Source organism: Marinomonas sp. CT5 (assembly GCF_018336975.1).
Lineage (GTDB): Bacteria > Pseudomonadota > Gammaproteobacteria > Pseudomonadales > Marinomonadaceae > Marinomonas.
The window spans coordinates 1,069,902-1,185,244 of the sequence record NZ_CP025572.1 but is presented as its reverse complement, the minus strand read 5'-3'; the positions used below and the strand labels follow the sequence as shown (position 1 = coordinate 1,185,244).

Below are 115,343 nucleotides of genomic sequence, written 5' to 3'. Positions count from 1 at the left end.
AATTGATTGATGGCATCATTGATTTTTCGCTCATCAAAGCCAGCGCAATCTGGACGCAACTCAACATGCACATCCATACCGTCCATATTGCCTTTTCGATACAAATGTATTTCATAATTTTCAGAGAAGTGATTCACTTTTATCACCTCCTCTTCAATTTGAGTTGGGAAAACGTTAACACCACGGATAATCATCATGTCGTCGCTGCGGCCTGTGATTTTGTCAATTCGACGCATACGACGAGCCGTGCCAGGCAAGAGACGAGTTAAATCTCGTGTACGATAGCGAAGCATTGGCAACGCCTCTTTACTCAAACTGGTAAATACCAATTCGCCCATTTCACCATCAGGCAATACTTCACCCGTATTAGGATCAACAATTTCAGGATAGAAATGATCTTCCCAAACCGTTGGTCCATCTTGGCTCTCGGCACACTCCATCGCCACACCTGGCCCCATAATCTCAGACAAACCATAAATATCCATGGCTCGAATACCGGCTCGTTCCTCCACTGAACGACGCAACTCTTGAGTCCAAGGCTCCGCGCCAAAAATCCCTAGACGCAACTTAAGGTCTAGCGGATCGATACCTTGCTTTTCCATTTCATCGAGCAAATTCAGCATATAAGATGGCGTCACCATAATAATGTCTGGCTGAAAATCTTTAATCAGACGCACTTGCTTTTCAGTTTGCCCGCCCGACATAGGAATCACGGTACAACCAAGACGCTCGGCACCATAATGCGCACCTAAACCACCAGTAAACAGACCATAGCCATAAGCATTATGTAAGATATCCCCTTTGCGCCCACCCGCCGCACGGATTGATCGCGCCACGATATTGGCCCAGTTATCAATATCATTTTGGGTGTAACCAACGACGGTAGGCTTGCCTGTTGTACCACTTGAAGCGTGCAGACGAACCACTTGATTCATCGGCGTGGCAAACATGCCGTACGGATAGTTATCACGCAGGTCAGATTTTGTGGTGAAAGGAAGTTTGGCAAGATCGTCCAATGTTTTAATGTCATCTGGATGCAGCCCTAATGCATCAAAACGCTGCTTATACATAGGAACATTGTTATAAGCATGACGAACACTCCACTGCAAACGCTCTAATTGATGAGCTCGCAACTCATCAATACTGGCGGTTTCCATAGGGTCAAGTTGATCTGGATTAAACCGACTACGAATATCCATTGTTCTGCTCTCTCTATTTATTATTTTTAGAATGTATATTGTTTGCTTACCTTATCCACTTGATAAGGCAATTTTTTGTATCGAATGAGTTAACCAAGTCGCTCAATCACCATCGCAATCCCCTGACCCACACCAATACACATGGTGCACAGGGCATAACGTTTCTGCTGAACTTCTAATTCATTCAAGGCGGTAGTAATCAATCGCGCACCACTCATACCAAGTGGATGTCCTAATGCAATGGCACCACCATTTGGGTTCACCCGAACATCATCATCGGCCAAGCCTAATTCACGCAATACAGCCAGCCCTTGAGAAGCAAAGGCTTCATTTAGCTCAATAACATCCATATCTTCTAGAGTTAGCCCCACTTGCTGAAGCACTTTTTGTGAAGCTGGAGCAGGACCAATCCCCATGATACGAGGCTCAACACCAGCTGCCGCCATTCCAAGTACTCGACCTCGCGCCTTCAAACCGTATGTTTTGGCCGCTTCTTCACTGGCTAACAACAAAGCACAAGCACCGTCGTTCACACCTGACGCATTACCGGCGGTCACTGTGCCCTTGCCGTCGCGACGAAACGGGGTCGCGAGATTTGATAACACCTCTAATGTGGTGTCGGCGCGAGGATGCTCATCATGCTGAACGACAATCGGATCCCCTTTGCGTTGTGGTATCACAACAGGAACGATTTCTTTGGATAAACGCCCGTTTTCTTGCGCTACGGCGGTTTTCTGCTGACTACGTAAAGCAAAAGCATCTTGATCTGCACGAGACACTTTAAAATCTTCCGCCACATTCTCCGCCGTTTCAGGCATAGAATGTACGCCAAATTGATCGGCCATCAATTTATTAACAAAGCGCCAACCGATTGTGGTGTCATACATGTCTGCTTGACGAGAAAACGCCTGCTCCGCTTTCCCCAAAACAAATGGCGCACGTGACATAGACTCCACCCCACCCGCAATCATCACCCCCGCTTCACCAGCACGAATGGATCTAGCCGCTAAGCCCACTGCATCCATCCCAGAACCGCACAAACGGTTGATGGTTGTACCTGGCACACTATGAGGAAGTCCAGACAACAAAGCAGACATGCGTGCCACATTGCGATTGTCTTCACCCGCCTGGTTGGCACAGCCATACAAGACATCATCCACTTTAGACCAATCCACGGTCGGATTTCGTTCCATGAGAGATTTAATTGGAATCGCACCCAAATCGTCTGCCCTGACTTTAGAAAGCGCACCACCGTATCGCCCAATCGGCGTACGGATAGCATCAATAATTAGAGCATCAGTCATTTACGTTCTCCTGTGAAAGTATCTCACCTTTAATGCGATAAGATTTACCGTGAAAAATAGCGATCAATTGATCTTGTTGGTTATAAATTTCGACGTCGTAATTTCCAGTGCGACCACCACGACTTTTTTCCTGACACCGCGCGGTTAACACATCGCCTTCCAATGCTGGTGCCACATAATCAATGGAACAACCAAGGGCCACAGTGGGTTGGTTATAGGTATTGCAAGCAAAAGCAAAGGCAGAATCCGCCAAGGTAAACATATAACCACCGTGGCACGTTTTATGACCTTGCAACATAAAGTCCTGCACTGTCATGCGCACTTTGGATTGCCCAGGTGCGGCATACAACAGCTCAATACCCAAATGCTGAGTCGCCACATCACGCTCATACAAAGCCTGCGCGCAACGCTCAGCCAACTGTTCTTGTGTGAGATGATTAGTCATGAAACCGTCCCTCCACCATTGCGATACGACGCATCAATAAAGAAGGACGATAACGGTCTTCACCATAGGATTGCTGCAAGTGAGTCAGCACCTTGTCTATCTCGGCCACGCCAATAGCATCAGCCCACACCAATGGACCTTGCGGATAGTTCAGACCAAAACACATAGCCGTATCGACGCCTTCAGCAGATGCCACGCCTTGCAACACCGCATCCGCCGCTTCATTGGCCAGCATGGCAACCGTGCGCATAACCACCAAAGCTGGCGAATCGACGACCTCAGACACTTTAATGCCCACCAAATCGAAACACTGCACCACATCATTAAACGCTTCTGCCGATGTAGTGGCAGAACGACTCAAGGCAATATGAGTGGCACTCTGATAATCCAAAGCCAAATCCACCAAAACAAGATCATTTAACGCTTCCTCTTTGCCGCGTTCACAAGCCATTCGCCCATCGGTCAGCGCCACAAAAGTGTCACCAATTTTTAGATAACCTTTCGCTAAATCAGACACCTCGGTCACTTGCACACCAGCACGAGACAAGCGGTCAACCAAGCCTTTTAAATACCCAATGTCTTTGGAGACCTCACACGTAATAACGGCTCCATCATCTAAAGGAGACACTTCAACACATTGCGCCTGCGGTTTATCCCCCCCCTCTTTGTAGGAGTAAAAACCTTGACCAGATTTACGTCCCAAGAAGCCAGCATCCACCAAGTCTTTTTGAATCAGAGAGGGCTGAAAGCGAAAATCGCCATAGTAAGCATCGAATACAGAACAGGTAACCGCATAATTCACGTCGTGACCAATCATGTCCGTCAGCTCGAACGCTCCCATTCGGAAGCCACCTGCCCCTTTCAACAAAGTATCCAAGGTCACACAATCCGCAACCTGCTCTTGTCTTAAACGAAAACTCTCAGCGTAAAAAGGACGTGCTACTCGATTAACAATAAACCCCGGAGTAGAAGCCGCATAAACTGGCTTTTTCCCCCAATTCAATGCAGTTTCATAAACACAGGTCGCTACATCAGAATCGGTTGCCAAACCAGACACCACTTCAACCAACTTCATAATCGGAGCGGGATTAAAGAAATGCATTCCCACCATGCGTTCGGGATGTTTCATTCCCGCCGCTAAACGAGTAATAGAGATAGAAGAAGTATTACTGGCCAAAATACAATTCGCTGAACAAATCGCTTCCAAGGCATCAAAAATATTTTTCTTAACGTCAATATTTTCAACGATGGCTTCCACCACCAACCCTGTATCTGAAAAATCCTCCAGCAAGTTCGCTACTGACAAGCGAGCTAATATTTGCTGCACCTGTTCAGCGGTAAACTTGTTGCGCTCTACCAATTTCGCTAATTGCTTTGCCATTGAATCGATAGAGGTTTGAGCAACCCCTTCGCGGTTGTCATAAAGCTTCACTTGATGACCCGCTTGCGCAGCCACCTGTGCGATCCCAGCGCCCATTGCGCCAGCACCAATTACCCCAATCACCGCACTTTGATGTAAAGCAGACATGATTATTCCCCTTTAAATTCTGGAGTGCGTTTTTCCATAAAGGCTTTCACGCCTTCACGGTAATCTTGGGTTTGACCAGCCAAGCACTGAAGATCACGCTCCATTTCAAGTTGCGCATTGAAGCCATGGTCAAAGCTTTGATTAAGAGCACGCTTAATAAAAGACAAGCCTTTCGTCGGCTGAGAGGCGAGATGACGAGCCAATAACAGCGCTTCGTCACGCAGACTTTCATCGTCCACCACCTTATAAATCATTCCCCACTCAAGGGCTTTTTCCGCCATAAGAGGCTCACCCAACAAAGCCAATTCCTTAGCCCTTGCCATCCCCACTAAACGGGGTAAAAACCAAGTCCCACCGGAATCCGGTATCAAACCAATCTTGCAGAATGCTTGAATGAATTTTGCGGATCGCGCGGCAATTACAAGATCACAAGCCAAAGGAATGTTTGCCCCAGCGCCAGCCGCCACACCATTAACCGCACATATCACCGGCACTGGAAAAGACTGCAACTGTTTAATCAGCGGGTTGTAAAAGCGCTCAATAGAAAGCCCTAAATCAGGAGCAGCGGCATTAGGGTCAACATTGCGATCCGACAAATCTTGTCCAGCGCAGAAACCTCGACCTTCCGCGGTCAAAACCAACACTCTGACTTGCTTATCTTTTAGCGCGGACTTTAATGCTTGCTGCACTTCAAGGTGCATCGCCTCATTAAAGCTGTTTAACGCCTTAGGGCGATTTAGGCTTAATACTGCAACACCAGCATCAACGGAATATAGAATGTGTTCGAAGCTCATTTGCGATTGCCTCTGTAAGGATGGATAAATAACGGGTTAAAAATTACCGACCAGAAAATTTTGGTTGACGCTTTTCTTTAAACGCCAAAATCCCTTCTTTTCTATCTTCAGTTCCAGCCAGCACAGTAAAAGCATGACGCTCAAAACGCAGGCCAGTCGCCAAATCGGTATCCATACCTTTTAAAATGGATTCTTTTGCTAGACGCACAGCCAGACTGCCTTTACTTGCAATGACTTTCGCTAACGCCAAGGCTCTAGTAACTGTCAGTTCTGGTTGTGTTATTTCACTGATGAGACCCGCTTCTTTGGCTTGCTGAGCAGTGATAGGTTGACCGGTGAGGACCATTTGCATGGTGAGAGATTTACCAACAGCACGTAATAAACGCTGCGTGCCACCAGCGCCAGGCATGATGCCTAGATTAATTTCGGGCTGACCAAATTGGGCATCGCGACCTGCAATAAGAATATCTGCATGCATGGCTAACTCGCAGCCGCCACCCAAGCAATAACCATTAATGGCTGCAATAACAGGCTTAGTAAAACGGGTTATGCGCTGCCAATATTGCTGACGAGGATCATTCAACATACCAACAAGATCGCGCTCTGCCATCTCATTAATATCCGCTCCAGCAGCAAAGGCTTTCGAACTGCCGGTCAGTACCAACACTCGAATGTCGTTCGATGCTTCAGCGCCATCCATGACATCACATAATTCCGCCAATAACTCTGTGGTTAGGGCATTCAGTGCCTCGGGACGGTTCAACTGCACCAACTGAACCCCATCTTCGACCTGATGCACTACCAATGATTGGTAATTTTTAATTGTCATTTGATTCAAACACTCGATCTTATTGTTATTAGTTCGTTCCACTAAACACGCCAAAGCAAGCTTAGCAGTGCTTCTTTTCATATAAAGATGAACCATAATTAGATACAAAACAAGATGGATTTTAATTTTTTTTGTATCCCTTTTGATCGCAACCTAGATGACAATTCAAAAAACAACAAAAAAACATATAAAATTCATAAAGATAAAGATTTTTAAAAGGTTTAAGAATTCGATATAACAAAAATAAAACTTGATTATTTACAGATTTAACGTAAAAAAAACAAACATACCGACACAAAACAAACTAAAATTAGAAAAATAAAGTACCAAATAAAAAGGAAAACACGCATGCCTTACTACAAAATTGATGGCGTCACCCCAGTAGTACACCCAAGCGCCTATGTACACCCAACAGCCACGCTAATTGGTGACGTCATCATTGGTGAAGGCTGCTATGTTGGTCCAGGCGCTTGCCTAAGAGGAGATTTTGGTCGCATCACGATGGAAGAAGAATCCAATATCCAAGACAACTGTGTTGTCCATGGTTTTTCCGACAGCCACACCATCATTCGCAAACATGGACACATTGGTCATGGTGCTGTTTTGCATGGCTGTGTTGTTGGAGAAGACGCGCTGATTGGTATGAACAGCGTCGTGATGGATTACGCAGAAATTGGCGCAGGCTCTATCATTGCCGCCGCGTCTTTTATCAAAAACCGCTTCAACTGCCCTCCACGCTCCTTGGTTATGGGAGCCCCCGGCAAAATTGTACGATCCGTGACAGATGACGAATTGAAATGGAAACAAACAGGCACCCGAGAATATATCGAGCTATCAAAAAGATGCCTAACGTCTTTGGTTGAATGCATTCCTCTTAACGCGGTAGAAGAAGATAGACCTGAATTACAAAGTCGTTCTCATCAGCCAAAAAGCTAGTATAGTGACCGAATGAAATGCGCTTAGCCTGATATTTAAAGGCAATTCCACTTTACTAAGCCAGTTAGGTTTAAGAAAATAACCGCTGGCTTAACTCACTGGATCTCCAGTTACAGATGAATAAAATTAACTCTCTAGACAGTTTAATCAGTCGTTTTCAAAAGCAAAAACCCATTCGCGCGTCGTCTCTCGTCATCACTTTATATGGTGATGCGATCGAGCCTCATGGCGGCACCGTTTGGCTAGGCAGTTTAATCAAACTACTTGAGCCTATGGGTATTAACGAACGATTAATGAGAACAACCATATTTCGTTTAACCCAAGATGGCTGGCTTACCAGCGATAAAGTTGGCAGAAAAAGCTACTACAGCCTAACCGGATCAGGTCGCCGTAAATTCGAGCAAGCGTTCCGACGTGTATACAGCACCAATCAAACGGTTTGGGATGGCTCTTGGTGTCTAATCATGACGCAGCAATTGTCAGCCGACGAAAGAAAACAGCTGCTAGATGACTTAAATTGGCAAGGTTTTGGTGTACTGACTGGTCAGCTTATTGGCAGCCCGAATACGAATTTAAGCGATGTGAATACCGTCTTAGCGTCCTCTGGATTACAAAACAAGGTCATTGTATTTAAAACAGAACGACAAGAAGAGCTAGCGGGAAGACAAATTCGACTGCTCGTCAAAGACTGTTGGGAGCTAGATAAACTTGGTGCCCATTACCAAGAGTTTATCAATTTGTTTCGCCCTGTTTGGCAAGAGCTGTATGAAAAAGACAATCTCGATCCAGAGTCCAGCTTCCTAACCCGAACCCTGCTAATCCATGAATACAGAAAGCTTCTACTGAGAGATCCACAGCTCCCTGAAGAGCTTCTACCGGGTGACTGGGAAGGCAGAGCCGCAAGACAACTCTGTCGCAATATTTATCGCAAAGTCACCCCAGCCGCTGAACAATGGTTAGAGAAAAACCTAGAATCTGCCGATGGTCCACTGCCTGAAGCGTCTCAATCTTTCTATCAAAGATTTGGCGGTCTTAACTAACCAAGCAAATACCGTATGAATGCCAATAAAAATGGCTATCACCTTGCGATGATAGCCATTTTTTTGCCCTCAAATTTCCGTTCTTACTTGGATTCTGGGACTGGCCAGTTTTCTATCACCTCAACAAAGTGACTCAAAAATAAGTTCGTCTGGTACGCATCCAAGGCACGATGATCAATACTTAGGGACACATAGCATTTTGGTCGAATAACAATGATATCTTCGCCATTTACTTCTTCTACCACGGCTCTTTTTTCAAGTTTGCCAATCCCCAAAATAGCCACTTGCGGCTGATTAATAATAATGGGCGCAGCCAATAAACTGCCGCTCACGCCATGATTAGAAATGGTAAATGTGCCTCCTTTCATATCCGAAGCCGTTAATTTGCCTTGTCTCGCTTTATCCGTTTGTTGTTGAAGCGCGGAAGCGATTTCAAATAAGTTCTTCTCTTGCACATGTTTAACCACAGGGACAATAAGACCATCATCCCCCAATGCCGTGCCCACTCCAATATTAATGTCTTCAAATATTTCCAGACAATCCTCATGAAAACGAGCATTTACAACGGGCACTTTTTGCATCGCCTTTGCACTGGCCGCCAAAAAGTACGCGGTGAAGGTGAGTTTAACCCCCGCTTCTTCGAAACCCATTTTGCACATTTTTCTGTGCTCGATAATGCGCCCCATGTCCATCTCAAAAACACTCGTTACATGAGGCGATGTATGAAGCAAACTATCAACCATATGACTGGCAATTTTCTTGCGCATGGCAGTATGGGGAACGCGCTTACTTTTTAAAGCTTCCGTTCCTACTGAAGATAAAGGCGCGTCCGACATGATGCGTGCGCTATCGGGTTTTGCCTCCACAAAGGCAAGCACATCGTCTCGCGTTACTCGCCCTCCCTTCCCTGTACCTTCTATAGCAGACACATTCACATCGTATTGTCTAAGCAGTTTGCGTACAGCAGGCCCAATTAAATGACGTCGCGACCCTTTTCTAGCGACCTCGTCTTCACCTTCTGTCAATTTGGTCGTACTTGGCGATGTTTCAGTCGTCTGGGAATGAGGCGTTATTTCTGATTCAACCGGCACTGAAGCAAGCTCGCTAGATTCACCACAGTTTAAGTAACCTAGAATCGTTTGTTCATCGACATCATCCCCCGATTTCGCCAGAACTTTCCCAATAGAGCCATCCTTTTCAGCGCATACTTCCATCGCCACTTTGTCGGTTTCTAGCTCCAGAATAGGATCTCCCTTATGGACAGTATCTCCTTCATTCACCAGCCAAGCAGAAAACACCGCTGCCGTCCCTTCTAATGCCCCAACTGGCAGTGTAATAGTCATTGATTCGTTCATACGCCTACCCTCACACTTCAATCAGTTTTTTCATGGCATCAGCGATCTTTTGCTCGCTCGGAACCGCTTTTTCTAACAACAAAAAGTTATGAGGGTTAGGAATATCCGGCATGGTTAATCGCTGAATGGGCGCATCAAGACTAAAGAACAATTCGTCCGCCAGAGTCGCGGCAATCTCGGCACCAAAACCCGCGGTTTTATTGTCCTCGTGAACAATCAAGCAGCGTCCGGTTTTCTCCACAGAAGCCAGTACCGCCTCTTTATCCCACGGCTGAATAGTACGCAGGTCAATGACTTCTATACTCATAGCAAGGTTTGTGGCGGCATTCTGACAACGCTCCACCATCGCCCCCCAACACACAACGGTTAACGCAGTGCCAGTCAGGATCGTTTTCGCTTTGCCAAATGGGATAACATAGTCATTTCCTGGGTAGGGACGACGAGACCAACTATTGTCCAATAAAGATCTATGCTCAAAGAAAATGGTCGGGTTATTGTCTCTTAGGGCAAAACGCAGTAAACCAACAGCATCTTCAGCATTGGATGGCATGGCTAATTGCCAGCCCACTTTATGCGCCCACTCCACTTCATCACTCATGGAATGCCATGGATCACCACGTCGGGCAAAACCACCCGGAATTCTGACCACCATAGGTGCAGCAAATTGGTTATTGGTTCTCCAGCGCATAATCCCAGCATCAGAAAGTTGCTCAGCAGCAGGCTCAGCGTATTTACGAAACTGTATTTCGGGGACTGGCATCAAACCACTTAGCGCCAAACCGACAGAGCGCCCAATAATGCCCTCTTCCGATAAGCTGGTGTCGAACACTCGATCGCCACCAAACTTCTCATTCAAACCGAGGGTTGCCCCGTGAACACCACCTTTCGGTCCAACATCTTCACCAAACACCATCACTTTTGGGTTCGTAGCGAGCTCATAGTCCAAAGTTTTACGGATCGCCGTTAGCATATTTAGACGCGAACCTTCTGGTTTTGCTTGATCACTTTGAGTTGGAAATACATGACCGCTCGCCGCTAATCCACCGCGAAGCTGAACTTTATCTTTTTCGGCATAAACAAATCGCGTAAGGTTTTCAGGGTCAGGTTGCTGACGCGCTTTGGCTTTGTCTACAGAATGACGAATATCGCGATAACACTCGTCTTCCAAATCATGCCATTCATTCTCGGTCATAAAGCCATTATCAAGCAGATAACGCTTAAGCTTAGGCAGAGGATCTCTCGCTTGCTCGTCCGCAATAAAGTCTTTGTCTTTGTAGGTTTGCGTATCTTGGAAAGTGTGCCCACATAAACGCGGCACTTTAAGGCGAAGCAAACACGTTCCTTTACCTGAACGTACATATTCAACCGCTTCTTTTATCAGAACAGGCGTCAGCTCAGGGTCGGTTCCATCGCCATCAATAATCTTAAGATTTTTATAAGCTTTGAGATTGGCTACCTGATCGCCACCCGGCGTTTGCACTTCCTGCGGAACAGAGATGCCATAACCGTTGTCTTCGATATAAAATAAATGCGGTAAATTGTTGGTCGTCGATATGTTTAAAGCTGACCAAAAGCCATTGGTCGACATGGAAGAATCACCACCCATAGACACGGCGATGGCACCAGCGTAGCTTGAATCATTTAACTGATTTTTATAATAAAGAATAGACTGAGCCCAACCAGAGATAGGCGTATATTGGGCACCAACCCCACCACACATAGGAAACAACATAGCACCTTTTCTATCGACATTTGGATAGTTGCACACCACACCTATGTCTCTACCATCACTGTAACCATCGGCTTTCGCCATGGGTGACGCAACCACTTCATCCAAGTCAATTCCAAGACTCATAACAAAGGGTCTAGATCGATAGTAGCCACTTGCGGCATCGTGAGGATGAGTTAGTAAAGAGCCTAAAAGAATTTGCGCAAAATCATGTCCACGGGCTGAAAACTGATTAAACACTAACTTTTCGGGTACTAGCTCTTTTTCTTCTATCTCGTCCAAAGCACGAGATAACAGCATTAATTGACTAACTCGAAGCCAATCAAATTCAGGCTTTTGACGAATGACATTTTTGACACGATGATTTTTTTCTAGCAATTGATTCATAGGATTACACCATCTCTGCTGCTTTTCAGCTTTATTTTTATAAGTATGATGCTATTAATCTTATCCATGATGGCGCGAAATTATCTTTCTTAATTGCCGAGTATTTGCCAAACTGAGCAATAAAGTTTCTTCAAATAACAATAATTGGAAACACATTTTATGCTCGACAAATTTGACATCAGTATTCTTGCTGCCTTGCAAAAAGAAGGTCGTTTAAGCAATAGAGAGTTAGCCGATAAGATTGGTCTTTCCACCGCGCCATGCTGGCGACGCCTAAAACGCCTAGAAGATGAAGGCTATATCAATGGCTATACGGCGGAACTGAATCCCAAGAAGGTGAATTTAAATGTGATCGCGTTCGCGCAAGTTTCAATGGATAACCACCATCCAGAAACACTGGAGCCCTTTCTTACCGTCGTGGGCAAATGCCCAGAAATCCAAGAGTGTCATTCGGTGAGCGGCGATTGTGATTTCTTATTAAAGATCATTACCAAAGATCTAGTGAGTTACGATGAACTGTTAAGCAAACAGTTATTGCAAGCGAGAGGGGTTCGTTCAGTCAATACGATGTTTTCAATGAAACAGCCAAAGATAACCAGAGCCTTTCCCTTAAGTGAGTTCCCCTTCAACGATCATTCCTGACATAAAAAAAACGGCGCAAAGACAATTTGCGCCGTTTTAAACTTAGTCTAAATCAAGCTCACTTAAGCCAAAGCAAACTCTTCTGAAGAGGTATCTACTTGCTTATCTTTGGGCAGGTATTTCTCCATGGCCGCCATAAGCTCTCTATGTTGAAGAATAGCGAGACATTCTTGTTCATTCAGGTGATCTAGCAAACTCTGAATATTATCGCTATTAAGGATTTGCCATTCAGCACAAATCCACGCCCGGCAAAACTCTTTATCTGGAATATCCTCTGGCATTTGGACAAGGTGCCAATAAAACAAATCGGCATCAGAAGATAGGCGCTGCAAGGAGGTTTGAGCATCATCAAAATTCAGGCTTTCTTGTGCCTTATCATAACGATCCTGCATTTCAATAATAGGATGTGGGCGCTTCTCTTCAGGTGCGCGCATCAAGCCTAGGTGATGAATCACATTACCGCGTTTAGCGCCGCCACTTAACCATGACAAAGGAATAGACAAGATTAGGCCAAAGCTAATTGGCAAGGACCAATAGAAAAGCTCTTTACTCAAAAAGAGCGCGCCACCAGCTAGCCCGATACCTAACAAAGTATGGCTACAGTGAGCACGAGCGGCTTCTTTCCAAGGCGTTGCACCATCGTCACGAGATTGCGGCTTCCAGCCACTATCGCGACCTTTAAATACGTCATAAACCACTTGAAACTGCGACAACATTAGAATTGGCGCATAAAGCGCTGAGAGAATGGTTTCCACTAACGTGCTTAACGTCAGCAATATAGGACCACCAAACTGCATACAGCGGCGGAAATTCAGCATGGCAGAAAACCAACCATAAACCTTAGGAGCCAACACCAACGCCATGGATAAAACAAACAATGAACGGGCTTTTTCGAAGTCAAACACAGGCCATGTTGGAAATAATGATGGATTGGCAAAGTATTCAGGACGAACAAAATACGCCTGCACAGCAAGGGCAAAACCCACCACAATCAATAGCAACCAGAAAACGGCACTTAGGTAAGACATGATGCCAGACAACAAATGCAAGCGAGTGGCAAAATGGAAGCCTTTTGCACCAACAAATGCCTTATGCTGTAAGTTACCTTGACACCAGCGGCGATCACGAACAATGACGTCCACTAAAGAAGGTGGCGCTTCTTCATAGGAAGCACTCAAATCTGTATCAAAACGCACTCCCCAACCTGCACGACGCAATAAAGCGGCTTCCATAAAGTCATGACTCATGACATGGCCACCAAATGGCGCCTTCCCTTTAAGGACCGGTAGACCACAGGCTTCGGCAAAGGCTTTGGTTCGAATAATGGCGTTGTGTCCCCAAAAGTTAGAGGAATAACCATGCCATGCCGCCAAACCTGACGCGTAGATAGGACCAAAACAATGGTTAGCAAACTGTTGAATACGACTATATAAAGTATTGGCGCGGATAATCGTTGGTAACGTTTGAATTAAACCGAGATTTGGCTCGGCGGCCATACGACGCGTCAAAGAAATTAAACAATCCGCGCCCATCAAGCTGTCGGCGTCCAAAACAATCATGCATTCATAATCACCGCCGTAAGCCGTCACCCACTCAGCAATATTACCCGCTTTGCGCTCTGCATTATTGTAACGACGGCGATAGTAAATCGGACAAGCCGATTCATCATGATTCAACAAAGGGCGAAAAGCCTGCTCTTCTGCGATCCAAGCATCTGCCCTGTTGGTGTCACTTAAAATAAAGAAGGCAAATTTACCTGGCGCCTGTTTCAACAAGTCTTCATGCATGGCTTGGATATTGGCACGAATCCGCAATGGGTCTTCATTGTAGACAGGTAGCAATATTGCCGTCACACCTTCAACATCTTGCTCATTACGAGTATATGAGAAAGGCCACAGCTTAAAAATCACACCCAAGGTGGCTTGGGAGAAGGCAAAAGATATCCATGTAAAGTTAACGCAGAACAACACCAAAAACGCCCACTGCAAGCCGGCAATCGCATTGGTATTCAGTACGGCATACATTTCTGTTGCGCCGTACCATGACAAACCAATCGTACACACCAAGACAAATAGGCGCGATAATATTGTCGTAAACTCAAAGCCTTGTATCCTGCTTTTTCGCGCCCCTGCCTCTTCGTTAACGGCATGACGAGGCATGTCTAAATTCGACTCTTTGGGCAATGCGCGATTAATAGCGCTCTCCTTTAATAACATGATTATTCCTTAATCCAGCGATACAACCAGGTAGGGGAAATGGCGGTGCCTTCCTGTTTTAATTGAACCCTTAGCTCGGCCAAACCGGCATCTTGAGGATCAAAAGACACATAAACACGGACGCCATTTTGATGTGGGTTTTTAACGGCAATTGCTTCGAGTATTTTGCCTTTACTAATGCTGGCATCAATGGTCAGATCATCGACATTCACATCCGGCATCTTATTAAAATCAATAACGACCTCAGGGTTTGTCTTAAATAACTTCACCCCCTTGGCACTTCTTACAACACGTGGAGAGTCTAATGAAACCGGCGTGTCGTTCGACCACGTCATCAAATATTTATAGGTATAAGACTGACCTTTTTTAAGACCTTCTTTAGGTTGCCAATACGCAACGATGTTGTCATTGGTTTCTGAGTTGGATGGAATTTCAACCAATTCAACATGCCCTGCGCCCCAATCGTTCATTGGCTTAATCCACGCCGAAGGACGAGTATGGTAGTTCGCTTCTAAATCTTGGTAGTCTTCAAATGCGCGATGACGTTGAATCAAACCAAACCCTTTTGGAGACGTATCACTAAAAGCACTGACTTGCAGCGATTTTGGGTTATTTAAGGGGCGCCACAACATTTCGCCATTACCCGTTAAAATCTGCAAACCTTCAGAATCATGAACCGCTCTACGATAATCTGGGACATCGGATGCATCTAAAGATGTGTTGTACATATACATAGACGTTAAAGGTGCAATACCGACATTATTCAAATCAACTCGTGGAAACAAAGTGGCTTTCACTGAAATGTGCGTTGGCTTGCCAGGGTAGATACCAAAACGATAGGCCCCTGTGACGCTTTTACTGTCTAGTAACGCATGAACAACAATGGCATCTTGGCTTGAGGATGGACGCTCAATCCAAAATTGTTTGAACATAGGAAACTCTTCACCCTTTGGCTGAGCAACATCGACCGCGAGACCGCGTGCTGATAAACCATAAGACTGCCCCTGCGAAATGGCTCTAAAATAACTTGCGCCTTGAAAAACCACGAACTCATCATTGACGTCCGCTTTGTTAATTGGGTAATGCAGTCGTAGCCCAGCAAATTTCCCTACCTGAGAGATCAATTTACTAATTTCTTCATTGGGTGTTTTGAATGAATCAGAAGAGACGTTTAGAGGATAGGCGCGACCATTTTCAACCACATCAATAGACACTAAATCATTGAATATAAAACCGGGGGCAAAAAGCTGGACAGAAAATTTAGTCGGCGTATTTCCCCAAACCGCTTGGTTTTGCTGGAAGTTAATTTGTCGATATTTTGAATAATCCATATCCGTTAAATCTTGAGGCGCTTTTTCAGCTGGCTTCATAGGCGACTGAGCAAGCTTTTTTGCCAGATCAATCACTGTCTGATTTGAAAATCGATACCCTTTAGACTCTTGATCTACTTGAATGTTTTCACTAGCAGGAGCTGATTCCGCTTGAACGTCGGACTCTTCCGCTTGCGCATACCCTAAAGTATTAATTAATAAAGACGCGAATAAAGATCGTTTTATTAACCAAAATGAATGGGTGCGTATATTAGATATAGAAGTTAAAAATAATTTCAAAGGAAGCTCTCTCGTTGCTTAATTGGAGTTAACCAATCCTCAACATAAGGATGACGTCATATATTTGACCGCTATCATATAATCAAAAAAGCATGAGATTAAGGCAGCAAAGTCGGAGGAATTCATAAGAATTAAGGAGAAACACGACTTTACTAAATTGTGTATTATTCTATTCCAACAATTTTGCTAATAATTACCTAATACCTTGTTATAAAAAGACTTAGCCATTTACTCAGCAATCAAGTTGATACCAAAATGGCCACTAATCGAGAGCAGCGCCATGTTTAAACAACTCACTAACTGGCTAGAAAATCGACGTATCGACGCGATGGGATTCACAGAAACAGAATGGGAGGCGGCGGTCTCAGACTGGCCTGTCATGAACCGCTATCAAGGCCCTGAGCGGGAAGCTCTTCGAGAAATGAGTTTGCATTTTATTGCTCGTAAGAACATCGCTCCTGGTGGTCAATTTGAGTTTACAGAGAGCATGTGCTTAAAACTCGCAACGATGGCTTGCGTGCCCATTTTGCATCTTGGATTAGATTGGTACGATCATTGTCAGACGATCATTCTATATGAAGGCGATTTTATCGCTAATCACCCTTATCAGAGTGAGGATGGTGTCATCCACCCAGAAGGTCGGGGCCTGAGTGGTGAAGCATGGCAACGTGGACCTTTGATTCTATCTTGGCAATCTATTTTAGAAACGGGTCCATACGTGCGACACGGTAAAGCCAGTAATGTGGTTATTCATGAATTTGCTCATAAGCTAGATATGTTACGAGATGGTGCCAATGGTGCGCCACCAATGCACCCAGACATGAAGGCGGGAGAATGGCACGACATTTTCACCGAAGCATTTCAACATTTACGTAATGATTGGCAACATCATAAGCACCTTCCTCTAGATGAATACGCTCTAACTAACCCTGCTGAGTTCTTCGCTGTATGCAGTGAAACCTTTTTTGAAGACCCTATAATGATGAAAAAAGAAATGCCGGATGTCTATCGGCTATTGTCTCAGTTTTATCGACAGCAGCCAGCCTGATCATTTATACCTTACACTTCTAAGCGTTCTACAAATACCAAAGTAGCGTTTGCAATAAACGCTGCTGATTCTTCCCGAGAAACACTACCCAATGATGAATACATTCATAGACGACAAGCTATTGCTTGTTTTTGCCAATGCCATAAAAAAGCCTTTCTCGATGCGCCAGAAATAACTAACATTTGGCCTTTATTTTTTATTTTCTGGAGCCCTTAACATGAGCCAAGAAACAGTTGAATTACTGCAAACTTACTACAATGCCTTTAATGCTCAAGATATGGACACCTTTTTGTCTTTGCTGACTGACGACGTTATTCATGACATAAACCAAGGCAACCGAGAGATAGGCAAAGACACCTTTGCCACTTTCATGGACCGCATGAACAAAAACTACAAAGAAACCATCGTCGACATAGTTGTGATGTCTAATCCATCTGGTGATCGTGCTGCGGTTGAATTTACCGTATTAGGTGAATACATCGCCACGGATGATGGACTGCCCGAAGCCAATGGTCAGGCTTATAAACTGCCTGCCGGTGCTTTTTTTGATATTCGTGACGGCAAAGTGGCGCGTGTCACCAACTACTACAATTTAGAAGATTGGATCGCACAAGTCTCCGCATAACCCCATTTCTGATCATGGTAGAAAATAGACTATGCTGTCATTCCAAAGCTTATCAGGCTCCGCTTTAAATCAATATATTGATGAACTCGCCCACCTGCGAATGGGCGTGTTCCGTGACTTCCCTTACCTTTATGATGGCGATGCGCAATACGAAGCTCGCTACCTTAAAACCTATATTGAAGCACCAAATAGCGTGATCGTCTTAGCATTTGATGGTGATAAAATCGTCGGCGCTTCAACGGGTTTACCACTGTGCTATGAAACCGATGAAGTTACACAGCCATTTAAAAAAGCCGGTTATGATCTCGATGAGATCTTCTATTGTGGAGAGTCAGTACTCTTACCTGAGTATCGAGGACAAGGGGCTGGTGTCGCCTTTTTTGATCATCGCGAAGCCCATGCAAAAACTATTGCAGGAATCACACACTCTTGTTTTTGCGCGGTACAACGTCCAGAAAATCACCCTGCTCGGCCAGATAATTACCAACCTCTGGATCGGTTCTGGCATAACCGTGGCTATGAAAAACACCCAGAGCTTGCCACTCATTTCAGTTGGAAAGAAGTTTGTGAAAAAACAGAATCTCTTAAACCCATGACATTTTGGATGAAATCCTTAGCGTGAAGGCGACAGACCTATTATGAGCAAATTTACACTGGCTACCGCACAATATGACATTGGCTTTTTCCACCAATGGGAAGAGTTTGCCGAAAAGCTAGCGCGCTGGGTAACCAATGCGGCACAACAAGACGCTCGACTCTTGGTCTTCCCTGAGTATGGCAGTATGGAACTGGCTTCCCTATTTGGCGAAACGGTTTATCGTGATTTGCAGCAACAGCTTCATGCCATGCAAAGCCTATTACCAAAGTGGCATGACCTGCATACAGAATTAGCAAAACGCCATAACCTATTTATCCTCGCCAGTAGCTTTCCTACTCAGCAAAACGACGGTCGTTTTGTCAATCGTGCATACCTTTTTGGTCCCACTGGGCTTGTTGATTTCCAAGATAAACTGATGATGACGCGCTTTGAAAACGAGCAATGGCATATTAGTGGCGGCGATCAGATAAAAGTCATGGATACCGAACTGGGTCGCATTGGCATTCATATTTGTTACGACTCAGAATTCCCTATGATAGCCAATCGACAAGTGGCTGCGGGCGCCGATCTTTTACTCGTACCAAGTTGCACCGATACTCAAGCAGGTTTTCATCGAGTACGAATCGGCTGCCAAGCTCGTGCTTTGGAAAACCAATGCTATGTTGTGCAATCCCCGACCATTGGCAACGCACCTTGGTCCGAAGCGGTAGATGTGAATACAGGACGTGCTAGCGTCTATACGCCAGTGGACTATGGTTTCCCTGATAATGGCATTCTAGCAGAAGGCGAAGACAACCAAGCTGGCTGGGTATTTGCCACTGTGGATTTATCCGAAATCGCCCGCATCCGTGAACAAGGCCAAGTATTCAACTACCGAGACTGGCCTAAGCAATTTAATCTAAACGGCCTTTAGCGTGATTATAATTAATTGTTATTTATACAAACCTTACAATAAAAGTTTGATGGCTTTGCAGTATAAAAGCCCTGTGAATATTCCACTAATTTAAAAAAGGATGTTCTTATGCTGCAAACCTTAATACGCATTTTACTCCCCACTTTATGCTTTTCAGCAACAGCCAGCTTTGCTGAAACATTCTGTCATGAGAAAACATTGCCATATAACAGTTTAATAGTGCGCATGCTCATTTGAAAATTAGTTGATGCTAAAAGACTTTCACTTAAACCGTAAACTTTTACTTAACATGTTCAAATTACGTTACCAATTTTTTGATAGATGAATGAAGTAGGTTTAACCATAAAAAAAGCCCCCAGTAATTGGCATCTCCAACTATTGGGGGCTGTTCATATCAATAAGATAGACGCTTACAAAGACAGAGTCTTTTCACCGCGAGCAATACCAGAAACACCTGTACGAACTACCTCAAGCAAATGAGCACCGCCCAATGCTTGCAAGAATCCATCAAGTTTATCTGACTCACCCACGATTTGAACCGTGTAAATAGACGGTGTCATATCGACGATGTTGCCACGGAAGATATCAACGGTACGTTTCACTTCCGCACGCTGAGCACCAGTAGCACGAACTTTAACCAACATCAATTCACGCTCAATGTGTTGACCTTCAGTAAGATCCACTAGCTTCACCACATCAATCAACTTATTTAGCTGCTTAGTGATTTGCTCAACCACTTGGTCTGAGCCAAAGGTTGTTAAAGTCAAACGAGATAAAGTTGGATCATCCGTTGCCGCAACGTTCAACGATTCAATGTTAAAGTTTCGCTGAGAAAACAAACCAACTACTCGCGACAAAGCACCTGGCTCGTTTTCCATCAATACAGAAATAATGTGTCGCATATTAGGTTCGCTCCGTCTTGCTCAAGAACATATCACGCATAGAACCACGTGGTACTTGCATTGGGTACACGTGTTCTTCTGGATCTACGTAGCAATTGATGAAGACCAATTGGTCAGTCATTGCAAACGCTTCTTCCATTTTGGCGTCAAGCTCTTCTTTGGTACGGATTTCAACGTATTTATGACGGTAAGCATCCATCAATACTTTAAAATCAGGCAATGAATCCAAGTAAGAATTTGAATAACGTCCTTCATAGTTCATGTCTTGCCATTGGCGAACCATGCCCAAGTAGCCATTGTTCAAACATAGAATTTTTACTGGTAAGCCGTATTGCAAGCAAGTTGAAAGCTCTTGGATATTCATCTGAATACTGCCTTCGCCTGTCACACATACAACGGTTTCTTTAGGGAAGTTCATCTTCACACCCATAGCGGCTGGAAGACCAAAACCCATAGTACCTAAACCACCAGAGTTAACCCAACGGTTTGGTTTATCAAACTTATAATACTGAGCAGCAAACATTTGGTGCTGACCTACATCAGACGCCACAAAAGCATCACCTTTAGTCGCACGCCAGCAAGCTTCAACTGCTGCTTGTGGCTTGATCTTCTCACTGCTCGTGTCATAACGACCACCATGCACTAAGCGCCACTCATTAATTTGTTTCCACCAGCTTTCAAGCGCCTCAGTATTTGAGCTTTGACCCTCAACCAAAGACAGCATCTCTTCTAAAACTTGCGTAACAGGACCAACAATAGGCACATCAGCTCGAATCGTTTTAGAAATAGCGGCTGGATCAATATCGATGTGAATGATTTTAGCGCCTGGACAGAATTTATCAGGGTCATTTGTCACACGGTCATCGAAGCGTGCACCCACAGCAAGGATCACATCACTGTGATGCATGGTCATGTTCGCCTCGTAAGAGCCGTGCATGCCCAACATACCCACAAACTGCTTGTCTGTACCTGGGTACCCACCCAAGCCCATTAGTGTGTTGGTAACAGGCACATTCAAAGATTTAGCAAGCTTCACCAAGGAGTCAGAAGCTCCGCCCATAATTACGCCACCACCAGCATAAATAATTGGACGCTTGGCAGCCAACAACAGATCAACGGCTTTTTTAATTTGCCCACTATGGCCTTTTGTTGGAGGTGTGTAAGAACGAATAGAAACCGATTCTGGGTATTGATATTCGTACTTATCACCAGGCATGGTCATGTCTTTTGGCACATCAATCACAACAGGGCCAGGACGGCCAGTTGTAGCAATGTGATACGCCTTTTTCATGATCATAGGAATTTCAGAAGGATGCTTAACGGTAAAGCTATGCTTTACAATTGGTCGAGATACACCAACCATGTCTGTTTCTTGGAAAGCATCTTCACCGATCAGATAACTCATTACCTGGCCACAAATAATGACCATGGGAATCGAGTCCATGTACGCCGTCGCAATACCTGTCACGGTATTGGTTGCGCCAGGACCTGAAGTTACAAGTACTGTGCCAGCTTTGCCCGTTGCACGTGCATAGCCATCGGCCATGTGCGTTGCAGCTTGTTCATGCCTAACCAGAATATGCTTTACATCAGATTGACGATGCAAAGCATCGTAAATATGAAGTGCGGCTCCACCTGGATAACCATAGATATATTCAACTCCTTCATCTCTGAGGAAGCGGGCGATCATTTCACCACCGGATAATAACTCCACCTTGTTACCCTCTATAGTATTTATCTGTCTTTTAATTTTAGTACGGCTATTGTAACCGCATAAGACAAGCAGATTAAAGTTGATAGAACGAAGTTTGCTAAACTAACTGAGGTAACTTTTAAAATAAGGGACATTTATATAAAAGTAACAAACACTCAAACGCAAGAAATCGCAGTTTTTACACTGCCCGCGTCTTTTCGCGAGGAGAAGCATAGAATAACAATATTGCGTCATACTACACTTGTGCTTATCAGAACAAATCTGATTGAGATGGGCTAGTGGCCCACAAAAAGGAGTCATCGACAGGGTGTCGTCGAATTATATAGATTTTCATTTTGTCTTTACGACTTAGTTTTGTCAACACAAAGCATATAAAAACTTGCTCTAATCCACGCTTCATGGTGTCATAGCGAGATTAATTGATTAGGAGTTTTACCATGGCTAATGAGCTTAACCAACAACGAGTTATTGATGAATTTTTACGCTGTTTTCGTAAGATGCTTATGGATCCAGAACTCGCTGGTGAATTAGTCCGTATCGCCAAAGAGAATATCAATCAGCCGAACGCTTACCAACGTATTGCTGAAGAAGTATCAAACCAAACAACCATTAAGATTCAAGAAGAGCATACTGAGGCTGACCGTAAATTTATCAACCTATTGATGGACGTTGTAAAAGGCGACTCTCAACTCTACTAATCTTTATTGTTACTCACGCTAGGCTAATTTTCCCTAGCCTAGCGTCTACTATTTCGGTATCGATTTGCTTCCTCCGTTTTTATCCAGTCCAGAAGAGTTATCCCAACTTGCTAGCGATATAAAGTCGTGGGCAATAGAGTTAGGCTTTGCGGATGCTCGCATTGTCGAACCTGACTTAGCAAAGCACAAAGACGAATTTAAAGAGTGGCTGGACAATAAATATCACGCAGGGATGGACTATCTTGCGAACCATGGCGACATGCGCTTTTACCCAGAGCAACTCCACCCAGGAACGCGTCGAGTTATTTCTCTACGAATGCATTACCTTCCTCAATCTGTCGAAACCGTAAAAAGACTACAAACCAAAAACAAAGCCTATATTGCACGCTATGCACTGGGCCGTGATTACCATAAATTAATCCGTAAGCGCCTTACTCAGCTGGCCAAGAAAATAGAGCAAACTGTTGGCGACCATGGCTACCGGGCCTTTGTCGATAGCGCTCCTATTTTAGAAAGACAAATTGCCGAACAAGCTGGCATGGGCTGGATTGGTAAAAACACCCTATTACTTACGCCAAAGGCGGGGAGCTGGTTTTTATTAGGTGAGATCTTTACCAATTTACCACTTCCTGTTGATAAGCCAACACAGACTAGACACTGCGGCAGCTGCTCAGCTTGCCTAACACAATGCCCTACTGACGCCTTTGTGGAACCTTGGGTGCTTGATGCGGGAAAATGTATTTCCTATCTGACTATCGAACACAAAGGCTCTATTCCAGAAGAACTACGCAGTAAAATGGGCAACCGTATTTTTGGCTGCGATGATTGCCAGTTGGTATGCCCGTGGACTAAGTTTGCTAAATACACTGAAGAAGAAGATTTTCAGCCAAGACACAACTTAGACTCAGCGGATCTGGTGGAATTATTCGAATGGGATGAAGAGACCTTCTTGAAAAACACCGAAGGCTCCCCTATTCGCCGCACAGGATTTGAAAATTGGCGTAGAAATATTGCTGTAGCATTAGGTAACGCACCAACCAGCCCAACCACTACACAAGCTCTTGAAAAGGCCCTGCCCCATGCCTCAGAGTTAGTAAAAGAACATGTTCTCTGGGCTCTAAAACAGCACGACCACTTACGTTAATCCGAGTAACGTAATAGTCCTTCTTGGGCGGTTGAAGCAACAAGTTCGCCTTTCTGATTGAAAATTTGCCCGCGCACAAAACCTCTACCAGAATCAGCCGATGGCGAATCCGCGACATATAACAACCATTCATCCAACCTAAAAGGCCGATGAAACCAGATAGCATGATCCAAACTCGCAGCGGTAAGGTAAGGACTTCCAATTGAAATACCATGAGGCATCAATGCGGTTTCAATAAAACCATAGTCGGTTGTATAGGCCAACATAGACTGATGAACTAAGGCCTCATCAGGCAAAGCCGACACACTTCGAATCCACATATGGCGTTTTGCAATTCCTGGACGAGGTCGGAAAGGGTTTTGATTTTCGACTATTCGATATTCAATTGGTCGATCAGCGGTAAATAAGTCTCTGACCTTTGATGAAATCTCATCGGCATGTTCTCGATAAAGCGACAATTCAGACTTAAAAGACTCAGGCCCTGGGACATTTGGCATGGCATCTTGATGAACCAAACCATCCTCTTCAATATGAAAAGAAACCGTCATAGCTAAGATGCTTTTACCAAATTGTGAAGCTATCACCCTTCGAACACTAAAGCTTCGGCCGTCACGAACGATTTCAACATCATACTCAATAGGATGGGAAGAGTCCCCTGGACGCAAAAAGTAACAATGTAATGAATGCGGAAACCGCCCTTCAACCGTCTGCGTAGCCGCACTGAGGCCTTGACCAATAACCTGACCACCAAAAAGTTTCGGAAAACCGATATCTTGACTGCGACCAATAAACTGAGTAGCCGACACACGCTCTAACTTTAACAAACCAATAAGATTATTAACGACCTGACTCACGACATCCCTCCTACTTCAATAATTATTCGTATTATGTCGTGTTTAATACGACAGTCAGAACAAAAAAACTTTATAAAGTACAATAATACTAAAAATATAAACGAAATCTTTTTTCTCACTTTGCTTAATCAGTATTTTTTTGCTTTTATGGGGAACAATTTTGTGGAGGATCTATCTTGACTACGTCTGCTCTAATCGACCCATTTGGTCGAAAAATAGACTATCTTCGTATTTCCGTCACCGACCGGTGCGATTTTCGTTGCACCTATTGCATGGATGAAGAGGTTTCCTTTTTGTCTAGAGAACACATTCTCTCTTTAGAAGAAATTGTTCATGTTGCTAAAACCTTTATTTCCATGGGTACCAAACGTATCCGTATTACAGGCGGCGAACCATTAGTTCGTAAAAATATCTTATGGGCCATAGAGCAAATCGCTAACACCCAGGGATTAGAAGAACTGACGATTACTACAAACGGCTCGCAGCTTTATAAAATGTCACGAGATCTACTCAATGCAGGCGTATCAAGAATCAATATCAGTCTCGATACACTAAAAGCTGAGCGCTTTTACGCTTTAACTCGACGAGACAAGTTCCAACAAGTTATAGATGGTATAGAAACCGCTAGCAAACTGCCGTTTAAGCGTTTAAAAATTAATAGCGTCATGCTGAAAAATCATAACGATGACGAGCTTTTTGATCTTACTCAATTTGCTTTAGATCACAAAATGGACATCAGTTTTATTGAAGAGATGCCTCTTGGCGTGATCACCGACCACAACCGAGCGGCAACCTACCTATCAAGTGACGATGTTATCGACTCTCTTGGTAAATACTATGAACTTACCCCCAGTACGACTACCACCAGCGGACCAACACGTTATTATCAAGTAGCAGGGTATGAGCATAAAATTGGAGTGATTTCTCCTCATAGTCATAACTTTTGTGATACTTGCAATCGTGTCAGGCTGACAGCAGAAGGGCGTTTATTATTATGTCTTGGCAATGATCATTCAAAAGACTTAAAAACCGTACTTCGCAAGCATTCATATCATGCGACACCATTAGATTCTATAGACCACAACTCAGACGAGTTAGAAAGTGCCATTATTGACGCACTCGCTCTGAAACCCCAAAAACATTATTTTAATCTCGAAGAAGCCCCTCAAATACTGCGCTTCATGAGCGCAACCGGAGGCTAAACAAGGAACTCTCATGGCTAAAACACCCACTCCTTTTCGCCCACTTAACATCAGTGTCTTAACCGTTTCAGACACACGATCCATTGCTGAAGATACCTCAGGTGATGCGCTCATTGAATTACTAACGAAAGCAGGCCACAAACTCAATGAAAGGAAGCTAGTGAAAGACGACGTTTACCAAATGCGTGCTGTCGTTTCCAACTGGATTGCCGACAAAGAAACTCATGTGGTGTTAATCACTGGCGGTACTGGATTCTATTCGAGAGACAGCACACCTGAAGCCATGACACCACTGTTCGATAAAACTATTGAAGGGTTTGGTGAACTATTTAGACAAATATCTTATGAAGAAATAGGTACATCAACGATTCAATCCCGAGCAATTGCAGGAATGGCAAATCAAACACTCATTTTCTGTTTACCAGGCTCCACTGGCGCGTGCAGAACCGCATGGAATGGCATTTTGGAAGAACAACTCAACGCCTCTCATAGACCTTGCAATTTCGTCGGCATGCTTATTGGACCATACGTTCCTGCTGTACATGAGGTATAAAAGATATGTCCGCTTTGCTCGCTTTTGAAGACGCCCTTAAAGAAATTAAACGCAGTGCTAGTGTTCGTGTAGACAAGCAAACCATCCCTTTAATTAATGCTGTAGGCAGAGTTCTTGCCGATAGTATCAGTGCAAAAATATCTGTTCCTCCCCACGATAATAGTGCGATGGATGGCTATGCCATTGCCAGCTCCGACTGGCAGGCAGGTAAGCAATTTACTGTCAGCCAGCGTATCCCAGCGGGTCATCACCCTGAGGTTTTAATACCGGGAACCTGTGCTCGTATTTTTACTGGCGCTAATATTCCAGCTGGCGCCGACACCGTTATAATGCAGGAAAACGCACAATTAATGGGTGATAAGGTCATCTTCAATGAACAACCAGAAGCTGCTGATAATATTCGCCCACGAGGCCAAGATATGCATATGGGACAAACTGTCATCAAAGCAGGTGAAAAAATCACCCCCATACACATAGGCCTTTTATCCAGTCTTGGTATTACCGATGTGACTGTTTTCAAACAATTAAATGTGGGAATTCTGACTACTGGTAACGAGCTAATACCTGCCGGTGAACAACTAAGCAACGGACAAATTTATAACTCAAACGGTCCAATGCTAAGTGCTCTTGTGAACCATGCTGGCCACCATGTTCGCCATTGCCTTCATGCTGCTGATACACCAGAAGACACAGAAATCGCGTTAAAAACTCTAATACAATCATGCGACATTATCCTATCTTCTGGCGGTGTTTCCGTTGGCGAGGAAGATCATGTAAAAGGTGTACTAGAAAAGTTGGGGGAGGTACATCTATGGAAAATAGCCATTAAGCCAGGCAAACCTATTGTTCATGCCACGCTAGATGGAATTCCATTTCTTGGCTTACCAGGAAATCCAAGTTCTACTTTGGTGACCTACCATTGGTTCGCTCGCCTACTTTTGTCTATTTGTTCTGGTGAAATGGCTGAACTTCCACAACCTTACCTTGTCGATGCAGGCTTCAACCGCGACAAAACAATCAAGCGAGATGAGTTTTTACGCGTCTCCATTGGCAAAGATGGTCTGGCTTATGCTCACCCACAACAGAGTTCAGGTGCTTTGCTCGCGGCTTGTGAAAGTCAAGGCTATTTGCATGTAAAAGCGAACACACAAGTTGAATACGGATACTCCTACCCTTTTTACCCTTTCTCAGGTTTCTAACTTCTCACTTTTCTCATAACTCACCTAAACTACTAACAGCACCCTAAAACAGAGTGCTGTTAGTATTAATAACGCAATATCTCTAGCAGGCAAATAATATGAGAAATACAGAATGGGAAAACTCCCTTTATGAGCATCAACATTCCATGATTAAACGGCTTGATGAATTTAGAAAAGGAGCAAAAGCGGTTAACTATTCAAAAGACGAAATCATGATAATTGAGCATTCGTTTCAACTACTTGTGGCTTCTATGCTGGACTTAGCAAAATACGTATTGAAACATCATTACAAAGCAGAGGTTTCCTCTCGTAAAGACGTTCTAAATGCGTTAATAGGAAACAAAGACGTCACTTATGAACAGGCTGAACAAATGCGTTTTTTAATACAATTACGGGATAAAGTTTTACACGACTATTTAGAAGAAAACTTCTCCCAATTAGAAGAAGCCATGACCCTAAGACGATATAGTTTAGTAGAAGTCTTAACAAAAGAATGGATAAACCGTTTATCCAACCAACCTTCATAAGCAAATAGCAAAGGAATTACTCAGCTGAATCTAAAAACGCCTGAGACAATAAACGTCTAAACCAGACATGCGCCGCATCACGCTGAAAACGCTCATGCCACATCATCGAATAATCAAAATCCCGCGTTTTAAAGGGAAGCTCATGAATCTCAATCCCGGATTCAGTCTCGATAATATGTTCAGCAAATAGCCTTGGTGCCGTAAGCAGCAAATTACTCTCTCGCATCACTCGTGCGGCCGGTACAAAATTAGGTAAATGAACAGCAACATGACGTTTATGGCCCATTTTATCCAATTCCCTATCCACCGCGAAATACTCCCGACGACCTAAGACGACTTGCACATGGCTAGCGGTTAAATACCCCTCAAGAGTCAATGTCTGGTCAATATCTACATGGCCTTTCCGAGCCAAGCAAACCATACAGTCTGTCTTTAATCTCATGGCTCTAATTCCTGTAGGGGGCTCTTTAGACAAGACGGCAACAGCAACATCAACATTTGTTTGGTCTAACTCAGACGCCATATCTTCGTGCCAAGATTTAACCTCTAAAATAGCGTTGGGAGCTTCTTGGCGAAATTGATCAAGAATTTTATGCAAAATCGTTAAACTGCCAAAGTCAGTGGTCGAAAGAATAAACCGTCTTTTACTGGTCTTTGGGTCAAATTCGCAGGGTTGAATGAGACTTTCTAATCCTGTCAGGGTATCCGATAATTGGGACGCCAAACTCAAGGTTTTGGCTGTTGCAGAAAGGCCATGGGAAGTTCGAATAAACAGCGGGTCATCAAAAACTTCGCGCAAACGAGAAAGTGAACGACTTACAGCAGGCTGGGATACATTCAATCTCGTAGCAGCTTTCGTAACATTGAGTTCTTCAATTAAAATATGAAAAACATACAATAAGTTCAAATCGATATCAGACAAACGTATTTCTGACAAAACAACCCCCAGACAAGCTTGTTATAATTATAACTCAGAATCATAACAGGCTTTCGAGGGCCAGCAATAGAAGTCTCTAAGGCACGAACAAAAAATTACATGCCCCCTCAGTAAACAGGGGCTTCATTCACTACAACAACCAACTAATCTGTCAATTCACGAATCTCTTCAGATGTCATTCCGAGCAAATACAAAATACCATCCAGACCCAAGTTGTTCATTGGGCATGGAGCCTGCTCTCTAACCAAAGGCTTAGCATGCAAGGCCACGCCTAAAGCAGCTCGGTTCAACATCAACAGATCATTAGCACCGTCCCCACAAGCGATCGTTTGTTGCCAATCTATATTTTGTGTAGCGACTATCTCAGTTAATAATAACTTTTTACGTTCGCCGTCAACGATTGCACCTAAGTGTTTGCCCGTAAGCTGGTTATCGATAATTTCCAGCACATTAGCATGTACCTCAGTCATACCATATTCAGCTTGAACACGATCTGCAAAATAAGTAAAGCCGCCAGATAAAATGGCGGTATGCCAACCATAATGATGTAACACCTTCATCAAGGTTGAAATGCCATCCATGTGTTGAATTCTTTTGTACACACCATCCATGACTTCACTGCTCAAACCTTTTAGTAAAGCAAGACGCTGGACAAAACTTTCCACAAAATCAATTTCACCACGCATGGCACTGGCCGTCACAGCCGAGATTTGCTCACCAATACCGGCCTCCACAGCAAGTTCATCCATTACTTCAGCTTTGATCAGAGTGGAGTCCATATCGAATACAGCAACACCTGGCGTTTTAATATCTAACATGGATGACTGATAAATATGGTCGATACCTGTCTCATTAGATAAAGCCAAAAGCTCGGCACGAACAGAAGAATCTTCTATAGCGCTTGTGCTTAATACAAGCTGCACAACAGAAAAGCTATCTTCAGCGTCTGTCAGCAAACGAATTGATCCTTGCAAATCGCGTGCATCCAACCAAGCGTTAAATTTATTAAGATATTCAGGGTTCACAGAACCAATAAGAGTAATACTGGCAGACATAACGGCTCCTAATTCAATAAGGCGCTTACTATAGCAAATCGTTTTCTTTTCGCTAAGCACCTGTTCTACTTTAAAGAATTCAGAAAATGGCCGTTATGATGTGTATACTTTAGTCATTGTCATTTGAGTTACCCCAAAGGAAGTTAATGGACACCCAACCAAAAACTAAGGCAATTACTGCTTTCGTGCATAAAAAACTCAGTGCATCTGTTGTCACTGTAGCGACGTTCATTTCGCTTATGATCCTAACCGTCTGTATTTTTTGGTACACCATGACTCAGGCGCTGGGAAACTATTTGTCTCAACAAACAGAGGTTCTAGGGAGCAGCTTAGCTACCCAAGCGGCTTTTAATGCCACGCAATCTATCTTAACCAATGATTTATTAAGTCTTAATGTTCTACTTAATCGCTTAGTTGTAGATGAAAATATCTTGAGTGCTCGAGTTTATAACAAAAAAGACGAACTACTTGCTGAAGCTGACAGTGGTAATTCAGGAACGGCATCTGAACAAGATTTTCGCCCAAATGATCAACAAAGGGTATATAGCTCAAGTATAAAATTCAGAGATGAAATCGTCGGTCATGTATTAATAACTCTAGACAAAACCCCTGCTCAAGCAACATTACAACACTTAAACCACCTTCTTATTGGTGTGGCTATTTTTACTTGTACCATTGCCTTACTACTGATTGTCCTAATCACCAAATGGTTGTTCTCCCCCATTAACGAAGCTTCTTCAGCACTTATGGCCTACACAAAAGGCAGAAAGCTCACACTACCTTCCACACCGAGATACAAAGAAGCAAGAGAGCTAGTACAAGCCGTTACTGAGATACAGGCTATTAAGCCACCAGCAGAAGCTATTCAAAAAATTGCAAAGCAAGAAGAAGCTACCGACGAACCTCAGAAACCACAGTTTGAAATAAATTTCGATGCAATATTTGAGGAGTCAAGACAGCGTAGCTGCATTCTCTATTTTGACATACTTAATTTAGAAGAATGGCATGAAGGAATGACACCACTGCAAGTCGCAAACTTATTAACCCCCTTATATCGAGCCATATTCCAAGCCAGCGATATTTATTTGGGTCAAGTTCATCAGTACAAGAACGATTCAGTTATTGTTCTTTTTAGCGCACAAACCTGTGAAGATAATCTTTATATTAATGCAGTCAGTACCGCACAACTCTTTTTAGGGCTCGTAGAGAACTTATTGGAAAACGAACTTTATGCGGATATCCCTAAACTAAACTTCCATTTAGGGTTACATCAAGGCAACACGCAAATTTCGAATATGGTAAAAGAAAATCGCTTCGAGCCAGATAAAATCGAAAGCATTTTGAGCGATATTCACCAACTTAGTCAGTCAGAAAGCATTAATAAGCTGGTTATTAGTGATGACATCTTCACTTTATCTCATATACAAAACCGTGTTTTTACTGGCCTTCCCGAAATAATAGAAGAGAATGGCAAAGAAATTTTAGCCTACGAAGTAAAAGGCATGTCAGACAAATACAAAAAACAAATCAAACAACATATTATTGATATTGTCAGTCCAACAGAGACTATATGAATACCTAAAAATTAAAAAGCAGGCATAAAAAAACCCGTCGCCGGGTCTTTTATGCCTGCTTTCTACTGTTTATTCATCAAACCGAATAACATCTTCAAGCAATAGTCCTTCTTTATCCATGATCAAACGTAGTTTACGCAGCGCTTCAACTTGAATCTGACGCACACGCTCCCTTGTTAGACCTATTTCAGCGCCAACATGTTCTAATGTGCTCGCTTCATGCCCTCTTAAGCCAAAACGCCGTGTAATGACTTCACATTGCTTCTCAGTTAACTCATCAAGCCAATGTTCGATACTATTTAATATATCACCATCCTGACGATCGGCTTCTGGCCCTTGATGCAAAGTGTCTGCCAGTATCTCAACCAAGCCTTTATCATTACTTTCCCCACCAAAGGTTGTATCGATTGAACTCACTTTTTCATTAAGAGCGAGCATTTTCTGTACATCTTCAACAGGACAATCGAGCATATCCGCGATTTCTTCAGGACTTGGCTCATGATCCAATTTTTGGGTTAACTCTCGAGCCGCTCTCAAATAGACATTTAATTCTTTCACCACATGAATTGGCAGACGAATAGTCCGAGTCTGATTCATTATGGCGCGCTCAATTGTTTGTCGAATCCACCATGTCGCATAAGTCGAAAAACGAAAGCCCCTTTCAGGATCAAATTTTTCAACAGCTCGAATTAACCCAAGATTGCCTTCTTCAATGAGGTCTAGAAGTGATAGACCACGATTTAAGTAACGCCGAGAGATTTTTACAACCAAACGCAAATTACTTTCAATCATACGCTTACGTGCGTTCTCATCACCTTTGAGAGCTAAACGGGAGAAGTAAACTTCTTCTTCCGCCGATAATAGTGGTGAAAAGCCAATCTCACTCAAATACAGCTGAGTAACATCGAGATTACGACTTGAGTCTGCATCCGCATAACGCGCACTGACCGCAGACTCAAACTCTTCATCAACTAATTCTTCACCCTCATCAAAGGCTTCGATTGCCTCAAAATCAAAATCTGCTGTTCCATTTAACTTAGCTGCTTCTTTATCCATATTTGCAAACTTCATGTCCCCTCCTTAAAACGCTAATTTTTGCCTAATTTATTTTGGGTAAAACATCTAAAGGATCAATTGGCTGGCCATCACGGCGCACCTCAAAATGCAACAATGGTCTATCATCCCCTTTTCCACCGACAACCGCCAGTGAATCACCAGCCCGAACATTTTGTTTCTCTTTTACAAGAATTCTTTCGTTGTAAGCATAAGCACTTAAATAAACATCATTATGCTTCACAATTACCAAATTACCGTAACCGATCAGACCACTACCAGCGTAAACAACGGTTCCATCTGCAGCGGCTTTTACCAATGCTCCTTGTTTAGCTTTGATGTCTATACCTTTACTACTAACACCAGCATTTGAAAACCCCCTAATTACTCGTCCATCAATGGGCCAAGACCATCCACTGGTAATTTTGTCATTCTTAACATCGACTTTAGATGAATTATTAGGAGACTCAACGGAAACAACAGGGGACGATTTTCTTGAAGATTTGGTTGTTTTTTGAGGAGCGGAAGACACCGTTTTTTTCGACCTTGACGCCACATTTGATGTCGCTTTACCTGCACCATCAAGACGAATTTTTTGCTTAGGATAAATAATATATGGCGCATCAATATGGTTTAGTTTAGCCAATTCTCGATAATCTAAACCATACCGAAAAGCAATAGAGAAAAGGGTTTCACCGCGACTAACACGGTGAATCCCTGAAGAAGGTATTGAGGAAACGCTCGCATTATTTGAGGCGTAAGTTCGGTCACTTTTTGCCGAATAATGCAACACTTCGTAAGAACACCCAGTTAATAAAAAGCATAAAAAAACAAGCCGACTAATTAAATAAATCGACATTGGAAAATTATACATTTTACTGAGTCCAAGGAAGATAATTCTTTACCTCAATATTCGATATAAATAGATTATTACTATTTGTCTGAATTTCGTAAAAATATGTTAGAAATAAGAATCACACTCATAAAGCCGACAAAAACAAACACTAATGGCAGCAATAAATCCAATGGCCAATAAAAATCATTCAGGTTCCAAGGTAAAATAAGATGCTCTTCCAAAGGAAGCTTTTTGTGCCCAATGACACTCCAAGTGTCTGTAACCTTCCAAGGCCAAACTTTTACTAAGGCTCCAAGCATAACACCTGTGAGAAATGACAAAGTCATGGACCTAACATGATTAAGCAAATAATTAAGAATTTTAGAAAAACTTAGCAAACCAATCAAAGCACCAGCAGCAAACACAATAATTACAGCAAAATCCAAACTTTTAATGGCTGACAAAACAAATCCATACATACCGAGCATAAGCAATAAGAAGCTGCCAGAAATACCAGGTAATATCATTGCACAAATTGCGATCATCCCAGAAAAGAAAACCATGGTATAGGAAGTATTTAATTGAGTTGGAACAAGCAAGGACAAACTTGCACCAAGAGCTATACCAAACAGCAAACCAACAAAGTGACGAAAAGAAAATCCTGCAATCTGATTAATCAAAAAGTAAGCAGAAGCCAGAATTAATCCAAAAAAGAAGCTCCAAAGATAACTAGGATAGGTCGCTAACAAATGGGTAATCAGACCGGCTAATAAAAAAATACTACTAAGAATACCGGCACCTAATGCCAACAAAAAAGCACCATCAAAATGACGCCACAAAGCTTTAATATCCCCTTTGAATAACATAGTAATACTGGTTTTATTAACACCACTCAAAGAGTGAATAAGACGATCATAAACCCCTAAAATAAAAGCGATGGTTCCACCAGAAACGCCAGGTATAACATCAGCCGCACCCATTAATACACCACTTAAATACACTCTCAGCCACTTAGGCATGAACCATTCCTTCTAATAAGGGTACAAAATACGCAGACTCTGTACCTAAACATTTCCACCTATCCCCTTCTTTTCGCCAACAACCTATATGTGGGGTTGGAAGATCAATAGGCATAATTAAAACACCTTGTTGTTTCAAACAATCCGTTAAAGCTAACGGAATCCTGCTAGCCATTGCGGTAATAATAACAGCATCCATCTCAACTTTATTAGGCCATCCACTCTGTCCATCGCCAAATAGATACTCTACGTTATTAATCCCCATGGCCGATAAGCGCTGCTTAGCCTGAAAGTATAGAAATTGCTGACGCTCAACCGTATGCACTTTATTAAAAAAGTGCGACAAAATACGAGTCTGATAACCCGAACCAGTGCCAATTTCCAACACCCGGCCAAGACGAGAATACAACAAAAGCCATTCAGTCATTCTCGCCACAGTCAGTGGCTGACTAATGGTTTGATTACGGCCTATAGGAAGTGACGTAGCAGAATAGGCCAAATGCGAAAACGCAGGCTCAACAAACTCATGGCGCGGAATCGTCCCCATCAGGGCCAATAACTCTTCATGGGCAATCCCATGCTCTCTAAGTTGATCAACCATCTTAGAGGCTTTGGGTTCAGTGTGGGAGACTAACCAATTGAGATTATGTAGGCTCATAGCATTACAGTGTCGGTCCATTTTTCAAGAGGAGATTTTGCTTCATAACACGTCATGTCCGTATGGATTGGCGTGATAGAAACATAACCATTCTTTACTGCATGAAAATCAGTTCCTTCTGATATATCGTGAGGCTCAGACAAAGCACCAATCCAGAAACTTGGCAATCCTCTTGGATGCTGAGCTGAAATAGGCGCCTGCGCCTTATGTCGATATCCCAAGCGTGTCACTTGTATTCCTTTTAACTCGCTATATGGTACATCAGGCACATTGACGTTCAACAAAATACCACTCGGCAATGCTAGAGTATGAGAGTCCTTTAGAAGCTGCATAATCACTTTTGCAGCCGTCTCAAAGTGCTTGTCTCCAACCAAAGAAACAGCCAACGCAGGACGCCCTAAATGACGAGCTTCCATCGCCGCTGCGACCGTTCCAGAATAAATCACGTCATCGCCTAAATTTGCACCATGATTAATCCCAGAAACGACCAAATCCACATCGCCATCAATCACCCCAGACAACGCCAAGTTGACACAATCTGTCGGTGTTCCATCGACCCGATATTGCCCTTCCACAACCCGAATCGGTTGGACTGGGCGAGAAAGCGTTAAAGAATTACTCGCTCCACTGCGATTCCGATCTGGGGCAACAACTAAAATGGTGTATTCACGCTCTAAATGGCTGGCTAATGTCTGTATACCAACCGCATCTAGTCCATCATCATTAGCGATCAATATTCTCATGATACTTCTCTACTGACTTATCCGTATAATCAATCATTTCACGCAATAAGCTGGTCGCAAAACATCCTTTTGGTAGAGAAAATTCTACGATCAACTGTGCACAATCTTTTTCCCTTAGCAATTCCCACGCCATATTCATTGGCACTAAACGCGCAAGACGACTGTCTCTTGAAAGACCAAATGAAAACAGCGCCTCAATCAATTCACCATGCTCTGATAAAGACTGCTTCATCACTTTTTCACGCTGAGGCCCCGTCCCCGCTTCCCAACCTTCACTAATCATAGGTAATACAGGGCTAACGGTGCCGCGTAGGACACTTAAGTACATAAGGGCATCCACTTCTTTCACACGAAATTGCTCATCCTTATGCTGAAACTGGGCAATATCACCATCACACAATCGCATCCACATACCATTTTCAACCTGATCACTTAACGCTTCATTGAAGCACCAAGAACGAATCGCAGATAACCAAAAGGATTCTGTCTTTGATAATTTACGACGGCTTTGCCGCCCTTGCAGGACAAACTCCTTGCCGTTGTGCAAATTATTACCGTTTATCCCAAAGCGCTGTGGGCCATAATAATTAGGCACTCCCGCTTGTTTTATCAGATTCAAACGCCCTTCTAACTCATCTAAGTCACCATTAATTTCACGTAGCCGAATCACAAAACGATTCGCTAAATGCGCACCGGTACGAAGCTTTTTCGAATGTCGTAATTGCGCTACCACGCGAACACTTTCAGGCGCTCTGAATGCTTCCTGAATCGTCGATAAGTCAGGCTCTTGGTTTAGCACATGCAAACAGAACCACTGGCGCGTACAAGCATGGCGATCTTTTACACCGCTGTAGGTTACTTTGTTTGGCGCAATACCAGCCAGCTGAGCCAAGCGCTTGGCAAGAAAATCGGTATTTACCCCTTCCTTCTCGATAAACACAAAACAAAACTCGCCCTTGCCATCCGGCTCGAAACCTAGTTGCTCTTCAACATAAAAATCCTGCACATGGGTTTTCAAGTCCCCCTTCACAGTTGGCTTAGACCAAGCATATCGCCATTCGGTATTCATACATTACCTTGATTAAGAAAAGTCTGATTCAAAAGCGCTTGATTAAAAATAAGCGCAACGGCCTCTACCGCAATCCCCTCTTTTCGCCCTGTAAAGCCAAGCTTTTCTGTCGTTGTTGCTTTCACATTAACCGTACTGATATCTATTCCTAAGTCTTCAGCAATATTGGCACGCATCGCATCAATGTGTGGGCGCATTTTCGGCGCTTCAGCCATAATAGTGACATCCACATTGCCAACATAAAAACCAAGAGCTTGTATCTCTTGGTAGGCACGCTTGAGTAATATTCGGCTATCAGCATTCGCAAAAGCAGCATCGGTATCAGGAAAATGTTTTCCAATGTCTCCCAAAGCAGCCGCACCTAATAAAGCATCTGTTAAAGCGTGCAAGGCCACATCACCATCTGAATGAGCAATAAGCCCCTGAGAATAAGGGATGGACACACCGCCAATGACAATCTGCTCACCCTCACCAAATTTATGAACATCAAAACCATGGCCAATACGAAACGGCATCATGATATTTTCTCCTGTGCTATGAATTGCACTTATTGTTTCAACTTGAATAACATCAATTCGAAAGGTCAGAACCTGAAAGATAAGAAAATAGCGCTTCAGCGATTAATAAATCTTCCGGTAAAGTTATTTTGATATTGCTGCTTTCCCCCACAACAAGATCCGGGTGCCAACCTACAAATTCCATTGCAGAGCATTCATCTGTCACTGTAACGCCGTCCTCTTGCGCTTTTTCTAAAGCATCTAACAAAGCCTTTGCGGGAAACTTTTGTGGCGTCTGTGCCAACCAGATCGCATTACGATCAAGAGTCGCATCGACGACTGGCTGATCTGCCACCTGAAGCTTCACTGTATCTTTGGCAGGCATAGCCAAAAGCGCACCTTGCTCAGAACTATGATTAATAATTCGGTTAAGTGCTTTTTGACTCAATAAGGGTCGAGCCGCATCATGAACTAAGACATCACCTTGCTGCTCAGTTAATGTTTCTAACAAATATTCCAAACCTTTCTGAACCGTATCACTGCGTTCTTCACCTCCCACAAAGCGATGAACGGATGGGTGCTCATACCACTTTGAGTCTGACCAATAACCATCACTCTCACCTAGGCCAACCAGCACACCGGCAACTAACGGATGAGACAGAAAAATAGCGATAGTACGATCAAGAATGGTTTGCCCAGCAAGAGGGAGATATTGTTTTGGGCAATTCGCTTGCATACGCTGACCAACACCGGCAGCAGGGATGATAACCCACATAGGATTCATCATTTTTTATTCACCATACGATAAAACACTTCACCATCTTTTATATATTGAAGTTCACTACGCACGTGCTCTTCTACCGCCTCTTCACCTTGGCGAAGATCATGAACTTGAGCTCTAAGTGCCTGATTTCTTTGTTTAAGACGTAAGTTAATGCGCTCTTGATAGGCAATCTGCTTTGCTAGCTCTTCTTGACGCTTGATGCCCTGCTCACCAAAATATAAATGATACGATTGATAGCCCACGGCACAGACGAACAAGAAAATTAACAAACGTGCCATATAACACCCTCAGCATCTTAAAAAAACATTCCTTATTATCGAAGGAATTGGAGCAAAAAAAAATAAAAAAAGGGAGAACCAAGTTCTCCCTTTATGAAATCAGACGGTATTACGCCTGACCTTTGATCTCAGAAAGGCCTTTGTAAGGCGCTTTACCACCTAGTTGCTCTTCAATGCGTAGCAATTGGTTGTACTTAGCAACGCGGTCAGAGCGGCATAGAGAACCGGTCTTAATTTGACCTGCTGCCGTACCCACAGCAAGATCGGCAATTGTCGCATCTTCCGTTTCACCAGAACGATGAGAAATAACCGCAGTGTAACCTGCTGCTTTCGCCATCTTGATGGCTTCTAATGTCTCAGTCAAAGAGCCAATTTGGTTAAATTTGATCAAGATAGAGTTTGCGATACCTTCATCAATACCACGTTTCAAAATCTTCGTATTTGTAACGAAAAGATCGTCACCCACCAACTGAATTTTGTCACCAAGGATCTTGGTTTGGTAGGCAAAACCTTCCCAGTCAGATTCGTCCTGGCCGTCTTCGATAGAAACAATTGGGTACTCATTACAAAGCTCGGCTAAGTAGTCAGAGAATTCTTCTGACGTGAAGACTTTACCTTCACCTTTCATGTTGTACTTGCCATCTTCATAGAATTCAGAGGATGCACAGTCCATCGCCAGTGTAATATCTTTACCTAGCTCGTAACCAGCAGCGGCAATCGCCTCTTTAATAACCGCTAGCGCTTCAGCATTAGAAGCAAGGTCTGGTGCAAAACCACCTTCATCACCTACCGCTGTGTTTAAACCACGAGCGCTTAGAACTTTCTTAAGTGCATGGAAGATTTCAGCACCGTAACGCAAAGCTTCACGAAAGTTTGGCGCACCAACGGGTTGAATCATGAACTCTTGAATATCAACGTTGTTGTCTGCGTGCTCACCACCATTGATGATGTTCATCATAGGCACAGGCATAGAATAAACGCCTGGCGTACCATTGATATCGGCAATGTGGGCATAAAGTGGTACTTTTTTGGAGATTGCCGCCGCTTTCGCAGCAGCCAAAGAAACCGCCAAAATAGCGTTAGCGCCAAAAGTAGATTTATTTTCTGTGCCATCTAGATCAATCATAATGTGATCTAATTCAGCTTGAGCAAGGGCATCTTTGCCGATCAAAGCATCACGGATTGGACCGTTAACCGCAGCAACCGCTTTCAAAACGCCTTTGCCAAGATAACGACTTTTGTCTCCATCACGTAATTCTAAAGCTTCACGAGAACCGGTAGAGGCACCAGACGGTGCACACGCTGAACCTACAGAGCCATCCGCTAAAATCACATCAGCTTCAACAGTAGGATTACCACGAGAATCTAAAACTTCTCTGGCTTTGATATCAACGATTTGACTCATAACAAACCTCTTTAAATAGATGAAAAATCACAAACTGCCTGTTTGCTCTTTATTTTTCTTTTCCTGCGTATTTTAGTGCCGCATGTACAAAGGCACTGAACAGGCCGTGTCCATATCTAGGGGTAGAAGTGAATTCTGGATGGAATTGACAAGCCACAAACCAAGGATGATCGGCAATCTCTACCATTTCAACCAAAGAGTTGTCTTCTGAACGACCAGAGATCGTTAAGCCCGCTTTTTCCAATGCATCAACATAAAAGTTGTTCACTTCATAACGATGGCGATGACGCTCTTTAATCACAGTTTCTCCATAAGCTTCAAAGGCTTTTGTACCTTCAGTAAGATTACAGTTCTGCGCGCCAAGACGCATAGTGCCACCTAGATCGGATTCCTCTGACCGGATTTCTTTGGAACCCTCTGCATTAGTCCATTCTGTGATCAGACCAACAACTGGGTTCTCTGCTTTTAGATTAAACTCGGTACTGTGCGCACCGGCTAAATTTGCCACATTGCGAGCAAATTCGATTACCGCTACCTGCATACCCAAACAAATACCGAGATAAGGTACTTTGTTTTCACGAGCATACTGAGCCGTTAAAATTTTACCTTCTACACCACGCTCACCGAAGCCACCAGGAACAAGAATCGCATCCATTCCTTTTAATACTTCAGTACCATTTTCCTCAATGTTTTCAGAGTCAATGTAATGCAACTTCACTTTAGTACGAGCGTGAATACCAGCGTGATCCATGGCTTCGATTAACGATTTGTACGCATCCAACAACTCCATGTATTTACCAACCATGGCGATATTGATCTGCTTTTCTGGATTCAATTTAGCTTGTGTAACTTTGTTCCAGATATCCAAATCTGGCATATTACAGTCAAGATTGAAGTATTCAACAATCAAACTATCTAGACCTTGATCGTTCAACATCTGAGGAATACGGTAGATAGTATCAGCATCAGGAAGAGAAATAACGGCACGCTCTTCTACACTAGTAAACAAGGCAATTTTCTTACGCTCTGGCGCCTCAATAGACACTTCAGAACGACAAATCAGAATATCGGGTTGAATACCGATAGAACGAAGTTCTTTTACAGAGTGCTGTGTTGGCTTAGTTTTGGTTTCACCAGCAGTACGGATGTAAGGCACTAAAGTTAGATGCATGAACAAAGCACGACGAGAACCGAGTTCAACTTTAAGCTGACGAACGGCTTCTAGGAAAGGTTGTGATTCAATATCACCAACGGTACCGCCGATCTCAACCAAAGCGACATCAGCCCCTTCGGCACCAGAAATAACACGACGTTTGATTTCATCAGTAATATGAGGAATAACTTGAACGGTTCCACCAAGGTATTCACCACGACGCTCTTTTTTAAGAACATGTTGATAAACACGACCACTGGTGAAGTTATTACGCTTACCCATTTTAGTGGAGATAAAACGTTCATAGTGACCTAAATCTAGGTCAGTTTCGGCTCCGTCTTCAGTAACATAGACTTCACCGTGCTGGAAAGGACTCATGGTGCCTGGATCCACGTTGATGTATGGATCTAGCTTTAACATGGTGACTTTTAGACCGCGAGATTCAAGGATAGCGGCTAATGATGCTGCTGCCAAACCTTTACCAAGAGATGATACTACACCGCCTGTAACGAAAATGTATCGTGTCGCCATGAGTGTTTAACCCGCCTTACAAATATAAAAAAATGAGATTTGAAAGCACACAAAAATGTACCTTCAGGACGGGGGGAAATAATACCATCGGAAGGCATTTCACTCAATGTAAAACACAGTTGTTTTCCATTGAGTGAAAGAGAAGTATTAAGAAAGGCGAAGTATTCTAAGAAGAGTCTATAAGTCTAGCTCAAGAACAGGCGTCTTAGACCGAGAACAACAAGGCATTACCAGTTTTCCTTGCGCATGCTCTTTATTGGTTAAAAAGACATCTCGGTGATCTGGCACACCGCCGATGACGCCAGTTTGGCAAGTACCACATACACCTGATTCACAAGAGACAGCAACAAAAACCCCATTATTGTCCAAAACTTCAACAATACTTTGGTCTGACTCAACATCAAACACCTCTCCGGTACTGTGAATCATTACTTTGAATGCCGTATTCTCACTCACATTTTCATCGGTTGCGGGTGCCGCAAAAAACTCTCGATGCAATCTGTCTTCTGGCCACCCTAGCATTTTCGCTTGTAGTAACACGTAATCAATAAAAGACGCTGGGCCGCAAATATATAATTCAGCATTACTTGAATGAGGAGTCAAAACATTCACCACATCCATTTGACTAGATCCTGCTACCTCGCTGTAGTGGAAATGCATTTTATCGGCAAAAGAAGCGTTTTTTAATGCGGATGAAAAAGCGGCTGTCTCTGGAGATCGGGCGCAATAATGAAACTCAAAGGATAAGCCTTTTTTCTGCAACTCTTGAGCCATTGGTAAGATAGGGGTCACACCGATACCGCCCGCTATTAATACACTATGGCGTTGCGTATCCACCAATGGAAAATGGTTTTTAGGCTCACTAATCAACAAAGAGTCACCAATCTTCAAGCGATGCACCTCTGCGGAGCCACCTCTTGATTGCGGATCTTTTAATACGGCAATTTCATAATACTGCCCTTCAGCTTGCATGCGACACAATGAATATTGTCGAATCAAACCACTAGGCAAATGAATATCAATATGTGCTCCAGCCTCAAAGCTCGGCAAATCTGTACCATCCTCAGATCCTAATACCAACCGAACAACACCCAACGCTTCGGTTACCACGTTTCTTACTACTACCGGAATCATCAAATACTCCTAACTTCTTATTTTTATATGACAAGAGAGCATCTAAAACACTCCCCTGCCATTATTGTCAATTAAAATGAGGCTGTTTGAAGCGGTGCATTTGACTGAGATGATGACGTCTTAGCTTGCTCTTTTGCAGACTGTTCTTTCGCAATAATTCGATTAATCACTCGCCTTGACTGAACACCACCAGCATCGATATCTAACTTGAGCAAGTCAAAGTCAGGGAAAGCTAATAAGTTTTCCTGTTGACGCTCCAATACTTCTAAATCTTCAGCAAAAATAGTACCTTGTCCCTCACGAATCGTATCCGTTAATGCTTGATCCTCTGGCTTGAAATTACGAGCCATTCCCCAGAAATACCACATAGTTGTTTCTGTTTCAGGTGTAATAAAGTCGACTACTGTACTACTGGCTTTTTTATCAGCTGGAGCCTCAAAACCGCCATTACCAGCATGAGCCACACCAACATCAATCATTACATGCGAAGGTGGGCTAAAGCGACAAATCTGCCAACGATCCACCGGCACCTCATCCGCTAAGCCATTTCCTCTCAGTGCAGCTTTCCAAAAAGGTGGCGCCATAATATTTTCCATAAAGCGACTAGTGATCACCTTGTCACCATCTACTTTGGTATCTACAGGTGACTCATCAATTTCTTTCTGGCCTATACTGCTGGCATGAACATAGGTTTCATGAGTCAGATCCATTAGATTGTCAATCATTAAGCGATAATCGCAATTGATGTGATACAAACCACCACCATAGGCCCATTCAGGATTTTCAGCCCATTCCAAGTGAGGGATTAATTCTTTATCAGCTTGCGATTGATCACCAGGCCAAACCCAAATAAAACCATAACGCTCTTCAACAGCATAAGATTTCATACAAGGAAAACCTTTAACGCGCTGCAAAGGCATTTCTTTGGTTTTACCATCAGCGCCCATTTTTAGGCCATGGTAACCACAAACTAAAAGACCGTCTTCGACATAACCTAATGACAAGGCCGCCCCACGATGTGGACAAAAATCCAACACCGCAGCGATTTCATTATCATGAGAACGATAAAAAGCAATGCTTTCACCACAAATTTTACGACCAAGAGGTTTGCTGCCCGCCACCTCTTCAGACATCGCTGCGACATACCACATATTTTTAGGGAAGGTTTGCTGACTCATTAGAATTCTCCTGCTTTTATTTTTATTTATTGGATCCAATATAGACAAAATAAATCAAAAAACAATATGGTTATGCATTAATTGGATCCATCTAATCTATAATGAATAATAGAAACAGACTTAAATAACTGATAAATAAAAGCTTATTCATTGGATCCAATAATTACCTTTCCACTGAAATTTACGCTATGATCATTTTCTATATAAAGACATTGAGGTAAGAACAATGAGTAAACCTGGACAACAAGTAATTAGTCGATTAAGACAAATGATTTTGTCCGGTGAACTGGAGTCAGGGCAACGCCTTGCTGAAATACCTACAGCAGAACAACTTGGCGTTTCTCGCACTCCCGTACGCATTGCCTTTCGGACCCTAGAGCAAGAAGGTTTACTAACAAAACTATCCGGCCGTGGCTATATCGTCCGCCAAGTCACTCAGGCGGAGATAAGCGGCTCTATTGAAGTACGAGGAGTGTTGGAAGGACTGGCGGCAAGACAAGCCGCTGAAAATACACTATCAAGCGCTCAATCTAATGAATTACTCAGGCTATTAAAACAAGGTGATGAGCTATTTGCCAAAGGCAGTATCGACGAGCAAGACCTTGCTATATACCATGATATGAATCAGCGTTTCCATCAGATCATCATAGAAGCCAGCCTGAACCCAGCCATAGGTGAAGCCTTAAGCCGAAACGAACATCTCCCTTTTGCCTCCGTTAGCGCCCTAGCCTTTGATCGCAATAACTTAATCCAAGAGTACAGACGCTTCAACTTTGCCCATATGCAACATCATGCCGTATTTGATGCCATTAGCCATGGCCAAGGGAGCCGAGCAGAAGCCATTATGCGAGAACATGCTAATGCTACAAATGGCTATGCTAAAACCTTTTCTCAAATGGAAAAGAATGGCGAAAAGGTACATATTTTAAAAAACACAAGTCTCGAAAGTTAAGCTAAATATGCTAGGACATCTCCGTATTGCCAAGCGGCACTTCTAAGGAATTATTCATACCAACAGGCTGACCGACCATTTCGTCATAAGCACTTTGGTGACACAGCACCATGGCGCCGACCGTCTTATCCTTAAACAAAGCCTGCAAATCCAATTTATTATGACTTGTTAAAAAGCGACCATGCTCAGTCAGTACATAGTCTTCTCTGTCTCCAATTACCACAGATAATTGATACAAATTAGATTCCAGAGAATGCAGCTTTACTTTATCGACATGGGAGATTTTTTTAAGTTCTTTTAATAACATGACGCAACTCCTTCTTAGGGTTTCATTTGATACGTGCCCCAAGTAGCTTGCAGTTCACTTAAAAATGTAAATTCCTATCATTACTTCATGCTAGAGTACGATGAGAAACAATAACAACAGGACACACCATGACCTCCCTTGATATTAATCGTAGCTATGAGCAATCTGCAGATGTAAGAGCCGCACTAGAAAAGATCCAAGCCTACGCGACAAAATCACATCGAACTCTTATTGGATTAACCGGTGGTCCTGGTTCAGGCAAAAGCACTCTTGCGGACTACTTGATTGACTATTTTTCAAAGCAAAAAAACACGTCAGTGATTTGCCTTTCGATGGATGGATTTCATCTCTCTAAAGCTCAACTTCGTGCTTTACCAAACGATGATGAAGCGTTTGCAAGACGCGGCGCCCCTTGGACATTTGATAGCCTAGGTTTTATTGAGCGAGTGAAGAAAATTAAACAAGGCTATCGACAAGAGGATATTTTCTGGCCAAGTTTTGACCATGCGCTAGGCGATCCTATTGAAGACGATTTATCGATAACCAAAGATACTAAGGTCATACTGATTGAAGGGCTGTATTTGCTACATCAGCAAGATGGCTGGCATGAAGCCAGAAGACTGTTTGATGAACATTGGTTTTTAGACATTCCTGTTGAAATCGCCATTGAACGATTAGCAAAGCGCCATATGCAGGCATGGAATTTCAGTCATCAACAAGCGATGGACAGAATTAATCAAAGCGATGGTCTAAACGCAAGATTGGTGGCCACTTACAAAGAGCAAGCCGATTGGCTAATAAGAGTCTAGATCAACACCTAGACTCTTAAGGCTAGCGCTGGGCAGCAATGGCCTCGGCACTTCTTTCAAACGACATATTGAGACGAATAAACATCCCTTGGATAGCTTCAAGCTGATTAGAGTCGCCAACCTGTTTATAAAGCTCGTCATATAAAGCGTTACTGGCACTTGTAAACCCCTCATCACACTTCCCTTTACTGGCTAGCAAGAAAGCATTCGCTAAAGCACGCTGCCAGTTATCCAAAACTGACAATTGTTTGCCCGCTAAATTCTCACAGATTGACCGTAGGCGAATCGAAACATGCCCAAGGTTTAATGCCGTCAATGCTAAGTCGGTAACGGCACGTGATTTCGACCCTTGATCGTAGTTAGTTAGGCGCAATAGTCGATCCGCCATACGGCGGTTGTACCAAGCTGTCGGACTAGCGTGCTTGCTAATTTCCAATAAATCTTGGTAGGTTGTTTTGAAAATACGATGTACCAACAGCTGCACACTTGGACCGGTAATCAAATGGAACACCCAAAATAAAATACACACACCGGTAAAAATGGCCATGGCAGAACTAACGGTATAATCAATTGAAAAAGCGCGTGTCATATCCCGACTCGGACTTACTAAAATAGAGAACGGAATACAGAACCCCAGTCCATAGGGCAAAGTCTGACGATCAGCAAGCAGCAGCAACCCAATAAAATATGGACCCGCTAGAATTAGCAATAAAAGCTCTAACTGCCCTGAACTTTGAGACAATAAATTCAGAGCAAAAAAAGCAGCGACGACTACGGCCACAATCACCCCAAGCAAAAGCCTCTTTAAGACGACTTTTAAAATCATCAAAGGCAGCCGTGCTAACATGATGGAAAAAATGACCGGCAAAATCATAATCATCAAGGCAGCTGTTGAACCTGTCCCCACCCAAATACAAGCACCAATCAAAAACACCACACTGGTTCGTAAACCAACAACAAAACCCGCTAATGGGTCTCGGTAGGTCAACATACTTGGCGCATTAAGTAACGTACTGTCCCGCTTTTCTAGTGCTCGAAAAGCCCGCAACAACACCGTCAACTCAGCTGTGATTTCTGCACCTACATTTAGCATGTGCAATTCAAATGGCGACTCTGGCTCGTTATTTGCTCGATACTCAGCAAGGTCTCGACGCAATATTTTTACCTGCTCTAGGCAATACTCAAAATCACTGGATTCGGCAATCCGACCAAATGCCTCACGCAACTTATCTAATAATTGTGACAATGTCGGAGTTATCAGCTCCGCATGGCGACGTTGTAAACGGCCAAAGATTTGAACCAAAGCAAGCAAAGACAATACTTTTTGAGCCAACTGATTCGCTGCTCGCGTTCGCCCAGGTCCTTTGGGGCCTTCATAGCTGGCGGCACTAGAGTCTTCGCTCACCATACCTAACGTTGCCATAATGCCATCAATTTGCTTATGGCGATTTTCATGAGTTCCCGTTCGATCTAACTCGGTAACAAGATACTGCAACGTTTGATTAATCACCGATCTGGCCTGCATTTGCAGACTGTCTTTTACTTTAACTGGCCAGAACATATGACTCACCACACCAGCGCAGATAGAACCAATGACGATCTCGCTCACACGAGCTTGAGCAATATTGAAAACCGCCTGACTATCAGCCGTAGTGGGGCTCGCCATAACCATCAAGACAATGATTTCAGAAGTGACTGCCGCCATGGCGAAGGCGTACACAAAATTCGCTTGTCGCACCATAGCCGACAGTGCAGAGTTAAGCCCCAACCATAAAGTCAAAACACCTAAGGCCACATAGGGATAGGACATGAATTGAGTCAACAGAAAAATACCAAACAAGCCGCCGATGATGGTGCCAACTATCTGGCAAATAGCCTTTTCAACCACCAACCCACTTTCGGGGCGCATTTGTAAAAAAACAGCCGACACTAACGCCCAATAAGGGCGGTCTAAGTTCAAAGAAAGAGCAATCGTTAGCGCCATAGCCATAGCAATGACGCCTTTAAGGGCAAAAATAACCGCCTGTTTTTCGGGTAAAAACAGGTTACGAAGCACGATCCCCAAAACGATTCTCCCTACTGCTGAGTAAGATGAATAGTGGCCGTCATCCCAGCACTAAGTTGTCTTTCAGCATTTGACGAATCTAGCTTAATATCCACAGGAATTCGCTGTGACAAACGTACCCAGTTGAACGTTTGTTGAACCTGTGGCAAAAGCTGACCATTACCCTGTGTATTGCTATTGGCAATGGCTTTACCAATACTGACCACTTCACCAGTAAGTGGCTTGCCACCACTTAACAAAGTAATTTTAGCTTCTTGGTTTAAGTGGACGAGTGGAATTTTAGTTTCTTCAAAGTACGCCGTGACGTAAAAAGAGTCAGACTGCACAATGGCAAAAACGGGCGAGCCTTGCCCAACATAATTTCCCTGACGTAAATTTAAATTAATAATATGCCCTGATACTGGGGCATAGACTTCAGTGCGATCTAAGTTAAGCTGAGCCGTCTCCTCCTTAGCAACAGCCAAATCATAATTAGCCTTAGCTATTTCAGTGCTAATACGTGACGCCTCTAAATCTTCAGCGCTGATGGCTTTTTGACTTAATAATGCAGTCCGGCGTTCGTATTTATGTTTTGCCAGCTGCCATGAATGCAAAGCATTTTCTGTATTTGCCTTGCTTTGATTAAGGGCTGCTTGATAACGTTTTTGATCAACCTTGAATAATAGGTCGCCTTTTTTTACGGCCTGATCATTAGTAATATTTAAATCAGTCACCCATCCAGACACGTCAGGCGCCACAGTAACAATGTCTGCACGAATACGCCCATCGCGAGTCCATGGCGAATGCATATAATCATTCCATACCCATCGTCCTGCAAAAACCGCCGCCAAAACAACCAAAACTGTCAAAAGAATACGTAGATATTTTGCCATTGATTTATCTTCCACCTAATAAATATACGGTTAATGCCAAGTAACAAACAAATAACGACACCTCAAACCAGGCGACTCGCCAGATACGGTCATGCCACTCCAAACGGTGAAGTACAAAACGTGTTAAAGCAGCCAACAAAAAAGCAATCGGAAAATAAACGACTAAGGGGCTAAACTCTAAGCCGCCAAAAACAACCACATTAAGCATCATTACAACCCTATCGTTAAATGTTAGGCAATAGTTTAAATACTAAAAGAGACAACATAATTAAGAATAGAATTTTATCTCTATAAAACAAACTAAATGTGCAGCTAACAGATAAATAAAAACATAATAATAACAATTAGCTACATTCAGCTTTTGGCAATGGCAAAGCAAAATTAAGCTGCCATTTTATAGTAAGATGGGGATAATTAGGATGCAGCCAAAGATCACCAATAGCAATTAACGTATTTCCACAATATATATATGGCAGGTGATCACGCCACCAGCTTGGAATCGCTTCATCATTAAGCCATTTTTTCAATTTACGCGTTTTGCCATTAGGCATGACTAAACTCTCCCCCAATGGACGAGACTTCAACTCACAAGTTTCGATGCCATGTACACTTAGACTGTCAAAAGGCCGTTGTAATACTTCGCCTGACACTAAAGAAGCCAGTTTGACAGGTTCATCCAGCGGAAGAAGATAAACAACATTATGATGTCGCATAATTCGACCATGAGAAAATTCGAAGGCAGGCTGCTTATCGTCGGCTCCAGAAAACATCATTTCAACACTTTCTAACTGCGATTGCGTTAATGACACTCCGCTCGCCTGTAAAAAGTGCCGCCACCAAAAAAGGCGTTCATCAAATGGCTTATCTACAATATAGGATAAATCCAAGCCGCCAAACTCATTACACCAACTCTCTAACTGTTGCTGTGCAAATTTTGACAACATAGCGTAATCCGTTGCAATGCGTTGCGCACCGGACACAATATTATGTTCCATCTTAGGAAAGCGCTTTTTCAAAATCGGTAACACGCTTCGTCTAAGAAAATTGCGCGTAAAGCGCTCGTCCATATTAGATTCGTCTTGAACCCATTCCAAATTATGCAGCTCAGCGTAATCTTTAATATTTTGCTTTGAAACAGTCAAAAAAGGACGGATCAAACGTGCCTTCCCTTCCCCCAACCGTCTTTCATAAGGAATTCCGGACAACCCCTTCCCACCGGTCCCCCGCAATAGCCTAAACAATACGGTTTCCACTTGATCTCCCGCATGATGAGCCAGCAAAATCACATCATGATCACCCATTATTGCCTGAAAGGCTTTATAACGAGCATTACGAGCAGCATCTTCAAGGGAAGCTTGGGCTTCTAACTGAACATGTTCGGCTTCGAAATGGACCCCCAGACTGGCACAAACTGCCTCACAATGTCTTAACCAGTTATCGGCGTTAACACTTAGACCATGATGAACATGAAAGGCGACTATTTTTTGCTTTTGCTCTAACGATACCTGATCAACCAAAGCATGCAGCAATACATGAGAGTCGACTCCACCACTGAAGCCAATCCACACTTTGCCCGCTCTAGAAAAGACAGCCTCTATCCACTCAGAGTTAAAGCGAAGAGGAGACAAAGAAATAAGAGGAGTAAATACTGAAGGTTTCGTCATGGCGTGTTAGATCTAAATACCTTAAGCGCAAGAAACAAAAAAGCCCCCTAAATATAGGAGGCTTCTTGAGAAAACAAAAGCTTATAAACCGTAAGACATCAAACGGTTGTAGCGACGAGCCAACAACTCTTCGGTCGTTAATGCTTCCATACGATCCAATGCCGCAAGAACATTGTTCTTCAAGCTCTGCGCCATTTCTTCATGTGAAATGTGCGCACCGCCTAGAGGCTCAGGGATAATAGTATCAACAAAGCCAAGCTCTTGTAGTCGCTGAGCCGTGATTCCCATTGCTTTAGCCGCATCAGAAGCGCGATCTGCACTCTTCCAAAGAATAGATGCACAGCCTTCAGGAGAAATGACAGAATAAGTACCGTATTGCAACATCATTAGCTCATCACAAACACCGATAGCCAACGCGCCACCAGAACCACCTTCACCAATTACAGTAGAAATGATCGGCGTTTTTAGACGAGACATCACCGCCAAATTAAAAGCAATCGCTTCACTTTGACCACGCTCTTCTGCACCAATACCAGGGTATGCCCCAGGTGTGTCGATGAGAGTAACAATAGGCATATTAAAACGCTCTGCTGTTTCCATAAGACGTAATGCCTTACGGTAACCTTCAGGACGAGGCATACCAAAGTTACGAAGCACTTTTTCTTTTACTTCGCGACCTTTTTGATGCCCAATAACCATCACTGGGCGACCATCTAAGCGTGCGATACCACCAACAATAGCACGGTCATCAGCGTAATGACGATCACCATGCATTTCTTCAAAATCGGTAAAGACATGCTTAATATAATCAAGAGTGTATGGGCGCTTTGGGTGACGCGCTAATTGAGAAACTTCCCATGCCCCTAAATTACTGAATAAACTCTTAGTTAATGCTGTCTTTTTATCTTCAAGGCGACTAATTTCATCGCTGATGTTGAGTTCATTATCGTTACCGACTAAACGTAACTCTTCAATTTTCTGTTCGAGCTCAGCAATCGGCTGCTCAAAAGGGAGATAATCTAAATTCATGGTTTAATTACACTATTGTTTGGTTGCATCAAATACAAAGGCAAAAGGCAGCTGGCCGTTTGCTCTATAGCTCTATTAAGCGCATCTCTACGCCGCATTCCATTGCCAAAACTATTAAATGAGTCTAAGTATACACTAACTGAACATTTTGTTTACCGTATTGTTTCTGAAGTTGGTGAATTAATTCATCGTCCGGACGAACTTTCCAACCCGATCCCAAACGAATATCGCCACATGCTTGTGGTGTATCAAAGCCGATTACCACATCACAACCATCGCCCCTATATGACTCCATATAGTTCGCCAGAGCTTGAATTTCAATCGGCGTTACCGTTTCTGATGTCCAAGTAATTCGTAATGCTTCCACATAACGAACTCGAGCCTGAGCAATATCAAGAATATTTCGGGCAATAACTTTTTGTCCGCCACGAAATTCATCGACATTAATCTCTCCTTCTACGACAACCACTTCATCTTTAACAATAACGTCTTTAAAACTGTCGTAGTTATCCGGAAATACGGTCACTTCTATACGAGCAGAACGATCATCCAATGTAACAAAAGCGATGTTACCACCTTTTTTACTTTTGGTAATCCGCAGGTCCACGATCAAACCCGCCATAATCTGCGTATCACCTCGCTTAGGCTGTAAATCCACAATTTTTGAGCGAGCAAAACGACGAATTTCTTTCTCATACTCATCAATTGGATGACCAGTAACATACAAACCAAGCGTGTCTTTTTCACCGTCAAGACGCTGCCGCGGTGTCCACTCATGCTGGATACCCATTTCCTTATAAGCATCTTCCGTACTCTCTTCTACCGCAACACCAAACAGATCCATCATGCCTGCATCTTGGTTTTTCGCATCTTGAACCGCTCGTTTAAGCGCCTCATCAATACACGCAAACAAGGTTGCTCGGTTGGGACCTATGGTATCAAACGCCCCTGAACGAACCAAAGCCTCCATCACGCGTTTGTTTACCTTCTTACCAACGCGCTGGCAGAAATCAAATATATGCTCAAAAGGGCCATCTTTACGAGCTTCAACAATGGCCTCAATCGGACCTTCACCTACCCCTTTAATCGCTCCCAAGCCATATACAATGGCACCTTTAGGGTTAACGGTAAATTTATAAACGGACTCATTTACATTGGGCAGTTCTAATGCCAACTCCATGGAACGGCATTCTTCGATGAAGATAACGATCTTATCGGTATTCTGCATATCCGCAGACAATACCGCTGCCATAAATGGCGCTGGATAGTGATTCTTCAACCAAGCGGTTTGATAAGACACAAGAGCGTAAGCCGCGGAGTGGGATTTGTTAAAACCGTACCCTGCAAACTTTTCCATCAAATCAAATATGTTGCCTGATAAATCTTTATCAATATTATTTTTGAGCGCGCCTTCCATAAAAATCAAACGCTGCTCAGCCATAACCTCGGGCTTCTTTTTACCCATGGCACGACGCAACAAGTCGGCGCCACCGAGTGAAAATTTAGCCAATACCTGAGCAATCTGCATTACTTGCTCTTGATACAAGATGATGCCGTAGGTGGGTTCCAATACCGGAATCAAATCTTGATGTTGATAATCAGGGTGCGGGAAAGCCAGCTCAGCTCGACCATGCTTACGGTTGATGAAGTCATCCACCATGCCTGAGCCCAATGGTCCAGGGCGATACAATGCCACCAAGGCGATAATGTCCTCAAAGCGCGATGGCAAAAGTTTTTTGATCAATTCCTTCATACCACGAGATTCCAGCTGGAATACCGCTGTGGTTTCCGCCCGCTTTAGCAAGTCATAAGTGGATTTATCTTCTAAATCTATTAGGGAAATATCGAGTGGTGGCTTGCCTTCTAGTGCATTAATGGTATCAATGTTTTTAACGGCCCAATCGACAACGGTTAAGGTTTTAAGACCCAAAAAGTCGAATTTAACCAAGCCAGCTTCTTCAACATCGTTTTTGTCATATTGAGTAACCAAGCCTGAGCCATCTTCTTCACAGTACAGCGGTGCGAAGTCGATCAATTTAGTGGGGGCAATAACAACACCACCAGCGTGTTTACCAAAGTTACGCACCACGCCTTCTAACGACATGGCCATTTCCATCACTTCAGCAGCATCTTCATCACCAGAAATAAACTCAGGTAGAGCAGGCTCTTCCTCCAACGCTTTTTGCAGTGTCATGCCGATTTCAAATGGAATCAGTTTGGATAATTTATCACCTAGGCTGTAAGGCTTACCTTGAACACGAGCGACATCTCGAACCACGGCTTTCGCCGCCATGGCACCAAAAGTAATGATCTGAGACACCGCATCACGACCATAAGTCCGTGATACATAATCAATCACTCGGTCACGGTTATCCATACAAAAGTCGATATCAAAGTCAGGCATGGAAACCCGTTCTGGGTTCAAGAATCGTTCAAACAGCAAATCGTATTCAAGCGGATCCAGGTCCGTAATTTTCAAGGCATAGGCAACCAATGAGCCCGCACCAGAACCACGCCCAGGGCCTACCGGAATACCGTTATCTTTCGCCCACTGGATGAAATCCATTACGATCAAGAAGTAACCTGGAAACCCCATCTGATTAATAATAGTTAGTTCGAAATCCAATCGATCCCAGTATTCCTGACGACGCTTTTCGATGCGCTCGCCATATTTTTTAGTCAGAAAATTAAACCGCTCTATCAAGCCATCATAGGAAAGTTTGCTAAAGAACTCTTCCATGGTCATTCCTTCAGGAACGGGATAATCAGGCAAAAAGTACTTACCTAATAAAACATCCACACTGCAACGCTTAGCAATTTCTACTGTATTCTCAAGTGCTTCAGGAATGTCTTGAAACAGCTCAGCCATTTCTTCAGGAGTTTTAAAATATTGCTCTTCTGAGTAACGACGCTCACGACGAGGGTCGTCTATTGTCACACCGTCATGAATACAAACTCGAGCCTCATGGGCATCAAAGTTTTCACGTTTCAAAAATCGTACATCATTGGTGGCCACAACAGGGCAACCTAATTCACTCGCGATGGGAACGACGGCATGAATGTAACTTTCTTCACCCGGACGACTGGTTCGCTGAAGTTCGACATAAAAACGATTGGGGAAAACAGACATCCAATAGGCCATTCGGCTTTTAGCTTGCTCATGACGACCTTTTTGAATCAAAAATCCTACATCGCCAAAACCAGCACCGGACAGTGCAATAACGTCTTCACTATGCGCTTCGATCCATTCGCGTTGGACTATTGGCCGCCCTTCTACTTGACCCAGTTGATAGCCTTTAGAAATGATAGCAATGATGTTTTTATAACCTTTATTTGACATCGCCAATAAAGTGAAACGATAACGCGATTCCACCTCATCGTCTTCAGCCACAACAACATCAGCACCACAAATTGGCTTAATGCCCTTATCCATCGCCCCTTTATAAAAACGTACAAAGCCACATAAGTTGTTTTCATCTGTAATAGCCACAGCAGGCATAGACATAAACTCGGTTGTGCCAAGTAAGCCTTTGATTTTTACCAAGCCATCGACCAAAGAAAACTCGGTATGTACTCGTAAATGTATAAATGACGTGGACAAACTATTATCCTTCTAAAATTTTCTTAACTGGGCCAAAACTGCGCCTATGAATAGGCGTTATGCCATGCAAACGAATCGCTTCTAGATGCTGGGCAGTCGGATAACCTTTATGTTTTTCAAAACCATATTCTGGATAAATTTCTGCGGCTTCTACAATCGCCCTATCACGTGTCACTTTAGCCAAAATAGAAGCCGCTGAAATAGCGGCTTGTCGAGCATCGCCTTTCACCACGGCTTCTGCTGAACAGGGTAAATTAGGTGGTATTCGATTACCATCAACCAAGACATGTTCAGGAGCGATAGAAAGCGTAGAGACAGCTCGAGACATCGCCAGCATACTGGCATGAAGAATGTTTATATTGTCAATTTCATCAATTGAGGCACTAGCCACACTATAAGCTAAGGCTTTTTCTTGTATTTCTACAAATAGTGCCTCGCGCCTTTTTTCACTCAGTTTTTTAGAGTCCGCCAATCCAGCAATGGGATTTCTTGGATCTAAAATAACCGCCGCAGCAACCACTTCACCAGCCAATGGACCTCGACCAGCTTCATCAGTACCCGCCAATAAATCCCCAAAATACACCTGACTAACAAAAGGCTCCATTACTTATCTTTTCCTTCCAACATACTAACAATTGCCTTAGCCGCTTGAGCACCAGCATTTTTTCGTAGCATGGTATGCAACTCTAGATACTTGGCTTGAATTGATTTATCACCCACGAAGGATCGCCATGTTTGAATCAGTCTAGTAGCTAAATTGTTTGGTGTCGCTTCATCTTGTAAAAGCTCAGGCACCAAGGCTTCATTCGCCAACAAATTAGGCAAGGAAACATACGGAACCTTCATCATTCTAGATATGATGGCATACGTAAGTTTATTAACCCGATAAGACACCACCATTGGACGCTTAATAAGCATGGCTTCCAATGCAGCAGTACCAGAAGCAAGTAAAATAGCATCAGACGCTGCCATAATAGTCCGTGATTGACCATCGATAACAATTGCTTCAGCATTAGCCGCTTGTAAAACGGCTTCGATCTGAATACGGCGCTCTTGATTTGCTGCTGGCATTAAAAAGGTCGCGTTTGGCTCTTTTTGCTTAATCAACTTAATGGTTTCTACGAAAAGAGGCGCTAATCTAGATACTTCACCTTCCCTAGAGCCTGGAAGAATACCAAAAACAGGTCCTTTAATATGCCCTAAATGCAGAGCCTCTCTAGCCGAATCCACATCACTATCAAGCGGGATCTCATCGGCGAGTGTATGCCCAACACAAACGACCGGAATGTTGTGCTCATGATAAATGGGTAATTCAAAAGGAAAAAGAGTCAACATTAAATCAACAGACTTCTTAATATTGAAAATTCGCTTTTGACGCCACGCCCAGACTGATGGACTTACATAATGAACGGTAGGTATACCAGCTTGCTTTAATTTCCTCGCCAGCGGCATATTAAAATCGGGGGAATCAATACCAATAAAAGCAGCAGGAGGATTTTGTAAGCAAGATTGATATAAGTTCTTACGTATACTAAGCAGTTCTCTCAAACGACCCAAAACTTCCACTAGACCCATTACCGATAATCTGTCCATTGGCACAACACTGTTAAGACCTTGTGCTTTCATTAACGGACCACCAATACCTTCAAAAACAGCATCAGGCTGTAACTCTTTTAAGTGAGCAATGAGGTTCGCCCCCAAAATATCACCTGAAGCTTCTCCAGCCACCAACACATAACGTGTTACAGATGTCGCTTGCATTTATAAAACCTCTGATAATAAAAAACCCCGAAATAATCCGGGGTTTCTTTTAAAACATACTACCTATCGGACTATGCCACGTTTCGAATGCCGAATTGACAGTATAAACTCAGAGACATCAGGAATGTGTGCAATATCCCCTTGCTCAAGTTCAACTAATGCAGACTCAAGTGTTAACCCTTTAAGATAAATAGCTTTGTATGCTTTTCGCAGAGCTTTAATGATGTCCGCAGGAACTCCACGCCGACGCATCCCTTCAAAGTTCATTCCATGCGCTTTTGCAGGACTACCAGAAACCATGACATACCTTGGGATATCTTTTGAAACCATAGAACCCATGCCACACATACTAAAGGAGTTAACCTGACAAAATTGATGAATACCTGCGTAGCCACCAAGAATAACATTATCACCAACAAACACATGCCCTGCGAGAGCCGCAAAATTTGCAAAAATATTATGGTCACCAACAACACAATCATGACCGACATGTGTACTCGCCATAAACAAATTATGGTTACCAATAACCGTAACACCTTTATCCTGAATAGTGCCTCGATGAATCGTTGCATTTTCTCGAATAACGTTATTGTCTCCGATTACTAGTTGAGTTGGCTCACCCTTATACTTCTTATCTTGGTTCGCTTCTCCAACTGAAGCAAACTGATAAATTTCATTATTACGCCCAATTGTCGTATGACCATTAATGACAACATGAGACTTAATGATACTACCAGCACCAATTTTAACATTCGGTCCGATCACACAAAAAGGACCGATTTCCACATCGGAGTCAATCTCTGCATTCGAATCGATTAAAGTAGTTGGATGTATTGCCACTATATTTTCCTGTCTGCACACATAATAGTTGCAGAGCATGCTAACTCACCGTCAACAGTTGCTCTACATTCAAATTTCCAAATACCTCGTTTTTCTGCAACTATCTTAGCTTCAAGTTGCAAGCGATCACCTGGAACTACAGGACGTTTAAAACGAGCATCATTAACACCTACGAAATAATAAATAGAACCATCTTCAGGCTTTTTGTCCATGGTCTTGAAACCCAAAACTCCAGCTACTTGCGCCATCGCTTCGATAATTAAGACGCCAGGCATAACAGGATGATTAGGAAAATGGCCGTTGAAAAAAGGCTCATTAATAGTCACATTTTTGTAACCAACAATGGAATCGTTCAGATTTAACTCAACAACACGATCTACTAGTAAAAAAGGGTACCTATGAGGTAAATACTGACGAATTTCATTTACGTCTATCATTAAACATCAACCTTGTCTGAAAGCTTCTTAATTTGTTGTTTCAATTGTAAAAACTGTTTTGCCATTTCATCAATTCTTCTGACTCGAGCAACTGTTCTACGCCATTTACTTGTTGGCTCCATCCCCATTCCAGAAGAGTAAGAACCTTCCTCTGTAATCGAATTACTAATCATACTCATACCAGTAATATGAACTCGATCCGTAATAACCAAATGACCTGCAATACAAACGCCACCAGAAATAGTACAGTAGGAACCAATTTTTGTACTTCCAGCTATTGCGGTGCTTGCAGCAATCGCCGTATTATCGCCAATTACGACGTTATGAGCAATTTGAACTTGATTATCTATTTTAACACCATTACCTATTTGAGTATTTTCTATAGCACCACGGTCAACGGTTGTACTTGCCCCAATCTCAACATTACTCCCAATTACGACCGCCCCTAACTGGTCTATTTTCTCCCAGCCACCTTCTTTAGGTGCAAATCCAAAACCGTCCGCACCTATAACTGCGGCACTATGAAGAATACACTTTGAACCGATTTCAACATCATGATAGAGGGTCACATTAGGGTACAAACGAGAGCCTTGGCCGATTTTCACTCCTCGACCAATAACGCACCCCGCGCCAATAATACAATCAGGCTCGATAATTACGTCATCGTCAATCACCACATTGGGACATATAACTACATTATTTGCGATCTTTGACTTTGACGAAATAACAGCACTTGGATGAACCCCAGACCAACATTGAGTTTTAGGAGCAAATAAATGAGATAACTGTGCAAATGCCAGATAAGGGTTAGCAACCACAATAGCATTTTCAAGAAGATCAGCAAGCTCTTCTGTTTTAACAAGCACAGCTCCAGCAGAAGTTGATGACAGCTGACTTTGGTATTTCGGGTTAGCTAAAAAACTCAACTCACTTTGAGTCGCTTTCTCTAGCGTCCCTAATTTATCTATAACTAGACCAGCATCACCTTTTACCGTCCCTTGTACTTTGGCTGCTAATTGCCCTAGCGTATAGCTCATAGATTAATTATCCTTGTTAATACGTTTCACTAGCTCATCGGTTATATCTGCATCCGCATTGGCATACAAACTTAGTTGCCTATTTAATACTAAATCTAATTTGCGTTCATCTATCAAAGATTTAAGTGCCGCTTCACCTTTTGGAGTCAGAGACTGTATTAATTTCTGCTCTAACTCTTTAGCCTGACGCTGCATAGTTGCAGCCATACCGCGTACTTGATTCTGTTGTTGTGCTAGTTGCTGACGACGCTTTTTAAACTCTTCTTCAGATAAGGTTAATTCATCACGCTTTAATTCTTTTGCTGATGCTTCGAGTTTTTCTTGCTCTTTTTTCAAGCGAGCATCCATTTCAGCTACTTTTTGTTTAGGCTCTTTTGCTGCTTCTTGACCAATATTACTTTGTAAAAGCGCCGCTCTAAAATCCACCACGGCTACTTCTGTTGCTTGAACACTACCAATAAAGCATAGTGTAAAAATAACTGTTATGAGTTTTTTCATCTTAAAATCCTATTAAATCATACTTTCTAAATTAAAAAGTGGTTCCCAATTGAAACTGGAAAAAGTCTGTTTTATCGCCATCTTTTGCATTCAAAGCTCGAGCAAGGTTAAAAGACAAAGGCGCGATTGGTGTAATCCATGTCCAGCTGAATCCGGCACTATAACGTATTTCAGAAAGATCAACACCAGCATTACAATTAGGATTGCTAACAAGACATGAATCAGTGAAGACATTACCGCCATCTAAAAATAGTGCCGTTCGAACTGATTTATGGTCTTCAACCATTGGTAAAGGGAAAATAAGTTCAGCCGTACCAGCCATCATAATATTACCGCCTAAGGCCGAACTCGTATTGGTAGAACCGGCATCATAAGAGTTTTTCGGTCCCAAAGAAGACGCTCCATAACCTCTCACAGAATAAGAACCACCCGCAAAATAGTTTTCAAAGAAAGGCAGCTCTTGAGTGTCGCCATAGCCCTTTCCATAACCTAACCGACCTTTGAGGCGGAACAACCACAAATTAGAGTCGCTTAAGTTCCAATAGCGCTGGGAAGTCAATCCAAGTTTTGCATACTGTTGATCACCAACCGGTAACGACACCTCTAATGAAGCTCTTGTCGAATAACCATCTGTTGGCAATACTCCACCAATTAAATCACTGTCACTCCAAGCGATATTTGCAATATAGTCATCGTAATTATCTCCATGCTTATTTACATAATCCTTTGTTTCATTAGAAGGATCAAAGCCTAGTTTTACTGTACTCTCTTTAACAGTTAACCCAAACGATAAGCGCTGAGTATCTGAAATGGGATAACCATAATTCACTCCGGCACCAATTTCATCTAGGTCGTAATCTTCTACATCGTCGGCTGCATGATCACTGGTTTTATAGAAAAGCTGAAAACCTCGACTAACGCCATCGACAGTAAAGAATGGATTATCATAAGAAATTCTATAATCCTGTTTTTGATTCGTTCGAGTAGCATTAAAAGACAGTTTATTACCCGTTCCCATGAAGTTACGTTTAGAAACACCAAAACCCAACACAGTACCATCTTCTTGAGAATACCCAATACTAGCCTGAATACTGCCAGAAGCCTGTTCTTCTACAACGACATCAAGGTCTACTTGATCTGATGTTCCAGCAACAGGACGAGTTCTTAAATCGACACTGCTAAAAAAGCCAAGGCGCTCAATGCGACGCTTAGAAGACTGTATTTTCGAATGAGTAGCTAAAGCGCCCTCAAATTGCGTCATTTCCCTACGCAGTACTTCATCTTGGGTTTCACTATTACCACTAAATGTAATGCGACGCACATAGACTTTTGGACCAGGTGTGATTTGATAGCTAAGATTTACTGTATGGTTATCAAGTTTTTCAGGTATTACATTCACATTGGTAAACAAATAGCCATCATCACCTAACTCAGTAGAAATACCTTCGATAATTTTAGTCACTTCACTACGAGAAAAAACGTCACCTTTTTTCTGCGTAATTTGCTTCCACACTCGATCCTCAGCAATAGGCAAGCTTCCACTTAACGTTACATCGTTAATTTTATAAGGTTTGCCTTCCTCTAGATTAATTACAATATAAACATCACGTTTATCTGGCGACAAACTCACCTGACTAGAAACAATGCTAAAATCCAAATAGCCATGATCTAAATAAAAGCTTTTCAGGGTATTAATATCCCCTTCTATTTTGCCTTTAGCGTATTCATCAGCAGAGCTGAAGGGGTTCCAGTAACCAGTTTCTCTAGATTCAAAATCTTTAGTTAAGGTTTCCTGATCAAAATCCTGATTACCAACAATATTAATATGAACGATTTTTGCCGTTTCGCCTTCATCAATTTTAATGACAATTCCAGTACGATTACGCGGCATGTCTTCGACCGAAATATCAACTTTAGCGCTATAACGACCAAGAGCATAGTACTGACGCTGAAGCTCTTGAACTATTTGATTTAATGTTTCAGGTTTGTATATTTCACCAATTTCTAAACCTGACAGCTTTAAACCACGCTCTAAATCTTCTGTTTTAATTAGCTCGTTACCTTCTATAGTCAAATTACCTATTGAAGGTCGCTCTTTAACATCAAATATTAAAACATCATTATCTTCATATACATCAATATCACTAAAGTAGCCGGTATCAAAAAGAGAGTTAATTGCTTGATAAACCTTATTAGAATCATAAGATTCATTCTTATCAAAGCCAATTACATCAAATGCTCTAGCAGAAGGCATTTGGACTAACCCATCAACTCTCACGTCCTCTACTGTTTTTGCAAAACTCTGCACGCTCAATAAAGCCAAAAATACAACCGAAACGACTTTCACACATACCTCTCTACAAGCGGGCAATATCATTAAAAATGGCAACGGCCATTAGAGCAAATAAAAGAGAAGCACCAATACGATAAGCCATTCCCTGAATTTTTTCAGAAACAGGCTTACGACGAATAGCTTCAATACCAAAAAACAATAAATGCCCACCATCCAACATTGGAATGGGCAACAAATTTAACACACCCAAGCTAACACTAAGGTAAGCCATAAATCTTAAAAATGATTGCAAACCGGAGTCTGCTGAAGCACTAGCCACCTTTGCAATAGTTATTGGACCTGACAAATTCTCAACGGAAATCAATCCCTGTAACATTTTCCCTATAGAAGAGACTGTCAGAGATACCATTTTAAAAGTCTGCTCAACCCCATAAGATATTGATTCAAGAGGTCCATAATGACGCTCTCTAATAAGGCCTTCATCTAATTTTGGCGGTTCCACAGCTAGACCGACATAACCAATCACTTTGCCATTATGTTCTGTTGATTTGGGCATCAATGATAAGTTAATAAAAGCTCGATCTCGCAAAACTTTCACAGCTAGCTTTTTATTAGGGCTAGCCTGAATTAAATCGACAACCTGCTGCCAATTAGGCATGGGGTGATTATTGATTTCTAAAATTTTATCCCCAACCATAACCCCTGCTTCTGCAGCGGCTCCACCACTCACAACCTGAGCTATAACTGGAGCAACTTCTGGATACCAAGGAGATAAACCAAACGCCTTAATCAGATTATTTGGCTCGTTACCAACCAACCACCGTTTCAAACTAACAGTATCTTCACGCAAAGACCCGAGCCCTTCAGGCTGGTAACGCACAATAATGGTTCCGGTTTTACCGATCAAGCCTGCTAACACTAAATTTACGTCTTCCCAGGATGTAACGGGTTCACCGGCAAGAGAAACTAACTCATCACCGGTTTTCATTTGAGTCTGAGCGGCAGGAGAATTTTGACGGATATTACCAACTTTAGGAGCAATTGATTGAACACCAATTAAAGCAACCAAAGCGTAGATAAAGATAGCCAAAATAAAATTGGCAATGGGACCAGCAGCAACAATAGCAATCCGCTGCCAAACACTTTTTGAATTAAAGGCTTGATCTCTCAGCGCTTCAGGAACATTCCCCTCTCGCTCGTCTAGCATACGAACATAACCACCAAGAGGAATCATTGCCAAAGTAAATTCAGTCCCTGTTTTCCCAATATAGCGGTAAATAGGCTTCCCAAAACCAACAGAAAAACGCAGCACTTTAACACCACAACGTCGCGCAATATAAAAGTGCCCAAACTCATGAAATGTGATGAGCAAACCAAGCGCGATTACAATGTAAAGAATATTCTGTATCATGCAAAAACACCGCGAGAAATCATATTCATTGCCAAACGACGAGAGTACCCATCCGCTTCAAAAACATCATCTAAGGCATTCACCGCCGTAATATTGGCTGTCGATAAAACTTTTTCATTCACTCTAGCAATATCAAGAAAACCAATTTGGCGATTTAAAAAAGCATCTACTGCAATTTCATTTGCTGCATTAAGTACAGCCATCGCTGTACCCCCCATAAACCATGCATCAGCGGCCAGTTTCAAATTAGGAAAACGTTCAAGATCTGGTACCTCAAAATTCAATCGTGCAATGTTCACCAAATCCAGACTAGAAACATTTGTCTCAATTCTATTAGGCCAGCTCATCCCATAAGCAATAGGAATTTTCATATCGGGATTACCCATTTGGGCGATAACAGAACCATCGAGGTAAGAAACCATTGAGTGAACAATACTTTCTGGATGAACAACAACTTCAACATCATCAGGCGTAATACCAAATAGCCAACAAGCTTCGATCAACTCCAAGCCTTTATTCATTAAAGACGCAGAGTCAATTGATATCTTCTGCCCCATTGACCAATTAGGATGTTTACAGGCTTGTTCAGGAGTAACTTGAGACATATCCTTTAACCCCCAAGTCCTAAAAGGGCCACCAGAAGCCGTAAGAATTACCTTAGAAACATCTTGTTTATGAGCCCCTTTTTTATCCTGAGGCAAACTTTGGAAAATGGCATTATGCTCGCTATCGATAGGTAGTAACATCACATCATGCCGAGCAACTTCATCCATAAATAGTTTACCCGCAGTTACCAAAGACTCTTTGTTAGCCAGTAATATACGCTTTCCGGCACGTATCCCGGCTAAGGTAGGCTTCAAACCGGCAAACCCCATAATCGCAGCCATAACCTGATCTACTGCTGAATCCGAGGCAATACTATCTAACGCTTCTTCACCCCACTCAATCGATATTACTAAGTCTTTACATTTTAGCGCCAATTCATCACATGCCTTCTGAGACCCCATCACTACTCGCTGGGGTTTAAAACGACGACATATATCCGCCATTTTCTCAACACTCTCATTAGCTGAAGCACTAATTAAAACAAATTTATCAGGGTGTTTAGCAATAACATCAAGAGTACTTTGACCAATCGACCCTGTCGCACCCAATAAGCAAATACCTTGCATTAAAGCCACCCGAATACACTAAGTAGTAAAACATATATAGGTGCAGCAGCCGTCAAACTATCAACACGATCCATTACACCACCATGCCCTGGAATAAGATGACTGGAATCTTTCAGCTCTTCGTGGCGCTTAAAAAGGCTTTCCGTCAAATCGCCCAACACCGACACAGAGGAAGTTAAAAATGCAATAATAGCCAATACAGCCCACTGAGATGACTCAAAGCCACTCAGCAAAGAAAAAATCAGCACCCCAACTTGAGTCAATACCAAACCACCAAATACACCTTCCCAAGATTTACCTGGACTTACAAACCTAGCTAACTTTGTTTTACCGAATGCTCTACCCGCAAAATAGGCACCGGAATCCGCCCCCCAGATCAAGCCCATAAGAAGCAACACCCAAACAACAAAATTGTCCGACTGTTTTAAAACCACTAACGCACACCAAGTTGTCACTAAAATGCAAATACCAAATAACAAACGACTAAATTTGAGTCGCCAAACGAGTTGATCTGGATAACGCACAACCCAATACAAAGCCAGCCCCCATAACAAAGGAGCAATACAAAGAGACATTTTTTGTAAATTGAAGTTCATGACTAAATAACACGAAAAACCAATTACAGCGGCAAACGCTACGCGACCAAACTGATTACGCACACCAGATAAACGCGCCCACTCCCAGCCAGCTATAAAAACGACTGCCGCCAAGGCTAAAATAAAGTTACGCTCTTCTAATACAAAAACAGCACAAACAAACAAAACAGCCATAACAATGGCACTAAGAACTCTAGGTAATAACATACTTATCGGCCACCATAACGACGCTGACGACTTTGATAAACTTCAATAGCACTTTTAAAGTGACTCTGATCAAAGTCTGGCCATAACACAGGAAGAAAAACAAACTCAGAATAAGCCGTTTGCCACAGTAAAAAATTACTAATACGCTCCTCTCCAGACGTTCGAATCAATAGATCTGGTGGAGGCAAATCCGCTAACTGTATATGCTCACCTAAAGAGACTTCATCAATATCATCTATAGACAATTCACCAGACACAACACGTTCAACCACAGCCTTTGTAGCCTGAGCTATATCCCAACGCCCACCATAATTTGCCGCAATAACCAAGGTCATTTGACCATGGTTTTTTGTGGCATCTTCTACCCGCTGTATTTGCTCTTGTAACGGTTTACTAAAACCAGAAATATCACCAATTACTTTGAGACGAATTTTATGTTCATTTAGACGCTTTAATTCTTTTTTCAAAGAACGCATGAACAACCCCATCAGCCCATCAACCTCAGGCTTAGGTCGCTTCCAATTTTCACTAGAAAATGCGAACAAGGTTAATACTTTGACACCAGACTTTGCAGCAACCTCAACAGTTCTCCTTACGGCAGAGGCCCCTGCTGTATGCCCAGCAATACTTGGAAGGTGTTTTTTCTTTGCCCAACGATTATTACCATCCATAATAATGGCGATATGAGCAGGTACGACGTCTGAATTTACTTCAGCGCCATCTAATTTAGACATAGCGTAACCTTAGCCAATAAAAAAAAGCGAGCTTAGAAGCTCGCTTCCTCATTAGATTTCCATCAAGTCTTTTTCTTTTGCAGTAAGACGCTCTTCAACTAGAGCAACATATTTATCTGTTACTTTTTGAACTTGATCCTGACCACGACGCTCATCGTCCTCAGAGATTTCTTTTTCTTTCACTAGGTCTTTAAGACTGCCATTTGCATCACGACGAATGTTACGAATCGCAATACGGCCGTTCTCTGCTTCATTTTTGGCTTGTTTGAAATAATTTTTACGGGTCTCTTCCGTCAGAGCTGGCATAGGAATGCGGATAAGATTTCCGTTAGTGGCTGGGTTTAAACCTAGGTCCGATTTCATAATAGCTTTTTCAATCTCAGGAACTAGATTATTCTCCCAAGGCGAAATACCAAGAGTACGAGCATCTTCAACCGTGATATTAGCGACCTGACTTAATGGCGTTTCAGCCCCGTAGTAATTCACTTTGACTGAATCTAAAATGCTAGGATGGGCTCGACCTGTACGAATTTTTTTAAAAGCAGACTCAACAGAAGCCACTGCTTTACTCATACGGTCTTCTGCATCTTTAAGAATTTCGTTAATCATAACTTCCTCACTTAATCAGTGTACCTTCACTGCCACCAACCATGATATTCACCAAGGCTCCCGGCTTATTCATATTAAATACGCGAACTGGCATGCTGTGATCTCGGGTCAAACAAATAGCCGTTAAGTCCATTACGCCTAATTGTTTTTCAAGAACTTCATCATAACCCAATGTATCATATTTCACGGCTGTAGGATCTTTCATTGGGTCAGCAGAATAAACTCCATCAACTTTCGTTGCCTTCAGCACGACATCAGCGTCAATCTCAATACCACGTAAACAAGCAGCAGAGTCAGTTGTAAAAAAAGGATTGCCCGTGCCGGCAGAAAAAATAAGTACATCACCTTCTTTCATTAAACGCATAGCTCGGCGACGATCATAAGGCTCAACAATCCCCGTCATAGTAATTGCCGACATCACACGCGTTGCAATATTGGCACGCTCCAATGCATCACGCATTGCGAGTGCATTCATAACGGTTGCTAGCATCCCCATATGGTCACCAGTAACACGATCCATTCCTGCTTGGCTCAATGCTTGGCCACGAAACAAGTTACCACCACCGATAACAATACCAACTTCAACACCAATGCCTCGTAACTGACCTATTTCAAGCGCAATCCGGTTTAATACTTTAGGATCGATACCAAAGGACTCATCCCCCATCAAGGCTTCGCCACTTAACTTAAGCAAAATTCTTTTATAATTTGGACTCTTTTCTTTTGGCATATCAACCTCCGGCAATGGTTTCATATCTTTAAAAACTGAGGTCAACTTACCGACACTCATCGCATTCATCTCTCATAAAAAGGGGCAGTCAAGCTGCCCCTTTTTTTTGCAAGACATTACAACTAAGAATTAACCTTTAAGTTGTGCTGCTACTTCTGCGGCAAAATCCACTTCAGCCACTTCAATACCTTCACCTACTTCTAAGCGAACGAAAGAAGTCACAGTTGCACCAGCCTCTTTAACCAACTGACCAACTTTAATTTCTGGATTTTTAACAAATGGCTGCTCAACTAAGCTGTTTTCAGCCAAAAATTTCTTCATGCGACCAACAATCATTTTATCAACGATTTCTGCAGGCTTACCAGCCATATCAGGTTGTGCACGAATAATTTCTTCTTCTTTAGCAAGAACATCAGCAGGCATATCTTCACCTCGAACAACGCGAGGAGAAACAGCGGCAACATGCATAGATACATCTTTAGCCAATTCTGCATCACCACCTTCCAACTGCGTCAACACAGCGATTTGACCATTACCATGTAGGTAACCATTAATCAAACCACCTTCTAGGACCACAGCGCGACGAGGTGTAATGTTTTCACCAATTTTTTGAACCAAAGCTTCACGAGCTTCAAGCATTTCGCCCGAAATAACTTTAGCCATATCTGTTTCTTTTGTTGCAAAAACAGCATCAGCCACTTTGTTTGCAAAAGAAATAAAGCCTTCGTCACGAGAAGCGAAGTCAGTTTCAGAGTTAACTTCAACCAAGACACCGTAAGATGCATCATCAGCTACACGCATAATGATTGTACCTTCCGCTGCAGTACGGCCCGCCTTTTTAGCTGCCTTCATGCCACTTGATTTACGTAGTTCTTCGATAGCCACTTCGATATCAGCGTTAGCAGCGACAAGTGCTTTTTTGCACTCCATCATGCCTAGGCCAGTACGGTCACGTAGCTCTTTTACCAATGCTGCAGATACTGCGGCCATGTTAAATCCTCTTTATACCAATTCAAATTTAAAAAAGGAGGTAAGACACCTCCCTTTAGAAACCAGAACAAACTAGAAAGTTTGCTTACGCTTCAGTAGCTTCGCTTACTTCAACGAATTCGTCTGCAGTACCAGCAGTCGCATTACGACCTTCAAGAACTGCATCAGCAAAAGCGCCAACGTACAATTGAACTGCACGGATAGCATCATCGTTAGCTGGAATGATGTAATCAACACCATCTGGATTACTGTTAGTATCAACGATACCGATAACAGGAATGCCTAATTTGTTTGCTTCTTTAATAGCAATACGTTCATGATCAACGTCAACAACAAACAATACATCAGGAAGGCCGCCCATATCCTTGATACCACCCATAGAAAGCTCAAGTTTTTCAAGCTCACGAGTACGCATCAAAGCTTCTTTTTTAGTCAGCTTATCGAAAGTACCATCGGACATTTGAGTTTCAAGCTCACGAAGACGCTTGATAGATGCACGAATTGTTTTGTAGTTAGTCAACATACCACCTAACCAACGGTGGTTAACGTATGGCATACCAGAGCGAGCAGCTTGCTCTTTAATCGTTTTAGATGCGGCACGCTTAGTACCAACAAACAAAACCTTGTTCTTGTTTTCAGCCATTTTCTTAACTAGCTCAAGAGCATTGTTAAGAGCTGGAACAGTGTGCTCAAGGTTGATGATGTGGATCTTGTTACGAGCACCAAAAATGAAAGGTTTCATTTTTGGGTTCCAGTAACGAGTTTGGTGACCGAAGTGTGAACCAACCAATAATAGGTCGCGCATAGAAACTGTAGGCATTTTACTATCCTTTAATTTGGGTTATTTAAGCTTACCAGCCGAAAGCGTCAGTCAAATAAGGTTTAAAGCAACCTAAGACACCCAAGACCCTTTCTTCAATAGCGGCAAGATCGTTAATTTAAGTAAATTCACTTATTTTAGGCACAAGCCTAACAAGCCGGCGTTTTATACCACATTCAGGTAAAAACCAAAAGACTTGAACGCATTTTTTACATACCGTAAGAGTCACGTTTTTTTCTATTTGAGAGGCGATTCTACTGCTTAAGTCATGTAGAATATCCGCCAACCTAGATACAAACTATTTAAAGATATACAAATTATGAGCAATGAAACCCTACAAAAAGTTAAAGAACTAACTCAAAACGGACGCATTGAGGTTCCAAGCTGGACGCCTCGTCCTGCATCAACACACTTTACCGACATCAGTGATATAGAAGGCATGCGAACCGCAGGCAAACTAGCGGCCGATGTTTTAGTGATGCTAGAAGAATTTGTCGTGCCTGGCGTTACCACAGAACAACTCGACATCATTGCGCACAACTATATTGTTGATGTTCAAGGTGCCATTCCAGCTCCCTTAAATTATCACGGTTTCCCCAAATCTTGCTGCACATCTGTTAATGACGTTATTTGTCACGGTATCCCAAATGACAAAGCGCTAAAAAAGGGCGATGTGGTCAACATTGACATCACTATCATCAAAGATGGTTATTACGGCGATACCAGCAAAATGTTTTTCGCAGGTCCAGCCCTGCCTCACGCAGAGCGTCTAGCAAAAGTGACACAGGAATGCCTATATCTTGCAATTGATATGGTAAAACCTGGTACACGCCTTGGCGACATCGGCGCAGCCATTTCAGCTCATGCCCACAAAAACCACTACACAGTTGTCGAAGAGTATTGCGGTCATGGTGTTGGTACCACTTTTCACGGAGAGCCACAAGTTGCTCACTACGGCAAAGCTGGAACCGGCGTTATGCTGGAGGAAGGCATGACCCTTACTATTGAGCCGATGATTAACGCGGGTAAAAAACAGGTTAAACATACCGGCCCAGACAACTGGATTGCTAAAACCAAAGATGGTCGTTTATCCGCTCAATATGAGCATACTCTACTTGTTACGGCTGATGGGGTTGAAGTACTCACCCGCCGCCCAGAAGAAACTCGCTTCTCTTAGATAAGCGAGCAGCTCTTTATAACATTAACACTCAATCATTATTCTCTGAGGCTTTTGTATGGACTTCCCTGCTTTTCCAGACGCTCCGCCACTTTTAACAACAGAAGAAAGACAAGAACTTTCTCAAGCAAACTGCTCTGTTTCTCGTTACAAAGCCATCATTGAAGAAAAAACCACCATTTATAACGATCTTTTTCACTCGTTATATCCAATTGAAAAGCTCGTCAAAGGGCTATCGTCCTTTTACGATGAAATTATGCAAGCTGCTTGGACGTCTAAAAAATTAGACATAGAACAACAGGTCAGCTTAGTTGCTGTTGGTGGTTATGGTCGAGGGGAATTACACCCAAAATCGGATATCGATTTACTGATTCTATTAGCGGATGGTACACAACCACCAAAAAGTAAAATTGAAGCCTTCATTACCTTTCTCTGGGATATCAACTTAGATGTTGGGCATAGCGTTCGCAGCATAAACGAATGCTCTGAGATGGCAGCAAAAGATATCACCATCATCACCAACTTAATTGAGTCGCGAACCCTGATTGGCCCTGAAGATCTACTCGCCACGCTAAAGTTACACATAGACATCTCTCAAATGTGGGACGGCCACTCTTTTTATAAAGCGAAGTTGACCGAACAAAAGCAGCGCCATGCAAAATACCAAAACACCGCTTATAACTTAGAGCCTAACTTAAAAGAATGCCCTGGCGGTCTCAGAGACATGCAAGTCATTGACTGGGTAGCAAAACGCCATTTACACACCCATAGACTTAGCGCCCTTATAGACAAACAGTTCTTATCCGAAGATGAATACATACAACTCAAAGGTGCCGTAAGCCATCTATGGCGGATTCGCTGGGCTCTGCATATGATCGCTGGCCGCAAAGAAGACCGACTGCTTTTCGACCACCAACGCACCCTAACCAAACTATTTGGTTTTGATGATGATGATTTAAAGCGTAACGTTGAACGCTTTATGCAAGGCTATTACCAAAGTGTTGCGGCCATACAACAACTTAATGACCTACTACTTCAACATTTTGAAGAATCGTTTCTAGCGAAAGACGCCATCAATTCAGTTGAAGTACTCAATGACAATTTCCAAATTGCAAACGGCCAACTGGAAGCACGCTCTACGACGCTATTTCAAGACACCCCTTCCAGTATGCTTGAAATCTATGTACTACTGGGCAGCTATGAAAATGTTAAAGGCATTCGCGCTAACACTATGCGACAGCTACGCGATAGCCTAGACCTTATTGATGACGATTTCAGAAACAACAAAATAAACACAGATTTATTTCTAGATATTATCGCTAGCCGCTATCGATTAACCAGCATCCTTAGATCAATGAAGCATCTTGGCTTATTGGGACGCTACCTACCAGAGTTCGGTGCAATCATAGGTCAAATGCAGCACGACTTATTTCATATATATACAGTTGATGCACACACTTTACAGTTAGTAGAAAATTTACGCCGCCTATTACAACCCGAATCAAAACAAAAATTCCCAATCTCCGCTCAAGTAATTCGTCACGTAGAAAAAGTAGAGCTTTTGTACATCGCTGGCCTCTACCACGATATTGCCAAAGGACGTGGAGGAGACCACTCAGAACTGGGTTGCGTCGATGCCCAAGCTTTTTGTGAACGTCACGGTCTATCAAAACGAGACACAGCACTGGTTGTCTGGCTAGTTAGAAACCATCTTTTTATGTCTGTAACTGCTCAGCGTAAAGATATATCAGATCCTGAAGTGATTTGGGAATTTGCTAGCTACGTTAAAGATCAAGAGCACCTAGATTATTTGTTTATTCTAACGGTTGCTGATATCAATGCCACCAATCCAACCATGTGGAATAGCTGGAGAGCCTCTCTGATGCGCCAGCTGTACCTAGAAACCAAGCGCGCTTTACGACGCGGGTTAGACTTCCCTATCGATGCCGATATGATCAGCGATGAGCATAAGCAACGTGCTTTAGAAATCATGATTGAACGCAATGTCGACATCATGGAAGCCGAAGACATTTGGGACACAATCGAAGAGGAATATTTCATTCGCTCAAATGGTGATGAAATCGCATGGAATACCGAAGCCATTCTTCGTCATAGACCAAGCACAAAACCCCTCATTGCGATCACCCCACTTGGTGGTAGAAATTTCTCAGGTGCTAGTAAAATATTTATCTACACCTTAATCACCAAACACTTGTTTGCAGTCACAGCAGCGACATTCGAGCAACTTGGTTTAACCATACTTGATGCTAAAATCAGCCACACAACCAACAACTACAGCCTAGATAGTTTTGTTGTTATGGATGGCAATGATAACGACTCCAACCTTCACCTAGATAAAGAACGCATATCCTTAATTCGCAATACTCTTATGGCACAACTGGAAACCCCTTCTCTTTACGAGAGTGTCGTACAGCGTCACACACCAAGGATTTTGAAAATATTCAACTCCCCTTCAACCGCCCACTTTGTCAGTCAACCCGAAGAAGTTTGGTCTGCACTTGAGATAACAGCACCGGATAGACCTGGATTACTTGCTCTAGTAGGGCAATTTTTTATGAACAATAATATTATGCTTCACAAAGCCAAAATCGCTACCCTTGGCGAGCGTGTAGAAGACACCTTTTACATAACAGAAGAAAATGGTGATCTAATCACCGACCCAGATACCATGAACAACATTTGCACCCTTTTAAAAGAGAAAATAGACCGTTTTTCTCAAGCAATGGACTAAAAAAATGAATCCTCTTATACATTCTTTGCACCCATACCCCTTCCAAAAGCTTGCAGAGCTAATAGAAGGGCTACAACCTAATCCTGAAAAAACACTGATTAAGTTGACAATTGGGGAGCCCCAGCATGAAGCGCCAAGCATCGTTATTGAAACACTGGCTAAGAGTTTAGGTGGCGTAAGCAAATATCCAAGCACCAAAGGCGAATTACCACTACGAGACGCTATCAGCCAGTGGGCCAAACGTCGTTTTCATTTATCAAAGCTCGACCCAGAAACAGAAGTTTTACCGGTTACGGGTACTCGAGAAGCTTTATTTGCCATCACCCAAACCTTAGTTGGTGATAAGCAAGACTCTCTTGTCGTCAGTCCAAACCCTTTTTATCAAATCTATGAAGGCGCCGGGATTCTTGCCGGAGCAGACCTACATTTTTTGCCTTGTGGATCCGAGACCGACTACAAAGTGGATTATCAACGTGTCGATGACGAGACATGGCAGCGCTGTGAAGTTTTATTTGTTTGCTCGCCGAACAACCCAAGCGGTAGCATCACGACACTAGAGGAATACGCTTATTTAATAGAAAAAGCCAAAACCTTCAATTTCACCATTGTCGCTGATGAATGCTACTCTGAAATTTACTTTGGCGATAAAGCACCACTAGGCCTCCTTGAAGCCTGCCAAAAACTTGGCAACGAAGACTATAAACACTGCCTTATTTTCCAGTCTTTATCAAAACGCTCTAACCTACCTGGACTGCGTTCTGGTTTTGTTGCTGGCGACGCCACCATTCTTAAGCCATTTCTTCTATACCGTACTTACCAAGGCTGCGCCATGCCAATTCATCACCAAGATGCATCTGTGGTCGCTTGGAACGATGAAGAACATGCTATTAAAAACCGTGAAATATATACTCGCAAATTTGATTCGGTTTTAGATATTTTATCACCTGTCATGCCTGTCTCTAAACCCGAAGCTGGCTTTTATCTTTGGCCAAAACTGAGTATGACCGACGAAGAGTTTTGCACCGCCTTATATCAAGAAGAATCTGTTTTAGTATTACCAGGTAGCTACTTGGGTAGAGAAGTAGAAGGCACAAACCCTGGAAACAACCATGTTCGCATGGCGTTAGTAGCAGAAGAATCTGAGTGCGTTGAAGCAGCAAAGAGAATTAGAGACTTCCTAAGTCGCAGATAACCCTATCCCCTTAGATCTCATTTGGAGAAATTACATGAGCAATACAATTTTCGCATTCGGCCTTGGCATCGGAACACAAAACAAAGAAGGTGACTGGCTAGAAGTTTTTTACTCTACACCAAGTCTAGGTGCAGAAAAAAACACCTTAGACGCCCTATTGGAAAGCACAAATTATGAAGGCGGGAACAGCACGCTAGTATTAGACGAAGGCGATTTGAACCGTTTACATATGAACCTTTTGAAGGCAGGCAATATTGAGCAAGCCGAATTAGCATCTCGTCTAAAAGCGTCAACCAAACCTATTATTCTTTGCATATTGGCAACCGACGAAGCCCCAAGCAACCAAGCTGAAGTTTACTTAAAGCTTCAACTTATCTCTCATCGTTTAGTCCAGCCGCACAACACTGTCTTAGATGGTATGTTTGGCCTCTTGGTTAATACAGCCTGGACAAGCGAAGGCCCTATCGATGTTCGTGAACTTGCAGATCGCCAATTAAGTGCTCGCATGGAAGGTCGCACAATCGAAGTATTCAGCGTTGATAAGTTCCCTAAAATGTTAAATTTTGTTGTTCCAACAGGCATTCGCGTTGGCGATGCGGCTCGCATACGCTTAGGAGCACACCTTGCTGAAGGCACAACAGTAATGCATGAAGGCTTTGTTAACTTCAATGCAGGTACTCTTGGCAACAGCATGGTTGAAGGGCGCATTTCTGCAGGCGTTGTAGTAGGTAACGGCTCTGACCTTGGTGGCGGCTGCTCAACAATGGGAACTCTGTCTGGTGGTGGCAATATCGTCATCGCTGTTGGCGAAAAATGTCTAATCGGCGCAAATGCCGGTATCGGTATTGGCCTTGGCGATCGTTGCATTGTTGAATCGGGCCTTTATATTACCGCAGGCTCTAAAGTGGCGGTACTGGATGAAAACAACCAAGTGGTTTCTACAGTAAAAGCCCGTGAGCTTTCTGGCCAGTCAGATCTATTATTCCGTCGCAATTCAGCGACAGGTGCCATTGAATGTAAAACCAATAAAACCGCTATCGAATTAAACGAAGCACTTCACGCCCATAACTAATAACAAAACCAAAAGCGCCATTTTGACACAAGTTCAACATGGCGCATTGGGAGAGCAAGATATGATTAAAATATTTGGCATCAAAAACTGCGATACCATGAAAAAAACCTTTCGCTGGTTAGAAGAAAACAACCTAGAGTACCAATTCCATAACTACAAAAAAGAAGGTCTAGACGAAGCGACTGCAAAAGCCTGGATTGATGAACTAGGATGGGAGAACGTCATTAATAAACGCGGTACCACTTGGCGAAAGTTGGATGAGGAAACAAAAAGTATGATGGATAATACGAAAGCGGTCCATACAATACTGTCACAAACCTCAATGATTAAACGCCCACTAATTATGGTAAATAATGAAATCCTATTAGGATTCAACCCCGAAGAATATAGCCAAAAGCTACTTTAACGTAGAACTGGAGTATAAATTCGTGGTCTTTCTTTTTGAGGTCTAGGTGACACCATAGGCGTAACAGAAGGCGTATAACCAGAAGAAGAATTATCAGAGCGGATCACAGGAACAAAATACGACTCCTGAACAACAGGTTGCTGAAAAAGGCTACAACCAGTAGAAATCAAACCTAAAAAAACAACAACACCTAACTTCATAATCCCACCTTAGTTTGAAACTCCTGTTATAGTAACAGGATCTTTCATAAGGTAGCGAAAACCAACACAAAGGTAAAGAATGTCTGACTTATCTCCTACTCTAAAACTCGCCATCGATCTTATGTCACGTCCTTCTGTCACACCAGAGGATGCTGGATGTCAGGATCTAATGATAGACAGGCTTAAGCAGCTTGATTTTGAAATCGAATACATGCCTTTCGGCGAGGTCAAAAACTTTTATGCAAAACGAGGCAAGACTGGCCCTAACCTTTGCTTTGCTGGACATACTGATGTAGTGCCAACAGGCCCTGAATCAGAATGGAAAGTACCACCTTTTTCACCAAAGATTATAGATGGCATGCTGTACGGTCGTGGCGCCGCAGATATGAAAGGTAGCCTTGCCGCAATGATTACAGCGGTTGAAGAATTTATTAGCAAACACCCTGATCACCCAGGCCAAATCTCTTTTCTCATAACCAGTGACGAAGAAGGCCCATTTGTCGATGGCACAACACGCGTCGTTGATGCACTTATGGAGAGAAATGAAAAAGTAGATTGGTGCATAGTGGGCGAACCCTCCAGCACAACAACATTAGGCGATATCATTAAAAATGGCCGACGTGGATCCTTTAGCGGTGACCTAACAGTTTATGGAAAACAAGGTCATGTTGCTTACCCACATTTAGCACAAAACCCAATCCATCTAGCCGCACCAGCACTTGCAGAAATGGCCAATACTCATTGGGATGATGGCAACGATTTTTTTCCACCTACAAGTTTTCAAGTATCAAATATCCAAGCCGGCACAGGTGCAACCAATGTGGTTCCTGGCAAACTAAACGCACAATTTAATTTCCGCTTTTCTTCAGAGTTAGATTTTGATGCACTCAAAGTGCGTGTATTAGACATTCTCGATAAACATAACTTACATTATGATATTGATTGGACATACAACGGCCTGCCTTTCTTAACCCGCCCAGGGGAGCTGGTTGATGCCATTGTTAAAGCGGTTCAAAACACAGTTAACATTACACCAAAACTATCAACTTCAGGCGGTACTTCTGATGGCCGATTCATTGCCAAAATGGGCACTCAAGTAGTTGAGCTTGGCCCTATCAACGCAACGATCCACCAAATTAACGAATGCGTAGAAGCTGACAGCCTGAATCAACTTTCAAAAATTTATTCCCGAATTTTAACTAACCTCTTTGCGAAAAACGCTTAGACCGGAACTTAAATGAGAACAGCCATACACAAACTAGCAATGAAGCTAGGCAACAATCCAAGACTTGCACTAATCAAAATGATTCAAGGTGGGTTAATTTTTGTCTTTGGCGTCCTTATGCTCATGGTTGCAGATAGAGTTGTTGTAGAATCACTCGCACAAGAAATCATGGCACTATTCGGTTTAATTGTTGCTGGTTGTGGTGTCTTATGGACACTTGTCGGCTATCTATCCATGAGTGTTTTAAGAATTTATCACATGATAAAAAAGAAGGATTAGAGCAATGCAAACAGATATTGAAATCTATGTATTGTCCTGCCCGACAGCAAACATAATAGCCTGGCTTGAAGAGACATTCACTCTTATCAGTCAAAGCAGCCCATCAAATCTTTGCACTAAGGCTGTCATCGAAGTTGATAATCATAAAATTGAAGTCACTATTTTAGAGCAAGCTGCAGGAAAGCGCTTTACATCAATCTGGTTCAACTCAGATAAGACCCCCTGGGAAGACGACATTACCTGTGCAAAACAGGCTTTCAGAGCCCTAAACTGCGAAGTGCGCTGCAACTTTCAAGGATGGGAAGAAGAAGGCAATCAAGATCCGGATCAATGGTGGCGAATTAATAGTCACGGGGAAGGTCCATTTATCTGGAACTAAATAAAAATACTGAAACAACTATAGAGACCTAACACATGCAAATCACACTTCTTAAAGGCAAACTTCATATGGCTAGCGTTACCCAAGCAGAGCTTTGGTATGATGGTTCCTGCGCCATAGATAAAGACCTTGTAGAGCTCGCAGGTTTTAGAGAATTCGAACAAATCGATATCTACAACGTCGATAATGGCGAGCGATTCCACACCTATGTCATCTTGGCAGAATCAGGATCTGGCACCATCTCAATGAATGGCGCTGCCGCTAGAAAAGTACAGGTTGGAGATCGAGTCATTATCGCGGCTTATGGCCAAATGGATGAAGCGGAAGCAAATAAATTCAAGCCTAAACTAGTCTATTTAAACAAAGACAACAGCATTGAAAGAACCACCAACACGATACCTGTACAGAAAGACTAAAGCCGACGAAACCAAAAAATAAAAAAGGCCCTTCTAAGTATAATTAGAAAGGCCTTTTTATTGAGTAAAAAATTTTACGACAATACAGCTAAAGCAGCTTCATAATTAGGCTCATCAGCCGTTTCAGCAACCTGCTCTACATAGATAACGGTTCCTTTTTCATCCAGAACGACAACCGAACGAGACAAAAGCCCTGTTAATGGACCAGTGGCAAAAGTTAATCCATAATCATCGCCAAATGTTGAGCGAAAAGTCGAACCAGTATCGACATTATCAATACCCTCAGCCCCACAAAAACGTGCCGCAGCAAATGGCAAATCTGCAGAAACACAAATGACATTAACACCCTTTAAGCTTGCTGCAGACTCATTGAATTTACGGACAGATGTCGCACAAGTTGGTGTATCAATAGAAGGAAAAATATTTAAAACCAATTTAGCACCTTCATAATCTGCCAATGTAGTAACAGATAAATCGGTTTTTACTAACTCAAACTCTGGTGCCGCAGAGCCAACCGCTGGAAGAGACCCAACCGTTTCAAAAGGATTACCTTTTAGTGTTACCGTTGCCATAACTACCTCTTAAATAGATTGATAAATTAACCGCGGATAATAGATACGTTTTCAGCTTGCTTACCTTTTTCACCCTCAGTAACATAAAAGCGAACCAACTGACCCTCAACCAAAAAGCGACGCCCACGACCACGAATGGCTCGATAATGAACAAATACATCATCGCCATTTTCCATCGTTAAAAAACCAAAGCCTTTTGAGGAGTTAAACCACTTTACTGTTCCCTGTTCACGATCATCGTCTTCATCTTCTTCAGACTCAGAATCCAAACTCGCAGAACTCGTTTTACTAACCATAGCACCGACATAAACAGATACTAGAATAAAGCCAAAATATACTAGGAAATTTGTGCCTATCTCTTCTTTCAATACAGCAGCCAAAAGCACAGGTACAATTAAAGCGATGACAAGACTAACTATAAAAGTGCGCAACGAAAACAAACCGGAACCAACAGAAGACCCTTTATTACGCGAAACATTATCCTGATGATCATTCATAACAGTATATCTCTTTTCAAATTAAATATTATTGTGAAGCAAGGCCACTTTAGAAATGGACCTCGTATTAGTACATAAGTGAATATATGAATATTTTTACTAAACTCTTTTCGAAATCACCGTGTGAAGCTAAAGAAGATAGTAGTAAAATACTCAACTTCTTTATGAGAGCAATTTTCACGCCACCCCAACATATTACCTGACAAATACTTACGTCAGTTTTTTGTATAGAATTGCATTTTAAATATGAATTTAGCCTGATAAGGTTAACACACAGAAGGTATCTATGAACACCTCACAAATCAATCAACGTATCGACGAACTAGAATTCAAACTACAATTCCAAGAAGATACCATTGATAGTTTAAATCAAGCGCTAATTAGCCAACAGCAAGACATGCTCTTACTAAAAGAAAAACTGGTCTTATTAGGCAATCAGCTAGAGTCTTATCGACAACAACAGCCCATCCATGATGGTGATAAACCTCCTCACTATTAATAGAAACTAATTAGAAGGTGAATCAAGTGATTTCAACACATAAACATCAAATCGACCCGATTTCCCTTCTAATTGATAAGTTGGTTCAGAGCCATTTAAGAATGGTGCATTTTTAGGACGCTTTACAACTACTCTATACTCAGCCAGTTGCATTGCATAAGGCAGCAGAAGGTCTGCATCAGTATCTTTTCCAACCAAATCCCGAAAAAAAGCCATTTCTTTTTTTGCTGCTGCAGATGACTTCTCAGTATGTGGATACATAGGGTCTAAATACACCACATTAAATCTGGAATTTAAGTCTATTTCTGATATATCCGTATTTAATAAAGCCATATTACTAACAATATCAGCCACTTCATGGTGCAGTGATGCTCGGTACAAACCATCTTGCAACATTGCCCGAACAAAGCCGACTCGCTCGCATAGTGAAACAGAGCAACCTAAACAGGCTAATACAAAAGCATCCCGCCCTAAGCCAGCTGTCGCATCCAGAACGGACAAATGAGAGCGCTTATTTAAACCTACAGCTTTCGCAATGTCCTGACCTTTGCCACCACCAAACCGTCTTCTATGATCGACAGCACCAGAAGTAAAATCTACATATACTGGCTTAGGCGCCCCCTTTCCTGTTTTCGCTATAGCAATGCCATCTGACGTTTTTAATAATAAATAATCGAATTTAGAAACAAATTTAAGGGGCTCATTCAGCAGCATAAAGTCAAGGTTTAATGACTTAGCTAACAAACGAGACTCGGCTTCCAAAAATTTATCCGCTGTCGCTACAGCAATCGAGTTCAACAAAAGTCTCTCCCAACACAATAAATCAAAGTCATCACACTCGCCACTTAGAGTAACAATACTCGTTAAGGCCCATATTTATTCGATTTAAAAATAGAAAAAGCCTCTAAATATTAGAAGCTTTTCACTTTGAGCCAAAAGGCCAACTGACCAAATTCCATTACTCTCAATCTAAATAAAAAGCCTCGAACATCTATAGATAGACGATTAACAAAAGTATCGTCCCTAGCACTAATCTATAGACGAAAAATGGGAAGAATCCAATCTTATTAAGCCACTTTAAAAAGAAATAAATACACAGATAAGCACTAACTGCTGACAGAATAACCCCCATCAGAATACTCACCCAATCCACCGTAATATTGGATGACACTAGCTCAACTGTTTTTAAACCACCAGCGGCCAAGATAAGAGGAATAGACAAAAGAAATGAAAATCGAGCGGCGGTTTCTCGACCAAACCCCAAGGAACGGGCCGCGGTCATAGTAATACCAGAACGAGATGTGCCTGGAATTAAAGCAAGCGCTTGAGCAAAGCCAATACAAAGTACACTTTTCAACCCCAAATCCTGCTCAACTTTACTTGATCGACCATATCGGTCAGAAAGCCAAAGTAATACACCAAATCCAATAGTAGTATAAGCAATGACTTCCAGAGAACGTAAGTGCGTGCTAATAAACTCATCAAATACTAAACCAGCCAAACACGCAGGTAATGTCGCAAGACAAATCCACCAAGCTAAACGACTATTAGATGTGGAACGCTTATCTTTTATGGAAATACACCAAGCCATAACAATTTGAAAGATATCTTTTCTGAAATACCCAACAATAGCGATTAACGTACCAACATGCACCGCAACATCAAAGGCAAGACCTTGATCCGGCCAATGCAAAATTTGTGAAGGCAAAATTAAATGTGCAGAGCTGGAGATAGGCAAGAACTCTGTCAGCCCCTGAATAACCGCTAAAAAAACGACCTGATACCACAACATAAAATTATCGTTTTCCTATACGAGGAGCCTGCTTTTCCCAACTAATTTCATCTCTGAGATATGTAGGAACAGCGTCGTAAGCAGACACTGTATTCCCCCTATTAAATTGCAATAAAGCCAATTCAGCAATGCAAGCAGCACGTGGGGCCAGATCAGTCAAAATATGCTCTGGAGCATTAGGAAGTAACTGTGTTAAAACATCGGCATAACACCAACCAGAACCAACACCTTCAAACTGAGTAGAAAAAGAAGAGAGCAACTCGGGCTTTACGACACATTCCGCAATCAAAGCTTCTATTTCATAACGCCCTTCAATCTTATTAACACTATAGCCGCCCATGTAGATTTCACCCATACGAGCATCAAGAGCGGCAAGCCAGTTATTACGTCCTGTTTTTTGAAATCCTTCTAAAGATAAAGCGGCAAGAGTAGAAACAGGGACAACAGGTAAATCTGCACCAAATGCAAGTCCCTGTACGACACCAGCGCTGATTCTCAAGCCAGTAAAAGAACCAGGGCCACACCCAAAAGCAATAGCATCTAGGTCCGATAAAGTCAGACCTGCCTGTTCTAAAACTTGATCGACCATTGGTAAAATCAAATCATTATGTAGACGCGGAGCCATGCGAAAATCTTCTAGCACAACCCCATCAATATTCAACGCCACCGAACAGGCTGGCGTTGATGTATCTAATGCTAAAATAACCGTCATTGAGTATTTAAGCCTTTAATGAAGCAAGAAGGCTTTGTTTAATCTCATTCAGATCTCCAACACCGTTCACTTTAACAAATTTAGGTGCCGCTTCACTGTCAGCTTTTAACCAATCTTGGTAATAACCAATTAAAGGGGCTGTTTGCTCATGATAAACACCTAAGCGTAAACGAACCGTTTCTTCTGTATCATCGGCACGCTGCACAAGATCTTCCCCTGTGACATCGTCTTTGCCTTCTACTTTAGGTGGGTTGTAAATAACATGATAGGTACGGCCAGATGCCTCGTGAACACGACGACCACTCATACGCTTCACAATTTCTTCATCCGCAACATCTATTTCAACCACATAGTCAATTTTAACGCCAGCCTCTTTTAGAGCATCCGCTTGCGGAATAGTACGAGGGAAGCCATCAAACAACGCACCGTTAGCGCAATCATCTTGAGTCAAACGTTCTTTAACTAAACCAATGATAATATCATCAGATACTAGTTGACCGGCATCCATAACCGCCTTCGCTTTCAAGCCCATTTCGCTTCCTGCTTTTACGGCTGCACGCAACATATCTCCTGTAGAGATCTGCGGAATACCAAACTCTTCCGTGATAAATTGAGCCTGAGTACCTTTACCAGCGCCTGGCGCACCTAATAATATTACTCGCATAAAAAAATCTCCAAAAGACAGCGTTAACTGATAAGCAAGGATGTCTGACACAATACTTCACCATCATGCAACGAGCACGACGGCACAATGTTCAGGCAAACCATTTGCATATTAAAAAATGAATGGCCGCCAAGCATACCCAAGCAGCCCATCATTATGCAAATTTACCTACCTTTTTTTATAATTTTCTTGCTCAAACTGAGTATTTATTAACCAACAGAGCATTAGCCAGTATTTTGCATACCACTAGCAATACCAGCCATTGTAATCATCAGAGCCTTATTAACCTCAGCATTCTCTTCGTCTCTTCTGCTTCGATACAAAAGTTCGGCCTGTAAATAATGCAGTGGATCAATATAAGGGTTACGTACATCAATGGACTGACGAATGGTTTTATTATCTTCAATGAGTCGCTCTTGCTTTTTCAGCATTTTCACAAGCTCACTAACTTGCTTCAATTTACCACGCAATAACCGCCCTAAGCCTTGTAGCTCTTCATCCACCAAACGCTTTTCATAATACTCTGCGATTTCCGGCTCAGCTTTCGCTAACACCATATCCAACATGTCTAAATAGGCTCCAAAGAAAGGCCATTTTTTATGCATTTCTCTAAGCTTTTCTAAATTACCTGACTCTATCCCCTGTTGTAGGGCACTCTCAGCACCTAACCAAGCAGGAAGCATCAAACGAATTTGCATCCAAGCGAAAATCCAGGGGATAGCGCGCAAACTTTCTACTCCGCCATCAGAACGGCGACGCGCAGGACGAGACCCTAAAGGCAATTTAGCCAATTCCTGTTCAGGCGTCGTAGCCCTAAAGTAAGGTACAAAATCTTCATGGCCACGAACAATAGATCGATATTGATTCATTCCAACTTCCGCCATCTCATCCATGATGGCTCGCCATTCTTCTTTTGGCGATTCTGCAGGAATCAAAGAAGCTTCCATCACGGCAGAACAGTAAAGTTCTAATGAACGTACTGCAATATCCGGGATGCCAAACTTAAAGCGAATCATTTCACCTTGCTCTGTCACTCGGATTGAGCCATTAACCGAACCTGGAGGTTGTGACAAAATCGCTACATGAGCAGGACCACCACCTCGACCTACGGTCCCCCCGCGGCCATGGAACAAAGTCAGATGAATTCCATGACTTTTACATAAGCTGGTTAATGCTTCTTGAGCTCTATATTGCCCCCACGTTGCAGCAATCTGCCCGGCATCCTTCGCTGAGTCAGAATAGCCAATCATCACTTCCTGGTGACCATTTATATAAGACTTATACCAAGGTATTGAAAACAATTGCTCAATTATAGGCTTAGCATTATCCAAATCCGCCAGCGTTTCAAAGAGAGGAACGATACGCATTGGGAAACTAACGCCAGACTCTTTCAGCATTAAAGCCACCGCCAAAACATCTGATGGAGCACTGGCCATTGAAATGACATAAGAGCCAAATGAATTCTGTTGTCCTTTTGAAATCATCGCAAAAGTATCAAGCACTTCTTTCACTTCTGCCGTGGGCGTCCACTCTAGAGGCAAAAGAGGTCGCTTAGAATTCAACTCAGTCAATAGAAAAGCTTGACGCGATGCTTCATCCCATTCGGCATAGTCACCAAGACCATAAAATCGCGTAATCGCAGACAAAGCATCAATATGACGAGACGCATCCTGACGAACATCCAAACGAACTAAAGTGGCACCAAAAGTGGCCGCACGACGAATCAAATCCAGTAACGAGCCATTAGCAATCACCTTCATACCACAGTCCAATAGAGACTGATAACACAAAGTCAGGTCATCGGTAAGCTCTTGAATATCAAGAAAAATACCTTCATCAGATACGGTTTCTCCATCAAGACCAGCTTTTGCCCAATTCTTGGTCGCAAGCATTTTATTTTCTAGGTGACGCAGTACTTCTCGATAAGGTTGAGTACTCTCGCCAACTCGCTCACGTAAAGCATCATTACACTGCGTCATCGAAAACTCTGCCCGCAGTTCATTCAAATCTTTTATATAAAGGTCAGCCGCCATCCAGCGGGCCAGAAGAGTAACCTCTTTTGTTACTTTATGAGTTACATTTGGATTACCATCTCGGTCACCGCCCATCCAAGTCGAAAAACGAATTGGCGCTAAATCGAGAGGCAAGCGATCTTCTTTTGAGAACTCACTAAACTGTTCATCTAATTGACGGAAAAAACGTGGCACGGCTTGCCATAGGGACTGCTCAATAACGGCAAAGCCCCATTTCGCTTCATCAACGGGTGTAGGACGTTCTTCCCGAATTTCATCCGTATGCCAAGCTTGAGTGATAATTTCTTTCAAGCGACGAATGTGTTTAGTTTCTTCCAAAGGCAAAATATTATCTTTATCAAGTGCCTCTAACTCACTGGAAATATTGTCATATTTACGGATCAAAGAGCGCCGTACTACTTCTGTAGGATGAGCTGTCAACACGAGCTCAATAGACTGAGATTGCAATGAGTCAATCATCTGCTCCGCACTGAAATTCTGCTTCGAAAGGCGCGAGAGCAGATCGCCAACAGGATTATGATAAATCCCTAAACTTTCATTGGTGCGACGGCGATGAACACGATGGTACTGTTCTGCAATATTAGACAAATTCAAAAACTGGTTGAAAGCTCTAGCAACCGGAACGATTTCTTTATCATCTAATGCTTCCAACGCTTCAATAAGAGCTGCGGAGTCGCCAGATTGGCGCCCATCTTTCGAAAGTAATCGAATATTTTCTACTTTTTCTAGAAAACCTTCTCCCAAATGATTACTCATACTCTCGCCAAGACAATCTCCTAGCAACCTCACATTTTCGCGCAATGACGCCTGTCGATCACTCACTTCAGCCCCCTAATATTACCCATAAACGCTATCAATCAACGTTTTTATGCCAGTCAAACAGATCTACAAGCCTTCGCGCTTAGCTTGATCCCAATAACGATCTAACTCTTCTAAAGAACAATCTGTCAGATGCTTTCCCTCCATCGCAACTAAACTTTCTATTCGGCCAAATCGACGACGAAATTTTATATTGGTTTTACTTAATGCGATATCAGGTGACACTCTTAGGTGTCGAGCCAGATTACTAACGGCAAATAAAACATCCCCCATTTCTTCTTCGACATGAAGGTCGTCTTGCTCCTTCATCGCCTCTTCAAGTTCATCTAACTCTTCTCTTATCTTATCAAATACAGGGCCAACCTCAGGCCAGTCAAACCCGATTTTAGAAACTTTTTGTTGAATTTTGACCGCCTGCATTAACGCTGGCATCGAGACAGGAACATCATCTAATAAACTTGCCTTTGTCTCCCCTTTCTCTTTTGCTTTGATCTGTTGCCATTGCTCAGCAATCTGCTCTTCGGTAAGAGACGTAGGCTCACCAAAACGATCAATATTCCCTTCAGGAAAAACATGAGGGTGGCGACGCAACATTTTTTCGACAACGCCTGTTGCTATATCATCTAAAGAAAAGCGTCGCTCTTCTTCCGCCATTTGTGCGTAAAAAATCACTTGAAAAAGCAAGTCACCCAACTCTTCTTTTAAATGATCAAAATCCTCACGCTCAATGGCGTCGATCACTTCATAGCTTTCTTCTAATGTATAAGGAGCAATCGTTTTGTACGTTTGTTTTTTATCCCATGCACAGCCAAACTCTTCGTCTCTCAGGCAGCTCATCAAATACTGTAACTTTCTAACCGCGTCACTCAAAAATCTTTCTCTCTAAAAACATTCAGCACATTCGGCAGTTGGTTAATACGATGTAGCAATTTACTTAATACACTTAACTCACCCACTTCAATAGTGAAGCGAATACTAGCCGTGTGGTTTTCTTTTGCTGACAAAGTGTTCATCGACAAAAGATTCACTTTTTCATTCGCCAATAAGCCCGTAATGTCATTAAGCAATCCAGTACGATCGTAGGCCTCAACCTGAATATTTACTGGATATTGATTATCCAACTCTTCCCCCCAGCTAACATCGATAATACGCTCTGGTTCATCCAACCCTAATTGCACAATATTGATACAATCCTGGCGGTGTACAGAGACACCACGACCTTGGGTAATAAAACCTACGATATCGTCACCTGGAATCGGCGTACAGCACTTTGCCATTTGTGTCATTAACTTACCAACACCTAATATGTGAATATCATTATCGGAAGATTTATGGCGACTCTTTTTTAAGCGTATAGGACGAGGGGAAGCCGTTTCGCCATTTAAGCTATAGAAATCATCAATCACACGTAGCACACGAGATAATTGAATGTCTCCAGCGCCCAGTGCTACATAGACCTCATCAGCATAAGAAAAGTTAAAACGTGCCGAAATCGCTTGTAAATCAATACGGTTTTCTTCAAACCCCAAGCGTTTAAGCTGTTTATCTAACAGATGTTTACCTGCTTCTAAGTTTTTCTCTCGATCTTCTTTTCTAAACCAATTTTGAATCTTGGCACGAGCACGGTTAGTCTGCACATACCCTAATGTTGGGTGAAGCCAGTCTCGGCTTGGGCCACCTTCTTTGGTTGTAAGAATTTCAACCTTATCACCTGTTTTCAAATGGGTAACAAGTGAAATGATTTTGCCGTTAACTTTTGCACCCCGACAACGGTGGCCAATTTCGGTATGAACTCGATAAGCAAAATCCACTGGGGTTGCATTAACTGGCAAATCCACTACGTGGCCATCTGGCGTAAAGACATATATGCGATCTTGTTCAATATCACTTCGCACTTGCTCAGACAGAGACTCTAAATCTCCTTGGACTTCATGAAAATCCAAAATGGTTCTGAGCCACTGAAGTTTTTCTTCATAACTTGTGCTGTTGGAGCTTAAATCTGTACCTTTATATTTCCAATGAGCACACACTCCAAGTTCAGCATCTTCATGCATTTTGTGTGTGCGTATCTGAATTTCAAGAGCTCTCCCTTGAGGCCCCACAACGGCCGTATGCAATGACTGGTAACCATTTGATTTAGGGTTACTAATATAATCATCAAACTCTTGCGGAATAGGACGCCACAAATTATGAACAATACCCAGTACGCCGTAGCATTCCATTGGTTCATCCACTAAAATACGAACAGCACGAACGTCATACACTTCGTCAAAACCAATATTTTTACGCTTCATTTTGCGCCAAATACTGTAAATATGTTTCGCTCGCCCCATTAAGTCAGCATGAATATTAATACCTTTCAAACGCTCATCAAGCACATTAATTACATCATCGATATATTGCTGACGATCAAGGCGCTTTTCGTCCAGCCACTTGGCAATTCGTTTGTAATCGGATGGATAGAGATAACGAAAAGAAAGGTCTTCCAATTCCCATTTGATATGGCCAATCCCCAATCGGTGAGCCAAAGGGGCATATACACTTTGTACCTCTAGGGCAACAGCAACTCGACGCTCTTCTCCCTGATGTTTGGCTTCTTTGATCGCGCAAGCCCGTTCCGCTAACTTAATCAGCACAACACGGACATCATCAATGATAGAAACCAGCATTTTACGCAGTGACTCAAGTTGATTTTCACTACTACCGAGTACCTCAGCCGCCGAGTCTAACGTGAGATTTTTAGACACCTCCCCCATACGAATAACCCCTTCAATAATAGAAGAGACTTTGCGGCCAAACATTTCATTTACACGGGAAATAGATAGCTGATCTTCTCGCACGACTCGGTACAAAGCCGCCGCAACCAGTGAATCTTGATCGGCTCGAAAACCAGAGAGGATTTCCACCATCTCTAGACCAGCACGAAATGTACTTGCTTGTGGCCCCCAGAAAGAAGGTCTAGCACATTGCAGCTCTGATTGACGTGCTAACTCACAAGCCATACGTAAAGGAACTCGGGTACTATCATCAATTAAATGGGAAAAATGTCCCATCCATGCATCAATATCGACACTACCGTCTTCTAATACGGGGTGATCTTTTCTTACCGTTACCATCTATCCGCCCTTCAATTTACTTCTTTTTTTGCAACAACATCATGGTTTCTACATGAGAGGTTTGCGGAAACATATCCATAAGCCCAACACGTTCAACACGATATCCTTTTGCTACTAAATACTCGGCATCCCTTGCTAAAGTAGAAGCATTGCAAGAAACATACAAAATTTGCGTCGGCGCAATTTTTATTATGCTATCTAAAAATTCAAACGCACCAGCGCGAGGAGGATCAAGCAAAACTTTCGTAATGCTAGCATTTAAAAGCTCCTCAGTGACTGGTTTAGTCAAGTCAGCGGCAACAAAAGAGAGATTATTCAAACCATTAATAACTGCATTCTCTCTAGCGGCTTCAACCATAGTGTCTTGCACCTCAACACCAATAACGGAATGTGCAAGTTGCGCCAAGGGTAAAGAAAAGTTCCCAACACCGCAAAATAAATCCAACACCACATCATGTTGATTTGGACCTAACCAGTCCAGCGCCTGATCAACCATTTTTTGATTCATCGAAGCATTAACTTGAATAAAGTCTTGAGGATGATATTTCAAGCGCAAAGTAGAAAGATCATAATAACGCAATTGATCAGACGCTATATCCGCTTTGCTCACTTTTGGTGCTTGCCAAGACAACCCTACCTTTTCGTTAAGAGCCCACTCACCCCAAATTTGTTCAAGCTCAGGTGAAATAGTAGTGATCAGCCGAAACAAAACCGATACCCCTTTGCTATCTTCTAACAATTCAATATGACCAAGCACGGCTGATAAGTCATTCTGCGACAAAGCCTGCTTAAGTGAGAGAAAAGTCTTTTGTAGATTATCAGTCAAAACAACGCAACGATCTATTGAGACAATATCACTAGATGATTTACCACGAAACCCTAGAGAAACCTTTCCTTTTTTAACATCAATAGCAATGCGAGCACGACGTCGGTAACCAATTGGGGCATCTGATAATAGCTCTAGTTCTTGAGTTGTAATGAGGTTACGTAATTGTCCTTTTAACCAATCAGCCTTTGCCGAAATCTGCTGTTCATCGGCTAAATGCTGAAAACTACATCCACCACAAACAGAGAAATATTGGCAGGCAGGGGTCACCCTATAAACACTTGGTTCAATAATATTCGTTAAGATGGCCTCATCATAACGACGACCCTTTTTAGTCACTTGAGCTTCTACGGTTTCACCCGGTAAAGCCCCATCAATAAAGGTAACTTTACCTTGCAAACGCGCTACGCCTTTTGCTTCATGGGTCAAGCCATCCACATTAAATGTTTGAATCGGGCCTATCGACTGTGGCTTAACGATACGACGTGAGGGGGTTCTTCTTCTCAAAGGAGGCTCTCTTTTTCCAGAGTCTAAAATAAACGCGCCACTATTCTACCTCATATGACAGCAGAACAGTACGCGAATACCCGCCTTAATAATTGAAAGCCCTAGAGACGGTTAGACGATCCAACAAGAAAAAACCACTAACCGTCAAAAACACCAGTAGATAAATATCGATCACCTCGGTCACAAATAATTGCCACTATCACAGCATCCTTCAAGTGTTTAGATAACTCCATTGCAACCGCAACCGAACCACCAGAAGAAACACCACAGAAAATCCCTTCTTCTTTCGCTAAACGTCGCATGGTTACTTCCGCGTCTTGCTGAGCAACATCCATAACAGTATCAACTCGGGTCTCATCAAAAATCGATGGTAAATACTCTTTTGGCCAACGACGAATACCGGGAATGCTTGCTCCATCTTGTGGCTGGAGCCCCACAATCTGAACATCCTTACTTTGCTCTTTTAAATAACGAGAAACTCCCATTATGGTTCCTGTCGTACCCATAGAGCTGACAAAGTGCGTCACAGTTCCCTGTGTTTGCTGCCAAATTTCCGGCCCTGTCGTCAAGTAGTGAGCATTCGGGTTATCTTGGTTAGCAAACTGATTTAATACCACTCCGATACCTTGGTCCTGCATTTCTTGAGCCAAATCCCGCGCTCTTTCCATGCCTTCTTCTTTACTGACCAAATGCAATATCGCGCCATAAGCTGTCATAGCCGACTTACGCTCTTGGCTCATGTTATCAGGCATAATCAGATGCATTTTATAGCCTTTAATTGCAGCTGCCATAGCCAAAGCTATGCCTGTATTACCACTGGTTGCCTCAATTAAACTATCGCCTGGCTTTATGTCGCCACGCAATTCTGCTTGTAGAATCATATTCAGAGCTGGACGATCTTTCACCGACCCTGCTGGGTTTTGCCCTTCTAATTTCAGCAAAATAGTATTACTAGGATTGGGGTTGATACGCTGCAAGCGAACCAGAGGAGTTTGCCCAATCAAGGACTCGATACTAGGATATTGGATCATAAAAAACTTCATTGACATTGATGACTTAGGGAATGACACTTACCACTTTATACGTATTTAAGAACACTTATACTAAACAGTACAATAAGAAAGCGTTATAAACTTAGTGTCGATTTAATTTTTTGGTAATCAGATATGTTAGCAACACGTATTTTCACCCTAATTACTATACTGTTTGCACTAAGTGGTTGTGGAAAAACAAACGAAGATTTAGCCTCCTTAAACAATGTAGAATTAAGAAAAAAGTGGCGTGAATGCGCGTACCAAAAAGCTCCAACCAGCACGGAGCAGAAAATATGCAATAACTATGAGAAAGAATGCAATGCTCGAAAAGACAAGGATAATTTGGCCTGCTATTAACGTCTATAATAGGTTACTGGCATGAAAAAAATTCCTTTTATTAATATTTCTCACCTTAACCTTAATAACAAATTATTTTGGGCTCTATTCGCACCGGTTTTTATCGTTTCTCTTCTATCTGCTATTTTCCTTTTAACCACACGCTTTCACGATTTAAACCAAAATTTATACACTCGGACACTGCACATCACAGAACAAGTGGCGACCACAAGTGAGTATGCCATTGTTTTTTCTGACCAAAAAATGATGTATCGAATACTACAAAATGCTTTAAATAATCAAGATATTAACAGTGCTCAGCTCTTCAATAGTGACCAAAAAGTCATCGCTACACTGGGAAAGCCAGCCAGCCAAACAACAGAAACGTTTCCAGAAAAAAACCGCATCACAGAACTTAACGATCATCTAGAATCAATAAGTGCTATTCACTATTCCAGCAACACTCTAGATAATGTTTTTGATTCTCAAGCAGACTTATTTACTCCCTTAGATCAGCGTAACTTAATTGGCTGGATAAAAATTGAAGCCAATAAATCGACCATTCAAATACAAAAATATCAATATGCTAGCCTCATTATTTTTACGTTAGTTCTATTCAACATATTAGTAATTCTCATCGCCATTAACTTTTCAAAACGATTAACCGCCCCTATAACAAAATTATCGGTTTCCCTAAATAAACTTGTAAAAGGTCAATTTTCTACGGCTAAACTGATGAACTTGCCGCCGGAATACGCATCACTGCAAAAAGATTTACTGGAGCTTACCGAGAGACTAGAGCATCACAATGAAGAACTTATTAATGGCATAGAACAATCTACTGAAGACATACGACGTAGCATGGATAGCATGGAAGAAAAAAGCGCTCAGCTGCATATAGCAAACCGCGAAGCCATGGAGTCAAACCGCTTAAAGTCACAGTTTCTTGCAAACATCAGCCATGAAGTTCGTACCCCTCTTAACGCTATACTTGGTTACACCAAAACATTACAAAAAGACATTACCGATACCCAACAACGACTTTATGTCGACACCATTGAGCAATCGACAAACAGCTTATTAGCCATTATTGGAGACATTCTGGATTTTTCCAAAATAGAGGCCGGGAAGTTAAACCTTGAAAGCAATCACTTTAATCTAAAAGCACTCATCGATGATGTTTACCAAATTCTCAGCATTAACCTACTAACTAAAGAAAAACAAATTGATTTAGTACCTGAATTGAATAAAAACGTACCAGAATGGGTAATTGGTGATAGCACTCGAGTTCGCCAGATTTTAACCAACCTTATCGGCAACGCAATTAAATTCACTCACCAAGGCTCTGTACGAACAAAAGTCTCCCTTGTCTCACAAAATAACCAGAACATCACACTGTCATTTCAAGTGATTGATACAGGAATAGGCATTGCGGAACACAAAATCCATCGTTTGTTTAAACCATTCTCTCAAGTTGATACCAGCACAACCCGACAATTTGGCGGCACAGGATTAGGACTGGTTATTACTAAAAAACTAGTGGAGCAAATGAATGGCAAAATAGAGGTCAGCAGCGATCCCAGCATTGGCTCGACATTTCGCTTCACCATCGACTTAAAGGCCTCGAATAATTTAAGCAGCAACAAAAGCCCGCTCAATTTAAATGTCATCCTGTTAGAGCCAAGCACGACATATAAAAGCTACCTGACAACCTACTTGCACAGCATTGGAGTCAATTGCACCACCTGTGCAGATTTAGAACAAATGATCGCCCTTCTTAATAAGCAGAAAGGCAACATTGATGCAATTTTACTCAGTGTCATACCGGACGATAAAAATGTTATAGAGGCCAGAGAGTTGATCGATTATTCAAGACAACAATTTTCTGTTCCATGCATTTTAATGGTCCAGCCACCGGGACAAATCGCCCACTACCCTGATTTAAAAAATATCTGCAGCGACATATTACTTAAGCCTATCAGCCAAGATCGGCTGTATAGCGCTCTACAAAACCTGAACAGCACAGTGACAACACCTTCACCTAAACTCATGCCCCAAAAGCTGCAGCAAGAGGACATCAAAAAACTCAAAATACTGGCCGTTGATGATTCACCTATTAACTTACAACTACTAAGTCATTGGCTTACTCCTATTGGCATAGAGGTATCATTAGCTTATAGCGGACAACAAGCTATTAACATGGCGACGCAAGATAGTTTCGACCTCATCTTCATGGATATTCAGATGCCAGAAATGGACGGAATGGAAACCACCAGACAACTTCGCCAGCTAGAAAACTATAAAAATACACCTATAATTGCTCTAACGGCTCATGCTTTAGGTTCTGAACAACAACAGATACTTGCCAGTGGGATGAACGCTTATTTAACCAAACCAATTGATGAAGAAATACTGCTAAACACTATTGAACAATGGTGCTCAAACACAGAAACACTGCAAGAACAAATTGATGCCAAACTCGTCAACGTATTCGATTTAGAAAAGGCATTGGCTATCGTCGATGGAAAAACAGCGATAGCCAAAGAAATGTTTACTATGTTGGCAGACTCACTGGATGCGGAAAAAAAACTTATTCTGCACCACTTAGAAAATCAGGACACCAACAAACTCATTGAAGTTGTGCATAGAATTCATGGCGCCTCAAAATACACGGGCACAGTAAATATTGCCCGCCATGCAGGTTTTTTAGAAACACACTTGAAAGAATTAGGATTAGAAGACGTAGAAGGGGTCGTAGAAGACTTTATTGAAGCAATAGAAGACCTATTAAATCACCGAAACCTTATTCCTTGGCCTCAATCTTCAGACTCTACTCCCTAGACTCAAGAACAACAAAAGCCTGAGCATAAGCTTTTTCATCCGTTAAACTAAGATGCCAAGACACAGGAAAGTTATAACGAGACGTGATGCTTTCATCCACCAACAGAATAGGCTGGCCAGAAGACAAATTACTCACTGTGAAGTGTTGAAAACTCACACCCGAGCCAATACCTGTTCCTAGTGCCTTTACTGCTGCTTCTTTTGCTGCAAAGCGTTTCGCGACATAGGCGTTAGCTCTATCGGTATTACTCATTTCTAGCCAACGGCGTTTTTCATCAGCCGTTAGAATTCTATCGACAAACCGCTCACCTAATCGCTCAATAGACTGAGCAATACGAGCGATTTCAACCAAATCCGTTCCAACACCAATAATCAAGCACTCACCTCTTTATATACTCTTCCTTCAAAGAGAACGAAAAATAGGCACACCTAAATGACGCTCTCCTTGGAAGGGTTGCTTGGGTAACAATCGCCTTGACACAATAGGCTTACCATTCAACAAACTGTCTAACCAATTACGATGCAACTCTTTAGCCAGACTCAAAACCTGCTTATCCGTCCACTTGCCCGCATGGTAATCCAGCGCAACCTGCCCTTCAACAAACAACATGGGCATTTGTTTAGGTATCTCGCCAAAATAAGGACGCAGTCCGAATTTATAATGAAATTGATAAAGCTGATGCGCTTCAAGCACTTCACCACGCCCAGTTGAAACCATGTTAATGCCCACACCAAGCTCAGAAAATAACCCCACTTCAAAACGTCTTAGCAAAGGGGCTATTGGAGCACCGGCATGCAAATTCTCCGTCAACCATTTATAAAGCTGAAAAACATCGGGCAACGGGAGATTAATAGGCAACAGCTTTTCTAGCAGCTCATGAGCATACAAAGCAGCGTACAGAGGCAACCCATCTAAAGAAAACGACGATGAGACAGACTCTAAACTTTTCACTGTCTTTAGGTCACTACGGCCAGATAGCTCCATTTCGTAGCACAAAAAAGGCCCAGGTATGACCCGAGCCTCTTTTTTAGGTAACCGCCATACTCCCCGTATTAACCCTTGCTCAAGGGTTAATACATCAAGCAGAATTTTACTGTCCTGAAAAGGACGAGTATGAATGACATACGCAGAAACGCGCATCGAAATTACTCTTCCTGATAACCTAAGCTAGCCAACGCACGTTCATCATCGGACCAACCAGAACGCACTTTAATCCAGAGATTCAACATCACTTTATGTTGAAATAAATTCTCCATATCAATACGCGCCTCTTTACCAATAAGCTTAATTTTATCACCACGCTCACCGATAATAATGCGCTTTTGACCGTTTCTCTCAACAAGAATTAGGGCACTGATGTGAATAGCGGTTTCTTCGTAAACAAACTCTTCAATCTGAACAGCCACCTCATACGGAACTTCTTGACCTAGCTGACGTGTAATTTTTTCACGTACAATTTCAGCGGCCAAAAAACGCGAGCTGCGATTCGTAATCTGGTCTTCAGGATAAAACGGCTCCCCTTCGGGAATATAACTTTCTACTAACCGCTCTAGGCGATCTAAGTTGTTATTACGCAACGCTGAAATCGGTACAATCTGAGCAAAATTCATGCGATCAGATAAATTAGCCAAACGAGGTAAAAGATCTTCTTTTTGGTCTAATTGATCAACTTTATTGACAACCAAAATAACCGGGCAACGCGCGTGCTTGACCTTTTGAAGAACGGATTCATCCTCTTCGGTCCATCGGTCAGCATCAATAACAAACAGCACGACATCAACATCTTTTAATGCAGCGGCAGCCGTTTTATTCATAATACGGTTAATGGTTTTCGTTTCACCTAAATGCAATCCAGGTGTATCAACATAAATAGCCTGAACATGACCTTCAGTTTTTACACCCAAAATTTGATCACGAGTTGTTTGTGGCTTACGAGAAGTGATAGATAACTTTTGACCTAAAATATGATTAAGTAAAGTAGACTTACCCACATTAGGGCGTCCAACAATAGCAATATAACCACAGTGTGTAATTTCTACTTCAAGGTCAGACATCTTTTTTTTCCAATTTTTTCAAAGCTTTTGCTGCTGCATTTTGTTCTGCAATACGTCGACTATTTCCCTTACCCTCAACGGCTTCATCACACAGTTCTATATGACAGTTCACATAAAAAGTCTGATCATGGGGCTCACCGACAATATTGACCACATCGTATTGTGGCAAAGCATGTTTTCGAGCCTGCAAATACTCTTGTAGCCGAGTTTTAGCATCTTTTGTAACAATCTTTAATGATGTTGCATTCAAACGCTCTTTGTACCATTCCAAAATATGCTGTCGACAAACGTCCATACCAGCATCCAAGTACATAGCACCAATAATCCCTTCAACGGTATCCGCTAAAATCGAATCGCGTCTAAAACCACCACTTTTTAGCTCGCCAGCTCCCAGTTTAAGATAATCTCCCAACTGAAACTCTCTCGCGAGTTCGGCAAGAGTGTCGCCTTTTACCAAAGAAGCGCGTAATCGACTTAACTCCCCTTCCTTGGCTTTTGGAAAACGATGAAAAAGGTCTTCCGCAATGACATAATTCAGGATAGAGTCACCTAAAAACTCAAGGCGCTCATTATTTTTTCCACCAAAACTACGATGCGTTAGCGCCAGTTCAAGCAGTCCAAGGTCGGCAAAAAAGTAACCTATTCGCCGACTCAGCTTCTGATACGATGAACTCAAAATGTCTCCAAAAAATACTTATTCAATCAAACCATTATTTTTAAAACTTGGGATACTAAAAAACTTGTCCCAATGCAGCCACACATAAAATGCACGCCCCTTCATATTCTGATCAGGAACAAATCCCCAAAAACGGCTGTCGGCACTATTATCTCTGTTATCTCCCATCACAAAATAATGCCCTTCGGGAACAATCCATTCACCTTCATGAGGGGTAAATCGATAACTATTGTAAATATCGTGCTGTACTCCACCTAAGTTTTCACTAAACAACTCAACTGGTTCTTGATTAGGGTTCAATGAAATAGGCAACTTAGCTAAAAACTCTTTACTTACTTTCTTACCGTTTACTGTCAACACTTTATTGTGATAACTAACTCGATCGCCAGGCAATCCAACAAGACGCTTAATATAGTTTAGACTAGGATCGAGGGGATATTTGAAAACAACAACATCACCCCGTTTTGGTTCAGTAGTAGGGATAATTGTCGTATTAAGAACAGGTAAACGAAGACCGTAATCAAATTTATTAACCAGTATAAAATCACCGATCTTTAGAGTTGGCAGCATAGAACCAGATGGAATCTGGAAAGGCTCCACCACAAAAGAGCGTAAACCAAAAATAACAGCAATAATGATGAAGTATGACTTTACTTCCACGACAAACTTAGGCGTTTCGGCCAATCGTTGTTGAGCATCTTTATTTAAAGCCGCTCGTGTTTCTGTTGGCATATTTGCCAATACCACCTTGCGCTTCGGCAAATAGACAATACGATCGTAAACCCAGAAGGCACCTGTCACCAAAAACGCAATGGCCAGTATCAATTCGAAATCAAAACCCATACTTCATTTCTCCATCAGGGTGTGACATAACACACCCTTTGATTATCTGGCTAGCTATCAAGCTGTAAAACCGCAAGGAAAGCAGATTGTGGCACTTCTACGTTACCAACCTGTTTCATACGTTTTTTACCTTCTTTCTGCTTCTGCAACAATTTTTTCTTACGACTTACGTCACCACCATAACACTTGGCGATAACGTTCTTACGCAAAGCTTTAACTGTTGTACGTGAAATAATTTTCGCACCAACAGCCCCTTGAATAGCAACATCAAACATCTGGCGAGGGATAAGGTCTTTCATTTTTTCACATAAAGCACGCCCTCTAAACTGCACATTGTCTTTGTGCATAATCAGAGCCAATGCATCTACACGCTCACCGTTGATCAAGATATCCAAGCGACACAAAGGGGCAGGACTAAAGTGAGAGAAACTATAATCTAAAGACGCAAAACCACGACTACACGACTTCAGCTTATCAAAGAAATCCATGACCACTTCATTCATCGGAAGCTCGTAACGTAACTGAACTTGTCGGCCGACATATAACATGTCTTTTTGAACGCCACGCTTTTCAACACACAAAGTAATAACATTACCCAAATATTCTTGTGGTACTAAAATATTTGCTTCAACAATAGGCTCACGCATTTCTTTAATGGTGCCAGGATCAGGCATCTTAGACGGGCTATCTACATTAATAACCTCACCATTGTTTAACTCAACCTCAAATACAACCGTTGGCGCCGTTGTAATCAAATCTAAATCGTATTCACGCTCTAAACGCTCTTGAATGATTTCCATATGCAGCATCCCTAAGAAACCGCAACGGAAACCAAAACCTAGTGCATCGGAGCTTTCAGGTTCAAAAAACAAAGACGCATCATTTAATGTCAGTTTGTCCAAAGCCACACGAAAATCTTCGTATTGATCAGAGCTTACAGGAAAAACACCGGCATAAACTTGTGGCTTCACTTTTTGAAACCCTGCTAACTGAGGAACATCTGGAGTAGCAGTATGCGTAATGGTATCGCCCACTGGCGCACCATGGATGTCTTTGATACCAGCGACAACATAGCCTACTTCACCAGCTCGAAGAACACCTGTTTCTTTACGCTTTGGTGTGAAAATACCAGTCATATCAACAGGGTGAGTTTGCTTCGTTGATTTTATATAAATTTTGTCTTTTTTACGCAACGTACCTTGTTTAATACGCACTAAAGAGACGACACCTAAATAATTGTCAAACCATGAATCGATAATCAGTGCTTGAAGCGGCGCGTCAACATCACCTTCTGGCGGCGGCACAGTAGCAACTAAGCGCTCAAGAACATCATCAACGCCCATCCCTGTTTTGGCTGAGCAGGTCACAGCATTCATCGCGTCAATACCAATGATCTCTTCAATCTCAGCACAAACTCGCTCTGGCTCAGCTTGAGGCAAGTCGATTTTGTTTAATACCGGCATTACTTCAAGACCTTGCTCAATAGCCGTATAACAGTTTGCTACAGACTGAGCTTCAACCCCTTGAGCCGCATCGACCACCAGCAATGCCCCTTCACAGGCAGCCAAGGAGCGGGATACTTCATAAGAGAAGTCCACATGTCCAGGCGTATCAATAAAGTTTAATTGATAAACTTGACCATCTTTTGCATGGTAATCCAACGTCACACTCTGTGCTTTGATGGTGATGCCTCGTTCACGTTCAATATCCATTGAATCAAGAACCTGAGCCGACATCTCACGCTCGCTCAAGCCTTCACAAGTCTGAATGAAACGATCAGCTAAGGTGGACTTACCATGGTCAATATGGGCGATAATACTAAAATTGCGTATGTGCTTAAGATTATTGGAAGACACTATTTACTCACACTTTAAAAGCGATATTTGAACGATCACCTGTTGATAAACCAGTCACATATGCACATTATTTATCGCGATGGCAAAAAAATAAGCGTCATAATGATGACAACTTAACGAAACAACTTATCAACAGATTTTCAGGATAGAAATTGGCGAGCATTCTACCGAAAATCCAGCAAGGACTCCATTTATTTCAATGACAAGAGGCCATACTCAAGAAAATCGATACTTTAACCTGCTTTACGGTAAAACAATCCCTCGTTCTTTTAAAATACGCTCTACCGTATCCACCGTCGCCTGAGTATGTGCATCTATCTCTAAATTCACCCGATCACTCAGAGACAAAGAGCCAAATGTTGTTAATCTAAGTGTTTCAGGGATTAAAGAGACTTCCAGCCAGTCATCACCAATATCACTTATTGTTAAACTCGCACCATTCAACCCCACATAGCCTTTATTGAATAAATAACGTCTTGCATCTACTTCATATTGACGATCGGTCGAAAAGCGAATGTGGACACTTTCTTCAATTTTCTCAATACGAGACACACTGACAGACGTCATAATATGGCCAGACATAACATGACCACCAACTTCATCGCCCATCTTAGCTGCTCGTTCGAAATTAACCACATCCCCAGATTGTAAAAGTCCGATATTCGTTAACGCTAACGTCGTATCAATTACATCAAATGTCAGAACATCATGTCCTATTTCTGCGACTGTAAGACATACGCCATTTATCGAGACACTGGCGCCTAACTGCTGACTAATCATCACCCCAGCAGGAAAAACTATTTCTAGGCGCTTGTTTCGCCCAATTTGACTGGCCTGTTTAACCGTTGCCGTACCCTGAACAATCCCCGTAAACATAAAAACTCCTAACTAGGTAGGTAAAAATACATATATTCAAAAAATAATGTACGATAAGCTCAAGACTGAAGAAGAAATGAACACTCATACGCAAAGCACCACAACTACTACCTTTGCGCGAGTTATCATAGATTCACTAATAGGGTTATCCACAGGTTGCGGGGATAACCAAAGGCAAATAAATATGCAAACTACTAATGCGACCACTTTGCGTTTTTTCAAGATCTAATGGGTAATAAACTTAAGATTACTATTCATCAGAAAAATTTATTCTAGCCTAAATGATAAAAGCCGCTCAAAAAGCGGCTTTCCAGAAAAGTTAACACTCTATAAAGCATTCAATCAGACAAAGCTTCAATCATCCCCTGCGTCACTAATGTAATGCCATCCGAATTTCGATAGAAACGAGCGGCATCAGCAATAGGATCTTCACCAATAACCGTTCCTTCAGGAATATGACAATCAGAGTCGACCACGACTTTACTCAATCGACAGTGACGCCCTATATCACACCGAGGAAGGACAACAGATTTATTAACATGAGAATACGAATTGACTCGAACATTATTAAATAATATGGATTGTTCAACCGTAGAGCCAGATACAATACAACCAGCCGAGACAACAGAATTTAATGCTGTACCAATTCGCTCTTCATAATTGTAATTAAATTTGGCCGCTGGACGCTGATACTGAGCCGTTCGAATTGGCCACTCTTCATCATACAAATCCAATTCGGGAACCAATCGAGTTAAATCCATATTGGCTTCCCAATAAGCGGTCAAAGTCCCTACATCTCGCCAGTATGGCGTATCTGGATAACTTTTATTATCAATGACGCTATTTGCAAAATGATGAGCCTTTATTTTACTACGACCAACAAATAGAGGAATCAGGTCTTTGCCGAAGTCATGACTTGACGCATCATCATGTGCATCAGAACATAAGTTCTCTGACAAAAATTTAGTATTAAAAATATAGATCCCCATACTCGCAAGAGAAACATCTGGCTTACCAGGCATAGTAGGAGGATTAGAAGGTTTTTCTTCAAAAGCTATAATATTATCGTCTTCATCAACATGCATGATGCCGAATTGATCCGCTTCATTTACTGGCACTTGAATGCAAGCCACCGTCACGTCAGCACCACTCTCAATATGCTCTTGCAACATCACACTGTAGTCTTGCTTATAAACATGATCACCAGCAAGAATCAGAATGTATTCACTCTCCAAGCCTTCAATCATAGTCAAGTTTTGATAAACCGCATCAGCCGTACCACGATACCAGTCACTACCTGTTTGCTGCTGAGCAGGCCAGAGCTCAATAAACTCATTAAAGTCTGAGCGTAAAAAATTCCATCCTCTCTGCACATGCTGATTAAGGGTATGGGATCGATATTGAGTCAGAACAGCAATACGCCGCATGCCTGAGTTGATACAGTTAGAAAGGGGGAAGTCGATTATTTTATACTTACCCGCAATAGGAACTGCAGGCTTAGAACGATTATCAGTTAATTGCTTTAATCTTGAACCACGTCCACCGGCCAAAATAATGGACAAAGTTTTCATGCGCGCCGTATTTAAATCCATGTGATGCCCTTAAAATTTTTATCAACACACTCTTATCGAAGTTTCAATTAGGTATACTCTTAACATTATTCCAAATCAATAAGATGCCTAATAATGAAAATACTATTTGCAGCCTCTGAAATTTACCCCTTAATTAAGACTGGCGGATTAGCCGATGTTGCTGGCGCCCTACCTGTTGCTTTGAGAAAAAAAGGACATGATGTCAAATTAATCATGCCTGCCTATCAAGGTATATTAGAAAAGGTAGCGCCTATTCAAAAGAGAATCAACTTAGGAAACCCTTTTGGAGTTGGAGATTTATTACTATTAGAGTCGCATATTCCTGCAAACGATACCCCTATTTGGTTACTACAGTGCCAAGCACTTTACGAGCGCGAAGACGGACCTTACGTTGATAAAAGGGGAGTAGATTTTGCAGACAACCACATTCGCTTTGCAGCCTTATCGTGGGCTGCAGCCACCCTTGCAGCAAATGGCAGCCTGATAGATTGGCAAGCAGATATACTACATTTAAATGATTGGCAAACAGGCTTTGCTGCTGCGTATTTAGAAAGTTGGAAAACTGAACATATTCCCGTCGTCACCACCGTTCATAATTTACGTTATAACGGTAGTTTTGATATGGATCAATTTCCTGCCACCCATTTATCACCAGAACTACTCAGCATGCATGGGATGGAATTTTATGGCCGGTTCTCAGGTCTTAAAGCGGGTTTAGTGTATGCCGATGCGGTTACAACGGTGAGTCCGACTTACGCCCAAGAGATCCTTACGCCAGAATATGGTGATGGTTTGGACGGAACCCTCAGGGCCATGCAAGACAAATTATCCGGCATTTTAAATGGTGTTGACTATGACCAATGGTCACCGGAAAAAGACACTCTCATCCCACATCGTTATAATCAAAATTCGTTAGATCAAAAGCGCTTAAATAAACTCGCCTTACTGAAAGAAAATAACTTATCGGAAGACGTTGAGCAGCCACTTTTTGGTGTTATCAGCCGATTAACGGAGCAAAAAGGACTGGACCTTATATTAGAAGCCATGCCTGCGATGCTAGAAAAAGGGGCTCGACTCATCGTTCTAGGCTCAGGAGATAAGAACTTAGAGTCAGGCTATTTAGAACTACAAAAAAACTACCCTGATCAAGTCTCTGTGCGTATTGGTTATTTTGAAGATTATTCCCACCGCATTCAGGCGGGTATCGATGCCCTGCTTATTCCATCACGATTTGAGCCTTGCGGTTTAACCCAGCTCTATGCCCTTAAGTATGGAACGTTACCTGTGGTGAGAAAAACAGGCGGATTAGCCGATACTGTTTTTGAAGAAGGTAACAGACAGAATGGTTTTGTATTTAAGGAAGCCTCTGTCCACTCTTTGCAAGAAGCAATGGAACGCTGTATTGCTTGTTTCTATGACCAACAAAGTTGGCAGGAAAGACAAAAAAATGCAATGAGTTATGACTACAGCTGGGAAGCTGTAACTGACCAATGGATTGATTTATATCAAACCTTACTCAGCAAATAAAATCCAATAAAGCAAGCTGGATAGTCCAGCTTGCTTTATCACTTCAAAGATAACTCTGTACGGCTATGCTTTTCCCATGCCTCTATACCTTTAATTAAGGCTTTCTCGGTATAACCATCTTGTTGCATTTTTTGCAAAGCAACGGCGATCTTATGCTTAATCTCACTGGTATTACAGGATGACCTCTTGGACATGGTCAAATACAGACCTTCACTACTTATATAAGGTAAAACGGGAACAATGGAATCTGATAAACCTAATTTTACAGCGTAGGCATATGCAGGGTTTCGTTCATACAAAACATAGTCGACTCGGTCAGCGGCTAGCATACGTAAAGCTTGCGATACACTCGATACAGACAAAATATTCAGATGCCGCTGGGCATAATGATCAAATTCCTGACCAAAGCTGTTGTCAATAACAGTAACGCCCCACTTCCCTTCTAAATCCTCTTTTTTAGTAAAAGGAAACATACTGCCTTTTCGCTGCCAAACAACGCTATTGGTATGCAAGATAACGGGCATAAAGTAATCCATATAATCTGACCGCTCATTGGTATAAAAAGCTCCAGCCAATAAATCAACACGGCCATTTTTCACTTCCGATTGAGCTCGCGACCAAGGACCGACATAAATAAGCTTAATGGGTATGTTAATTCGGCGACTCAGCTCATCAATGAAAAAGCGATTTACCCCCTGAAGGTCATCTGAAGTCGAAGTCTCACGCCATAAAAAGGGAGGGTATTCGGAGTTACCTGACGCAGTTAAAGAAGTACACTGCTTAGTGGAAGAAGGATCCTCTTCGCCCAAAGCCACTGCAGCATTCAAAAAAAGCATCGCCAGCAGAGAGTAAATAATCTGAGTACGCAGCAACATAAAGAGCCGCTCCCTTATAAATAAATTTCAAACCATAAGTGTAACTATATCTTTAGAATCTACTAGGTGGTTATTAATAAAGAGGCGAAAATACCTCCTTATTAGACGACTTTCCCAAATTGCCTTAATACATCCTTCCACAACAGTGCCCTAAAGCTTAAGTCAATGATAAACAATAACTAATTGATTAATTTTCAATTTTTTATGAAGCTATATAACATCGTAGCAATTATCAATCTGCATTTAAAATGATTCCTTAAAGCCTTTTAAAATGGCCAAAAACAGGCACTACTCTCTTTAGGCTCAGTTCCTAAAAGAAAGGCCAAATTCGTTTTATTATCACAACGTTCTGCCGCAATTTCGAACTTATCATTCAGTACATTGTAACGTGCAGCGCCACTCGGTAGCGCCTCTGGCAATGATCTCGGGTTTACGTGGCGAGTAAAATCGATCCAAACCTTCTGAGCTCCACTACTGCCAGTGATACTTAACGGCACATTGTCGTCATCACCAAGCCATATCGTAGAAGAATAATCACCGGTAATACCAACATACCAACTGTCTTTTTGCTGATTAGTTGTCCCTGTTTTAGCGGCAAACCTTAAATCAGGGAAAGCCGCTTGAGCGGCACGAGCGGTTCCAATTTTCGGTGTTTTAGTCATGCCATCCAATGTCACAGCCAACAAAGCATCGGTAAAAGGCACAGCGTTTTGCCGGTCAAAGCGCTTCATTAAACGATCATTTTGATCCATCACCGCCAAGACAACGCCAAGCTCACTGCTTTTTCCTTCTGACGCAATTGGTTGATACAAACGTGACACTTCAAATGGCGATAACTCCAAGGCTCCAAGCGCCATAGCAGGATGCATGGTAAAAGGACGCTTCACTCCCAATTGACGCAGTGTATCTCCAACTCGATCAAAACCAATCTGATGTGCAAGAGACACCGTTGCTAAATTATAAGATTTAGCCATGGCTTCAAATAAATGCACAGTACCATGAGTTTTTCTGTCGTAATTTTCAGGCTGCCACACTTGTCCACCAACATTGAAACGCAAGCGCTTATCTTCGATCTCAGACCACCAGGTGTAACGCCCTGTAGCTAAAGCTGAAAGATAAAGTGGCGGTTTTACCAATGATCCGATCGGTCTTACCGCCCCCAAGGCCCTATTGAATCCCGTGTAATACTGCCCACTGGAACCAACAATGGCGCGGACCTGGCCGGTTAATCTATCCGTTACCACCATGGCGCCCTGCAAACCTTCCAGTCTAGTATCACGTTTTTCTAGTGCTGCGACTTGGCGTTGCATCGCCGCACTAGCAGCGCGTTGCGCTCGAATATCAACCCCGGTGTAAATACGTAGATTTTTCGTTGCTAAGGTTGTCTCATCAAAATCACGGGATAATTGCATCGCCACAAGATCCAAATAATCCCCATAAATAGAACGCTCTTTTTTCTTATCAGCCAAACGAATCGGTTGTTTTACAAGACTATTATAATCTGCCGTCGATAAGCGCCCTTGATCTTTTAGTATCGCTAACACAGTATTGCGCCGCGCCTTAGCTCGATTTGGCGAACGCTCAGGATTATATAAAGACGGTCCCTTCACCATACCAACTAACAGTGCAATTTCATCAATATTAAGTTCGTTAATTGGACGACCAAAAAAATGCTCACTGGCAGCAGCAAAACCATGTAAAGCGCTGCTACCCAACTGAGCTAAGTACACTTCATTCATGTAAGCCGTGATAATTGCTTCCTTTGAATAATGATATTCAAGCAACACACTCATGATCACTTCCGTTAATTTACGGCTGTAAGTTCGTTCTGAACTTAAGAACATATTCTTAACAAGTTGCTGAGTGAGAGTAGACCCTCCCTGTCGACGAGAGCCATGCGTCATATTCACCACAATAGCGCGGGCAATACCGGTGAAAGAAATACCCCAATGATGATAAAAGTCTTGATCTTCTACCGCGATCAAAATATCGATTAAAGGCTTGGGGATTTCATCATAAGTTAAGATATCACGACGTTCGGTATTACCACCATACAAGAAGCCAATGCGCTGGGGCTCAATTCTGGCTTCGGCTATGTTGTCACCATTAAGAGCCTGAATAATTAAACGGCCTTTTTGAAAAGAAAAGATCCGTCTTTCACTTTCATGGAAACCAAGGTGATCAACATAAGAACGCAAGTGGGCACTTACTTTGGTTTTACTACGAGCAGCCCACCCCACTTTTTGACTATTACGACCAAAGCGATACCCTGTTTCTTCAAGTAAGTTTTCTAGATCTTGTTTTTTCCAAGGAGCACCGCTGGATAAAATTATGGGAGCACTGTATACCTCTGAAGGAACTTGCCATTTCTGTCCTTCAAAGCGGCTAACAACTTGCCCATTCAACCACCAAACCCAAGCCGCAAAGGGAATAGAGCCAACAAGAGCAATAATTAATCCCCATTTAAAACAGAAACGAACTACCCTCTTCAACCTGGAAGATTTAACGGTTTTTTTCGAACGAGATGAAGGCTTACGCGAAGATTTTGCTTGAGTTTTTTTAGTCATAGCGGGCAAGTATAAGGAGCTTACTGGGAGCAAGCAACGAGCAAAAAACAACTAACTCAATTCTTGCATATTGACTCATTCATCGTAGCACTTTAGAGTCATCGCTCACGGAAAGTTTATTTAACTGACATTTTCCTTAAATCAATCGTCACCGTCAGCCACAGAATTGAAAGAAACCACCACTAGAACACGATCGTTATGATCACATATTCTTTTGTAAGTGATTATGGAAAGCGTCAATTCTCTTAAAATAAACAACATTCATTGTTAAAAAGTGCGGTAATCACGTGTTTAATAAGCATCTTATACCTAATGCGCAAAACCTTCCCGAAGGCAAAGCGCTTACAATTAAAGTGGAAAAATACAATTTTTTAATTACCAAGCAAAAGGGTCAAATCCTTGCTTATGAAAATAGCTGCCCTCACCAAAATAAGCCGCTCAATAAACTCGCAGAGCAAGCATTAGATGAAGGAGGCGACTACTTAAAATGCCATCATCACGGGGCGCTTTTTTCACCTTCTGATGGTTCATGTATTACAGGACCATGCCAAGGCAGTCACCTTAAAAAAGCCATCGTAGGGATAGAGCAAGGTAACTGTTATTTACTTTTAGCTTAACCGCTAATCTACTTTCAAGTTGATAAAATATATGCAAAGCAAGGCGTCTAAAGAGACCAAATCTAGATTTCTTTTCCGGCATTTAGCGACCTTGTTTTCTTTATTTTTTATTTTTACATCAACCAGTTCACTCGCCGCCGAGCTAAATTTAGCAGTAGCCTCTAACTTCATTTCTCCAATCAAACAACTCGCAGCCGATTTTGAGCAGGAAACAGGCCACTCCATTCAATTATCATTTGGTTCCTCGGGGAAGCTTTTTGCCCAAATCAACAACCAGGCTCCTTACGATATTTTCTTGTCTGCAGATACGACAAAGCCTAAAGCACTTATTAAAAAACAACTGGCGCTGCCCGATAGTTTTCAGGTTTATGCCAGAGGTCAGTTAGCACTTTGGTCTTTAAAACCTCTGAACTCTTCAGACCTAAAACAGGTTTTATTAAATTCGCGGCGCATCGCCATCGCTAACCCCAAACTGGCCCCATATGGCAAAGCAGCCAAAGAAACACTACAAAACCTAACTGTTTGGGATGTTCTAAAGAAAAAAATAGTCCAAGGTGAAAACATAGGACAAACCTATCAGTTCGTTTATTCGCAAAATGCAGATATCGGCTTCGTCGCTTTTTCGCAGGTATTAGCGACCAACCCCCAAGGCTGGACAATGCCAATTCCAAGATCCTTATACAGTGAAATAAACCAAGCTGCCGTCATCTTAACTAGGTCTAAAAGAATTGAACTTGCTCAGTCCTTCATGGCATTTTTAATTCGCCCAGATACCCAAGATAAAATAGCAACGTTTGGCTATGCCTCTGAGTTAGAGTAGGAAAGAGCGGTTATGACATTAAGTTCAGAAGACATTACCGCTATATGGCTGACCCTAAAGCTGGCGACGGTTGTCACACTATTACTTATTATCATCAGTACTCCCATTGCTTGGTGGTTAGCCAGAACTAAATCTTGGCTAAAGGGCCCAATTAATGCCATCGTCGCTATGCCTCTCGTACTCCCACCTACTGTTTTAGGTTTTTACCTATTGATCTTTCTTGGCCCTGAAGGTCCAGCGGGAAAACTATTACATAATCTTGGAGTATCTCCTCTGCCTTTTAGTTTTTCTGGCCTTGTGATCGCTTCCATGTTTTATTCATTGCCTTTCGTTGTCCAACCTATTCAAAATGCTTTCATTGCTATGGGAGACAAGCCACTTGAAGCGGCAGCAACACTTCGTTCTTCACCTTGGGATCGCTTTTTCCATATTGCGATTCCATTAGCAAAGCCAGGGTACATCAGTGCCGCTATTTTAGGTTTTGCTCATACTGTGGGGGAATTTGGCGTGGTGCTGATGATTGGTGGAAATATATCGAATGAAACCAGAGTAATTTCTATACAAATTTATGATCATGTTGAAGCGTTAGAGTATGACCAAGCGCATGCACTCTCGTTATTAATGATTGGTTTTGCTTTTATTGTTCTAGCCTTCTTATACAGTTCAAAAAAACAACAAAAAAATAAAGCTATGTCTGATGGTGTGCTATGACAACTTTGACGATCCAAATTAAACACCAACACCCTGCACCATCTACGTTTTCGCTAGAAGTCGATTTACAATTACCAAACAAGGGGGTTACCGCGCTATTCGGCCAATCTGGTTCGGGAAAAACGACTTTACTTCGCTGCATTGCTGGTTTAGAGAAAAATCATCAAAGTAATATCTATTTGAATAAAGAAGCATGGCAGGCTGGCAATCACTCACTCGCCGCTCATAAACGTCCAATTGGCTTCGTTTTTCAAGATGCTAACTTATTTCCACACCTTACTGCGGCTCAAAATCTTCAGTTTGCCATTAAGCGTGCCGATCATACCAAGTCAACTATTGCCTACTCTGACATAATTCGACTATTGGATATTAAAAACATTCTACCTCAGTACCCAGCGCAATTATCAGGTGGAGAACGTCAACGCATAGCCATCGCTAGAGCACTATTAATTCAACCTAAATTATTGCTAATGGATGAACCTTTAGCGGCCCTAGATGAAGCATTAAAACAAGAAATCCTCCCCTATCTGGATAAAGTTTGCCGCTATGCCAATATACCGGTGTTATATGTCAGTCACTCGTTAGATGAAGTGATTCGCCTAGCAGACTATATGGTGGTATTAGAAAAAGGTCGAGTTAAAGAAGAAGGCGAAATTCAAGCTCTATTAGGAAAGCTGGGCACTTCATTTTCTCGCTATCAGGATGCCAGTGTTGTGGTTTCCGGCCATGTTACGAGGCAAGAAGAGAAATGGGGGCTTTCATGGCTTAGCTTTGAAAACCAAACCATCGCTTTCAAGAAAGGTCATGAAAAAATAGGCGACCAAGTAAGATTAAGAATTCAATCGAAAGATGTCAGCTTATCTCGAAGTGCACAGGATGACTCAAGCATACTCAATAGACTTTCAGTGCAAATTGATGATTTACAAAAAGACGCTAAAGATCCAAGCTTAGTGATGGTGCGTTTGTTAGTAGGCAGCACCCCAATTTTAGCGAAAATAACCGCCTTATCCGCTCATCATCTAAAATTAGAAATTGGTCAAACCCTCTTTGCTCAAATAAAGTCCGTTGCCGTACTGTCTTAATTTTCAGTGTTTAAGCAGGTTTAGCCCAAAAAGTCGCCAATTTAGGCTTAATTACTAAAGACATCAATACCGAAATCACCAATCCAGCAGGTAGCGCGGAAACAAAGGTCGTCAGCCAAAAACTAACTAATTCGCTTAGCTGTATGAAACCATGTAAATTTACAGTGGTTACGACCGCCATAATTGACTCCATCACTACCGCCATGATCACCCCAAAAGCTACATTTTTTCTCAGCGAAGACAAATTAGTCAAAATCAAGTCAACAAGACGATTCACAAGAAAGGCAATCACACCACCAATTGGCGCAATGCATAAAACACACAAGGCAAATGAAGAAATCCAAGCCGATATAAAACCAGCAGAAAAACCAATATTGTTCCAAGTCATTAAGAAGGGTAAAGAACCTCCTATCGCGACAACTAAAATTGACAAAGTCAACTACAATCACCATAGTTGACTTTGTCGACAAATAGGAAAGACTCAATGCCAGATTACGAATTAGAACTACAAAGCCTTTTTATGGATACGATCGGTGGACTAAAGACATCAATGAAAAATACTATGAAAGGGAATGGCTTAACCCTCTCACCCTTGTATTTTATGATATTGAAACAAATTCATGAGACAGAAAACTGCACGGCAAATTACCTTGCCGATACAACTGGAAGGGATAAAGGTCAAGTAACTCGACTAGTGCAAGAAGTCATGAACCAAGAATTAGTAATCAAATGCCCCAACCCAAATGATAAGCGCAGCCAGTTTCTGTTATTGACAGATAAAGGCCTAAACCTTTACCACCAATTGGCTGCCGCAGATCTTGCCATTCTAAAAGGAATGAGAGCGAATGTGAGCGATGATGAGCTGCAGATATTCTTAAAGATAGGCACAAAAATGCTCAATAATTTAGACGCCATCAATAGTCCAAAATAGACACTCATCCAGTTACAGTTCTAATGCCAAACTATTCAAAAAATCGTGCATCACGGCCTCTCGCCTTTTCCCTTCTAACTGAGCCGAGGGCGTGTTCAAGCTATCGGCTATTGTGAATAATTTAGTAAAAAAGTGATCGATCGAATACAAAGCATCATCAGGTTCTCGCTTCTCACAAAAAGGGTCCTCTATTGCATACAAAGCACGATTGAGGGCACCACTTACTTGCATACAACGGGCAATACCAATGGCTCCCAATGCGTCCAAACGGTCTGCGTCTTGTACTATTTTCGCTTCGAGGGTTGTAGCTCTAATATTGGCACTAAAACTATGAGCTTGAATGGCATGATAAATCGCTTGATGGTACTCATTGGGGTAATGAACTGACACTAAAAATTCTATGGCTTTCTCACCAGCCCATGTGGAAGCCAAATGACGATTAGGATGATTTTTAGGTAAAGAGACACAATCATGCAAATAAGCCGCAGGTATCACGATAGCCAAATTCGCATTTTCTTCACTCGCTAATTGTTTGGCGACTTTAACTACTCGTTTAATATGAGCAATGTCATGGGCGGCATCCGCCTGCTCTTGGCTCTTTAGAAAGGACAGACAAAGAGATTCAAACTCAGCAATAAAAGATAAGGACATGGTTTTCCAGAATAATTCTAAATTTAAAAATCCTACCTTAACCTACAGAAATAGCACAATAAAAAAGGCTTTAATCCTAAGATTAAAGCCTTCGCTATTTTCAACGACACCTTCTTAGAAGGTATAACCCACACCAGCCATAAAGGTAATAGGGTCAATATCAGTATCAAAGGTTCCAGCATTAGTATGAACATCTGTATTAATATCCATATACCAAAGCGACGCATTGGCAAACCAGTTCTCAGCAAAGTTAACGTCAACACCGACTTGAGCCGCCAAACCAAAAGAGTTATCTAAATCCACATCTGTAACAACAGTACCTTTAGCTTTTTCATCAAAGAAGACAGTGTAATTTAAGCCTGCCCCCACGTAAGGACGAACTTGGCTGTTAGCTTTACCAAAGTAATATTGTGCCATTACCGAAGGCGGCAAATGTGAGACCTCGGCAACATCACCCAAACTTTTAGTTGACACAGTATGAGTAAAAGGTGTCGCCGCTAACAACTCGACACCAAACTGCTCTGTCAACATGTAGGTAAAAGTTACCCCCACTTGAGTATCATTATTAATTTCTAATTCATCTGAACCTGTAACGTAATCACTACTTTCGTTTGGCATCACTGTCGCTAAACCACCACGAACAAAAAAATCGCCCGCATTATGAGCTAACACCATAGGTGAGCAAAGTGCAGAAACCAGAGCAGCGGCAGGAAGAAGTAAAGCTTTCATAATCGTTTCCTTTTTTGAGATCAAACAAAATATCTGTGTCAAAAAAGGTAACAGGGTGAGATATAAAATTATTAATCTAGATCAAGGTTTTACGCCCCTCAAAGGAGTAATACTGTTCACCTACAAACTAAATCAATAAAACCCAAACTCTCTAAATAAAATCACTTTTCAGCCAATATTGCAGATAAAAAGACCCATAGCAAAAAAGGACAAAAATAAAACACTAGTAAACTGAAAAAAATATAAAAGTAAACTGTTTTACCATGACGCAATTAGTCGGTAAACTCTACGAAAATTTTTACTTGGAAATATTCACATGCCAATACTTATTGCTGTCACCATTCTGTGGGCGTTTTCTTTTAGCTTGATTGGAGTTTATCTAGCAGGTCAAGTCGATGCTTGGTTCTCTGTATTAATGCGTGTAGCGCTTGCTACAGTCGTCTTTTTACCATTTCTTAAACTTCGCCAAATTGAAGCTAATGTGGCGTTTAAATTAATGGTATGTGGGGCGTTACAACTCGGAATCATGTACGGTTTTTATTATCAGTCTTTCTTGTACTTGTCAGTTCCGGAAGTCTTACTTTTTACTGTGATGACGCCACTGTATGTTACCTTGATTAATGACATGCTGGATCGCCGTTTAAATATAGGTTTTGCAATCAGTGCCGTTTTGGCCATTCTTGGAGCAGTGGCTATTCGTTATCAAGGAATAGATGAAGGCTTTATCAAAGGTTTGTTAATTGTTCAAGGAGCCAACGTTTGCTTCGCCGCAGGACAAGTTGGTTACAAACGCGTCATCGCAAAAGAACGCCCAGATCTTCCACAACGTACAGTATTTGGATGGTTTTTTCTTGGCGCATTAGCCGTTGTGGTTCCATGTTATCTAGCATTAGGAAATCCAGATAAACTTCCAACAACCACGCTTCAGTGGTCTATTTTAATCTACTTAGGGGTCGTGGCTTCTGGGTTAGGCTATTTTGCTTGGAATAAAGGCGCGACCATGGTTGATATCGGCACATTAGCTGTCGCCAACAACCTTCTTATCCCAGCTGGTATAGTAGTAAATATCATTTTCTGGAACAGAGATGCCGACATTGTCCGCCTTACTATCGGCGGTGGGATTATATTATTGGCACTTTGGGTCAACGACAAATTCAATCAAAAAATTGCTCGTTCAAACACAACAGCACACACATAATTGAAATAGTCAAAAAAGCGTCCATGGACATTGGACGCTTTTTACCCTTACTTACCAAGAGTTGAAATATTATTGAACAATCCAAACTTGAAACGCTTTTTTCTCTTCTTTATTGGCTTTATTAAACCAAAACTTGGACATTTCTAACTGAATATTCGCAACACTTGGCTTGTACATATTATCAGCTATCCAAATGCGCATTTCTTTGCGGGTTGCTTCATCGGATCGGTTATACCAAAACTTCATCATAGGTAAAGCAACATCGTCATCCATAATCACAGGGGCAGGAACAGGTGAATCACTGGCCGTAGAGTGAGTGTTAAAATTAGACGGATTTTTAGCCATTAAATGCTCAATCTCCGCAACATAATCACGGGTATTTTGTAAACCAGACTTAGCAGGTAACATTTGCTGATGATAACTTACTTCATTACCACTCATATCATCAATAATGGAAAATTGTGGCTTGTTAACATTACTCTCTGCTTGTTTTTTTGTTGATATGTAAGGGGCTTTGAGTCTCAGGTAGGTGTTTTTTTCAAACTTAAGATCAAGAACAATAGGCTCCGATTGATAACTTTCAGTGTCACCACCACTGCGCAATAGCTTATTAAAACGTACTACAATTTGATGAATACCTTCACCAACATCCACTTTAAAATCATCACCAAATTGCGAAGAACTTTCGAGGTCAACATACATAATTTCAAAAGATCGAGGTACCTCAAATGTGGCAGCAGTGGCAGGCAACGCGACCAAACTACAAAATAAAGCACCAAATACAATGAACCTATTTTTTATACTCATCAAACAACTCCTTCCAACACATCACAATATAATCAATGAATCTAGCATATAGTTCAGTCTGATTTACTCAGTTCACAGTGCAAGGCGATCACTTACTGAATTTTGTCTTTTTTCATAATCTAAGACAGAGGCGCAACCATCAACACTAAAAAAGACAAAACCTCTTCTCGATATAAAGTGAAAACAAAACTTTATTTCCGTAGATAAAGGGCGAAATTAATGACAGTGGCGGAATCAACTATTTTTTATAAATGTC

At 42.3% G+C, this 115,343-nt stretch carries 111 protein-coding genes (2 of these 111 cut by a window edge); 34 read left to right on the top strand and 77 right to left on the bottom strand.

Going from position 1 to position 115,343, the window contains the following annotated elements:
* From paaK to paaF, 6 genes are all read right to left on the bottom strand, one after another.
* On the bottom strand, positions 1 to 1,199 hold the 5' portion of the coding sequence (paaK, locus tag C0J08_RS05625; protein WP_212655125.1) for a phenylacetate--CoA ligase PaaK. The gene continues 121 nt to the left of window position 1, outside the view; only the first 1,199 of its 1,320 coding nucleotides appear in the window; the start codon lies at positions 1,197 to 1,199; its stop codon lies off the left edge, out of view.
* Positions 1,200 to 1,288: 89 nt separating this feature from the next.
* On the bottom strand, positions 1,289 to 2,503 hold the full coding sequence (gene pcaF, locus C0J08_RS05620) for a 3-oxoadipyl-CoA thiolase (RefSeq protein WP_212655124.1): 1,215 nt from the start codon (positions 2,501 to 2,503) through the stop codon (positions 1,289 to 1,291).
* Positions 2,496 to 2,948: a hydroxyphenylacetyl-CoA thioesterase PaaI gene (gene paaI, locus C0J08_RS05615; protein ID WP_212655123.1), complete on the bottom strand. Its 453-nt coding sequence runs from the start codon at positions 2,946 to 2,948 to the stop codon at positions 2,496 to 2,498. Before paaI ends, pcaF begins: the two co-directional genes overlap by 8 nt.
* Positions 2,941 to 4,476: a 3-hydroxyacyl-CoA dehydrogenase PaaH gene (gene paaH / locus C0J08_RS05610; RefSeq protein WP_212655122.1), complete on the bottom strand. Its 1,536-nt coding sequence runs from the start codon at positions 4,474 to 4,476 to the stop codon at positions 2,941 to 2,943. The genes paaI and paaH overlap by 8 nt, the downstream gene beginning before the upstream one ends.
* Before the next feature lie 2 nt (positions 4,477 to 4,478).
* Positions 4,479 to 5,270, bottom strand: coding sequence for a 2-(1,2-epoxy-1,2-dihydrophenyl)acetyl-CoA isomerase PaaG (gene paaG, locus C0J08_RS05605; protein WP_212655121.1), 792 nt, complete (start codon positions 5,268 to 5,270; stop codon positions 4,479 to 4,481).
* Positions 5,271 to 5,313: 43 nt separating this feature from the next.
* Entirely contained in the window at positions 5,314 to 6,099 is a 786-nt protein-coding gene (gene paaF / locus C0J08_RS05600) for a 2,3-dehydroadipyl-CoA hydratase PaaF (RefSeq protein ID WP_212656248.1), read from the bottom strand.
* 348 nt (positions 6,100 to 6,447) lie between these two features.
* On the opposite strand from paaF, the gene C0J08_RS05595 reads away from it, so the two are divergent.
* On the top strand, positions 6,448 to 7,035 hold the full coding sequence (locus C0J08_RS05595; RefSeq protein WP_212655120.1) for a phenylacetic acid degradation protein PaaY: 588 nt from the start codon (positions 6,448 to 6,450) through the stop codon (positions 7,033 to 7,035).
* A gap of 116 nt (positions 7,036 to 7,151) precedes the next feature.
* A complete protein-coding gene (paaX, locus tag C0J08_RS05590) occupies positions 7,152 to 8,075 on the top strand; it encodes a phenylacetic acid degradation operon negative regulatory protein PaaX (protein WP_212655119.1) in 924 nt (307 codons plus the stop codon).
* An 83-nt stretch (positions 8,076 to 8,158) separates the two neighbouring features.
* Here the strand turns inward: paaX and C0J08_RS05585 are convergent, their stop codons facing one another.
* Together C0J08_RS05585 and C0J08_RS05580 are read right to left on the bottom strand one after the other, a co-directional pair.
* Positions 8,159 to 9,430, bottom strand: a complete 1,272-nt coding sequence (locus C0J08_RS05585) for a 2-oxo acid dehydrogenase subunit E2 (RefSeq protein ID WP_212655118.1) — start codon at positions 9,428 to 9,430, stop codon at positions 8,159 to 8,161.
* A gap of 10 nt (positions 9,431 to 9,440) precedes the next feature.
* The gene (locus C0J08_RS05580) at positions 9,441 to 11,546 is read right to left on the bottom strand and encodes an alpha-ketoacid dehydrogenase subunit alpha/beta (RefSeq protein WP_212655117.1); all 2,106 of its coding nucleotides are present in this window, start codon (positions 11,544 to 11,546) and stop codon (positions 9,441 to 9,443) included.
* 159 nt (positions 11,547 to 11,705) lie between these two features.
* Here C0J08_RS05580 and C0J08_RS05575 point away from each other — a divergent pair, with 159 nt between their 5' ends.
* Complete coding sequence (locus tag C0J08_RS05575; RefSeq protein ID WP_212655116.1) at positions 11,706 to 12,188, top strand: Lrp/AsnC family transcriptional regulator; 483 nt, start codon at positions 11,706 to 11,708, stop codon at positions 12,186 to 12,188.
* 62 nt (positions 12,189 to 12,250) lie between these two features.
* Here C0J08_RS05575 and mdoH read toward each other — a convergent pair whose 3' ends face one another.
* Positions 12,251 to 14,404 carry a glucans biosynthesis glucosyltransferase MdoH gene (gene mdoH / locus C0J08_RS05570; protein ID WP_212655115.1) on the bottom strand — a complete coding sequence of 718 codons (2,154 nt, stop codon included), beginning with the start codon at positions 14,402 to 14,404 and terminating at the stop codon, positions 12,251 to 12,253.
* Between the two features lie 2 nt (positions 14,405 to 14,406).
* Positions 14,407 to 16,014 carry a glucan biosynthesis protein G gene (locus C0J08_RS05565; protein ID WP_249344524.1) on the bottom strand — a complete coding sequence of 536 codons (1,608 nt, stop codon included), beginning with the start codon at positions 16,012 to 16,014 and terminating at the stop codon, positions 14,407 to 14,409.
* Between the two features lie 280 nt (positions 16,015 to 16,294).
* On the opposite strand from C0J08_RS05565, the gene C0J08_RS05560 reads away from it, so the two are divergent.
* From C0J08_RS05560 to C0J08_RS05545, 4 genes are all read left to right on the top strand, one after another.
* Positions 16,295 to 17,062, top strand: coding sequence for a M90 family metallopeptidase (locus C0J08_RS05560; protein ID WP_212655114.1), 768 nt, complete (start codon positions 16,295 to 16,297; stop codon positions 17,060 to 17,062).
* 217 nt (positions 17,063 to 17,279) lie between these two features.
* Entirely contained in the window at positions 17,280 to 17,687 is a 408-nt protein-coding gene (locus C0J08_RS05555) for a ketosteroid isomerase-related protein (protein WP_212655113.1), read from the top strand.
* Positions 17,688 to 17,718: 31 nt separating this feature from the next.
* On the top strand, positions 17,719 to 18,309 hold the full coding sequence (locus tag C0J08_RS05550) for a GNAT family N-acetyltransferase (RefSeq protein WP_212655112.1): 591 nt from the start codon (positions 17,719 to 17,721) through the stop codon (positions 18,307 to 18,309).
* Positions 18,310 to 18,325: 16 nt separating this feature from the next.
* On the top strand, positions 18,326 to 19,198 hold the full coding sequence (locus C0J08_RS05545; RefSeq protein ID WP_212655111.1) for a carbon-nitrogen hydrolase family protein: 873 nt from the start codon (positions 18,326 to 18,328) through the stop codon (positions 19,196 to 19,198).
* Between the two features lie 410 nt (positions 19,199 to 19,608).
* Here the strand turns inward: C0J08_RS05545 and ilvN are convergent, their stop codons facing one another.
* Positions 19,609 to 20,100 carry an acetolactate synthase small subunit gene (gene ilvN, locus C0J08_RS05540; protein WP_110577225.1) on the bottom strand — a complete coding sequence of 164 codons (492 nt, stop codon included), beginning with the start codon at positions 20,098 to 20,100 and terminating at the stop codon, positions 19,609 to 19,611.
* A gap of 1 nt (position 20,101) precedes the next feature.
* Entirely contained in the window at positions 20,102 to 21,814 is a 1,713-nt protein-coding gene (locus C0J08_RS05535) for an acetolactate synthase 3 large subunit (protein WP_212655110.1), read from the bottom strand.
* A 437-nt stretch (positions 21,815 to 22,251) separates the two neighbouring features.
* On the opposite strand from C0J08_RS05535, the gene C0J08_RS05530 reads away from it, so the two are divergent.
* A complete protein-coding gene (locus tag C0J08_RS05530) occupies positions 22,252 to 22,512 on the top strand; it encodes a hypothetical protein (RefSeq protein WP_212655109.1) in 261 nt (86 codons plus the stop codon).
* 64 nt (positions 22,513 to 22,576) lie between these two features.
* Positions 22,577 to 23,656: a tRNA epoxyqueuosine(34) reductase QueG gene (gene queG, locus C0J08_RS05525; RefSeq protein ID WP_212655108.1), complete on the top strand. Its 1,080-nt coding sequence runs from the start codon at positions 22,577 to 22,579 to the stop codon at positions 23,654 to 23,656.
* Here the strand turns inward: queG and C0J08_RS05520 are convergent.
* A complete protein-coding gene (locus tag C0J08_RS05520) occupies positions 23,653 to 24,510 on the bottom strand; it encodes an acyl-CoA thioesterase (protein ID WP_212655107.1) in 858 nt (285 codons plus the stop codon). The genes queG and C0J08_RS05520 overlap by 4 nt on opposite strands.
* Positions 24,511 to 24,686: 176 nt before the next feature.
* On the opposite strand from C0J08_RS05520, the gene moaA reads away from it, so the two are divergent.
* The 4 genes from moaA (at position 24,687) to C0J08_RS05500 (ending at position 27,991) form a co-directional block, all read left to right on the top strand.
* Positions 24,687 to 25,712 carry a GTP 3',8-cyclase MoaA gene (moaA, locus tag C0J08_RS05515; RefSeq protein ID WP_212655106.1) on the top strand — a complete coding sequence of 342 codons (1,026 nt, stop codon included), beginning with the start codon at positions 24,687 to 24,689 and terminating at the stop codon, positions 25,710 to 25,712.
* 13 nt (positions 25,713 to 25,725) lie between these two features.
* Entirely contained in the window at positions 25,726 to 26,265 is a 540-nt protein-coding gene (gene moaB, locus C0J08_RS05510) for a molybdenum cofactor biosynthesis protein B (RefSeq protein WP_212655105.1), read from the top strand.
* A gap of 5 nt (positions 26,266 to 26,270) precedes the next feature.
* Positions 26,271 to 27,464 (top strand): molybdopterin molybdotransferase MoeA, encoded by a 1,194-nt coding sequence (locus C0J08_RS05505; protein WP_212655104.1) that lies wholly within the window; start codon positions 26,271 to 26,273, stop codon positions 27,462 to 27,464.
* A 98-nt stretch (positions 27,465 to 27,562) separates the two neighbouring features.
* Positions 27,563 to 27,991, top strand: coding sequence for a HepT-like ribonuclease domain-containing protein (locus C0J08_RS05500; RefSeq protein WP_212655103.1), 429 nt, complete (start codon positions 27,563 to 27,565; stop codon positions 27,989 to 27,991).
* A gap of 16 nt (positions 27,992 to 28,007) precedes the next feature.
* Here the strand turns inward: C0J08_RS05500 and C0J08_RS05495 are convergent, their stop codons facing one another.
* Positions 28,008 to 28,928: a LysR family transcriptional regulator gene (locus C0J08_RS05495; RefSeq protein ID WP_212655102.1), complete on the bottom strand. Its 921-nt coding sequence runs from the start codon at positions 28,926 to 28,928 to the stop codon at positions 28,008 to 28,010.
* 143 nt (positions 28,929 to 29,071) lie between these two features.
* The gene (serB, locus tag C0J08_RS05490) at positions 29,072 to 29,983 is read right to left on the bottom strand and encodes a phosphoserine phosphatase SerB (protein WP_212655101.1); all 912 of its coding nucleotides are present in this window, start codon (positions 29,981 to 29,983) and stop codon (positions 29,072 to 29,074) included.
* A gap of 146 nt (positions 29,984 to 30,129) precedes the next feature.
* Between serB and C0J08_RS05485 the strand changes: the two genes are divergently transcribed.
* Positions 30,130 to 31,557, top strand: coding sequence for an AhpA/YtjB family protein (locus C0J08_RS05485; RefSeq protein WP_212655100.1), 1,428 nt, complete (start codon positions 30,130 to 30,132; stop codon positions 31,555 to 31,557).
* Between the two features lie 69 nt (positions 31,558 to 31,626).
* Here the strand turns inward: C0J08_RS05485 and rpoS are convergent, their stop codons facing one another.
* The 13 genes from rpoS to C0J08_RS05420 form a co-directional block, all read right to left on the bottom strand.
* Positions 31,627 to 32,628, bottom strand: coding sequence for an RNA polymerase sigma factor RpoS (rpoS, locus tag C0J08_RS05480; protein ID WP_212655099.1), 1,002 nt, complete (start codon positions 32,626 to 32,628; stop codon positions 31,627 to 31,629).
* Positions 32,629 to 32,656: 28 nt separating this feature from the next.
* The gene (locus C0J08_RS05475) at positions 32,657 to 33,484 is read right to left on the bottom strand and encodes a peptidoglycan DD-metalloendopeptidase family protein (RefSeq protein ID WP_249344522.1); all 828 of its coding nucleotides are present in this window, start codon (positions 33,482 to 33,484) and stop codon (positions 32,657 to 32,659) included.
* A gap of 59 nt (positions 33,485 to 33,543) precedes the next feature.
* Positions 33,544 to 34,464 carry a DUF368 domain-containing protein gene (locus C0J08_RS05470; RefSeq protein WP_212655098.1) on the bottom strand — a complete coding sequence of 307 codons (921 nt, stop codon included), beginning with the start codon at positions 34,462 to 34,464 and terminating at the stop codon, positions 33,544 to 33,546.
* The gene (locus tag C0J08_RS05465; RefSeq protein WP_212655097.1) at positions 34,457 to 35,122 is read right to left on the bottom strand and encodes a protein-L-isoaspartate(D-aspartate) O-methyltransferase; all 666 of its coding nucleotides are present in this window, start codon (positions 35,120 to 35,122) and stop codon (positions 34,457 to 34,459) included. Before C0J08_RS05465 ends, C0J08_RS05470 begins: the two co-directional genes overlap by 8 nt.
* Positions 35,119 to 35,865 carry a 5'/3'-nucleotidase SurE gene (gene surE, locus C0J08_RS05460; RefSeq protein ID WP_212655096.1) on the bottom strand — a complete coding sequence of 249 codons (747 nt, stop codon included), beginning with the start codon at positions 35,863 to 35,865 and terminating at the stop codon, positions 35,119 to 35,121. The genes C0J08_RS05465 and surE overlap by 4 nt, the downstream gene beginning before the upstream one ends.
* A complete protein-coding gene (truD, locus tag C0J08_RS05455; RefSeq protein WP_212655095.1) occupies positions 35,846 to 36,934 on the bottom strand; it encodes a tRNA pseudouridine(13) synthase TruD in 1,089 nt (362 codons plus the stop codon). Before truD ends, surE begins: the two co-directional genes overlap by 20 nt.
* Positions 36,931 to 37,452 (bottom strand): 2-C-methyl-D-erythritol 2,4-cyclodiphosphate synthase, encoded by a 522-nt coding sequence (gene ispF, locus C0J08_RS05450; protein WP_212655094.1) that lies wholly within the window; start codon positions 37,450 to 37,452, stop codon positions 36,931 to 36,933. The genes truD and ispF overlap by 4 nt, the downstream gene beginning before the upstream one ends.
* A 52-nt stretch (positions 37,453 to 37,504) precedes the next feature.
* Positions 37,505 to 38,218: a 2-C-methyl-D-erythritol 4-phosphate cytidylyltransferase gene (ispD, locus tag C0J08_RS05445; RefSeq protein ID WP_212655093.1), complete on the bottom strand. Its 714-nt coding sequence runs from the start codon at positions 38,216 to 38,218 to the stop codon at positions 37,505 to 37,507.
* Positions 38,215 to 38,493, bottom strand: a complete 279-nt coding sequence (locus C0J08_RS05440) for a septum formation initiator family protein (RefSeq protein ID WP_212655092.1) — start codon at positions 38,491 to 38,493, stop codon at positions 38,215 to 38,217. The genes ispD and C0J08_RS05440 overlap by 4 nt, the downstream gene beginning before the upstream one ends.
* Positions 38,494 to 38,602: 109 nt before the next feature.
* On the bottom strand, positions 38,603 to 39,898 hold the full coding sequence (gene eno / locus C0J08_RS05435) for a phosphopyruvate hydratase (RefSeq protein WP_212655091.1): 1,296 nt from the start codon (positions 39,896 to 39,898) through the stop codon (positions 38,603 to 38,605).
* Positions 39,899 to 39,947: 49 nt separating this feature from the next.
* Positions 39,948 to 41,582, bottom strand: a complete 1,635-nt coding sequence (gene pyrG, locus C0J08_RS05430) for a CTP synthase (RefSeq protein ID WP_212655090.1) — start codon at positions 41,580 to 41,582, stop codon at positions 39,948 to 39,950.
* 177 nt (positions 41,583 to 41,759) lie between these two features.
* Positions 41,760 to 42,716, bottom strand: coding sequence for a PDR/VanB family oxidoreductase (locus C0J08_RS05425; RefSeq protein WP_212655089.1), 957 nt, complete (start codon positions 42,714 to 42,716; stop codon positions 41,760 to 41,762).
* Between the two features lie 71 nt (positions 42,717 to 42,787).
* The gene (locus C0J08_RS05420; RefSeq protein WP_212655088.1) at positions 42,788 to 43,894 is read right to left on the bottom strand and encodes an aromatic ring-hydroxylating dioxygenase subunit alpha; all 1,107 of its coding nucleotides are present in this window, start codon (positions 43,892 to 43,894) and stop codon (positions 42,788 to 42,790) included.
* 226 nt (positions 43,895 to 44,120) lie between these two features.
* On the opposite strand from C0J08_RS05420, the gene C0J08_RS05415 reads away from it, so the two are divergent.
* Positions 44,121 to 44,846: a GntR family transcriptional regulator gene (locus C0J08_RS05415; protein WP_212655087.1), complete on the top strand. Its 726-nt coding sequence runs from the start codon at positions 44,121 to 44,123 to the stop codon at positions 44,844 to 44,846.
* Between the two features lie 10 nt (positions 44,847 to 44,856).
* Here the strand turns inward: C0J08_RS05415 and C0J08_RS05410 are convergent, their stop codons facing one another.
* Positions 44,857 to 45,153: a DUF6482 family protein gene (locus tag C0J08_RS05410; RefSeq protein ID WP_212655086.1), complete on the bottom strand. Its 297-nt coding sequence runs from the start codon at positions 45,151 to 45,153 to the stop codon at positions 44,857 to 44,859.
* 128 nt (positions 45,154 to 45,281) lie between these two features.
* Here C0J08_RS05410 and C0J08_RS05405 point away from each other — a divergent pair, with 128 nt between their 5' ends.
* The gene (locus C0J08_RS05405; protein ID WP_212655085.1) at positions 45,282 to 45,962 is read left to right on the top strand and encodes a P-loop domain-containing protein; all 681 of its coding nucleotides are present in this window, start codon (positions 45,282 to 45,284) and stop codon (positions 45,960 to 45,962) included.
* Positions 45,963 to 45,984: 22 nt separating this feature from the next.
* Here the strand turns inward: C0J08_RS05405 and C0J08_RS05400 are convergent, their stop codons facing one another.
* The 21 genes from C0J08_RS05400 to rpsB form a co-directional block, all read right to left on the bottom strand.
* Positions 45,985 to 48,018: an FUSC family protein gene (locus tag C0J08_RS05400; protein WP_249344636.1), complete on the bottom strand. Its 2,034-nt coding sequence runs from the start codon at positions 48,016 to 48,018 to the stop codon at positions 45,985 to 45,987.
* Between the two features lie 20 nt (positions 48,019 to 48,038).
* On the bottom strand, positions 48,039 to 48,899 hold the full coding sequence (locus tag C0J08_RS05395) for an efflux RND transporter periplasmic adaptor subunit (RefSeq protein ID WP_212655083.1): 861 nt from the start codon (positions 48,897 to 48,899) through the stop codon (positions 48,039 to 48,041).
* A gap of 4 nt (positions 48,900 to 48,903) precedes the next feature.
* Positions 48,904 to 49,110, bottom strand: coding sequence for a DUF1656 domain-containing protein (locus C0J08_RS05390; protein WP_249344520.1), 207 nt, complete (start codon positions 49,108 to 49,110; stop codon positions 48,904 to 48,906).
* 133 nt (positions 49,111 to 49,243) lie between these two features.
* The gene (gene tilS, locus C0J08_RS05385; RefSeq protein WP_212655082.1) at positions 49,244 to 50,563 is read right to left on the bottom strand and encodes a tRNA lysidine(34) synthetase TilS; all 1,320 of its coding nucleotides are present in this window, start codon (positions 50,561 to 50,563) and stop codon (positions 49,244 to 49,246) included.
* Between the two features lie 81 nt (positions 50,564 to 50,644).
* Entirely contained in the window at positions 50,645 to 51,592 is a 948-nt protein-coding gene (accA, locus tag C0J08_RS05380; RefSeq protein WP_212655081.1) for an acetyl-CoA carboxylase carboxyl transferase subunit alpha, read from the bottom strand.
* A gap of 124 nt (positions 51,593 to 51,716) precedes the next feature.
* Positions 51,717 to 55,193, bottom strand: coding sequence for a DNA polymerase III subunit alpha (gene dnaE, locus C0J08_RS05375; protein WP_212655080.1), 3,477 nt, complete (start codon positions 55,191 to 55,193; stop codon positions 51,717 to 51,719).
* 4 nt (positions 55,194 to 55,197) lie between these two features.
* Complete coding sequence (gene rnhB, locus C0J08_RS05370; RefSeq protein WP_212655079.1) at positions 55,198 to 55,797, bottom strand: ribonuclease HII; 600 nt, start codon at positions 55,795 to 55,797, stop codon at positions 55,198 to 55,200.
* Complete coding sequence (gene lpxB, locus C0J08_RS05365; RefSeq protein WP_212655078.1) at positions 55,797 to 56,954, bottom strand: lipid-A-disaccharide synthase; 1,158 nt, start codon at positions 56,952 to 56,954, stop codon at positions 55,797 to 55,799. Before lpxB ends, rnhB begins: the two co-directional genes overlap by 1 nt.
* 63 nt (positions 56,955 to 57,017) lie before the next feature.
* The gene (lpxA, locus tag C0J08_RS05360; RefSeq protein ID WP_212655077.1) at positions 57,018 to 57,794 is read right to left on the bottom strand and encodes an acyl-ACP--UDP-N-acetylglucosamine O-acyltransferase; all 777 of its coding nucleotides are present in this window, start codon (positions 57,792 to 57,794) and stop codon (positions 57,018 to 57,020) included.
* The gene (gene fabZ, locus C0J08_RS05355) at positions 57,794 to 58,231 is read right to left on the bottom strand and encodes a 3-hydroxyacyl-ACP dehydratase FabZ (RefSeq protein WP_212655076.1); all 438 of its coding nucleotides are present in this window, start codon (positions 58,229 to 58,231) and stop codon (positions 57,794 to 57,796) included. The genes lpxA and fabZ overlap by 1 nt, the downstream gene beginning before the upstream one ends.
* A complete protein-coding gene (gene lpxD, locus C0J08_RS05350) occupies positions 58,231 to 59,268 on the bottom strand; it encodes a UDP-3-O-(3-hydroxymyristoyl)glucosamine N-acyltransferase (protein WP_212655075.1) in 1,038 nt (345 codons plus the stop codon). The genes fabZ and lpxD overlap by 1 nt, the downstream gene beginning before the upstream one ends.
* A 3-nt stretch (positions 59,269 to 59,271) precedes the next feature.
* Positions 59,272 to 59,766 carry an OmpH/Skp family outer membrane protein gene (locus tag C0J08_RS05345; protein WP_212655074.1) on the bottom strand — a complete coding sequence of 165 codons (495 nt, stop codon included), beginning with the start codon at positions 59,764 to 59,766 and terminating at the stop codon, positions 59,272 to 59,274.
* Positions 59,767 to 59,797: 31 nt separating this feature from the next.
* Positions 59,798 to 62,113, bottom strand: coding sequence for an outer membrane protein assembly factor BamA (bamA, locus tag C0J08_RS05340; protein ID WP_249344518.1), 2,316 nt, complete (start codon positions 62,111 to 62,113; stop codon positions 59,798 to 59,800).
* A 10-nt stretch (positions 62,114 to 62,123) separates the two neighbouring features.
* A complete protein-coding gene (gene rseP, locus C0J08_RS05335) occupies positions 62,124 to 63,470 on the bottom strand; it encodes an RIP metalloprotease RseP (RefSeq protein WP_212655072.1) in 1,347 nt (448 codons plus the stop codon).
* Positions 63,467 to 64,642, bottom strand: coding sequence for a 1-deoxy-D-xylulose-5-phosphate reductoisomerase (gene ispC, locus C0J08_RS05330; protein ID WP_212655071.1), 1,176 nt, complete (start codon positions 64,640 to 64,642; stop codon positions 63,467 to 63,469). Before ispC ends, rseP begins: the two co-directional genes overlap by 4 nt.
* Complete coding sequence (locus tag C0J08_RS05325) at positions 64,642 to 65,445, bottom strand: phosphatidate cytidylyltransferase (protein WP_212655070.1); 804 nt, start codon at positions 65,443 to 65,445, stop codon at positions 64,642 to 64,644. The genes ispC and C0J08_RS05325 overlap by 1 nt, the downstream gene beginning before the upstream one ends.
* A 2-nt stretch (positions 65,446 to 65,447) precedes the next feature.
* Positions 65,448 to 66,179, bottom strand: a complete 732-nt coding sequence (gene uppS / locus C0J08_RS05320; RefSeq protein WP_212655069.1) for a polyprenyl diphosphate synthase — start codon at positions 66,177 to 66,179, stop codon at positions 65,448 to 65,450.
* Positions 66,180 to 66,230: 51 nt separating this feature from the next.
* Complete coding sequence (frr, locus tag C0J08_RS05315) at positions 66,231 to 66,788, bottom strand: ribosome recycling factor (protein ID WP_212655068.1); 558 nt, start codon at positions 66,786 to 66,788, stop codon at positions 66,231 to 66,233.
* Between the two features lie 7 nt (positions 66,789 to 66,795).
* On the bottom strand, positions 66,796 to 67,518 hold the full coding sequence (pyrH, locus tag C0J08_RS05310) for a UMP kinase (protein ID WP_212655067.1): 723 nt from the start codon (positions 67,516 to 67,518) through the stop codon (positions 66,796 to 66,798).
* A gap of 129 nt (positions 67,519 to 67,647) precedes the next feature.
* A complete protein-coding gene (tsf, locus tag C0J08_RS05305) occupies positions 67,648 to 68,508 on the bottom strand; it encodes a translation elongation factor Ts (protein ID WP_212655066.1) in 861 nt (286 codons plus the stop codon).
* A gap of 85 nt (positions 68,509 to 68,593) precedes the next feature.
* On the bottom strand, positions 68,594 to 69,328 hold the full coding sequence (gene rpsB, locus C0J08_RS05300; protein WP_012068986.1) for a 30S ribosomal protein S2: 735 nt from the start codon (positions 69,326 to 69,328) through the stop codon (positions 68,594 to 68,596).
* A 319-nt stretch (positions 69,329 to 69,647) separates the two neighbouring features.
* Here rpsB and map point away from each other — a divergent pair, with 319 nt between their 5' ends.
* The 5 genes from map to C0J08_RS05275 all read left to right on the top strand — a co-directional run bounded on the left by map (position 69,648) and on the right by C0J08_RS05275 (position 75,927).
* On the top strand, positions 69,648 to 70,505 hold the full coding sequence (map, locus tag C0J08_RS05295; protein ID WP_212655065.1) for a type I methionyl aminopeptidase: 858 nt from the start codon (positions 69,648 to 69,650) through the stop codon (positions 70,503 to 70,505).
* A gap of 58 nt (positions 70,506 to 70,563) precedes the next feature.
* Complete coding sequence (gene glnD, locus C0J08_RS05290) at positions 70,564 to 73,257, top strand: [protein-PII] uridylyltransferase (protein ID WP_212655064.1); 2,694 nt, start codon at positions 70,564 to 70,566, stop codon at positions 73,255 to 73,257.
* A 4-nt stretch (positions 73,258 to 73,261) separates the two neighbouring features.
* Entirely contained in the window at positions 73,262 to 74,449 is a 1,188-nt protein-coding gene (gene dapC / locus C0J08_RS05285) for a succinyldiaminopimelate transaminase (RefSeq protein ID WP_212655063.1), read from the top strand.
* A gap of 34 nt (positions 74,450 to 74,483) precedes the next feature.
* Complete coding sequence (dapD, locus tag C0J08_RS05280; protein WP_212655062.1) at positions 74,484 to 75,521, top strand: 2,3,4,5-tetrahydropyridine-2,6-dicarboxylate N-succinyltransferase; 1,038 nt, start codon at positions 74,484 to 74,486, stop codon at positions 75,519 to 75,521.
* A 61-nt stretch (positions 75,522 to 75,582) separates the two neighbouring features.
* Complete coding sequence (locus C0J08_RS05275; protein ID WP_212655061.1) at positions 75,583 to 75,927, top strand: ArsC family reductase; 345 nt, start codon at positions 75,583 to 75,585, stop codon at positions 75,925 to 75,927.
* Here the strand turns inward: C0J08_RS05275 and C0J08_RS05270 are convergent.
* Positions 75,924 to 76,127 (bottom strand): hypothetical protein, encoded by a 204-nt coding sequence (locus C0J08_RS05270; RefSeq protein ID WP_212655060.1) that lies wholly within the window; start codon positions 76,125 to 76,127, stop codon positions 75,924 to 75,926. The two genes, C0J08_RS05275 and C0J08_RS05270, sit on opposite strands and share 4 nt — an antisense overlap.
* A 79-nt stretch (positions 76,128 to 76,206) precedes the next feature.
* On the opposite strand from C0J08_RS05270, the gene dapE reads away from it, so the two are divergent.
* The 4 genes from dapE to panD are packed head-to-tail and all read left to right on the top strand — an operon-like array spanning position 76,207 to position 78,426.
* Entirely contained in the window at positions 76,207 to 77,352 is a 1,146-nt protein-coding gene (dapE, locus tag C0J08_RS05265) for a succinyl-diaminopimelate desuccinylase (protein ID WP_212655059.1), read from the top strand.
* A 12-nt stretch (positions 77,353 to 77,364) separates the two neighbouring features.
* Positions 77,365 to 77,631, top strand: coding sequence for a hypothetical protein (locus C0J08_RS05260; RefSeq protein ID WP_212655058.1), 267 nt, complete (start codon positions 77,365 to 77,367; stop codon positions 77,629 to 77,631).
* Between the two features lie 4 nt (positions 77,632 to 77,635).
* Positions 77,636 to 78,010: a hypothetical protein gene (locus C0J08_RS05255; protein WP_212655057.1), complete on the top strand. Its 375-nt coding sequence runs from the start codon at positions 77,636 to 77,638 to the stop codon at positions 78,008 to 78,010.
* 35 nt (positions 78,011 to 78,045) lie between these two features.
* Positions 78,046 to 78,426, top strand: a complete 381-nt coding sequence (gene panD / locus C0J08_RS05250) for an aspartate 1-decarboxylase (protein WP_212655056.1) — start codon at positions 78,046 to 78,048, stop codon at positions 78,424 to 78,426.
* A 74-nt stretch (positions 78,427 to 78,500) separates the two neighbouring features.
* Here the strand turns inward: panD and tpx are convergent, their stop codons facing one another.
* Positions 78,501 to 78,998 (bottom strand): thiol peroxidase, encoded by a 498-nt coding sequence (gene tpx / locus C0J08_RS05245; RefSeq protein WP_212655055.1) that lies wholly within the window; start codon positions 78,996 to 78,998, stop codon positions 78,501 to 78,503.
* 26 nt (positions 78,999 to 79,024) lie between these two features.
* Positions 79,025 to 79,495 carry a cold-shock protein gene (locus tag C0J08_RS22720; RefSeq protein ID WP_283247152.1) on the bottom strand — a complete coding sequence of 157 codons (471 nt, stop codon included), beginning with the start codon at positions 79,493 to 79,495 and terminating at the stop codon, positions 79,025 to 79,027.
* Positions 79,496 to 79,781: 286 nt separating this feature from the next.
* Between C0J08_RS22720 and C0J08_RS05235 the strand changes: the two genes are divergently transcribed.
* The gene (locus tag C0J08_RS05235) at positions 79,782 to 79,994 is read left to right on the top strand and encodes a SlyX family protein (protein ID WP_212655054.1); all 213 of its coding nucleotides are present in this window, start codon (positions 79,782 to 79,784) and stop codon (positions 79,992 to 79,994) included.
* 6 nt (positions 79,995 to 80,000) lie between these two features.
* Here C0J08_RS05235 and C0J08_RS05230 read toward each other — a convergent pair whose 3' ends face one another.
* The 9 genes from C0J08_RS05230 to cysM form a co-directional block, all read right to left on the bottom strand.
* Positions 80,001 to 80,795 (bottom strand): class I SAM-dependent methyltransferase, encoded by a 795-nt coding sequence (locus tag C0J08_RS05230; protein WP_212655053.1) that lies wholly within the window; start codon positions 80,793 to 80,795, stop codon positions 80,001 to 80,003.
* A gap of 190 nt (positions 80,796 to 80,985) precedes the next feature.
* Positions 80,986 to 81,786: an undecaprenyl-diphosphate phosphatase gene (locus tag C0J08_RS05225; protein ID WP_212655052.1), complete on the bottom strand. Its 801-nt coding sequence runs from the start codon at positions 81,784 to 81,786 to the stop codon at positions 80,986 to 80,988.
* Positions 81,787 to 81,790: 4 nt separating this feature from the next.
* The gene (tsaB, locus tag C0J08_RS05220) at positions 81,791 to 82,498 is read right to left on the bottom strand and encodes a tRNA (adenosine(37)-N6)-threonylcarbamoyltransferase complex dimerization subunit type 1 TsaB (RefSeq protein WP_212655051.1); all 708 of its coding nucleotides are present in this window, start codon (positions 82,496 to 82,498) and stop codon (positions 81,791 to 81,793) included.
* A gap of 7 nt (positions 82,499 to 82,505) precedes the next feature.
* Positions 82,506 to 83,162, bottom strand: a complete 657-nt coding sequence (gene adk / locus C0J08_RS05215; protein ID WP_212655050.1) for an adenylate kinase — start codon at positions 83,160 to 83,162, stop codon at positions 82,506 to 82,508.
* A gap of 224 nt (positions 83,163 to 83,386) precedes the next feature.
* Positions 83,387 to 86,017 (bottom strand): phosphoenolpyruvate carboxylase, encoded by a 2,631-nt coding sequence (ppc, locus tag C0J08_RS05210; protein WP_212655049.1) that lies wholly within the window; start codon positions 86,015 to 86,017, stop codon positions 83,387 to 83,389.
* A 63-nt stretch (positions 86,018 to 86,080) separates the two neighbouring features.
* Positions 86,081 to 86,884, bottom strand: a complete 804-nt coding sequence (gene mazG, locus C0J08_RS05205; protein WP_212655048.1) for a nucleoside triphosphate pyrophosphohydrolase — start codon at positions 86,882 to 86,884, stop codon at positions 86,081 to 86,083.
* Positions 86,881 to 89,130 (bottom strand): GTP diphosphokinase, encoded by a 2,250-nt coding sequence (gene relA, locus C0J08_RS05200; protein WP_212655047.1) that lies wholly within the window; start codon positions 89,128 to 89,130, stop codon positions 86,881 to 86,883. The genes mazG and relA overlap by 4 nt, the downstream gene beginning before the upstream one ends.
* 16 nt (positions 89,131 to 89,146) lie before the next feature.
* Complete coding sequence (gene rlmD, locus C0J08_RS05195; protein WP_212655046.1) at positions 89,147 to 90,463, bottom strand: 23S rRNA (uracil(1939)-C(5))-methyltransferase RlmD; 1,317 nt, start codon at positions 90,461 to 90,463, stop codon at positions 89,147 to 89,149.
* A 137-nt stretch (positions 90,464 to 90,600) separates the two neighbouring features.
* A complete protein-coding gene (gene cysM, locus C0J08_RS05190; protein ID WP_212655045.1) occupies positions 90,601 to 91,494 on the bottom strand; it encodes a cysteine synthase CysM in 894 nt (297 codons plus the stop codon).
* Positions 91,495 to 91,875: 381 nt separating this feature from the next.
* Between cysM and C0J08_RS05185 the strand changes: the two genes are divergently transcribed.
* Positions 91,876 to 94,674 carry a response regulator gene (locus tag C0J08_RS05185; RefSeq protein WP_212655044.1) on the top strand — a complete coding sequence of 933 codons (2,799 nt, stop codon included), beginning with the start codon at positions 91,876 to 91,878 and terminating at the stop codon, positions 94,672 to 94,674.
* Here C0J08_RS05185 and acpS read toward each other — a convergent pair.
* The 8 genes from acpS to glgC all read right to left on the bottom strand — a co-directional run bounded on the left by acpS (position 94,664) and on the right by glgC (position 102,572).
* Complete coding sequence (acpS, locus tag C0J08_RS05180; protein WP_212655043.1) at positions 94,664 to 95,050, bottom strand: holo-ACP synthase; 387 nt, start codon at positions 95,048 to 95,050, stop codon at positions 94,664 to 94,666. The genes C0J08_RS05185 and acpS overlap by 11 nt on opposite strands.
* A 27-nt stretch (positions 95,051 to 95,077) precedes the next feature.
* Positions 95,078 to 95,815 (bottom strand): DNA repair protein RecO, encoded by a 738-nt coding sequence (recO, locus tag C0J08_RS05175; protein ID WP_212655042.1) that lies wholly within the window; start codon positions 95,813 to 95,815, stop codon positions 95,078 to 95,080.
* A gap of 5 nt (positions 95,816 to 95,820) precedes the next feature.
* Positions 95,821 to 96,729 carry a GTPase Era gene (gene era, locus C0J08_RS05170; RefSeq protein ID WP_212655041.1) on the bottom strand — a complete coding sequence of 303 codons (909 nt, stop codon included), beginning with the start codon at positions 96,727 to 96,729 and terminating at the stop codon, positions 95,821 to 95,823.
* Entirely contained in the window at positions 96,722 to 97,405 is a 684-nt protein-coding gene (gene rnc / locus C0J08_RS05165) for a ribonuclease III (RefSeq protein WP_212655040.1), read from the bottom strand. The genes era and rnc overlap by 8 nt, the downstream gene beginning before the upstream one ends.
* Before the next feature lie 18 nt (positions 97,406 to 97,423).
* Positions 97,424 to 98,248, bottom strand: a complete 825-nt coding sequence (gene lepB, locus C0J08_RS05160) for a signal peptidase I (protein ID WP_212655039.1) — start codon at positions 98,246 to 98,248, stop codon at positions 97,424 to 97,426.
* Positions 98,249 to 98,298: 50 nt separating this feature from the next.
* Positions 98,299 to 100,104, bottom strand: coding sequence for a translation elongation factor 4 (gene lepA / locus C0J08_RS05155; RefSeq protein WP_212655038.1), 1,806 nt, complete (start codon positions 100,102 to 100,104; stop codon positions 98,299 to 98,301).
* Positions 100,105 to 100,347: 243 nt separating this feature from the next.
* Positions 100,348 to 100,980, bottom strand: a complete 633-nt coding sequence (locus tag C0J08_RS05150) for a riboflavin synthase subunit alpha (protein WP_212655037.1) — start codon at positions 100,978 to 100,980, stop codon at positions 100,348 to 100,350.
* Between the two features lie 338 nt (positions 100,981 to 101,318).
* On the bottom strand, positions 101,319 to 102,572 hold the full coding sequence (gene glgC, locus C0J08_RS05145; protein ID WP_212655036.1) for a glucose-1-phosphate adenylyltransferase: 1,254 nt from the start codon (positions 102,570 to 102,572) through the stop codon (positions 101,319 to 101,321).
* A gap of 93 nt (positions 102,573 to 102,665) precedes the next feature.
* On the opposite strand from glgC, the gene glgA reads away from it, so the two are divergent.
* Positions 102,666 to 104,099: a glycogen synthase GlgA gene (glgA, locus tag C0J08_RS05140; protein WP_212655035.1), complete on the top strand. Its 1,434-nt coding sequence runs from the start codon at positions 102,666 to 102,668 to the stop codon at positions 104,097 to 104,099.
* A 38-nt stretch (positions 104,100 to 104,137) separates the two neighbouring features.
* Here glgA and C0J08_RS05135 read toward each other — a convergent pair whose 3' ends face one another.
* Positions 104,138 to 104,974 (bottom strand): substrate-binding periplasmic protein, encoded by an 837-nt coding sequence (locus tag C0J08_RS05135; protein ID WP_212655034.1) that lies wholly within the window; start codon positions 104,972 to 104,974, stop codon positions 104,138 to 104,140.
* Between the two features lie 266 nt (positions 104,975 to 105,240).
* Positions 105,241 to 107,466, bottom strand: coding sequence for a transglycosylase domain-containing protein (locus C0J08_RS05130; RefSeq protein ID WP_249344516.1), 2,226 nt, complete (start codon positions 107,464 to 107,466; stop codon positions 105,241 to 105,243).
* 362 nt (positions 107,467 to 107,828) lie between these two features.
* Here C0J08_RS05130 and C0J08_RS05125 point away from each other — a divergent pair, with 362 nt between their 5' ends.
* Genes C0J08_RS05125 through modC form a run of 4 tightly spaced genes read left to right on the top strand, consistent with a single transcriptional unit; the run spans position 107,829 to position 110,771 of the window.
* The gene (locus tag C0J08_RS05125) at positions 107,829 to 108,158 is read left to right on the top strand and encodes a Rieske (2Fe-2S) protein (protein WP_212655032.1); all 330 of its coding nucleotides are present in this window, start codon (positions 107,829 to 107,831) and stop codon (positions 108,156 to 108,158) included.
* A gap of 31 nt (positions 108,159 to 108,189) precedes the next feature.
* Positions 108,190 to 108,978, top strand: a complete 789-nt coding sequence (modA, locus tag C0J08_RS05120; protein WP_212655031.1) for a molybdate ABC transporter substrate-binding protein — start codon at positions 108,190 to 108,192, stop codon at positions 108,976 to 108,978.
* Between the two features lie 12 nt (positions 108,979 to 108,990).
* On the top strand, positions 108,991 to 109,689 hold the full coding sequence (gene modB, locus C0J08_RS05115) for a molybdate ABC transporter permease subunit (RefSeq protein ID WP_212655030.1): 699 nt from the start codon (positions 108,991 to 108,993) through the stop codon (positions 109,687 to 109,689).
* Complete coding sequence (gene modC / locus C0J08_RS05110) at positions 109,686 to 110,771, top strand: molybdenum ABC transporter ATP-binding protein (protein ID WP_212655029.1); 1,086 nt, start codon at positions 109,686 to 109,688, stop codon at positions 110,769 to 110,771. Before modB ends, modC begins: the two co-directional genes overlap by 4 nt.
* 10 nt (positions 110,772 to 110,781) lie before the next feature.
* On the opposite strand, the gene C0J08_RS05105 is transcribed toward modC, so the two are convergent.
* Entirely contained in the window at positions 110,782 to 111,210 is a 429-nt protein-coding gene (locus tag C0J08_RS05105; protein WP_249344514.1) for a DUF2798 domain-containing protein, read from the bottom strand.
* Positions 111,211 to 111,255: 45 nt separating this feature from the next.
* Between C0J08_RS05105 and C0J08_RS05100 the strand changes: the two genes are divergently transcribed.
* Positions 111,256 to 111,702, top strand: coding sequence for a MarR family winged helix-turn-helix transcriptional regulator (locus tag C0J08_RS05100; RefSeq protein ID WP_212655028.1), 447 nt, complete (start codon positions 111,256 to 111,258; stop codon positions 111,700 to 111,702).
* 12 nt (positions 111,703 to 111,714) lie between these two features.
* Here the strand turns inward: C0J08_RS05100 and C0J08_RS05095 are convergent, their stop codons facing one another.
* Complete coding sequence (locus C0J08_RS05095) at positions 111,715 to 112,353, bottom strand: HD domain-containing protein (protein WP_212655027.1); 639 nt, start codon at positions 112,351 to 112,353, stop codon at positions 111,715 to 111,717.
* A gap of 114 nt (positions 112,354 to 112,467) precedes the next feature.
* Complete coding sequence (locus C0J08_RS05090) at positions 112,468 to 113,082, bottom strand: OmpW family outer membrane protein (RefSeq protein WP_212655026.1); 615 nt, start codon at positions 113,080 to 113,082, stop codon at positions 112,468 to 112,470.
* 316 nt (positions 113,083 to 113,398) lie between these two features.
* Between C0J08_RS05090 and C0J08_RS05085 the strand changes: the two genes are divergently transcribed.
* Positions 113,399 to 114,280, top strand: a complete 882-nt coding sequence (locus C0J08_RS05085) for a carboxylate/amino acid/amine transporter (protein ID WP_212655025.1) — start codon at positions 113,399 to 113,401, stop codon at positions 114,278 to 114,280.
* Positions 114,281 to 114,349: 69 nt separating this feature from the next.
* Here the strand turns inward: C0J08_RS05085 and C0J08_RS05080 are convergent, their stop codons facing one another.
* Positions 114,350 to 115,087, bottom strand: coding sequence for a YccT family protein (locus tag C0J08_RS05080; RefSeq protein WP_212655024.1), 738 nt, complete (start codon positions 115,085 to 115,087; stop codon positions 114,350 to 114,352).
* Positions 115,088 to 115,325: 238 nt separating this feature from the next.
* On the bottom strand, positions 115,326 to 115,343 hold the 3' end of the coding sequence (locus tag C0J08_RS05075; RefSeq protein ID WP_212655023.1) for a GNAT family N-acetyltransferase. Its footprint extends 411 nt past the window's final position; only the last 18 of its 429 coding nucleotides appear in the window; its start codon lies beyond the right edge, outside the window; it ends in the stop codon at positions 115,326 to 115,328.

Coding starts and splice junctions, on each gene's coding strand:
- pcaF (WP_212655124.1), bottom strand. CDS start 2,503: ATGACTGATGCTCTAATTATTGATGCTATCCGTACGCCGATTGGGCGA.
- paaI (WP_212655123.1), bottom strand. CDS start 2,948: ATGACTAATCATCTCACACAAGAACAGTTGGCTGAGCGTTGCGCGCAG.
- paaH (WP_212655122.1), bottom strand. CDS start 4,476: ATGTCTGCTTTACATCAAAGTGCGGTGATTGGGGTAATTGGTGCTGGC.
- paaG (WP_212655121.1), bottom strand. CDS start 5,270: ATGAGCTTCGAACACATTCTATATTCCGTTGATGCTGGTGTTGCAGTA.
- paaF (WP_212656248.1), bottom strand. CDS start 6,099: ATGACAATTAAAAATTACCAATCATTGGTAGTGCATCAGGTCGAAGAT.
- C0J08_RS05595 (WP_212655120.1), top strand. CDS start 6,448: ATGCCTTACTACAAAATTGATGGCGTCACCCCAGTAGTACACCCAAGC.
- paaX (WP_212655119.1), top strand. CDS start 7,152: ATGAATAAAATTAACTCTCTAGACAGTTTAATCAGTCGTTTTCAAAAG.
- C0J08_RS05585 (WP_212655118.1), bottom strand. CDS start 9,430: ATGAACGAATCAATGACTATTACACTGCCAGTTGGGGCATTAGAAGGG.
- C0J08_RS05580 (WP_212655117.1), bottom strand. CDS start 11,546: ATGAATCAATTGCTAGAAAAAAATCATCGTGTCAAAAATGTCATTCGT.
- C0J08_RS05575 (WP_212655116.1), top strand. CDS start 11,706: ATGCTCGACAAATTTGACATCAGTATTCTTGCTGCCTTGCAAAAAGAA.
- mdoH (WP_212655115.1), bottom strand. CDS start 14,404: ATGTTATTAAAGGAGAGCGCTATTAATCGCGCATTGCCCAAAGAGTCG.
- C0J08_RS05560 (WP_212655114.1), top strand. CDS start 16,295: ATGTTTAAACAACTCACTAACTGGCTAGAAAATCGACGTATCGACGCG.
- C0J08_RS05555 (WP_212655113.1), top strand. CDS start 17,280: ATGAGCCAAGAAACAGTTGAATTACTGCAAACTTACTACAATGCCTTT.
- C0J08_RS05550 (WP_212655112.1), top strand. CDS start 17,719: ATGCTGTCATTCCAAAGCTTATCAGGCTCCGCTTTAAATCAATATATT.
- C0J08_RS05545 (WP_212655111.1), top strand. CDS start 18,326: ATGAGCAAATTTACACTGGCTACCGCACAATATGACATTGGCTTTTTC.
- ilvN (WP_110577225.1), bottom strand. CDS start 20,100: ATGCGACACATTATTTCTGTATTGATGGAAAACGAGCCAGGTGCTTTG.
- C0J08_RS05530 (WP_212655109.1), top strand. CDS start 22,252: ATGGCTAATGAGCTTAACCAACAACGAGTTATTGATGAATTTTTACGC.
- moaB (WP_212655105.1), top strand. CDS start 25,726: ATGGCTAAAACACCCACTCCTTTTCGCCCACTTAACATCAGTGTCTTA.
- C0J08_RS05505 (WP_212655104.1), top strand. CDS start 26,271: ATGTCCGCTTTGCTCGCTTTTGAAGACGCCCTTAAAGAAATTAAACGC.
- C0J08_RS05500 (WP_212655103.1), top strand. CDS start 27,563: ATGAGAAATACAGAATGGGAAAACTCCCTTTATGAGCATCAACATTCC.
- serB (WP_212655101.1), bottom strand. CDS start 29,983: ATGTCTGCCAGTATTACTCTTATTGGTTCTGTGAACCCTGAATATCTT.
- C0J08_RS05485 (WP_212655100.1), top strand. CDS start 30,130: ATGGACACCCAACCAAAAACTAAGGCAATTACTGCTTTCGTGCATAAA.
- rpoS (WP_212655099.1), bottom strand. CDS start 32,628: ATGAAGTTTGCAAATATGGATAAAGAAGCAGCTAAGTTAAATGGAACA.
- C0J08_RS05475 (WP_249344522.1), bottom strand. CDS start 33,484: ATGTATAATTTTCCAATGTCGATTTATTTAATTAGTCGGCTTGTTTTT.
- C0J08_RS05470 (WP_212655098.1), bottom strand. CDS start 34,464: ATGCCTAAGTGGCTGAGAGTGTATTTAAGTGGTGTATTAATGGGTGCG.
- C0J08_RS05465 (WP_212655097.1), bottom strand. CDS start 35,122: ATGAGCCTACATAATCTCAATTGGTTAGTCTCCCACACTGAACCCAAA.
- surE (WP_212655096.1), bottom strand. CDS start 35,865: ATGAGAATATTGATCGCTAATGATGATGGACTAGATGCGGTTGGTATA.
- truD (WP_212655095.1), bottom strand. CDS start 36,934: ATGAATACCGAATGGCGATATGCTTGGTCTAAGCCAACTGTGAAGGGG.
- ispF (WP_212655094.1), bottom strand. CDS start 37,452: ATGATGCCGTTTCGTATTGGCCATGGTTTTGATGTTCATAAATTTGGT.
- ispD (WP_212655093.1), bottom strand. CDS start 38,218: ATGATGAATCCTATGTGGGTTATCATCCCTGCTGCCGGTGTTGGTCAG.
- C0J08_RS05440 (WP_212655092.1), bottom strand. CDS start 38,493: ATGGCACGTTTGTTAATTTTCTTGTTCGTCTGTGCCGTGGGCTATCAA.
- eno (WP_212655091.1), bottom strand. CDS start 39,898: ATGAGTCAAATCGTTGATATCAAAGCCAGAGAAGTTTTAGATTCTCGT.
- pyrG (WP_212655090.1), bottom strand. CDS start 41,582: ATGGCGACACGATACATTTTCGTTACAGGCGGTGTAGTATCATCTCTT.
- C0J08_RS05425 (WP_212655089.1), bottom strand. CDS start 42,716: ATGATTCCGGTAGTAGTAAGAAACGTGGTAACCGAAGCGTTGGGTGTT.
- C0J08_RS05420 (WP_212655088.1), bottom strand. CDS start 43,894: ATGAGTCAGCAAACCTTCCCTAAAAATATGTGGTATGTCGCAGCGATG.
- C0J08_RS05415 (WP_212655087.1), top strand. CDS start 44,121: ATGAGTAAACCTGGACAACAAGTAATTAGTCGATTAAGACAAATGATT.
- C0J08_RS05410 (WP_212655086.1), bottom strand. CDS start 45,153: ATGTTATTAAAAGAACTTAAAAAAATCTCCCATGTCGATAAAGTAAAG.
- C0J08_RS05405 (WP_212655085.1), top strand. CDS start 45,282: ATGACCTCCCTTGATATTAATCGTAGCTATGAGCAATCTGCAGATGTA.
- C0J08_RS05395 (WP_212655083.1), bottom strand. CDS start 48,899: ATGGCAAAATATCTACGTATTCTTTTGACAGTTTTGGTTGTTTTGGCG.
- C0J08_RS05390 (WP_249344520.1), bottom strand. CDS start 49,110: ATGATGCTTAATGTGGTTGTTTTTGGCGGCTTAGAGTTTAGCCCCTTA.
- tilS (WP_212655082.1), bottom strand. CDS start 50,563: ATGACGAAACCTTCAGTATTTACTCCTCTTATTTCTTTGTCTCCTCTT.
- accA (WP_212655081.1), bottom strand. CDS start 51,592: ATGAATTTAGATTATCTCCCTTTTGAGCAGCCGATTGCTGAGCTCGAA.
- rnhB (WP_212655079.1), bottom strand. CDS start 55,797: ATGGAGCCTTTTGTTAGTCAGGTGTATTTTGGGGATTTATTGGCGGGT.
- lpxB (WP_212655078.1), bottom strand. CDS start 56,954: ATGCAAGCGACATCTGTAACACGTTATGTGTTGGTGGCTGGAGAAGCT.
- fabZ (WP_212655076.1), bottom strand. CDS start 58,231: ATGATAGACGTAAATGAAATTCGTCAGTATTTACCTCATAGGTACCCT.
- lpxD (WP_212655075.1), bottom strand. CDS start 59,268: ATGAGCTATACGCTAGGGCAATTAGCAGCCAAAGTACAAGGGACGGTA.
- C0J08_RS05345 (WP_212655074.1), bottom strand. CDS start 59,766: ATGAAAAAACTCATAACAGTTATTTTTACACTATGCTTTATTGGTAGT.
- rseP (WP_212655072.1), bottom strand. CDS start 63,470: ATGATACAGAATATTCTTTACATTGTAATCGCGCTTGGTTTGCTCATC.
- ispC (WP_212655071.1), bottom strand. CDS start 64,642: ATGCAAGGTATTTGCTTATTGGGTGCGACAGGGTCGATTGGTCAAAGT.
- C0J08_RS05325 (WP_212655070.1), bottom strand. CDS start 65,445: ATGTTATTACCTAGAGTTCTTAGTGCCATTGTTATGGCTGTTTTGTTT.
- uppS (WP_212655069.1), bottom strand. CDS start 66,179: ATGTCTAAATTAGATGGCGCTGAAGTAAATTCAGACGTCGTACCTGCT.
- frr (WP_212655068.1), bottom strand. CDS start 66,788: ATGATTAACGAAATTCTTAAAGATGCAGAAGACCGTATGAGTAAAGCA.
- pyrH (WP_212655067.1), bottom strand. CDS start 67,518: ATGCCAAAAGAAAAGAGTCCAAATTATAAAAGAATTTTGCTTAAGTTA.
- tsf (WP_212655066.1), bottom strand. CDS start 68,508: ATGGCCGCAGTATCTGCAGCATTGGTAAAAGAGCTACGTGACCGTACT.
- rpsB (WP_012068986.1), bottom strand. CDS start 69,328: ATGCCTACAGTTTCTATGCGCGACCTATTATTGGTTGGTTCACACTTC.
- map (WP_212655065.1), top strand. CDS start 69,648: ATGAGCAATGAAACCCTACAAAAAGTTAAAGAACTAACTCAAAACGGA.
- glnD (WP_212655064.1), top strand. CDS start 70,564: ATGGACTTCCCTGCTTTTCCAGACGCTCCGCCACTTTTAACAACAGAA.
- dapC (WP_212655063.1), top strand. CDS start 73,262: ATGAATCCTCTTATACATTCTTTGCACCCATACCCCTTCCAAAAGCTT.
- dapD (WP_212655062.1), top strand. CDS start 74,484: ATGAGCAATACAATTTTCGCATTCGGCCTTGGCATCGGAACACAAAAC.
- C0J08_RS05275 (WP_212655061.1), top strand. CDS start 75,583: ATGATTAAAATATTTGGCATCAAAAACTGCGATACCATGAAAAAAACC.
- C0J08_RS05270 (WP_212655060.1), bottom strand. CDS start 76,127: ATGAAGTTAGGTGTTGTTGTTTTTTTAGGTTTGATTTCTACTGGTTGT.
- dapE (WP_212655059.1), top strand. CDS start 76,207: ATGTCTGACTTATCTCCTACTCTAAAACTCGCCATCGATCTTATGTCA.
- C0J08_RS05260 (WP_212655058.1), top strand. CDS start 77,365: ATGAGAACAGCCATACACAAACTAGCAATGAAGCTAGGCAACAATCCA.
- C0J08_RS05255 (WP_212655057.1), top strand. CDS start 77,636: ATGCAAACAGATATTGAAATCTATGTATTGTCCTGCCCGACAGCAAAC.
- panD (WP_212655056.1), top strand. CDS start 78,046: ATGCAAATCACACTTCTTAAAGGCAAACTTCATATGGCTAGCGTTACC.
- tpx (WP_212655055.1), bottom strand. CDS start 78,998: ATGGCAACGGTAACACTAAAAGGTAATCCTTTTGAAACGGTTGGGTCT.
- C0J08_RS22720 (WP_283247152.1), bottom strand. CDS start 79,495: ATGAATGATCATCAGGATAATGTTTCGCGTAATAAAGGGTCTTCTGTT.
- C0J08_RS05235 (WP_212655054.1), top strand. CDS start 79,782: ATGAACACCTCACAAATCAATCAACGTATCGACGAACTAGAATTCAAA.
- C0J08_RS05225 (WP_212655052.1), bottom strand. CDS start 81,786: ATGTTGTGGTATCAGGTCGTTTTTTTAGCGGTTATTCAGGGGCTGACA.
- tsaB (WP_212655051.1), bottom strand. CDS start 82,498: ATGACGGTTATTTTAGCATTAGATACATCAACGCCAGCCTGTTCGGTG.
- adk (WP_212655050.1), bottom strand. CDS start 83,162: ATGCGAGTAATATTATTAGGTGCGCCAGGCGCTGGTAAAGGTACTCAG.
- relA (WP_212655047.1), bottom strand. CDS start 89,130: ATGGTAACGGTAAGAAAAGATCACCCCGTATTAGAAGACGGTAGTGTC.
- cysM (WP_212655045.1), bottom strand. CDS start 91,494: ATGATCCAATATCCTAGTATCGAGTCCTTGATTGGGCAAACTCCTCTG.
- C0J08_RS05185 (WP_212655044.1), top strand. CDS start 91,876: ATGAAAAAAATTCCTTTTATTAATATTTCTCACCTTAACCTTAATAAC.
- recO (WP_212655042.1), bottom strand. CDS start 95,815: ATGCGCGTTTCTGCGTATGTCATTCATACTCGTCCTTTTCAGGACAGT.
- era (WP_212655041.1), bottom strand. CDS start 96,729: ATGTCTGACCTTGAAGTAGAAATTACACACTGTGGTTATATTGCTATT.
- lepB (WP_212655039.1), bottom strand. CDS start 98,248: ATGGGTTTTGATTTCGAATTGATACTGGCCATTGCGTTTTTGGTGACA.
- C0J08_RS05150 (WP_212655037.1), bottom strand. CDS start 100,980: ATGTTTACGGGGATTGTTCAGGGTACGGCAACGGTTAAACAGGCCAGT.
- glgC (WP_212655036.1), bottom strand. CDS start 102,572: ATGGATTTAAATACGGCGCGCATGAAAACTTTGTCCATTATTTTGGCC.
- glgA (WP_212655035.1), top strand. CDS start 102,666: ATGAAAATACTATTTGCAGCCTCTGAAATTTACCCCTTAATTAAGACT.
- C0J08_RS05135 (WP_212655034.1), bottom strand. CDS start 104,974: ATGTTGCTGCGTACTCAGATTATTTACTCTCTGCTGGCGATGCTTTTT.
- modA (WP_212655031.1), top strand. CDS start 108,190: ATGCAAAGCAAGGCGTCTAAAGAGACCAAATCTAGATTTCTTTTCCGG.
- modB (WP_212655030.1), top strand. CDS start 108,991: ATGACATTAAGTTCAGAAGACATTACCGCTATATGGCTGACCCTAAAG.
- modC (WP_212655029.1), top strand. CDS start 109,686: ATGACAACTTTGACGATCCAAATTAAACACCAACACCCTGCACCATCT.
- C0J08_RS05100 (WP_212655028.1), top strand. CDS start 111,256: ATGCCAGATTACGAATTAGAACTACAAAGCCTTTTTATGGATACGATC.
- C0J08_RS05095 (WP_212655027.1), bottom strand. CDS start 112,353: ATGTCCTTATCTTTTATTGCTGAGTTTGAATCTCTTTGTCTGTCCTTT.
- C0J08_RS05090 (WP_212655026.1), bottom strand. CDS start 113,082: ATGAAAGCTTTACTTCTTCCTGCCGCTGCTCTGGTTTCTGCACTTTGC.
- C0J08_RS05085 (WP_212655025.1), top strand. CDS start 113,399: ATGCCAATACTTATTGCTGTCACCATTCTGTGGGCGTTTTCTTTTAGC.
- C0J08_RS05080 (WP_212655024.1), bottom strand. CDS start 115,087: ATGAGTATAAAAAATAGGTTCATTGTATTTGGTGCTTTATTTTGTAGT.